This is a genomic window from Janthinobacterium lividum, assembly GCF_034424625.1.
Taxonomy (GTDB): Bacteria; Pseudomonadota; Gammaproteobacteria; order Burkholderiales; family Burkholderiaceae_D; genus Janthinobacterium; species Janthinobacterium lividum.
In genome coordinates this window covers 286,837-400,183 of record NZ_CP139976.1, presented here as the reverse complement: position 1 = coordinate 400,183, position 113,347 = coordinate 286,837, and the positions used below count along the sequence as shown (strand labels likewise).

At 62.1% G+C, this 113,347-nt stretch carries 103 protein-coding genes (2 of these 103 running past the window's edge); 47 read left to right on the top strand and 56 right to left on the bottom strand.

Annotated features, from left to right (window positions below; all coding sequences use genetic code 11):
• The 6 genes from U0004_RS01700 to U0004_RS01675 all read right to left on the bottom strand — a co-directional run.
• A protein-coding gene (locus U0004_RS01700) for a sugar ABC transporter permease (RefSeq protein ID WP_034783811.1) crosses the window boundary here: on the bottom strand, positions 1-494 show its beginning. Its footprint begins 649 nt before the window's first position; the window shows 494 of its 1,143 coding nt (coding positions 1-494); it begins with the start codon at positions 492-494; the stop codon falls past the left edge of the window.
• On the bottom strand, positions 491-2,062 hold the full coding sequence (xylG, locus tag U0004_RS01695) for a D-xylose ABC transporter ATP-binding protein (RefSeq protein WP_070258333.1): 1,572 nt from the start codon (positions 2,060-2,062) through the stop codon (positions 491-493). The genes U0004_RS01700 and xylG overlap by 4 nt, the downstream gene beginning before the upstream one ends.
• Positions 2,063-2,182: 120 nt before the next feature.
• Entirely contained in the window at positions 2,183-3,157 is a 975-nt protein-coding gene (gene xylF / locus U0004_RS01690) for a D-xylose ABC transporter substrate-binding protein (protein WP_115057598.1), read from the bottom strand.
• A 153-nt stretch (positions 3,158-3,310) separates the two neighbouring features.
• Entirely contained in the window at positions 3,311-5,098 is a 1,788-nt protein-coding gene (locus U0004_RS01685) for an IlvD/Edd family dehydratase (protein ID WP_070258331.1), read from the bottom strand.
• Positions 5,095-5,862: an SDR family NAD(P)-dependent oxidoreductase gene (locus U0004_RS01680; protein WP_070258329.1), complete on the bottom strand. Its 768-nt coding sequence runs from the start codon at positions 5,860-5,862 to the stop codon at positions 5,095-5,097. Before U0004_RS01680 ends, U0004_RS01685 begins: the two co-directional genes overlap by 4 nt.
• Positions 5,863-5,889: 27 nt before the next feature.
• Positions 5,890-7,047: a fumarylacetoacetate hydrolase family protein gene (locus U0004_RS01675; RefSeq protein ID WP_070258327.1), complete on the bottom strand. Its 1,158-nt coding sequence runs from the start codon at positions 7,045-7,047 to the stop codon at positions 5,890-5,892.
• A 429-nt stretch (positions 7,048-7,476) separates the two neighbouring features.
• On the opposite strand from U0004_RS01675, the gene chvE reads away from it, so the two are divergent.
• The 3 genes from chvE to mmsB all read left to right on the top strand — a co-directional run bounded on the left by chvE (position 7,477) and on the right by mmsB (position 11,355).
• The gene (chvE, locus tag U0004_RS01670; RefSeq protein ID WP_223278970.1) at positions 7,477-8,499 is read left to right on the top strand and encodes a multiple monosaccharide ABC transporter substrate-binding protein; all 1,023 of its coding nucleotides are present in this window, start codon (positions 7,477-7,479) and stop codon (positions 8,497-8,499) included.
• A 113-nt stretch (positions 8,500-8,612) separates the two neighbouring features.
• Positions 8,613-10,154 (top strand): multiple monosaccharide ABC transporter ATP-binding protein, encoded by a 1,542-nt coding sequence (mmsA, locus tag U0004_RS01665; protein WP_070258325.1) that lies wholly within the window; start codon positions 8,613-8,615, stop codon positions 10,152-10,154.
• Positions 10,144-11,355: a multiple monosaccharide ABC transporter permease gene (gene mmsB, locus U0004_RS01660; protein ID WP_070258323.1), complete on the top strand. Its 1,212-nt coding sequence runs from the start codon at positions 10,144-10,146 to the stop codon at positions 11,353-11,355. The genes mmsA and mmsB overlap by 11 nt, the downstream gene beginning before the upstream one ends.
• A 61-nt stretch (positions 11,356-11,416) precedes the next feature.
• On the opposite strand, the gene U0004_RS01655 is transcribed toward mmsB, so the two are convergent.
• Both U0004_RS01655 and U0004_RS01650 read right to left on the bottom strand, forming a co-directional pair.
• A complete protein-coding gene (locus tag U0004_RS01655) occupies positions 11,417-13,048 on the bottom strand; it encodes an NAD(P)-binding protein (RefSeq protein ID WP_070258321.1) in 1,632 nt (543 codons plus the stop codon).
• Positions 13,048-14,559 (bottom strand): polyamine aminopropyltransferase, encoded by a 1,512-nt coding sequence (locus tag U0004_RS01650; RefSeq protein WP_070258319.1) that lies wholly within the window; start codon positions 14,557-14,559, stop codon positions 13,048-13,050. The genes U0004_RS01655 and U0004_RS01650 overlap by 1 nt, the downstream gene beginning before the upstream one ends.
• 60 nt (positions 14,560-14,619) lie before the next feature.
• Between U0004_RS01650 and U0004_RS01645 the strand changes: the two genes are divergently transcribed.
• From U0004_RS01645 to rsgA, 7 genes are all read left to right on the top strand, one after another.
• Positions 14,620-15,006: a DUF350 domain-containing protein gene (locus U0004_RS01645; protein WP_034783828.1), complete on the top strand. Its 387-nt coding sequence runs from the start codon at positions 14,620-14,622 to the stop codon at positions 15,004-15,006.
• A gap of 27 nt (positions 15,007-15,033) precedes the next feature.
• Positions 15,034-16,080, top strand: coding sequence for an SPFH domain-containing protein (locus U0004_RS01640; RefSeq protein WP_034783830.1), 1,047 nt, complete (start codon positions 15,034-15,036; stop codon positions 16,078-16,080).
• A 10-nt stretch (positions 16,081-16,090) separates the two neighbouring features.
• Complete coding sequence (locus U0004_RS01635) at positions 16,091-17,554, top strand: DUF4178 domain-containing protein (protein WP_070258317.1); 1,464 nt, start codon at positions 16,091-16,093, stop codon at positions 17,552-17,554.
• Positions 17,551-17,721, top strand: coding sequence for a hypothetical protein (locus U0004_RS01630; protein ID WP_157814714.1), 171 nt, complete (start codon positions 17,551-17,553; stop codon positions 17,719-17,721). The genes U0004_RS01635 and U0004_RS01630 overlap by 4 nt, the downstream gene beginning before the upstream one ends.
• A gap of 2 nt (positions 17,722-17,723) precedes the next feature.
• Positions 17,724-18,095 carry an adenosylmethionine decarboxylase gene (speD, locus tag U0004_RS01625; protein WP_115057390.1) on the top strand — a complete coding sequence of 124 codons (372 nt, stop codon included), beginning with the start codon at positions 17,724-17,726 and terminating at the stop codon, positions 18,093-18,095.
• 64 nt (positions 18,096-18,159) lie between these two features.
• Entirely contained in the window at positions 18,160-18,714 is a 555-nt protein-coding gene (locus U0004_RS01620) for a hypothetical protein (RefSeq protein ID WP_070257823.1), read from the top strand.
• Between the two features lie 355 nt (positions 18,715-19,069).
• Positions 19,070-20,134, top strand: coding sequence for a ribosome small subunit-dependent GTPase A (rsgA, locus tag U0004_RS01615; RefSeq protein ID WP_070257824.1), 1,065 nt, complete (start codon positions 19,070-19,072; stop codon positions 20,132-20,134).
• 57 nt (positions 20,135-20,191) lie between these two features.
• Here rsgA and U0004_RS01610 read toward each other — a convergent pair whose 3' ends face one another.
• From U0004_RS01610 to mnmG, 13 genes are all read right to left on the bottom strand, one after another.
• On the bottom strand, positions 20,192-20,611 hold the full coding sequence (locus U0004_RS01610) for a F0F1 ATP synthase subunit epsilon (protein ID WP_034752707.1): 420 nt from the start codon (positions 20,609-20,611) through the stop codon (positions 20,192-20,194).
• Between the two features lie 62 nt (positions 20,612-20,673).
• Entirely contained in the window at positions 20,674-22,074 is a 1,401-nt protein-coding gene (gene atpD / locus U0004_RS01605) for a F0F1 ATP synthase subunit beta (RefSeq protein WP_034752705.1), read from the bottom strand.
• A 29-nt stretch (positions 22,075-22,103) separates the two neighbouring features.
• Positions 22,104-22,979, bottom strand: coding sequence for a F0F1 ATP synthase subunit gamma (gene atpG / locus U0004_RS01600; RefSeq protein WP_034783836.1), 876 nt, complete (start codon positions 22,977-22,979; stop codon positions 22,104-22,106).
• 62 nt (positions 22,980-23,041) lie between these two features.
• Positions 23,042-24,583, bottom strand: coding sequence for a F0F1 ATP synthase subunit alpha (atpA, locus tag U0004_RS01595; RefSeq protein ID WP_034752701.1), 1,542 nt, complete (start codon positions 24,581-24,583; stop codon positions 23,042-23,044).
• Positions 24,584-24,661: 78 nt separating this feature from the next.
• Positions 24,662-25,207, bottom strand: a complete 546-nt coding sequence (locus U0004_RS01590) for a F0F1 ATP synthase subunit delta (RefSeq protein WP_034783838.1) — start codon at positions 25,205-25,207, stop codon at positions 24,662-24,664.
• Between the two features lie 2 nt (positions 25,208-25,209).
• Positions 25,210-25,680 (bottom strand): F0F1 ATP synthase subunit B, encoded by a 471-nt coding sequence (locus U0004_RS01585; protein WP_034752697.1) that lies wholly within the window; start codon positions 25,678-25,680, stop codon positions 25,210-25,212.
• 43 nt (positions 25,681-25,723) lie between these two features.
• Positions 25,724-26,002: a F0F1 ATP synthase subunit C gene (gene atpE, locus U0004_RS01580; RefSeq protein ID WP_034752695.1), complete on the bottom strand. Its 279-nt coding sequence runs from the start codon at positions 26,000-26,002 to the stop codon at positions 25,724-25,726.
• A 59-nt stretch (positions 26,003-26,061) separates the two neighbouring features.
• Complete coding sequence (gene atpB / locus U0004_RS01575) at positions 26,062-26,871, bottom strand: F0F1 ATP synthase subunit A (protein ID WP_046681851.1); 810 nt, start codon at positions 26,869-26,871, stop codon at positions 26,062-26,064.
• A 51-nt stretch (positions 26,872-26,922) separates the two neighbouring features.
• Positions 26,923-27,291, bottom strand: coding sequence for an ATP synthase subunit I (locus tag U0004_RS01570; RefSeq protein ID WP_034752692.1), 369 nt, complete (start codon positions 27,289-27,291; stop codon positions 26,923-26,925).
• Positions 27,292-27,561: 270 nt separating this feature from the next.
• Positions 27,562-28,449 carry a ParB/RepB/Spo0J family partition protein gene (locus tag U0004_RS01565; RefSeq protein ID WP_070257825.1) on the bottom strand — a complete coding sequence of 296 codons (888 nt, stop codon included), beginning with the start codon at positions 28,447-28,449 and terminating at the stop codon, positions 27,562-27,564.
• A gap of 64 nt (positions 28,450-28,513) precedes the next feature.
• On the bottom strand, positions 28,514-29,284 hold the full coding sequence (locus U0004_RS01560; RefSeq protein WP_034752687.1) for a ParA family protein: 771 nt from the start codon (positions 29,282-29,284) through the stop codon (positions 28,514-28,516).
• A 168-nt stretch (positions 29,285-29,452) separates the two neighbouring features.
• A complete protein-coding gene (gene rsmG, locus U0004_RS01555) occupies positions 29,453-30,097 on the bottom strand; it encodes a 16S rRNA (guanine(527)-N(7))-methyltransferase RsmG (RefSeq protein ID WP_070257826.1) in 645 nt (214 codons plus the stop codon).
• The gene (mnmG, locus tag U0004_RS01550) at positions 30,094-32,031 is read right to left on the bottom strand and encodes a tRNA uridine-5-carboxymethylaminomethyl(34) synthesis enzyme MnmG (protein ID WP_070257827.1); all 1,938 of its coding nucleotides are present in this window, start codon (positions 32,029-32,031) and stop codon (positions 30,094-30,096) included. The genes rsmG and mnmG overlap by 4 nt, the downstream gene beginning before the upstream one ends.
• Before the next feature lie 317 nt (positions 32,032-32,348).
• Here mnmG and sugE point away from each other — a divergent pair, with 317 nt between their 5' ends.
• From sugE to U0004_RS01530, 4 genes are all read left to right on the top strand, one after another.
• Positions 32,349-32,669, top strand: coding sequence for a quaternary ammonium compound efflux SMR transporter SugE (gene sugE / locus U0004_RS01545; RefSeq protein ID WP_070257828.1), 321 nt, complete (start codon positions 32,349-32,351; stop codon positions 32,667-32,669).
• 11 nt (positions 32,670-32,680) lie between these two features.
• Positions 32,681-33,040, top strand: coding sequence for an NADH-quinone oxidoreductase subunit A (locus U0004_RS01540; protein ID WP_034783844.1), 360 nt, complete (start codon positions 32,681-32,683; stop codon positions 33,038-33,040).
• 85 nt (positions 33,041-33,125) lie between these two features.
• Entirely contained in the window at positions 33,126-34,283 is a 1,158-nt protein-coding gene (locus U0004_RS01535; protein ID WP_070257829.1) for an iron-containing alcohol dehydrogenase, read from the top strand.
• Positions 34,284-34,327: 44 nt separating this feature from the next.
• On the top strand, positions 34,328-35,119 hold the full coding sequence (locus U0004_RS01530; RefSeq protein ID WP_070257830.1) for an EAL domain-containing protein: 792 nt from the start codon (positions 34,328-34,330) through the stop codon (positions 35,117-35,119).
• A gap of 46 nt (positions 35,120-35,165) precedes the next feature.
• On the opposite strand, the gene U0004_RS01525 is transcribed toward U0004_RS01530, so the two are convergent.
• The 7 genes from U0004_RS01525 to U0004_RS01495 all read right to left on the bottom strand — a co-directional run bounded on the left by U0004_RS01525 (position 35,166) and on the right by U0004_RS01495 (position 43,919).
• Positions 35,166-37,226: a 3-hydroxybutyrate oligomer hydrolase family protein gene (locus U0004_RS01525; protein ID WP_070257831.1), complete on the bottom strand. Its 2,061-nt coding sequence runs from the start codon at positions 37,224-37,226 to the stop codon at positions 35,166-35,168.
• A 76-nt stretch (positions 37,227-37,302) separates the two neighbouring features.
• Entirely contained in the window at positions 37,303-38,283 is a 981-nt protein-coding gene (locus U0004_RS01520; RefSeq protein WP_034752665.1) for a branched-chain amino acid ABC transporter permease, read from the bottom strand.
• A gap of 31 nt (positions 38,284-38,314) precedes the next feature.
• Positions 38,315-39,199: a branched-chain amino acid ABC transporter permease gene (locus U0004_RS01515; protein WP_034783850.1), complete on the bottom strand. Its 885-nt coding sequence runs from the start codon at positions 39,197-39,199 to the stop codon at positions 38,315-38,317.
• A gap of 159 nt (positions 39,200-39,358) precedes the next feature.
• Positions 39,359-40,567 (bottom strand): ABC transporter substrate-binding protein, encoded by a 1,209-nt coding sequence (locus tag U0004_RS01510; RefSeq protein WP_070257832.1) that lies wholly within the window; start codon positions 40,565-40,567, stop codon positions 39,359-39,361.
• Between the two features lie 84 nt (positions 40,568-40,651).
• Positions 40,652-41,380, bottom strand: coding sequence for an ABC transporter ATP-binding protein (locus tag U0004_RS01505; RefSeq protein WP_034783852.1), 729 nt, complete (start codon positions 41,378-41,380; stop codon positions 40,652-40,654).
• Positions 41,380-42,150: an ABC transporter ATP-binding protein gene (locus U0004_RS01500; protein WP_035823437.1), complete on the bottom strand. Its 771-nt coding sequence runs from the start codon at positions 42,148-42,150 to the stop codon at positions 41,380-41,382. Before U0004_RS01500 ends, U0004_RS01505 begins: the two co-directional genes overlap by 1 nt.
• 143 nt (positions 42,151-42,293) lie before the next feature.
• On the bottom strand, positions 42,294-43,919 hold the full coding sequence (locus tag U0004_RS01495; protein WP_070257833.1) for a GMC family oxidoreductase: 1,626 nt from the start codon (positions 43,917-43,919) through the stop codon (positions 42,294-42,296).
• A 1,474-nt stretch (positions 43,920-45,393) separates the two neighbouring features.
• Here U0004_RS01495 and U0004_RS01490 point away from each other — a divergent pair.
• Positions 45,394-46,152, top strand: a complete 759-nt coding sequence (locus U0004_RS01490) for a 5'-methylthioadenosine/adenosylhomocysteine nucleosidase (RefSeq protein WP_070257834.1) — start codon at positions 45,394-45,396, stop codon at positions 46,150-46,152.
• Positions 46,153-46,227: 75 nt separating this feature from the next.
• Here the strand turns inward: U0004_RS01490 and putA are convergent, their stop codons facing one another.
• Positions 46,228-49,881, bottom strand: coding sequence for a trifunctional transcriptional regulator/proline dehydrogenase/L-glutamate gamma-semialdehyde dehydrogenase (gene putA / locus U0004_RS01485; protein ID WP_070257835.1), 3,654 nt, complete (start codon positions 49,879-49,881; stop codon positions 46,228-46,230).
• A 206-nt stretch (positions 49,882-50,087) separates the two neighbouring features.
• On the opposite strand from putA, the gene U0004_RS01480 reads away from it, so the two are divergent.
• Both U0004_RS01480 and U0004_RS01475 read left to right on the top strand, forming a co-directional pair.
• Positions 50,088-50,543, top strand: a complete 456-nt coding sequence (locus U0004_RS01480; RefSeq protein WP_010393827.1) for an Lrp/AsnC ligand binding domain-containing protein — start codon at positions 50,088-50,090, stop codon at positions 50,541-50,543.
• Between the two features lie 204 nt (positions 50,544-50,747).
• The gene (locus tag U0004_RS01475; RefSeq protein WP_070257836.1) at positions 50,748-52,307 is read left to right on the top strand and encodes a methyl-accepting chemotaxis protein; all 1,560 of its coding nucleotides are present in this window, start codon (positions 50,748-50,750) and stop codon (positions 52,305-52,307) included.
• 49 nt (positions 52,308-52,356) lie between these two features.
• Here the strand turns inward: U0004_RS01475 and U0004_RS01470 are convergent, their stop codons facing one another.
• Entirely contained in the window at positions 52,357-53,337 is a 981-nt protein-coding gene (locus U0004_RS01470) for a LysR family transcriptional regulator (protein ID WP_034752642.1), read from the bottom strand.
• A 192-nt stretch (positions 53,338-53,529) separates the two neighbouring features.
• Between U0004_RS01470 and U0004_RS01465 the strand changes: the two genes are divergently transcribed.
• Positions 53,530-53,835, top strand: a complete 306-nt coding sequence (locus tag U0004_RS01465; protein ID WP_070257837.1) for a hypothetical protein — start codon at positions 53,530-53,532, stop codon at positions 53,833-53,835.
• A 72-nt stretch (positions 53,836-53,907) separates the two neighbouring features.
• Here U0004_RS01465 and U0004_RS01460 read toward each other — a convergent pair whose 3' ends face one another.
• From U0004_RS01460 to U0004_RS01440, 5 genes are all read right to left on the bottom strand, one after another.
• A complete protein-coding gene (locus U0004_RS01460) occupies positions 53,908-54,504 on the bottom strand; it encodes a chalcone isomerase family protein (protein ID WP_034783861.1) in 597 nt (198 codons plus the stop codon).
• 112 nt (positions 54,505-54,616) lie between these two features.
• The gene (locus U0004_RS01455; protein ID WP_034752637.1) at positions 54,617-54,883 is read right to left on the bottom strand and encodes a YfhL family 4Fe-4S dicluster ferredoxin; all 267 of its coding nucleotides are present in this window, start codon (positions 54,881-54,883) and stop codon (positions 54,617-54,619) included.
• Between the two features lie 14 nt (positions 54,884-54,897).
• Positions 54,898-55,395, bottom strand: a complete 498-nt coding sequence (gene coaD, locus U0004_RS01450; protein ID WP_034752633.1) for a pantetheine-phosphate adenylyltransferase — start codon at positions 55,393-55,395, stop codon at positions 54,898-54,900.
• A gap of 112 nt (positions 55,396-55,507) precedes the next feature.
• Complete coding sequence (gene rsmD, locus U0004_RS01445; RefSeq protein WP_115057389.1) at positions 55,508-56,167, bottom strand: 16S rRNA (guanine(966)-N(2))-methyltransferase RsmD; 660 nt, start codon at positions 56,165-56,167, stop codon at positions 55,508-55,510.
• Between the two features lie 69 nt (positions 56,168-56,236).
• Positions 56,237-57,142 carry a DUF6279 family lipoprotein gene (locus U0004_RS01440; protein ID WP_174718089.1) on the bottom strand — a complete coding sequence of 302 codons (906 nt, stop codon included), beginning with the start codon at positions 57,140-57,142 and terminating at the stop codon, positions 56,237-56,239.
• Positions 57,143-57,167: 25 nt separating this feature from the next.
• On the opposite strand from U0004_RS01440, the gene glmU reads away from it, so the two are divergent.
• Positions 57,168-58,544, top strand: a complete 1,377-nt coding sequence (glmU, locus tag U0004_RS01435; protein ID WP_034783863.1) for a bifunctional UDP-N-acetylglucosamine diphosphorylase/glucosamine-1-phosphate N-acetyltransferase GlmU — start codon at positions 57,168-57,170, stop codon at positions 58,542-58,544.
• A 650-nt stretch (positions 58,545-59,194) separates the two neighbouring features.
• Here the strand turns inward: glmU and U0004_RS01430 are convergent.
• Complete coding sequence (locus tag U0004_RS01430) at positions 59,195-59,668, bottom strand: Lrp/AsnC family transcriptional regulator (protein WP_070257839.1); 474 nt, start codon at positions 59,666-59,668, stop codon at positions 59,195-59,197.
• A 161-nt stretch (positions 59,669-59,829) separates the two neighbouring features.
• Here U0004_RS01430 and glmS point away from each other — a divergent pair, with 161 nt between their 5' ends.
• Complete coding sequence (gene glmS, locus U0004_RS01425; protein WP_034782627.1) at positions 59,830-61,659, top strand: glutamine--fructose-6-phosphate transaminase (isomerizing); 1,830 nt, start codon at positions 59,830-59,832, stop codon at positions 61,657-61,659.
• A 67-nt stretch (positions 61,660-61,726) separates the two neighbouring features.
• Here glmS and U0004_RS01420 read toward each other — a convergent pair whose 3' ends face one another.
• Both U0004_RS01420 and U0004_RS01415 read right to left on the bottom strand, forming a co-directional pair.
• Positions 61,727-62,608 (bottom strand): methylenetetrahydrofolate reductase, encoded by an 882-nt coding sequence (locus U0004_RS01420; RefSeq protein WP_070257920.1) that lies wholly within the window; start codon positions 62,606-62,608, stop codon positions 61,727-61,729.
• Between the two features lie 13 nt (positions 62,609-62,621).
• Positions 62,622-63,521, bottom strand: a complete 900-nt coding sequence (locus U0004_RS01415) for a LysR family transcriptional regulator (RefSeq protein ID WP_070257840.1) — start codon at positions 63,519-63,521, stop codon at positions 62,622-62,624.
• Between the two features lie 129 nt (positions 63,522-63,650).
• On the opposite strand from U0004_RS01415, the gene msuE reads away from it, so the two are divergent.
• The 3 genes from msuE (at position 63,651) to U0004_RS01400 (ending at position 66,329) form a co-directional block, all read left to right on the top strand.
• Entirely contained in the window at positions 63,651-64,232 is a 582-nt protein-coding gene (gene msuE, locus U0004_RS01410) for an FMN reductase (RefSeq protein WP_070257841.1), read from the top strand.
• 65 nt (positions 64,233-64,297) lie between these two features.
• Positions 64,298-65,275: a DUF1852 domain-containing protein gene (locus U0004_RS01405; RefSeq protein ID WP_070257842.1), complete on the top strand. Its 978-nt coding sequence runs from the start codon at positions 64,298-64,300 to the stop codon at positions 65,273-65,275.
• A 25-nt stretch (positions 65,276-65,300) separates the two neighbouring features.
• Positions 65,301-66,329 carry a methionine synthase gene (locus U0004_RS01400; protein WP_070257843.1) on the top strand — a complete coding sequence of 343 codons (1,029 nt, stop codon included), beginning with the start codon at positions 65,301-65,303 and terminating at the stop codon, positions 66,327-66,329.
• 111 nt (positions 66,330-66,440) lie between these two features.
• Here the strand turns inward: U0004_RS01400 and U0004_RS01395 are convergent, their stop codons facing one another.
• Entirely contained in the window at positions 66,441-68,120 is a 1,680-nt protein-coding gene (locus U0004_RS01395; protein ID WP_070257844.1) for a methyl-accepting chemotaxis protein, read from the bottom strand.
• Positions 68,121-68,388: 268 nt separating this feature from the next.
• Between U0004_RS01395 and U0004_RS01390 the strand changes: the two genes are divergently transcribed.
• A complete protein-coding gene (locus U0004_RS01390; protein ID WP_070257845.1) occupies positions 68,389-70,818 on the top strand; it encodes a DUF3772 domain-containing protein in 2,430 nt (809 codons plus the stop codon).
• On the opposite strand, the gene U0004_RS01385 is transcribed toward U0004_RS01390, so the two are convergent.
• Positions 70,815-71,303: a DUF2938 domain-containing protein gene (locus U0004_RS01385; RefSeq protein ID WP_217495256.1), complete on the bottom strand. Its 489-nt coding sequence runs from the start codon at positions 71,301-71,303 to the stop codon at positions 70,815-70,817. The two genes, U0004_RS01390 and U0004_RS01385, sit on opposite strands and share 4 nt — an antisense overlap.
• A gap of 59 nt (positions 71,304-71,362) precedes the next feature.
• Between U0004_RS01385 and U0004_RS01380 the strand changes: the two genes are divergently transcribed.
• From U0004_RS01380 to U0004_RS01365, 4 genes are all read left to right on the top strand, one after another.
• Positions 71,363-72,007: an ArsR/SmtB family transcription factor gene (locus U0004_RS01380; protein WP_070257847.1), complete on the top strand. Its 645-nt coding sequence runs from the start codon at positions 71,363-71,365 to the stop codon at positions 72,005-72,007.
• On the top strand, positions 72,007-72,519 hold the full coding sequence (locus U0004_RS01375; protein WP_070257848.1) for a ClbS/DfsB family four-helix bundle protein: 513 nt from the start codon (positions 72,007-72,009) through the stop codon (positions 72,517-72,519). The genes U0004_RS01380 and U0004_RS01375 overlap by 1 nt, the downstream gene beginning before the upstream one ends.
• A 94-nt stretch (positions 72,520-72,613) precedes the next feature.
• Entirely contained in the window at positions 72,614-74,329 is a 1,716-nt protein-coding gene (locus tag U0004_RS01370; protein ID WP_070257849.1) for an NAD+ synthase, read from the top strand.
• Complete coding sequence (locus U0004_RS01365; protein ID WP_070257850.1) at positions 74,326-75,381, top strand: bifunctional nicotinamide-nucleotide adenylyltransferase/Nudix hydroxylase; 1,056 nt, start codon at positions 74,326-74,328, stop codon at positions 75,379-75,381. The genes U0004_RS01370 and U0004_RS01365 overlap by 4 nt, the downstream gene beginning before the upstream one ends.
• A 26-nt stretch (positions 75,382-75,407) precedes the next feature.
• On the opposite strand, the gene U0004_RS01360 is transcribed toward U0004_RS01365, so the two are convergent.
• Together U0004_RS01360 and U0004_RS01355 are read right to left on the bottom strand one after the other, a co-directional pair.
• Positions 75,408-76,223, bottom strand: coding sequence for a hypothetical protein (locus tag U0004_RS01360; protein ID WP_070257921.1), 816 nt, complete (start codon positions 76,221-76,223; stop codon positions 75,408-75,410).
• A 115-nt stretch (positions 76,224-76,338) separates the two neighbouring features.
• The gene (locus tag U0004_RS01355) at positions 76,339-77,241 is read right to left on the bottom strand and encodes a LysR family transcriptional regulator (RefSeq protein WP_070257851.1); all 903 of its coding nucleotides are present in this window, start codon (positions 77,239-77,241) and stop codon (positions 76,339-76,341) included.
• 127 nt (positions 77,242-77,368) lie between these two features.
• Between U0004_RS01355 and U0004_RS01350 the strand changes: the two genes are divergently transcribed.
• The 3 genes from U0004_RS01350 to U0004_RS01340 all read left to right on the top strand — a co-directional run bounded on the left by U0004_RS01350 (position 77,369) and on the right by U0004_RS01340 (position 79,690).
• Positions 77,369-78,790 carry an MFS transporter gene (locus U0004_RS01350; RefSeq protein ID WP_070257852.1) on the top strand — a complete coding sequence of 474 codons (1,422 nt, stop codon included), beginning with the start codon at positions 77,369-77,371 and terminating at the stop codon, positions 78,788-78,790.
• Entirely contained in the window at positions 78,787-79,194 is a 408-nt protein-coding gene (locus U0004_RS01345; protein WP_070257853.1) for a hypothetical protein, read from the top strand. The genes U0004_RS01350 and U0004_RS01345 overlap by 4 nt, the downstream gene beginning before the upstream one ends.
• Positions 79,195-79,273: 79 nt before the next feature.
• The gene (locus U0004_RS01340) at positions 79,274-79,690 is read left to right on the top strand and encodes a hypothetical protein (RefSeq protein WP_070257854.1); all 417 of its coding nucleotides are present in this window, start codon (positions 79,274-79,276) and stop codon (positions 79,688-79,690) included.
• Positions 79,691-79,712: 22 nt separating this feature from the next.
• On the opposite strand, the gene U0004_RS01335 is transcribed toward U0004_RS01340, so the two are convergent.
• The 5 genes from U0004_RS01335 to U0004_RS01315 are packed head-to-tail and all read right to left on the bottom strand — an operon-like array spanning position 79,713 to position 86,441.
• On the bottom strand, positions 79,713-80,288 hold the full coding sequence (locus U0004_RS01335) for a DUF1349 domain-containing protein (RefSeq protein ID WP_070257855.1): 576 nt from the start codon (positions 80,286-80,288) through the stop codon (positions 79,713-79,715).
• A gap of 25 nt (positions 80,289-80,313) precedes the next feature.
• Complete coding sequence (locus U0004_RS01330) at positions 80,314-81,702, bottom strand: efflux transporter outer membrane subunit (protein ID WP_070257857.1); 1,389 nt, start codon at positions 81,700-81,702, stop codon at positions 80,314-80,316.
• A complete protein-coding gene (locus U0004_RS01325) occupies positions 81,699-84,791 on the bottom strand; it encodes a MexW/MexI family multidrug efflux RND transporter permease subunit (protein ID WP_070257858.1) in 3,093 nt (1,030 codons plus the stop codon). Before U0004_RS01325 ends, U0004_RS01330 begins: the two co-directional genes overlap by 4 nt.
• A gap of 15 nt (positions 84,792-84,806) precedes the next feature.
• Complete coding sequence (locus tag U0004_RS01320; RefSeq protein WP_070257860.1) at positions 84,807-85,907, bottom strand: efflux RND transporter periplasmic adaptor subunit; 1,101 nt, start codon at positions 85,905-85,907, stop codon at positions 84,807-84,809.
• Positions 85,908-85,958: 51 nt separating this feature from the next.
• The gene (locus tag U0004_RS01315) at positions 85,959-86,441 is read right to left on the bottom strand and encodes a DUF2165 family protein (protein WP_070257862.1); all 483 of its coding nucleotides are present in this window, start codon (positions 86,439-86,441) and stop codon (positions 85,959-85,961) included.
• Between the two features lie 123 nt (positions 86,442-86,564).
• Between U0004_RS01315 and U0004_RS01310 the strand changes: the two genes are divergently transcribed.
• The gene (locus U0004_RS01310; RefSeq protein WP_034782669.1) at positions 86,565-87,224 is read left to right on the top strand and encodes a helix-turn-helix transcriptional regulator; all 660 of its coding nucleotides are present in this window, start codon (positions 86,565-86,567) and stop codon (positions 87,222-87,224) included.
• Here U0004_RS01310 and U0004_RS01305 read toward each other — a convergent pair.
• Entirely contained in the window at positions 87,221-88,492 is a 1,272-nt protein-coding gene (locus U0004_RS01305) for an MFS transporter (RefSeq protein ID WP_070257863.1), read from the bottom strand. The genes U0004_RS01310 and U0004_RS01305 overlap by 4 nt on opposite strands.
• Positions 88,493-88,604: 112 nt before the next feature.
• On the opposite strand from U0004_RS01305, the gene U0004_RS01300 reads away from it, so the two are divergent.
• A complete protein-coding gene (locus U0004_RS01300; protein WP_070257864.1) occupies positions 88,605-89,504 on the top strand; it encodes a LysR substrate-binding domain-containing protein in 900 nt (299 codons plus the stop codon).
• Here the strand turns inward: U0004_RS01300 and U0004_RS01295 are convergent.
• Positions 89,501-90,253 (bottom strand): SDR family oxidoreductase, encoded by a 753-nt coding sequence (locus tag U0004_RS01295; protein ID WP_070257866.1) that lies wholly within the window; start codon positions 90,251-90,253, stop codon positions 89,501-89,503. The two genes, U0004_RS01300 and U0004_RS01295, sit on opposite strands and share 4 nt — an antisense overlap.
• Before the next feature lie 117 nt (positions 90,254-90,370).
• Positions 90,371-91,402: a methyltransferase domain-containing protein gene (locus U0004_RS01290; RefSeq protein WP_070257867.1), complete on the bottom strand. Its 1,032-nt coding sequence runs from the start codon at positions 91,400-91,402 to the stop codon at positions 90,371-90,373.
• Positions 91,403-91,541: 139 nt separating this feature from the next.
• On the opposite strand from U0004_RS01290, the gene U0004_RS01285 reads away from it, so the two are divergent.
• Positions 91,542-92,438, top strand: a complete 897-nt coding sequence (locus U0004_RS01285) for a helix-turn-helix transcriptional regulator (RefSeq protein WP_070257868.1) — start codon at positions 91,542-91,544, stop codon at positions 92,436-92,438.
• Positions 92,439-92,493: 55 nt separating this feature from the next.
• The gene (locus U0004_RS01280; RefSeq protein WP_070257922.1) at positions 92,494-92,904 is read left to right on the top strand and encodes a VOC family protein; all 411 of its coding nucleotides are present in this window, start codon (positions 92,494-92,496) and stop codon (positions 92,902-92,904) included.
• Between the two features lie 148 nt (positions 92,905-93,052).
• Here U0004_RS01280 and U0004_RS01275 read toward each other — a convergent pair whose 3' ends face one another.
• Positions 93,053-95,923, bottom strand: coding sequence for an insulinase family protein (locus U0004_RS01275; RefSeq protein ID WP_070257869.1), 2,871 nt, complete (start codon positions 95,921-95,923; stop codon positions 93,053-93,055).
• A gap of 283 nt (positions 95,924-96,206) precedes the next feature.
• Between U0004_RS01275 and U0004_RS01270 the strand changes: the two genes are divergently transcribed.
• From U0004_RS01270 to U0004_RS01255, 4 genes are all read left to right on the top strand, one after another.
• Positions 96,207-97,619, top strand: coding sequence for a HAMP domain-containing sensor histidine kinase (locus U0004_RS01270; protein ID WP_070257870.1), 1,413 nt, complete (start codon positions 96,207-96,209; stop codon positions 97,617-97,619).
• Positions 97,616-98,158 carry a hypothetical protein gene (locus U0004_RS01265; protein WP_070257871.1) on the top strand — a complete coding sequence of 181 codons (543 nt, stop codon included), beginning with the start codon at positions 97,616-97,618 and terminating at the stop codon, positions 98,156-98,158. Before U0004_RS01270 ends, U0004_RS01265 begins: the two co-directional genes overlap by 4 nt.
• On the top strand, positions 98,155-99,522 hold the full coding sequence (locus U0004_RS01260; protein WP_070257872.1) for a sigma 54-interacting transcriptional regulator: 1,368 nt from the start codon (positions 98,155-98,157) through the stop codon (positions 99,520-99,522). The genes U0004_RS01265 and U0004_RS01260 overlap by 4 nt, the downstream gene beginning before the upstream one ends.
• Positions 99,523-99,789: 267 nt before the next feature.
• Positions 99,790-100,152 carry a BON domain-containing protein gene (locus tag U0004_RS01255; RefSeq protein ID WP_034752546.1) on the top strand — a complete coding sequence of 121 codons (363 nt, stop codon included), beginning with the start codon at positions 99,790-99,792 and terminating at the stop codon, positions 100,150-100,152.
• 77 nt (positions 100,153-100,229) lie between these two features.
• On the opposite strand, the gene U0004_RS01250 is transcribed toward U0004_RS01255, so the two are convergent.
• The gene (locus U0004_RS01250) at positions 100,230-100,673 is read right to left on the bottom strand and encodes a hypothetical protein (protein WP_071653706.1); all 444 of its coding nucleotides are present in this window, start codon (positions 100,671-100,673) and stop codon (positions 100,230-100,232) included.
• Between the two features lie 289 nt (positions 100,674-100,962).
• Between U0004_RS01250 and U0004_RS01245 the strand changes: the two genes are divergently transcribed.
• Positions 100,963-101,976 (top strand): bile acid:sodium symporter family protein, encoded by a 1,014-nt coding sequence (locus U0004_RS01245; RefSeq protein WP_070257873.1) that lies wholly within the window; start codon positions 100,963-100,965, stop codon positions 101,974-101,976.
• Here U0004_RS01245 and U0004_RS01240 read toward each other — a convergent pair.
• Positions 101,928-103,391: a UdgX family uracil-DNA binding protein gene (locus U0004_RS01240; RefSeq protein ID WP_070257874.1), complete on the bottom strand. Its 1,464-nt coding sequence runs from the start codon at positions 103,389-103,391 to the stop codon at positions 101,928-101,930. The genes U0004_RS01245 and U0004_RS01240 overlap by 49 nt on opposite strands.
• Positions 103,388-104,620 (bottom strand): putative DNA modification/repair radical SAM protein, encoded by a 1,233-nt coding sequence (locus tag U0004_RS01235; RefSeq protein ID WP_070257875.1) that lies wholly within the window; start codon positions 104,618-104,620, stop codon positions 103,388-103,390. Before U0004_RS01235 ends, U0004_RS01240 begins: the two co-directional genes overlap by 4 nt.
• 212 nt (positions 104,621-104,832) lie before the next feature.
• On the opposite strand from U0004_RS01235, the gene U0004_RS01230 reads away from it, so the two are divergent.
• The 6 genes from U0004_RS01230 (at position 104,833) to U0004_RS01205 (ending at position 108,991) form a co-directional block, all read left to right on the top strand.
• Entirely contained in the window at positions 104,833-105,357 is a 525-nt protein-coding gene (locus U0004_RS01230; protein ID WP_139144210.1) for a hypothetical protein, read from the top strand.
• Positions 105,358-105,430: 73 nt separating this feature from the next.
• Entirely contained in the window at positions 105,431-105,802 is a 372-nt protein-coding gene (locus U0004_RS01225; protein WP_139144211.1) for a hypothetical protein, read from the top strand.
• Positions 105,803-106,016: 214 nt separating this feature from the next.
• On the top strand, positions 106,017-106,775 hold the full coding sequence (gene modA, locus U0004_RS01220) for a molybdate ABC transporter substrate-binding protein (RefSeq protein ID WP_070257878.1): 759 nt from the start codon (positions 106,017-106,019) through the stop codon (positions 106,773-106,775).
• Positions 106,776-106,792: 17 nt separating this feature from the next.
• On the top strand, positions 106,793-107,464 hold the full coding sequence (gene modB, locus U0004_RS01215) for a molybdate ABC transporter permease subunit (RefSeq protein ID WP_034782706.1): 672 nt from the start codon (positions 106,793-106,795) through the stop codon (positions 107,462-107,464).
• A 17-nt stretch (positions 107,465-107,481) separates the two neighbouring features.
• On the top strand, positions 107,482-108,183 hold the full coding sequence (locus U0004_RS01210) for a sulfate/molybdate ABC transporter ATP-binding protein (RefSeq protein ID WP_034782708.1): 702 nt from the start codon (positions 107,482-107,484) through the stop codon (positions 108,181-108,183).
• Between the two features lie 40 nt (positions 108,184-108,223).
• On the top strand, positions 108,224-108,991 hold the full coding sequence (locus U0004_RS01205) for a TOBE domain-containing protein (protein WP_052140146.1): 768 nt from the start codon (positions 108,224-108,226) through the stop codon (positions 108,989-108,991).
• A 71-nt stretch (positions 108,992-109,062) separates the two neighbouring features.
• Here the strand turns inward: U0004_RS01205 and U0004_RS01200 are convergent, their stop codons facing one another.
• On the bottom strand, positions 109,063-112,137 hold the full coding sequence (locus U0004_RS01200) for a response regulator (protein ID WP_070257923.1): 3,075 nt from the start codon (positions 112,135-112,137) through the stop codon (positions 109,063-109,065).
• A 249-nt stretch (positions 112,138-112,386) separates the two neighbouring features.
• Here U0004_RS01200 and fnr point away from each other — a divergent pair, with 249 nt between their 5' ends.
• Positions 112,387-113,145, top strand: coding sequence for a fumarate/nitrate reduction transcriptional regulator Fnr (gene fnr / locus U0004_RS01195; RefSeq protein ID WP_070257924.1), 759 nt, complete (start codon positions 112,387-112,389; stop codon positions 113,143-113,145).
• A 3-nt stretch (positions 113,146-113,148) separates the two neighbouring features.
• Here fnr and U0004_RS01190 read toward each other — a convergent pair whose 3' ends face one another.
• Positions 113,149-113,347 carry the 3' end of a FixH family protein gene (locus U0004_RS01190; protein WP_070257879.1) on the bottom strand. It continues 326 nt past the right edge of the window, so 199 of the gene's 525 nt are visible here — the last part of the coding sequence; the start codon falls outside the window, past its right edge; it ends in the stop codon at positions 113,149-113,151.

Here is a 113,347-nt window from a genome sequence, read left to right as displayed (position 1 = left end):
GCGGGCAGATAGCCCTGCCCCAGGTAGACCATCGGCTCGGAGACGGGCGCGATCGTGATGCCGCCCGTGATGCCCAGCAGGATGCCGCGGTACGCCAGCATGCCGCCCAGTCCCACGATGAAGGAGGGGATGCCCCGGTAGGCCGTCAGGTAGCCGTTGAGCAAACCGATCACCAGGCCGCAGCCGAGTACGGCCGCCAGGTTCAGGGCCAGCGGCCAGTGCTGCGTCACGTCCAGCACGGCGGCGATGCCGCCGAGTAAGCCCAGCAGGGAACCGATCGACAGGTCGATCTCGCCGGCGATAATCACCAGCACCATGCCGCAGGCGAGGATGCCGGTGACGGACATCTGGCGCAGCAGGTTCGACAGGTTGCGCGGCGTGAGGAAACTGCCCTCCGTCTTCCACGAAAAGAAGGCCCAGATCAGCGCCACGGCGATCAGCAGGGCCAGCATCTTGTATTGGGTGAACAGCTGTTTGATACTGTGCGGTTTCATGCTGCGGGTTCCTTGTTTGCGGTGTTGGCGGCGGGTGCCGGACGCTGGTCCAGCGCCGCCGCCAGCACGGTTTCCTGGCTCAGGTCATCGTTGATAAAGTCGCCGCGCAGGCGACCTTCGCCCATCACCAGCACGCGGTCGGACACGCCCAGCACTTCGGCCAGTTCCGACGAGACCATGATGATGGCCACGCCCCGGTCGGCCAGCGCCAGCATCAATTTGTAGATTTCATATTTGGCGCCCACGTCCACGCCGCGCGTGGGTTCGTCGAGGATCAGCACGCGCGGGCGCGTCAGCAGCATCTTGGCCAGCACGGCCTTTTGCTGGTTGCCGCCCGACAGGCTCGTAATCGGCAGCGAAGGGCTGGCCGCCTTCAGTTCCAGCTGGGCGATCTCGCCGCGCACGGCCGTCAATTCCGCCTCGCCATCGATGCGCGTGGCGCGCGCGAATTCTTCCAGCACGGCCAGGGTGATGTTCTGCCCCACGTCGAGGTCGGGCACGATGCCGTGGTGCTTGCGGTCTTCCGGCACCATCGCCAGGCCCATGGCGATGGCCTTTTGCGGCGAGCGGGTATCGATCTTGCGGCCATCGAGCCACACTTCGGCCTGGCACGGCCCCTGGTATGCGCCGAACAGGGCCGAGACGAGCTCCGTGCGCCCCGCCCCCACCAGGCCGGCGATGCCGAGGATCTCGCCCTTGCGCAGGGTGAATGACACATCGTCGACCCGCTTGCGCTGCGGGTTGTCGGCATCGATGCAGGTCACGTGGCGCGCCTCGAACAGCACCTCGCCAATGACCGGCGGCTGCGCGCGCTGCGGATACAGCTGGCTCATTTCGCGGCCCACCATCTGCGCGATGATGCGTTCGACGTTCATCTGCGCCATCGGCGTGGTGGCGATGTGCTTGCCGTCGCGGATGACGACGATGGTGTCGCAGATGGCCGCCACTTCATCGAGCTTGTGCGAAATATAGATGCAGGTGACGCCCTTGGCCTTCAGTGCGCGCAGGATATCGAGCAGCACGGCGATTTCCGACGCCGTCAGCGACGACGACGGCTCGTCGAGGATCAGCAAACGCGCATTCTTGTTGAGCGCCTTGGCGATTTCCACCAGCTGCTGGTGGCCGCCGCCGTAATTCATCACGGGCTGCGCCACGTTCAGTTCGGGAATTTTCAGTTCGCGCAGCAGCTCGTCGGCGCGCTTGTACATGGCCGCGTAATGCATGCGCCCGCCGGGCAGGGTGAGCTCGCGGCCCATGAAGATATTTTCGGCCACGGACAGCTGCGGCACCAGCATCAGTTCCTGGTGGATGATGATGATGCCCGCGTCTTCCGTGTCGCGGATCGATTGCGCGCGCAGGGGTTGGCCATCCCACAGGATGTCGCCCTCCCAGGTGCCGTGCGGGTACACGCCGGACAGCACCTTCATCAGGGTCGACTTGCCGGCGCCATTCTCGCCGCACAAGCCGATGCACTCGCCGGCCCGCACCTGCAGGTCGATGCCGTCAAGCGCGCGGACACCGCCAAACTGTTTGACGATGCCTTTCATTTCAAGCAGATAGTCGGACATTCTTGCTCTCGTTGCTGATACGGGGAAAAATGTCGGATTACGCTACGCGAATCCGACCTACCGGTAAAAACGGGTAGGTCGGGTTAGCGCATGGCGCGTCACCCGACATGACACAGGCGATCAATTACCGAGTTGCGCCTTGGTATAGAACCCATCGTCGACGAGAATGTTCACATTCGCCTTGGTCAGCGGCGTAGGCTTCAGCAGCACCGTGCTGACCTTTTTCAGGCCGTTGTCATAGCTGAAGTTGTAAGCCGGCTTTTCATTGCGCGCCAGTTGCACGGCCAGTTTGGCCGCTTCCGAAGCGATGGTTTTCAGGGGTTTGTAGACGGTCATCGATTGCGTGCCGGCGATGACGCGTTTCACCGCCGCCAGATCGGCGTCCTGGCCCGAGACCGGCACCTTGCCGGCCAGCTTTTGCGCTGCCAGGGCCTGGATGGCGCCGCCGGCCGTGCCGTCGTTCGAGGCGACGATGGCGTCGATCTTGTTGCCGTTGGCCGTCAGCGCGTTTTCCACGATGGACAGCGCTTCGGTGGCGCTCCAGTCCTTCACCCACTGCTGGCCGACGATCTTGATGTCGCCCTTGTCGATGAACGGTTTGAGCACCTTCATCTGGCCTTCGCGCAGCATCTTGGCGTTGTTGTCGGTCGGCGAGCCGCCCAGCAGGTAGTAATTGCCCTTCGGCTGCAGCTTGGTCACGCCCTCGGCCTGCATTTCGCCCACTTTCTCGTTGTCGAACGAGATATACGCGTCGATATCGGCATTCAGGATCAGGCGGTCATACGACAGCACCTTGATGCCGGCCTTTTTCGCTTCCTTGACGGTGTTGTTGAGCACTGTCGCGTTGAACGGCACGATCACCAGCACGTCGACGCCGCGCGAGATCAGGTTTTCGATCTGCGAAATCTGGCGCTGCTCGCTGGCGTCGGCCGACTGCACGAAGACTTTGGCGCCCTGCTTTTCGGCGGCGGCGATAAAGAAATCGCGGTCGCGCGTCCAGCGTTCCACGCGCAAATCGTCGATGGAAAAGCCGATCTTCGGGTTTTTCGCATCGGCCAGAGCGGCGCTGCTGCTCAATGCCAGCATGGCGGTCATGATGGCTGCACTGATGATCTTGTTCATTGTGTGTCTCCTTGTGGATTTTATTAACAACGTTTTTTCACTACGGGGTACTGCTGAAAAATTTTATGTCTGTGGTGGTGTCGGGTTACGCGCGGAGCGCTAACCCGACCTACCCCGACCTGCCTGCTAATGGTTGTGGCGCGGCAGGGTCTGGCCCACGGCGCGGTATTTCAGCGCCAGCTCCATGCAGGCGCCCGTTTCCAGCTGGCCCACGCTGGCGCGGTAGATTTCCTGCCACGGCGTGGCGCTGTCGTTGACAGGCGGCGGCAGCGCCGTGGCGCGGCGCGCCAGTTCGTCAGCATCGACCAGCATGTCGCACCGGCCCGCGCTCAAGTCCACGCGGATGATGTCGCCCGTGCGCAGCAGCGCCAGGCCGCCGCCCACGGCGCTTTCCGGCGACGCGTTCAGGATCGACGGGCTGTCCGACGTGCCCGACTGGCGCCCGTCGCCCAAGGTCGGCAGATTCAAAATACCGGCCTTAAGGAGCGCATCGGGCGGCTGCATGTTGACCACTTCGGCCGAACCGGGCCAGCCCACGGGACCTGCGCCGCGCATGACCAGCATGCAGCTGTCGTCGATATTGAGCGCCGGGTCGTTGATGCGCGCGTGGTAATCGGCAGAACCGTCAAAGACGATGGCGCGCGCTTCGAACACGCCTTCGCTGCCGGGACGCGACAGGTAGCGCTCGCGGAAGGCGGGCGAGATCACGCTGGTCTTCATGATGGCAAAATCGAACAAGTTGCCCTGCAAGGCCATGAAACCGGCCTTTTCCTTCAATGGCGCGGCAAACGGGTGGATCATCTCGCGGTCCGCGCTTTCACGGCCCGCCAGGTTTAGCGCCATGCTCTGTCCCGTGACCGTCAAGCGCTCGGTGTGCAGCAAGCCCGCCTGCTGCAGCTCCCACATCACGGCCGGCACGCCGCCGGCCCGGTGGAAGCGCTCGCCCAGGTATTTTCCGGCCGGCTGCATGTTCAACAACAGGGGCACGTCATAGCCGTGCGCCATCCAGTCGCTCGAATGCAATGCCACGCCAGCATGGCGCGCCATGGCCATCAGGTGCGGCTGGGCGTTGGTGGAGCCGCCGATGGCCGCGTTGACGATGATGGCGTCCAAAAACGCCTCGCGCGTGAGGATGCTCGACGGGCGCACGTCGTCATGCGCCATGCCGACGATGCGGCGCCCCGTTTCATAGGCGATCTGGCCCCGCTCGCGGTACGGCGCGGGGATGGCCGAGCAGCCCGTCAGGGACATGCCCAGCGCCTCGGCCAGCGCATTCATGGTCGATGCCGTGCCCATGGTGTTGCAGTGGCCGGCCGACGGCGCCGAGGCGGCAGCGATCTGCAGGAATTTGTCGTTGTCGATCAAGCCGGCGGACAGCTGGCGGCGGCCTTTCCAGATGGCGGCGCCGGAACCCACCAATTCACCGTCCATCCAGCCATCGAGCATGGGGCCGCCCGACAGCACGATGGCGGGAATGTCCACCGTGGCGGCGGCCATCAATTGCGCCGGCGTCGTCTTGTCGCAGCCCGTCGTCAGCACCACGGCGTCGATCGGGTAGCCATGCAGGATTTCCACCAGGCCCAGATATGCCAGGTTGCGGTCCAGCGCGGCCGTGGGACGGCGGCAGTTTTCAAAGATCGGATGCAGCGGGAATTCCATCGGGATGCCGCCCGCGTCGCGGATGCCGTCGCGCACACGCTGGGCCAGTTCCAGGTGGATGCGGTTGCACGGGCTGATATCGCTGCCGCTTTGCGCAATGCCGATGATGGGCCGGCCCGAACGCAGCTCCTCTGCCGTGATGCCGTAGTTCATGAAGCGCTCCAGGTACAGCGCCGTCATGTCGATATGCTCGGGATTGTCGAACCAGTCCTGCGAGCGGAAGCGCCGCGCCTGGGGTTGGGCGGGAATGTTCATGCGCCGTACCAGCCTGCGTCGACGTAGTATTCGCGTCCGGCGCACTTGGCCGCGTTGTCCGACGCGAGGAACAGCGCCAGCGCCGCCACGTCTTCCGGCTCCACGCGCAGTTGCAGGCATTGTCCCTGCAGGATCACGGCTTCCGCCTCCGGCGTATGCCACAGCCGCTCTTGGCGCGGCGTGCGCACGGCGCCGGGAATGATGCAATTGACGCGGATGCCGTCGACACCCAGGTCGCGCGCCAGGCCGCGCGTCAAGCCCTCGATGCCGGCTTTCGCCGTCATGTAGATCGACAGCCTCGCTTGCGCCAGGTGCCAGGAAATCGAACCCAGGTTGAGGATTACGCCGCCCCCCTTGGCGCGCATGGCCGGCGCCACTGCCTGGGCGCAGAAATACTGGTGGCGCAGGTTGACGGCGATGCGCTCGTCCCAGTAGGCAGGCGTGACGTCCTGTAACTGGTGGCGGTCGTCATTGGCCGCGTTGTTGATGAGGATATCCGTGGCGCCCGCGCTGTGCTCAATCTCGGCGAAGGTGGCGGCCAGGGCGCCCAGGTCCGTCAGGTCGCAATAACGGAACACGGGCGGCTGCGGCAGGTCGGCCAGCTTTTCCTGCAGCGCCAGCGACGCCTCGCGGGCGATATCGAGAAAGGTGACGTGGGCGCCCTGGCGCACGAACGCTTCGACGATGGCCACGCCGATGCCGGTGCCGCCGCCCGTGATGACGACGCGCTGACCTGCCAGGCTGGGATAAATTGCATGCTGCATGGTGTCTCTCTTTTTAAAAAAATCGGATCAAAGCAAACCGCGACGGGCGAGGTTCTGGTACAGCGCGCGCACGCCGAACGTCCAGGGAGTAATCGCATCGCAGCGCTGCACTTCGTTGACCAGCGCGCCCAGCGCGGCGCTGGCGATGGTGACGCGGTCGCCCAGGTGGTGTGTAAAGCCGCCGCCTTGCGCGCCGCGGTCCTTCACGGGCGAGAACATGGTCCCCAGGAACAGCATGAAACCGTCCGGGTACTGGTGGTACTGGCCTGCCGTCTGGCGCACCAGGTCGAGCGGGTCGCGGCTGATCTCGCGCATGAAGCTGGCGCCTTCGAGCACAAAGCCGTCGTCCGCGCCCTCGATCAGCAGCGACACTTCCGCCTGGCGTACGGTGTCGAGCGTGAAGTGTTCGTCGAACAGGCGGATGAAGGGGCCGATGGCGCAGGAACCGTTGTTGTCCTTGGCCTTGCCCAGCAAGAGGGCGCTGCGCCCTTCGATGTCGCGCAGGTTGACGTCGTTGCCCAAGGTCGCCCCCAGCACCTCGCCGCGGCTGTTGACGGCCAGGACGATCTCCGGCTCCGGGTTGTTCCAGGCGGACGACGGCAGCAAGCCCACCTGCGCGCCGCAGCCCACCGACGACATCGGCTGCGCCTTGGTAAACACTTCCGCATCGGGGCCGATGCCCACTTCCATGTATTGCGACCAGGCGCCGCGCTGCTGCAACTGCTGTTTCAGGCGCTGCGCCGCGTCCGAGCCGGGCTTCAATGCCGACAAGTCGCCGCCCAGGGTCATTTGCAGTGCAGCGCGCAAGCTCGCCGCGCGCGCCGCGTCGCCGCCCGCCTGTTCCTCGATCACCCGTTCGAGCAGGCTGACGGCGAAGGTCACGCCGCAGGCCTTGACGGCCTGCAGGTCGCACGGCGCCAGCAGCAGCTCGCCTGCCGGTGCGGCAAGCGCCTGCTCCAGCAGCGCCTGCACGGAGCCAAGCGCGATTCCGGGTGCATGGCGGGCGATATCGAGCGCATCGCTGCGCTCGAACAGCTCGGCTACCGTCGCCACCGTCTGCGTGATGTCGACCACCTCGCCGCCACGCACGGCGACGACGCAGGGGCCGTCGCGCCAAATGCGGCCGATGAGGAGGGCCTGCGCCAGGTCGGCGGGCAACAGGGAGGCGGGAGAAATCGGCTGCATGGCATGCTTTCAAAAGGTCGTGACGGGATGGCTGGTCTTCAAGTTCGGACCGATTCTGCGCGCCGCCCTGTGTCGCCGCAATTACGAAAATCACCAAATTGAATGATGATTATTGGTATTGCAGTGCACCAAAAAAAGCCGCCGACCGGCCCCCGTTTCCGCCCTGCCAGCAGGCGGGAAGGCGCGCAATGGCGCATTGCATCAATTGGCTTATCGATACCGTTTTGGATATCGCCAATGCGAAAAAAGTGATTGGTGAGGGATGGATGGACAAACTAGTATCAGCCGTGGCCTGCAATCGGCCATCCGCACGGAGCCCGCCCACTGGACGACGGCCCTGGCACATTCAACTATCGAAGACGGTGGAGACCTGAAATGAAAACAACAATGAAAATGCTGACCGCGAGCCTGGCGCTGGCCATCTCCGGCATGGCGGTAATGCCCGTGGCAAGCGCCGCCGACAAGGGCGCGATCGGCATCTCGATGCCAACCAAATCGTCCATGCGCTGGATCGCCGATGGCGACAACATGGTCAAGGTATTCAAGGAGCGCGGCTACAAGACGGACTTGCAGTTTGCGGACGACGATATCCCGAACCAGCTGGCGCAGGTGGAAAACATGATCACCAAGGGCGCCAAGGTGCTGGTGATCGCCGCCATCGACGGCACCACCTTGTCGAACGTGCTGCAAAAGGCGGCCGACAAGGGCATCAAGGTCATCTCGTATGACCGTTTGATCCGCGGTACGAAAAATATCGATTACTACGCCACCTTCGACAACTTCCAGGTCGGCGTGCTGCAAGCGGGCTATATCGAATCGGCGCTGAAACTCAAGGAAGGCAAGGGCCCGTTCAATATCGAATTGTTCGGCGGCTCGGCCGACGACAACAACGCGCACTTCTTCTACAACGGCGCGCTGTCGGTGCTGAAACCGTACATCGACAGCGGCAAGCTGGTGGTGCGCTCGAAGCAGATGGGCATGGAAAAGGTCGCCACCCTGCGCTGGGATGGCGCCGTGGCGCAGGCGCGCATGGACAACCTGCTCAGCGCCTACTACGGCAATGCGCGTGTCGACGCGGTGCTGTCGCCGTATGACGGCTTGAGCATCGGCATCCTGTCCTCGCTCAAGGGCGTCGGCTACGGCACGCCGAAACAGCCCTTCCCCGTTGTGACGGGCCAGGATGCGGAAATCCCGTCGGTGAAATCCATCATCCGCGGCGAACAGGCATCGACCGTGTTCAAGGACACGCGCGAACTGGCCAAGGTGACGGCGAACATGGTCGACGCGATGATGAGCGGCAAAACGCCGACCGTCAACGATACCAAGACCTATAACAACGGCGTGAAAGTCGTGCCGTCCTATCTGCTCAAACCCGTCACCGTCGACAAGGCGAACTGGAAGCAGGTGCTCGTCACCGGCAGCGGCTACTACACGGAAGCGCAAGTGAAATAAGCATCCAAGGTACTGAAGGCCCGGCGCTGCCGGGCCTTTCGCTTCATGCACGATCAAGAACAAGACTGCCGCACGACCGATGCCGACCAGCGCGGCCGTGCCAGAAAGGTTATATGACGAACACTATCCTGGAAATGCGCGGGATACGCAAAACATTCCCGGGCGTCGTTGCGCTCGACAATGTCAACCTGCGGGTACGCAGCGGCGAGATCCACGCCATCGTCGGCGAAAACGGCGCCGGCAAATCCACACTGATGAAAGTGCTGAGCGGCGTCTACGGCCATGGCAGCTATACGGGCGACATCGATTACCTGGGCCAGACGCGGCACTTCCGCGGCATCAAGGACAGCGAAGAAATCGGCATCATCATCATCCACCAGGAACTGGCGCTGGTGCCCCAGTTGTCGATCGCCGAGAATATCTTCCTCGGCAACGAACCGGCCCACATGGGCGTCATCGACTGGGAATACGCGCAAGCGAAGACGCGCGAACTGCTGCACAAAGTGGGCCTGAAAGAGTCCCCCGACACCCTGATCACCAACCTGGGCGTGGGCAAGCAGCAGCTGATCGAAATCGCCAAGGCGCTGTGCAAGGACGTCAAGCTGCTGATCCTCGACGAGCCGACGGCCAGCCTGAACGAAAGCGACAGCGCGGCCCTGCTCGACCTGCTGCTGGGCCTGAAAGCCCAGGGCATCGCCTCGATCCTGATCTCGCACAAGCTCAATGAAATTTCACGGGTCGCCGATGCCATCACGGTGCTGCGCGACGGGAACACGGTCGACAGTTTCGACTGCCGCATCGACGCCGTCAGCGAAGACCGCATCATCGAAAAAATGGTCGGGCGCGAGATGGCCGACCGCTATCCGCCGCGCACGCCCACCATCGGCGAGACCATTTTCGAAGTGCGCGACTGGCGCGTGTTCCATCCCGAGCATGCCGACCGCCCCGTCATCAAGGGCATCAATATGCATGCCAAAAAGGGCGAGATCATCGGCATCGCCGGCTTGATGGGCTCCGGGCGCACGGAACTGGCGATGAGCATTTTCGGCCGCGCCTACGGCCAGCGCATCAGCGGCACGGTGCTCAAGAATGGCCAGGAAATCGACGTCAGCACCATCGGCAAGGCGATCGCCCACGGCCTCGCGTATGTCACGGAAGACCGCAAGGGCCTGGGCCTGATCCTCGAGGAAGACATCCAGAAGAACACCAGCCTGGCCAACCTGGACGCGATTTCAAAGCACATGGTGATCGACGAGCAGCGTGAATTCGGCGTGGCCGAGGAGTTCCGCCGCAAGCTCAAGACCCGTTGCTCGAGCGTGGCGCAGAAGGTGGTCAACCTGTCCGGCGGCAACCAGCAGAAAGTGGTGCTGGCGAAATGGCTGTTTTCACGCCCCGACATCCTGATCCTCGATGAACCGAGCCGCGGCATCGATGTGGGCGCCAAGTACGAGATCTACAGCATCATCAGCGAGCTGGCCGCCGAAGGCAAATGCATCATCATGATTTCCTCGGAAATGCCGGAATTGCTGGGCATGTGCGACCGGATCTATGTCATGAACGAAGGCCGCTTCGCGGCAGAACTGAGCGCGGCAGAAGCATCGCAGGAACGCATCATGCGCGCGATCGTTACACACGGAGAAAACAATGGACAATAAATTGACAGCAGGCGCGCCAGCAACACCAGCCGCGGCGCCGCAAGCAAAAAGCTATGCCGGCTTTTTGAAGAACAATATGCGCGACTACGGCATGCTGCTTTCCCTGATCGTCATCATGGGCTTTTTCCAGTACATGACCGACGGCACCCTGATGCAGCCGCTCAACCTGACGAACCTGGTGCTGCAAAACAGCTACATCGTCATCATGGCGCTGGGCATGCTGATGGTCATCGTGGCCGGCCATATCGATTTGTCCGTCGGCTCGGTGGTCGGCTTCGTCGGCGCGCTGGCGGCCGTCCTGATCGTCAACCACAACATGAATTTTGTCGCCGCCAGCATCATCTGCCTGCTGGCCGGCGCCGTCATCGGCGGCGCGCAAGGCTATTTTGTCGCCTTCTTTAAAATCCCGTCCTTCATCGTCACCCTGGCCGGCATGCTGGTGTTCAAGGGCCTGACCCTGGCCCTGCTGGCGGGCCAGTCGGTCGGCCCCTTCCCGGAAGGCTTCCAGATGCTCAGTTCGGGCTTCCTGCCCGACCCGTTCGGCGGCGAAAACCTGCGCGGCCTGTCATTGCTGCTGGGCGTGATCGCCGCCGCGGCGCTGATTATCACTTCGCTGCGCAGCCGCGCCAAGCAACTGAAGCACGGCATGGAAAACGAACCGCGCGCCTTCTTCCTGCTGAAAAACGCCATCTTCGCCGCCGTGATGGTGTATTTCAGCTACCTGCTGGCGTCGTACCGCGGCTTTCCCAACGTGCTGGCCGTGATGTCGCTGCTCATCGTCGCCTACACCTTCATTACCAACCGCACCGTGCTGGGCCGGCGCGTGTATGCCGTGGGCGGCAACGAGAAGGCGGCGCGCCTGTCCGGCATCAAGACGGAACGGGTCAGCTTCTACACCTTCGTCAACATGGGCATGCTGGCCGCGCTGGCCGGCCTGATCTTCGCGGCGCGCCTGAACACGGCCACGCCGAAGGCCGGCACGGGTTTCGAGCTGGACGTGATCGCCGCCTGCTTCATCGGCGGCGCCTCGGCTTCGGGCGGCGTGGGCAAGGTGATGGGGGCCGTGATCGGCGCCTTCATCATGGGCGTGATGAACAACGGCATGTCCATCATGGGCATCGGCATCGACTACCAGCAGGTGATCAAGGGCCTGGTGCTGCTGGCGGCCGTCTTCATCGACGTGATCAACAAGAACAAGTAGACCGGTTCGAGCCTTGGGGGGCTCTGGCCGGCGCTTGCGCCGGCCTTTTTCATTGATATCCTCATGTGGAAGCCAGGCGCGCCGCCCTGTCCCCCCACCACGCCGCTTCCTCGAACACGGAAAAGCCCGACAGATCGGCATGCGCAAACAGGATGGCGCCGTCGTGTTCGCGCAGCGCCTTCAGCCCCGCATTGCTGCGAAATCCCCGCAACGGTGCGGCCATGGCATGGCCGCGCACGGTGATGTCGACCCGTTCGACGCAGCTGGCAAAATCGCGTCCATACGCCGTCTTCAAATCGACGCTGGCCAGCGCCAGCAATTGCTCCGGCGTGGCCACATCTAACCACTTGCGCGCTTCCTGCGGTGTGCGGTCGGACAGGGCCACATAGGCGCTGAAGACGGTTTTCTCGGGCGGGCGCACGCGGATATCCTGGTGCGTGGAGACGACATAGCCGAGGCCCGGCTCCTGGTACACCACGTTGTCCCAGCACAGGGGCGCATGCGGCAGTTCGTCGGGAAAGCGTTTAAGTAAAAAATTCGCCACCAGCCACGGCGCATACGCGGGCGTATCGCGTTTGAGGTCGTAGCCATAGCTGGCGATGTCGCTGACCACGCGCGCCGCCACATACAAGGGCATGGCGCAGATGGCCTTGCGCGCCTTGACCAGGTAAGTGCGCGGCTGGCCGTCGACCAGCTCCAGGCACAGCGCTTCCACGCCCTGCTCCGTCGTCCGCACGGAAACCACCGTGCCCGCATGACGCTTGACACCTGAGGCCTGCTCCATGGCCGTGGCGACCGGTTGCATGCCGCCCGGCCAGGTCAGCCACGCGCCATTGCCGGCATTGGCCGCCTGTCCCCAGCGGCTGCAGTAGTAATGCAGGCCCGCCCAGGCCGAGACCTGGTCGTAGCGCGTGCCGTAGTCGTCGCGGCAGCAGTAATTCAAATACCAGTGCAGGGTGGGCGAGGTATAGCCTTCGCGCTCCATCCACTGCTTCAAGGTGATGGTGTCGAGCGCCTGCCAGGCCGGGTCTTGCGACGACTCCACGGTAGGAAAAACGAAGACGCGCTTGCCATCGTTGCCATGCGCCTGGCGCAGGCGCCGCACGTCGGCAAAGAAACGCTCGTGCTGCGCCAGTTCTTCGGCGGAAACGCCCTCGGTGGGAATGAAGCCATCCTGCCAGTGACCGTTGAACAGCAGGCGTTCCTCGGGCGCGTGCAGGATGTAGCGCTCGTCATAAGTCGGCTTTTCCGCCTGCGGATCGCGCTGGATGATCCCCAAATCGAACAGGATCTCGCGCACATGGGTCGATTCGGGCGAAGGCAGCGGCAGGTAATGGCCGCCGGTCGGATAGGCCAGGTCGCCGAACTGCCCGCCGGCCGCGTTGCCATACGGCTGCGGCCCATCGATCATGAGGAAATCCTTGTGCCCCAGTTTATTCAAGCGCCAGGCCGCCGTCAGGCCGGCGATGCCGGAGCCGAGGATGGCGACATCCGTGGTGACGGTTGCCGAAGGCGCCGGCAGCGCCGTGCGCTCGCGCAGCAGCTTGCGCAAGTAATGCCCCTCGCTGCGGCCCGGATACAGCACCTTGGGCGTGATTTCCTGCCAGCGCAGATACGCGGCGATGCTGCCGATGCCAGCGGCTGCCGCTGCCGTGCCGCCGGCGGCCCACAGCATGAAAGAGCGGCGCTGCATCAGCGGATCACCCGGTTCCAGTCCTGCTCGAATTCATGCACGAGCGACTGGGTATTCAAGCGATTCGGCGCCATGGGCAGCGGCTGCATGTCGGGCGGGAAGATGAACATCTCGCGCGTGGTGTCCGCATTCAGGTAGCGCATCGGCAGGCGATAGCTGGTGGGCGGTTTGTAGTCGAGCTGGGGCGAGGCCAGGATAAAACCCCATTCGCCGAACGAGGGCACGTAGGCGTGATAGGGCCAGGTGCGCATGCCCACTTCGCGCAGGGTCGAATTAATGGTCCAGTAAGCGTGCGGCGCAAAGAAGGGCGACGTCGATTGCACCACCATCAGGCCCTTGGCCGCCAGGTGCTTTTTCACCAGGTCGTAGAACGGCACCGAGTACAGTTTGCCGAGCGCGAAGCTGGACGGGTCGGGGAAATCGACGATGGCCGCGTCGAACATGTCGCCGTTGTTGCGCAGCCAGACGGCGGCATCGGCATTGACGACGGTAACCCGCTTGTCCGAGAACGACTTGTTATTCAGCTTTGCCAGTTCCGGGCGCGTGGTAAACGCGGCCGTCATGGCAGGGTCGAGGTCGACGACGGTGACGTGTTCGATCTGTGGATAACGCAGGATTTCGCGCAGGGCCAGGCCATCGCCGCCACCCAGCACCAGCACGCGGCGCGCCCACGGCAACGCTTCCAGCACGGGGTGCACCAGCGCTTCGTGGTAGCGGTACTCGTCGCGCGAGGAAAACTGCAGGTTGCCATTGATGTACAGCCGCGTATCGTCCTTCCAGCGCGTGATCACCAGGCGCTGGTAGGGCGTGGTGGTGGAATACACGATCTGGTCGCCGAACAGCCCGTGTTCGCCCCAGGCCACCATGCGGTCCGACATGGCAAAGCCGGCGATCAGCAACAGCATCACGGCACAGGCGCGCAGCAAACGTCCTGTGAGATTTTTCAGCTCAGCGCGGAATACATAAATGCTCCACAGGCCCACGCCCACATTGAGCATGCCGAACAGGAAGCCCGTGCGCACCAGGCCCAGGTACGGCGACAGCACCAGCGGGAACAGCAGGGACACGGCCAGCGCGCCCAGGTAATCGAATGTCAGCACGCGGCTGACCAGTTCAGAAAATTCCGTCTGGCGCGTGTTCAGGGCGCGCATCACCAGCGGCACTTCCATGCCGACCAGTGCGCCGATCAGGAACACCATCACATACAATAAGGTGCGAAATGGCGCGGCCATCCACGAAAAGGTCATGAACAGGATGGCCGCCGACAGGCCACCGATCAAGCCCACGGCCAGTTCGATGTCGACGAAGCGCGAAAGCACGTCATCGTCCTTTACATACTTTGAAAAGTGAGCGCCCACACCCATCGCAAATAGGTAGCAGCCAATGATGGTGGAAAACTGCAGGATGGAGTCGCCGAGCAGGTAGCTGGACATGGCGCCGGCAATCAGCTCATACGCGAGGCCGCAGGAAGCGACCACGAAGACGGACAAAATCAGAATCTTTTTGTTCATTGGACTTTTTTTGTTCTAATATGCGTTGACGTTATCAAATACTCATTTGTGAGGAATGCCGTGCCCGCCATCCTAAACTATCTGATCCATCTTTTACTGGCCGCCGGGCTGCTGATTGTATTTTTTATCATCTACACGCGCGTCACGCCGTATAACGAAGTGCTGCTGATCCGCCAGGGCAACCAGGCGGCGGCCCTGTCGCTGGGCGGCGCCATGCTGGGCTTTTCCGCCACCATCGCCTCGTCCCTGATGCACACGGCCGACTACCAGCAGTTCTTCGCCTGGGCCTTTGGCGCCATGGTGGTGCAATTGCTCGCCTATGTGGTCACCACGCGCCTGCTGCGCATGTCGAAAGACCAGATCGAATCGAACAACAGCGCCTTCGGCGGCCTGCTGGCCGCCATTTCCCTGTCGATCGGCGCCATCAACGCCGCCTGCATTTCCTGACGTTTTACCTCACTCAAGGACACCATCATGAGCCTCGGCAGCTTTATCAAGAAGCAGTTTATCGACGTACTGCAGTGGAACGAAGAAACGGAAGGCGTACTGGCCTGGCGTTTTCCCATGCAGGATTTCGAGATACAGAACGGCGCCATCCTGAATGTGCGCGAATCGCAGGTGGCCGTCTTCGTCAATGAAGGCAAGATCGCCGATGTCTTCGGTCCCGGCACGCACAAGCTGACGACGCAGACCTTGCCGTTGCTGACCAACCTGAAAAACTGGGACAAGCTGTTCGATTCGCCCTTCAAGTCGGACGTGTATTACTTCAGCACCCGCGTGCAGACGGGCCGCAAATGGGGCACGCCGCAGCCGATCACCATCCGCGACAAGGATTTCGACATGATCCGCGTGCGCGCCTTCGGCATGTACTCGTACCGCATCGCCGACGCCCGCACCTTCTTCACCGAGATCAGCGGCACGCGCGAAGTCTATACGCGCGACGAAGTGGAAGATCAATTGCGCGGCATTCTGATGTCGAGCATGGCCAGCTCGCTGGGCGGCGCGAATGTCCCCTTCCTCGACATGGCGGCCAACCAGGCGCTGATGGCGCAAGAGGTCAAGGATGGCCTGGCGCAGGCCTTTGCACGCTATGGCGTGGGCCTCGATGAATTCAATGTGGCCAGCATCAGCCTGCCCGAGGAATTGCAGGCGGCGCTGGACGAGCGCATCTCGGCCGGCATGAAGGGCGGCCTGGGCGCCGACAAGATGAGCGGCTTTACGAAATTCCAGGTGGCCAATGCGATCCCGCTGGCGGCGCAAAACGAAGGCGGCATGGCCGGCATCGGCGCGGGACTGGGCGCCGGGCTGTCGATCGGCCAGGTGATGGCGCAAAGCATGGGCGGAGCGCTACAGCAGCCGGCGCCTGCCCCGGCCGCACCGCCTGCGGCGCCACCGGCCCCCGCGGAAGAACCGATCGAGGCGCGCCTGGAAAAGCTCAAGGGCTTGCTCGACAAGGGGCTCATCTCGCCAGCCGACTACGACGGCGCCAAGGCTGAACTGCTGAAAAAACTGATCGGCTAAGCGCGACTGCATGCAAACTGTTTCCTGTCCCAGCTGCGGCGCGGAAGTCCACTTCCGCTCGCACGCTTCCGTACTCGCCGTGTGCGAATACTGCCACAGCACCATCCTCAAGGACGCCGATTCCGTCAAGGACGTGGGCAAGATGTCGGCCGTCCTGGAAGACTATTCGCCGATCCAGATCGGCACGGCCGGCGTGCACGATGGCGTGCACTTCACCGTCGTCGGCCGCATCCAGCAGCGCTACAGCGCCGGCACGTGGAACGAGTGGTATCTGCTGTTCGACGACGCCAGCACGGCGTGGCTGGGCGACTCGTCCGGCCTGTACACGCTGACGCGCGTACGCAGCACGCAAGACGCCCTGCCCGCCTTTGCCGAGCTGACGCCGGGCAGGCGCTACACGATCTGCGGCGAACCGTACACGGCGGCCGAGATCCGCAGCGCCGAATGCATCGCCGGCCAGGGAGAACTGCCGTTCAAGGTAGGCGCCGGCTGGCGCATCCAGGTGGCGGACTTCCGCAACTACGCCAGCTTTGTCACGCTCGACTACACGGATGGCCCGCAACCCGTCGTCTACCAGGGCGTTGCCGTCACCCTGGAGGGCTTGCAGTGCCAGCTGCTGCGCGACGACGACGCCATCGCCAGGAGCGCCGGCAAGTACCGCGGCAAGCTCGACGCGCTCGACTGCCCGTCCTGCGGCAGCGGCATCGGGTATGTCCCCGGCGCGGCGGCGCAGCTCGTGTGTCCCGCCTGCCATGCGCAGCTCGACGCCAGCGGCCCGGAAGCGCAGGTGCTGGCCATCGGCAAGCAGGTGCACGACAACGCCGACATCACGCTGGAGCTGGGCGCCAGCGCGAAGATCAGCAATGTGGACTTCACGGTGATCGGCATGATGCGCCGCGCCGACGACGAAGGCAGCGAGTGGAATGAATACCTGCTGTACAACGCGCGCGCCGGCTTCTTCTGGCTGGTGGAGACGGACGATGGCTGGTCGCGCTCGAACGTGCTGCCGAACTGGCCCAACTGGGCGTCGCTGGACGCCGATACCTGCACGCTCGATGGCACCACCTACCGCAAACTGTATGACTACGGCTCGCAGGTCGTGTATGCGGCGGGCGCCTTCAACTGGAAGGTGGCCGTCGGCGACAGCACGCGCGTGTTTGAATTCGAGCAGGGGCAGACCAAGCTGGCGGCGGAGCTCACCGGCGAGGAAATGACCTGGTCGCGCTCCGTGCCCGTCGCCTATGACCAGATGGCCGCCTGGTTCGGCAGCGCCTTCCATGGCGGCGCCAAAGTGCAGAATATCCAGCTGAGCCATCGCGGCATCGCCAAGGTCTTCATCATCATCGTGCTGGTCTTGAATGCGATTCCCATGTTTGTCTCGTTCTCCAGCACCTTGATGTGGAGTTTGCTGGGCTGCCTGGCGCTGTTCCTGCCTGCCGCTTTTCTCGACAAGAATGCAAAGAATCCCCCATGAGTAAATACGTGATCTATGCCCTGATGGTGACCTTCAGTGTCACGGCCGCCAACTGGGTGCGCATGTTCAAGGTGGCCGGCAGCAGCAGCGGCAGCAGCTGGAGTTCGCGCACGGGCAGCGGCGGCGGCAGCTATGGCGGCGGCTCCAGCGGCGGCAGCCACAAATAAGCATGGCAGCCACACCGCATCTGCCCCTGGGCACCCACTTGCTGGCCGATTTGTCGGGCATCGCGCCGGCACGCCTGCGCGACGGCGCCGCGCTCGAGCGCCTGCTGCGCGACGCTGCCATCACGGCTGGCGCGCAGGTGCTGCATAGCCATTTCCACAGCTTTGGCGCCGGCCAGGGCGTCACCGGCGTGGTGCTGCTGGCTGAATCGCACATCTCCATCCACACCTGGCCGGAATGCAACTTTGCCGCCGTCGATATCTTCATGTGCGGCGCGGCCCGGCCGCAACTGGCGCTCGATGCCATCAAGGATGCCTTGCAGGCGGCGCACTGCCAGCTGCAATCCGTGCGGCGCGCGCCGCCTGGGCAAGCCTAGCGTCGCTGGTGGATCGCGTGGGGATCGCTTACACTGTCGGCTCATTCCCCCAACCGTGACTCCCATGCGCCGTTCCGCCCTCCTTGCCCTGCCCCTGCTGCTGCTGGTTTCCGCCTGCGATGACTACACGGCGCCCAGCCTGTACCAGGCCACCACGCCCGAGTGCAAGACGTGGACGGAGGGTTCGCGCTTCGAGCTGCCGCGCGGTATCAGCGTGTATGCCACGCCGCCCGTCACCCTGAAGGAAGGCGGCACGGAACTGGCACTGATTTTTACTTTACCCGTCGGCACGCAAGCCAGTTTTACGCGCCTGTCCTTCCTGCTGGAAGAGCCGAAACAGCAGCCGTTCGCCGAGGCGAAAGTACTGACCATCTACCAGCGCGGCATGAACCAGAAGGCGGAAATCGTCGACGTCATCGAAAAGCTGCCCATCATGTTTGCCGCCGTCGGCAACAGCAAGGAAACCCAGTGGCGGCTGCGCCTGCAACTGCCGCGCCAGCTGCCGCAGCGTTTCGACCTGTCCATGCCCGACATGCTCGTCGCCGGCAAACGCTACCCGGTGCGCACGTTTACCTACCGCTATTTCCCCGAGCGCAGCGCTTACGGCATGTGCAGCTAATTCAACAATCGCGCCAACAATGTGTCGGATTACGCCCTGCGGACTAATCCGACCTACGGCATGTGCAGCTGAGCCACACCTTCCATTGACGGCGGCGCGCGCCGCTGGCACACTGGCGTTTTCCATCACACCTCAGGAGTAGACAACATGCGCCATTCGGATACTGCCGTGCTGTCGGCTGCCTGATCACTGTTTTCACTGTTTTCCCCGCTAACTCCCTTAGCTCGCCCTTCCCCATACGCGTGATCGCGTAGCCGACCTCCCCCTTCTTCGTGCCAGTCATGGCGACTGGCGGTGCCTGCACGCGCAGGCTTCACGTCCGCACGCGGACGACAGAATCTGGAATCACGCTACCATGATCACATTCGATTTTGCGCAACTACGCCTTATCGGGCTGCAGCAGGCCATCGCCAGCGCAGCCACCCAACTCGACATCTCTTCCCCCGCCGCGCAGCTGCTGCGCGTGAGCGCCGTGCACCGCGACAGCATCGGCGTGCACGACGGCATCCTGGAACACGGGGCGCACATCCTGCCGCGCCTGCTGCACGAGCTGCAGGCGCAGGACACCATCCTTGCCGTTGGCGACTGGGTCGCCGCCGAACACGATGGTTACGGCATGCTGTGGATAACGGCGCACTTATCCCCGGTCACGCAGATCGGCCGGCGCGGCAATGACGGCCGGCGGCAAGTGCTCGCCAGCAATGTCGATACGGCCCTGCTGGTGATGGGACTGGACGAAGACTTCAACCCGCGCCGGCTGGAACGCTATCTGGCCATCGTGCTGGCGGCCCAGGTCAGCCCCGTGGTGGTGCTGAGCAAGGCCGACGTGGCCGATGACGTGCCGGGCAAGCTGGCGCAGCTCAAACTGCGCCTGCCGCCCCACGTGCCGCTGTTCGCCATCGATACGCGCCATGCGTATGACGTGGCCATCCTGGAACCCTGGCTGGATGCCGGCCAGACCCTGGTACTGCTCGGTTCATCGGGCGCGGGCAAGTCCAGCCTGACCAACACCCTGGCTGCGGCGCAGCAGGCAACCAACGGCGTGCGCCATGGCGACGGCCGTGGCCGGCACACGACGACGGCGCGCTCGCTGCACCTGTGCGCCAGCGGCGCCTGCATCATCGACACGCCGGGCTTGCGCAGCTGGCGCGCGGACGCCGATGCGGAAACGCTGGCTGCCACGTTCGACGATATCGCGGCGCTGGCAGCGACATGCCAGTTCCGCGATTGCCAGCATGCCAGCGAGCCCGGTTGCGCCGTGCGCGGCGCCGTCGATGGGGACCGCCTGCGTAATTATCACAAGCTGCTGCGCGACGCGCGCCGCAGCGAGGAAACGCCGCTCGAACGCATTGCCGCGCGCGCCAAGTGGAAGACGATATTGAAGGCGGGACTGGAAAGGGGAAAGGACAAGCGCCGCTAATTTGTGCTGAAAAAAAAGGCAGCCCGCAGGCTGCCTTTCTTGTGCGGCGCAGATGGATTACATCTTGCGCAGCTTCTGGATCGCTGCCAGCTGCGCAATCGCGCTGGCCAGCTCGGCTTGCGCTTGCGCGTAGTCGATGCCCGAATCCTTGTTGTGGATATTTTCTTCCGCCAACTTCTTCGCTTCCAGCGCTTTCGCTTCGTCGAGGTCGTGACCGCGGATCGCGGTATCGGCCAGGACGGTCACGGTATCCGGTTGCACTTCCAGCAGGCCGCCGGCAACGAAGACGAACTCTTCTTCAGCCTGGCCGACTACCTTGATGCGGACCGCGCCCGGACGGATGCGGGTAATCAAAGGCGTGTGGCGTGGGTAGATACCCAGCTCGCCCTGTTCACCCGGCAACGCGACGAATTCTGCTTCGCCTGAAAAAATCAGTTCTTCAGCGGAAACCACGTCAACGTGAATTGTGTGTGCCATGTGTGTCCTATCGGGTTGAAGAACCCCGCCGTGTAAGGGGCGGGGTTAGGCCCAGACTTAACTTAGTTAAGTTTCTTGGCTTTTTCGATTGCTTCTTCGATCGTGCCGACCATGTAGAACGCTTGTTCCGGCAGGTGATCGAGTTCGCCCGAAGCGATCATTTTGAAGCCCTTGATCGTGTCTTTGAGCGAAACGTATTTACCAGGCGCGCCGGTAAAGACTTCAGCGACGTGGAAAGGCTGCGACAGGAAACGCTGCATCTTACGTGCGCGGGCGACCAGCAGTTTGTCTTCCGGTGCCAGCTCGTCCATACCCAGAATCGCGATAATGTCGCGCAATTCCTTGTAGCGTTGCAGGGTCGTTTGCACGGCACGCGCGGTGTCATAGTGCTCTTGACCAACGATCAACGGATCCAGCTGACGCGAGGTCGAATCCAGTGGGTCCACGGCTGGGTAGATACCCAGGGAAGCGATGTCACGCGACAGCGCAACGGTCGAATCCAAGTGAGCAAACGTGGTAGCAGGCGACGGATCGGTGTAATCATCGGCTGGAACGTAGACGGCCTGGATCGAGGTGATCGAACCGGTCTTGGTCGACGTGATACGCTCTTGCAGACGGCCCATTTCTTCCGCCAGGGTCGGTTGGTAACCCACAGCCGACGGCATACGGCCCAGCAGTGCCGAGACTTCGGTACCAGCCAGCGTGAAGCGGTAGATGTTGTCGACGAAGAACAGAACGTCCTTGCCTTCATCACGGAACGATTCAGCGATCGTCAGGCCGGTCAGCGCGACGCGCAGACGGTTACCTGGCGGTTCATTCATCTGGCCGTAGACCATCGCGACTTTGGAGTTCTCCGGGTTTTCCAGATCGACCACTTTCGCGTCAGCCATCTCGTGGTAGAAGTCGTTACCTTCACGGGTACGCTCACCCACGCCGGCGAACACGGACACGCCGCTGTGCGCCTTGGCGATGTTGTTAATCAGTTCCATCATGTTGACGGTCTTGCCTACGCCAGCGCCGCCAAACAGACCAACTTTACCGCCTTTTGCAAACGGGCACACCAGGTCGATCACCTTGATGCCGGTTTCCAGCAGTTCTTGCGATGGCGACAGTTCGTCGTATGCAGGAGCGGTGCGGTGGATCGACGCGATCTGCTCGTGCGACACTGGGCCGCATTCGTCGATCGGGTTGCCCAGCACGTCCATGATGCGACCCAGGGTTGCTTTACCGACTGGCACCATGATAGGTTTGCCGGTATTTTGAATCATCATGCCGCGACGCAAGCCATCGGACGAACCGAGTGCAATGGTACGGACAATGCCGTCGCCCAACTGCTGTTGTACTTCCAGGGTCAGTTCCGAGCCTGCCATCTTCAAGGCATCAAATACCTTAGGCATCGCGTTGCGGGGAAACTCAACGTCCACCACAGCGCCGATACACTGAACGATTTTGCCATCAGCCATGTTCGTTCCTTCAATATAGTTAAATTCGTTTAAACCGCAGCCGCACCGGCGACGATTTCGGAGAGTTCTTTGGTAATCGCAGCTTGGCGGGTCTTGTTGTAGATCAGCTTCAATTCGCCGATCACACTACCCGCGTTGTCGCTTGCAGCTTTCATCGCGACCATCCGTGCCGATTGCTCGGACGCCAGATTCTCCGCGACTGCCTGGTACACCAGCGCTTCTACATAGCGCTCCAGCAATTCGTCGATCACGCTTTGCGCGTCCGGCTCGTAGATGTAATCCCACGAGTGGGCACCCTTGTCGGCGACCATCTTGTCGGCCGTCAGGGGCAGCAATTGCTCCACGACTGGTTCCTGTTTCATCGTGTTGATGAATTTGGTGTAGCACAGGTACACTGCATCGATCTTGCCTGCCTGGAACTCTTCGAGCATGACCTTGACAGGTCCGATCAGTTTATCCAGGTGGGGCGTATCGCCGGTTTGAATGGCGTGCGCAATGATCTTGACGCCGATGCGATTCAAAAAACCCAAACCCTTGTTACCGATGGCAACTGCTTCAACCCGGTTGCCAGCTGCTTCCAGCTCGCGCGACTTCGACGTCACCTGGCGCAGGATGTTGGTGTTCATGCCGCCGCACAGACCCTTGTCGGTCGTGACAACGATGAAACCCACTGCCTTCGCTTGCGTACCCTGGGCAGCTGCCAGGAACGGGTGCGTGTATTCCGGATTGGCGGTCGCCAGATTGGCGGCGATATTCCGAATCTTGTCACTGTAGGGACGAGCGGCCCGCATCCGGTCTTGCGCCTTGCGCATTTTGGACGCGGCGACCATTTCCATCGCCTTGGTGATCTTCTTCGTATTCTCTACGCTCTTGATCTTGCCTCGTATCTCTTTGCTTGATGCCATGAGTCCTTACTCCTTCTGCGCGTAGGGCGGCGCCTCACTCGAAGTGGGCGCCGCCTGGCCGCTTAATATGCGCCGGATTTCTTGAAATCAGCAATGGCCGCCGACAGAGTTGCTTCGCTGTCTTTGTCGAGTTGCTTGGTTTCTTCGATCTTGGCCAGCAGAGCAGCTTGCTTGGTCTTCATGTAAGCGTGGACACCAGCTTCGAACGACAGCACTTGCTTGACTGGCACGTCGTCCATGAAGCCTTTGTTCACCGAGAACAGCGATACGGCCATCAGCGAGATCGACAGTGGCGAGTATTGGGCTTGCTTGAGCAATTCCGTTACGCGCGCGCCGCGGTCCAGCTGCTTGCGGGTCGATTCATCCAGGTCCGAAGCGAACTGCGCAAACGCGGCCAGTTCACGGTACTGCGCCAAGTCGGTACGGATACCGCCGGACAGGTTTTTGATGACCTTGGTCTGGGCGGCGCCACCGACGCGCGATACGGAAATACCGGCGTTAATGGCAGGACGGATACCGGCGTTGAACAGCGAGGTTTCCAGGAAGATCTGACCGTCGGTAATCGAAATCACGTTGGTTGGAACGAATGCGGATACGTCGCCAGCTTGCGTTTCAATGATCGGCAGCGCCGTCAGGGAACCGGTCTTGCCTTTGACGGCGCCGTCGGTGAACTTCTCGACGTAGTCGGCGTTCACGCGTGCTGCGCGTTCCAGCAGGCGGCTGTGCAGGTAGAACACGTCGCCTGGGTATGCTTCGCGACCTGGTGGACGGCGCAACAGCAGCGAGATTTGACGGTATGCAACAGCTTGTTTGGACAGATCATCGTAGACGATCAGTGCATCTTCACCGCGGTCACGGAAGTATTCGCCCATGGCGCAACCGGAGTACGGCGAGATGTATTGCATGGCGGCCGATTCCGAAGCGGAAGCGGCGACAACGATGGTGTATTCCATCGCGCCGTGCTGTTCCAGCGAGCGCACGATGTTCTTGATCGACGAGGCTTTTTGGCCAATCGCGACGTAGATACATTTCATGCCCTGGCCTTTTTGATTGATGATCGCATCAATCGCCACAGCCGACTTGCCGGTTTGACGGTCGCCGATGATCAGTTCGCGCTGGCCGCGGCCAACTGGAACCATCGCATCGATCGACTTCAGGCCGGTTTGCATTGGTTGCGAAACGGACTCACGGGCGATCACGCCCGGAGCGATTTTTTCAATCGCGGCCGTCAGTTTCGTCTCGATGGCGCCTTTGCCGTCGATTGGCTGACCCAGCGCGTTGACAACGCGGCCGAGCAGCTCAGGACCGACTGGCACTTCCAGAATGCGGCCGGTGCATTTCACCGTGTCGCCTTCGGAGATGTGCTCGTAGGCACCCAGAATCACGGAACCGACGGAGTCGCGTTCCAGATTCATTGCCAGGCCAAACGTATTGCCTGGGAATTCCAGCATCTCGCCTTGCATCACGTCCGACAAACCGTGGATGCGGCAGATACCGTCGGCGACGGAAATAACCGTGCCTTGATTACGCACTTCAGCGCCGCCGTCAAGACCTTGGATCCGGCTCTTGATCAACTCGCTGATTTCAGATGGGTTGAGTTGCATACTAACTCCTAAAAGTGTTTCTCTCAGCTTGCGCGAGGGGTAAGGGTCTGTCTTAGCTGGCCTGCCGAAGCGCGTGTCTTACGACACCAGTGCAGCGTGCAGTTGCTGCAGCTTGGCGCGCACCGAGGTATCGAGCACTTGGTCGCCAACGACCACGCGCACGCCGCCGAGCAGCGATGGATCCACTGTGACGGCAGGGTTGAGCTTACGACTGAATTTCTTTTCCAGCGTTGCGACCAGCTCGGCCGTTTGGCCTTCGCTCAGATCGAAAGCGCTCGTGATCTCGGCGTCAGCCGCACCTTCCAGACCGTTTTTCAACGTATGGAATTGCGCGCCGATTTCCGGCAGCAGGCTGATGCGGCCATTTTCGATCAACATCGTGACGAAGTTTTTCACTTCCTCATTGAGCGGCGATTTCAACAACGACAGGATGGTGGCGGCGACGTCGCTTTCCGAAACTTTCGGATTGCGCGCGTACGCCTGTACCTCGGGGTGGCTACCGATCTGTGCCAGTTCGGACACCAGCTCGGACCACGCCGCGAGGTTGCTTGACTCCTTACCAGCTTGGGCTACGCGGAACAAAGCTTCCGCGTAGGGACGGGCGACGGTTGCGAGTTCTGCCATGATTACAGCTCGACAGCAAGACGCTGCAACATTTCGGCGTGAGCCGTAGCGTTAACTTCACGCTTCAAGATCTGCTCGGCACCCTTGACAGCCAGGTCAGCCACCTGAGCGCGCAATTGTTCGCGTGCTTTCGACAGTTGCTGTTCGGCGTCCGACTGGGCTTGCGCAATGATACGCGCAGCTTCAGCTTGTGCATTTTGCTTGATCTCTTCAGCAACCAGCTGCGCGCGCTTTTCAGCGTCCGCAACGCGTTGCGACGCTTCTTCACGTGCACTGTTCAATGCCTCTTGCGCACGCTTTTCAGCGACAGCCATCGAAGCTTGACCTTGATCGGCCGCAGCCAATCCATCCGCGATTCGTTTGGCACGCTCATCCAGCGCATTGTTCAGCGCTGGAAATACGAACTTCATCGAGAACCAGACCAACACCGCGAAGGTGATCATCTGGCCGATGAGCGACATATTGATGTCCATACCTTTGCTCCTAACTAAAAGTTTCTCCTAGGGTTGGAGCGAATTACTGAGCAACAGCCGTCAGAGCGGACAGGAACGGGTTAGCGAACGTGTACAGCAGAGCAACACCAACGCCGATCATCGAGATAGCATCCAGCAGACCAGCGATAACGAACAGTTTGGTTTGCAGTTGTGGCATCAGTTCTGGTTGACGTGCCGAAGCTTCCAGGAATTTGCCACCCAAGATAGCGAAGCCCAGAGCGGTGCCGATTGCGGCCAGGCCGATGATGATTGCTGCTGCCAGAACGGTCATGCTTTGTACTTGTGCGATCAGAGCTTGCATAAAATTCTCCTAAATTTAAAAACGAAAGATACTAAAAAAACAAAATATAAAGTTAATGATTAATGTTTCTCAACCGCAAGGCTCAGATACACAACCGTCAACGCCATAAACACAAAAGCTTGCAAAGTTACAATCAAGATATGGAAAATTGCCCATGGACCACCCAACGCCCACTGTGCCCACCAAGGCAACAACGCGATCAAGATGAAAATCAGTTCGCCGGCATACATATTGCCGAACAGTCGCAGCGACAGGGAGATCAGTTTTGCAACCAGCTCAACCATTTGCAGCAGGAAATTGACAGGTGCCAGGGCGATCGTGCCGATCAGGCCGCTCGCATGGAACGGTGCCGTGAACAGTTCCTTGATCCAGCCGCCCAGGCCCTTGGCCTTGATCGAGAAGGCGATCACGCACAGCACGACCGACAGCGACATGGCGAAGGTGTGGTTGACGTCGGCGGTCGGCACGGCGCGCAGTTTATGCACGCCAAACCAGCTCAGAATCTTCGGCAACAGGTCAACCGGCAGGAAGTCCATCGCGTTGAGCAACCAGACCCACACAAAAATAGTGATGGCCAGCGGCGCGATGACCTTGCTTTTCGCGTGGAAGGCCCCATTAATAGTGTCATTGACGATTTCCATGACCATTTCGACGAAGTTTTGCAACTTGCCAGGGACACCAGCCGTCGCGCGGCGCGACGCCATATAGAAAACAGCCAGGAAAACAAAGCCCAGAATGGCCGAAATCCAGAACGTATCCAGATTGATCATGCCGTCGGCACTTCTCAGGTGGGCCAGATGGTGACTGATGTATTCTGTGGCGTTGGCCGGGGCAGCATGGCCCGCTTCAATAGCGTGTTCTGTGGTCATAATGAATTTAGATTTGTCGTTTCAGAGCACAACAGGCCCCAAAACCAATGATTAAACAGCGAGCAATGAAAACCAGTATGCTAAGGTTGCCACCGCGAAACCCAAGATCAGCCATAACCAGGCGGCCGACTGAAACAACACCAGTGCCAATATAAACAGCACCGCTGTGATAAATATTTTCACCACTTCTGCGCGCAAATGCGCCCGGAATGCCTTGTTGGCGTCGCTAGAACCGCGAACCACCAGCAGGGCATACACCAGGCTACCGATGACTGCGATAGCGCCGCCGTATGCGGCGGACCAGCCTCTGACACTGCCACCGAAAAACAGGGTGACCGTGGCAAAGCTGATAGCGATTGCTAGCTGCAATGCAACTACTTTGTAGACTGGTTTGGCAATACTTTGTTGTGAATCACTCAATTGCCAAGTTCCCAGAAAAATCTACACACGCAAAGACACGGGATTATAGTTGGCTTTGATCTATAGAGTCAAACGTTGCTGCACCGCAGCAGGGCAATTGCTGCGTGAAACTGACGCTTTACCGACTATTCGCCGCCATTTGCACCACTATATGGCAAAGTCGCTTGTCTGGCCGCTTCCAGCCGTGTTATCAAGGAATCACGTGGTGCATCTGGAAAGCATGGCCGGATTGTCCACACCCGCATGATCCCTGTCTTTGCAGCTTGCTATTTAACCACGCAAGCGGGTCAACAAACCATCGAGCACGTCAAGATCGGCAAAATCAATCACCAATTGGCCACGGCCCTTGTTGCCCATCTTGAACACCACGGGCGTGGCCAGCGCATCGGACAGCTCTTCTTCCAGGCGCGCGATGTCGCCGGACTTTTCCTTTTGCCGCGGCTCGACCGGGTTGGCCGCTTCCTCGACCGAGCGCGTCACGAGCTTTTCCGTTTCGCGCACCGACAGGCGCTTGGCCACGACCTGGTTGGCCAGGGTGATCTGGCTGGCCGCATCGACGGCCAGCAGCGCGCGCGCATGGCCCATGTCGATATCGCCGGCCATCAGCATGGTCTGCACGGGAGCGGCCAGGTTCATCAAACGCAACAGGTTCGACACGGCGCTGCGCGAGCGTCCCAGCGCAGTGGCCGCTTGCTCATGCGTAAAACTGAAGTCGGCGATCAGACGGTGGATGCCCTGCGCTTCTTCCAGGGGATTCAAGTCTTCGCGCTGGATGTTCTCGATCAGCGCCATGGCCGCTGCGGCCAGGTCGTCCACGTCGCGCACCAGCACCGGCACTTCCGTCAGCCCGGCCAGCTGCGAGGCGCGGAAACGGCGTTCGCCGGCGATGATTTCATATTTGACAAGCCCGCTCAAGGTATCCTGCCCGATCGGGCGCACCAGGATAGGCTGCATCAGCCCTTGCGCCTTGATCGAGGCGGCCAGTTCATTCAAGGCCCCCTCGTCCATGCGCGTGCGCGGCTGGTATTTGCCGGCTTGCATTTGCGATACGGGCAAGTTCGACGGTTGATGCGTGTCCGCACTGGCGAAGTCGCCACCGCCGCCGCCCAACAGGGCGTCGAGTCCGCGACCCAGTCCTTTTAATTTTTTCGTAGCCATGCTGTCCTAATCGTGTGTTCGAAGTAAGCGCTTACATCATTTTGTGCAGACGCTCGCCCCTTGTTTACATATGTTTGATGCGTTCGACCATCTCGGCGCCGAAGGCGATATACGCCTGGGCACCTTTCGAGCTGGGGTCGAAGGTCACGCCGGGCAGACCGTACGATGGCGCTTCGGCCAGGCGCACGTTGCGCGGGATGATGGTATTGAACACCTTGTCGCCGAAGTGCTGTTCCAGCTGTGCCGACACTTGTTGCGATAATGTCATGCGTGGATCGAACATCACGCGCAAGAGCCCAATGATCTTCAAGTCCGGGTTCAGGTTCGCATGCACCTTCTTGATGGTGTTGACCAGGTCGGACAAGCCTTCCAGCGCATAGTACTCGCACTGCATCGGGATGATCACGCCATGCGCGGCGCACAGGCCGTTCAGGGTCAGCATCGATAATGCCGGTGGGCAATCTACTAATATGAAGTCGTATTCGCCGTCCACTTCGGCCAGCGCATCCTTCAGGCGGCGTTCGCGGTTGTCCAGCTCGACCATCTCCACTTCCGCGCCGGCCAGTTCGCGGTTCGACGGCAAGACATCGAAGCGCCCCGCTTCCGAACGCTGGCGTGCCGTCTTGACATCGGACTCGCCCAGCATGACTTCATACGTCGATGCCTTCAGGCCGGCCTTGTTAATGCCGGCGCCCATGGTCGCATTGCCCTGCGGGTCGAGGTCGACCAGCAGCACGCGCTGGTTCAACTTGGCCAGACCGGCGGAGAGGTTGACGCTTGTTGTGGTTTTACCAACACCACCCTTTTGATTTGCTACACAAAAAATTTTGGCCATGTATCTTCTAGTTGTAAAGAGATGCAAACTTCATCGTGCGCCCCGGCATCTGGCCGAAACGATTTATACTGTTTATTTCATTTATACGATATAAATCGTTTATACGGTTTATATTATTTATACCGTATAAACCATTTATATGATTTATATCGTTTAATTTTCTGGCGTTTAAATTCTTGCTATAAAGACCAGATGACGCTCTGCATTTAGCCCTGGCACCGCGATTGCGCGTAGCTCGGTTACTTGCCATTCCGCTGGCAGTCGCTCGCGCTCGTCTGGCGGTGCCACCCCTTTCAAGGCGATGAATTGCCCGCCCTCGGCCAGCACATGGTTCGACCAGTTGACGAAGTCGGACAGGTCGGCAAAGGCGCGCGAGGTGATCACGTCGAATTTCTGCTGCACTTCCAGCTGCTCCACCCGTTTCGTGTACACGGTGACGTTGGCGAGGCCCAGTTCCGCTTTCACTTGCGTCAAGAATGCCGTCTTCTTATGCACCGTGTCGATCATCGACACCTTCACATCGGGGCGCGCGATGGCCAGCACCATGCCCGGCAAGCCGCCGCCGGCGCCCACGTCGAGCACATTCTTTGCATCCGCGAACGCCGGCACCGCGGCCAGCGAATCGAGCACGTGCAGGGTCAGCATCTGCATGGGATCGCGCACCGACGTCAGGTTGTACACGCTGTTCCATTTGGCCAGCAAGGCCAGGTAATCGAGCAATTTTTCCGTCTGATCCGCGCTCAAGTCGAGCCCCAGCGCGGCGATGCCTTCATTCAAAATCTGGGCCAGTGCGGCCCGGTCAAACTGCTTCATTCAACAACCTCGTCCTTTAAAGTGGTGGTCTGCGCGGCACTAAAACCGCGCTTTTTCAGGTGCACCAGCAGCAGCGAAATCGCCGCCGGCGTCACGCCGGAAATGCGCGATGCCTGGCCCAGGGTTTCAGGGCGCTGCTTGTCGAGTTTTTGCCGCACTTCGACGGACAGCGCGCCGATATCCAGGTAATTGAAACCTTCCGGCAAGGCCAGATTTTCATAGTGTTCGTGGCGCTCGATTTCCTTGCTCTGGCGCTCGATGTAGCCCGCATATTTGAGCTGGATTTCCACCTGTTCGCGCACGGCGGGGTCTTCCACGCCAGGGCCCGCCAGGGCCTGGCCTTCCATGCCCGTCATGCTCATCAGGGTGTCGTAGGCCACGTTCGGGCGGCGCAGCAAGTCCGCCAGCGAATACTCGCGTTCGATAGCCTGGCCAACGATGCGTTCCGATTCGGCGGCCGCCAGGATGCGCGGGTTGACCCACGTGGAACGCAGACGCTCGAGCTCCAGCGCCACCGCTTCGCGCTTCGTTTCAAACGCTTGCCATTGGGCGTCGCCCACGCAGCCCAGGGCGCGGCCGATTTCCGTCAGGCGCATGTCGGCATTGTCTTCGCGCAGGCTCAGGCGGTACTCGGCGCGGCTGGTGAACATGCGGTACGGTTCCTGCACGCCCTGGGTGATCAGATCGTCGACCAGCACGCCCAGATAGGCCTCCGAGCGGCCCGGTACCCAGGCTTCCTTGTCCTGCGTCAGCAAGGCCGCATTCAGGCCCGCCAGCATGCCTTGCGCGGCCGCTTCCTCGTAGCCGGTGGTGCCGTTGATCTGGCCGGCGAAGAACAGGCCGGCGACGGCCTTCGTTTCCAGCGAGGCCTTCAAGCCGCGCGGGTCGAAATAATCGTATTCGATGGCGTAGCCGGGGCGCAGGATGTGGGCATTTTCCATGCCCTTCATCGATTGCACGAGGGCGATCTGCACGTCGAACGGCAGGCTGGTCGAAATGCCGTTCGGATAGAACTCGTGCGTCGTCAAGCCTTCCGGCTCGAGGAAGATCTGGTGCGATTCCTTGCCCGAGAAACGGTGGATCTTGTCTTCGATTGACGGGCAATAACGGGGGCCCACGCCCTCGATCACGCCCGTGTACATGGGGCTGCGGTCGAGGCCGGCGCGGATGATGTCGTGCGTCTGGCTATTCGTGTGCGTGACCCAGCACGGTACCTGGCGCGGATGCATGGACGTGTTGCCCATCACGGAAAACACGGGCACGGGATCGAGATCGCCCGGCTGTTCTTGCATCACGGAAAAGTCGATCGTGCGGCCATCGATGCGCGGCGGCGTACCGGTTTTCAGGCGGCCCTGCGGCAGTTTCAGCTCTTTCAGGCGGGCCGACAGCGAGATGGCGGGCGGGTCGCCGGCGCGGCCAGCCGAGTAGTTATTCAAGCCCACGTGGATCTTGCCGTCGAGGAAAGTGCCAGCCGTCAGCACCACGGCGCGCGCGAGAAACTTCAAGCCGATCTGCGTCACGGCGCCGACGACACGGTCGCCTTCGACGATCAGATCATCGACGGCTTGCTGGAACAGCCACAGGTTAGTCTGGTTTTCCAGGCGCGTGCGGATGGCGGCCTTGTACAAAATACGGTCGGCCTGGGCGCGCGTGGCGCGGACTGCCGGGCCTTTCGAGGAGTTCAGGATGCGGAACTGGATGCCGGATTCGTCGGTGGCAATCGCCATCGCGCCGCCCATGGCATCGACTTCCTTGACCAGGTGGCCCTTGCCGATGCCGCCGATGGAAGGGTTGCACGACATCTGGCCCAGTGTCTCAATATTATGCGTGAGCAATAGCGTCTTCTGCCCCATGCGGGCGGAAGCGAGGGCCGCCTCGGTACCGGCGTGACCACCACCGACAACGATGACGTCGAATTCTGTAGGAAATAACATGATAAATAGGTAACAGTGCAAGTAAAAATGCGGGATGAGAGCTCCGATTATAGAGTCTTTTTGCAAGCGCAACCTTGCGCAGCGCATTTTTTGCTTAATTTTTACTCAGCAGGGGCAAGTCAACGAGGATTTCTGTTTCACGTGGAACACGCAGCGTGGCCAAGCAGAGGGCTGCGGTAGCGTGAAATGTTTGCTACAATTGCCGCATCGTCCGCCAACGTGACCACGCCAGTGGCCTGCGGGACGATCATCCAGGAGGACGGCCTCCCCCATCATGGGAACACACCGGGACGGCCCGCTCTGTATAAGGAGCCGCCATGGCCTGGATACTTTTACTTATTGCCGGCATGTTTGAAGTCGTGTGGGCATACTCGATGAAACTCTCCGAGGGTTTCACCAAACTCACCCCCTCCGTTGTCACCATCGTCATGATGATCGCCAGCTTCGGCTTGCTGTCGCTCGCCATGCGCACCCTGCCCCTTGGTACGGCTTATACGATCTGGACCGGCATCGGCGCCGTCGGTGCCTTTATCGTCGGCATCGTATTTCTGGGCGAGCAGCTCAATGCCATGCGCGTATGCGCCGCCGTCCTCATCGTGTGCGGCATCGTGCTGATGAAACTGTCGTCCAGCCACTGAGAGGAATCCCCATGCTTCTCGAAAACTATTTCCCCGTCCTCCTGTTCATTCTGATCGGCATCCTGGTCGGCATCGTGCCCATGCTGCTGGGGCGCACGCTGGGCCCGCACAAACCGGATCCGCAAAAACTGTCGCCGTACGAATGCGGCTTCGAAGCGTTCGGCGACGCGCGCATGAAGTTCGACATCCGCTTCTACCTGGTCGCCATTCTCTTCATCCTGTTCGATATCGAGGTGATCTTCCTGATGCCGTGGGCGGCCAACGTGAATGAACTCGGCTTGCCCGGTTTCTGGGCCGTCATGGGTTTCTTGAGCATACTGGCCATCGGCCTGGCCTATGAATGGAAACGCGGCGCGCTGGAGTGGGAGTAGTCCCCGCTTTTTGTTCCACGTGAAACAGGCGCGGGGCGGGAAAGCGGAGTAAGCTGGGCTTCTGCCATCACTGTCAGGAGTCTGCATGTCCACCTTCCAGTTCCGCACCGTGCCACACCTGATCGTTGAACCGGGCGCCGCCGCCCAGCTGGGCGCACACATCGCCCATCACTTCCCCGCCGTGCGCCGCGCCCTGCTCGTCACCGATGCAGGTTTTTTGCGCACGGGTCTGGCCGATGCTTCCTTGCACAGCCTGCAGGCGGCCGGCATCGAGGTCCACGTCTTTTCCGAAGTGCAAGCCGATCCGCCCGAAGCCATCGTGCTGGCCGGTGTGGCCCAGGCTCGGATGTTTCACGTGGAACTGATTATCGGCCTCGGTGGCGGCAGCTCGCTGGACGTGGCCAAGCTCATCGCCGTGCTGGCACCGGGCCACCAGGAACTGGCCCAACTGTATGGCATCGGCAATGTCCACGGCCAGCGCCTGCCCCTGGTGCAATTGCCGACCACGGCCGGCACAGGCTCGGAAGTGACGCACATCGCCATCGTCACCACGGGCGCCACCAGCAAGATGGGCGTGGTCGCGCCGCAACTGTATGCGGATCTGGCCATCCTCGACGCCAGCCTGACCCTGGGCTTGCCGCCCGCCGTGACGGCCGCCACCGGCATCGATGCCATGGTGCATGCGATCGAAGCGTACACCAGCCGCCTGTTGAAAAACCCATTGTCCGACATGCTGGCCACGCAAGCCTTGTCACTGCTCTCCAGCAACCTGGTCACCGCCTGCCGCGATGGCAGCAACTTGCCGGCACGCCAGGCCATGCTGCTGGGTGCCATGCTGGCCGGCCAGGCGTTTGCCAATGCGCCCGTGGCCGCCGTGCACGCGCTCGCCTATCCCATCGGAGGACTGTTCCACGTGCCACATGGCTTGTCGAATGCGCTGGTGCTGCCGCACGTGCTGCGTTTCAATCTATCCCACGCGGCGCCCCTGTATGCGCAACTGGCAGCCGTCTTGCAACCAGGCATCACTGGCAGCGAGGAAGCGCGGGCCGTGGTCCTGATCGACGCCCTGCAGGAGATTGCCCTGGCGACGGGCATCGTGCGCACCCTGCGCGAAGTGGGCATCGCGGCCTGCGACCTGGACCGGCTGGCCGATGAAGCCATGCTGCAAACGCGCTTGCTGGGCAACAATCCCCGGCCCGTCACGCATAGCGATGCGCGCGCCATCTATGCTGCCGCACTGTGAGACAGCAGACGGAATCAGCCAATCCGTCCGCCTACACTAGCACCATGACACCTCCCGACATCCCGATTCATCCTGACGCCACCAGCTTTCCACACGGTGCCTGTGCAGGCTGCCACGACAGCGCGCCGCTGCCGTTTGCCTTCGAGTATGCCTATCAGCCCATCGTCGACCTGGCCACGTGCAGTATCTATGCGCACGAGGCGCTGGTGCGCGGGCCCAACGGCGAAAGCGCGGCCAGTGTGCTGGCGCAAGTCAACGACGCCAACCGCTACCGCTTCGACCAGGCTTGCCGCGTCAAGGCCGTGGCCGGCGCAGCCAAGCTGGATATGCAGGGCTTTCTGTCGATCAACTTCTTGCCCAACGCCGTCTACCGTCCCGAAGTATGCATCCGCAGCACCCTGGAAGCGGCCACCTTGCACCGCTTCCCGACCGATAAAATCATCTTTGAAGTGACGGAAGGCGAACGGGTACAGGACCGTCCCCATCTGGTCGATATCTTCCGCGCCTATCGGCGCTTCGGTTTCCAGACGGCCATCGATGATTTCGGCGCCGGCTATGCGGGCTTGAACCTGCTGGCCGAATACCAGCCCGACATCATCAAGATCGACATGGACCTGGTACGCGGGATCGATATGCACGCGCCACGCCAGGCGATCGTGCGGGCCATCGCCAGCCTGTGCCGTGAGCTCGGTATCCGCGTACTGGCCGAAGGCATCGAGACACGCGCCGAGCGCGATTTCCTGGCCAGCTGCGGCATTTCCCTGATGCAGGGCTACTGGTTTTCCAAGCCTGTCTTCCAGGGACTGGGCCACATCCCCGATACGGCCTGGGAATAAAAACGGCCACGTGAAACGTGGCCGCAAGTTCCACAAGCGATACTGCCTAGTTGGGAATGTCGACGACCGTCCCCGTCACGCTGATGACATTGCCGGGCGCCGGCGCCGCGGCGATCGCTGGCACGTTGACGTTGGTGATCAAGGTTGACGCATCGGCGCGCGTCACCGTGCGCACCACCTGCGATGGCGGCAAGGCTTGCTTGGCATTCAAGTGTACATACATGGCATCGAGCGCCCGGTTCAGGTACACGTGCAGGGGCACGATCAGGGTCGGCAAGGCGCTGCTGAAGGAATCGAAATGGTTGGCGTTCGTCACCTCGATATAGCGCAGGCGGCTATTCGTCCCTTCCACGGCGGCGTTCAGCCCCAGATAGGCGCGCGAAGCGTGATTGACGGGAATCAGGGTATCGCTGCGGCCATGCACGATGATGGCCGGCTTGCCATTCAATTTGCCGCTGGCCGCGACCTCCGCCATGCCTGCCCGCACGCGCACGCTTTGCCCGGCCAGCGTGCCTTGCAAGTTGGCGCCACTGACGGTATCGCGTCCCGTCGCCAGGCTGCGCAGGCACAGGAAGCCGTCGAGCGACTGGTCCGCCAGGCCGCTGGAAGACGACACGCCGGCCGTGTACACCCTGGCGCCGCCCACGCTGTTTTCGTACACGACATTGCCGAGGATGCCGTTTTGCGCGGCAAAGCTGGCCGCCTTTTGCGCCGACGTGAACGCGACCGGATTACCGCTGCCGTCCGTCTGCGCAAACGTGAAACCGCACACCTTGTCCGTGACGGAGAATTTGCCGTAGGCATACGCATACGTGACAGCCACGAGGATATTCGTGCCCGCGTGTGCCGCCTGCAACGGATCGGAATCCAGCAGCCAGCCATACGCGCGCAAGCGCTGCTTCGCGTCCGCCTGCTGCGCAGCCAGGTCGGCGCCGTTCAATAAACCCTTGCTGACGAGCGCCGTGCAGCGTCCCGCATTGCCGGCCACGGAAGCGATGCATGGCTGATACAGGGCCGCATAGGTGGCGTAGTCGAACAGCGCACGGCCGGGATTGGCGACTACCGCCCCACCCTGGCGTACGCTGTAGGCGCTTGACGCCGCCGGCTGGATCTGCGGCTCGCTGGCCGCCACGCCGCTGATCAAGCCCTTGGTATCCTGTTCCGCCGCCAGCAAGGCCGAACCGGCGCCGTTGGAAATACTCGAGGCAATCGTGATGGTGTTCTTCGGCGTCAGCCGCACGATGCGCGCACTGCCGTCGCGGGCCAGCACGCCGTAGCGTTCGTTCAAGACGTAATACGCCATCTCGATGGCCTGCAAGGTGACCTTGCCCCAATCCTTCTCGGGATTTTGCTGCGAGTGCGCGTGCTTGAAGGCGATGCGGTTCGGGTTCGCGCCGCCCCAGGCCAGGCGGTCGGCGTCGCTCAAGTCGGGCGCGAAGAGCGCATTCTTGCCGGCGACCACCCTGCCCGCGCGCACGCCGTTCTGCAGGTTGACGCTGTCGTCCTCGAACACGTACAGGCCCGTGCCGGAGCCCTTGTCGGCATACGCCACGGCGCAGCCTTTTTTCAAGCCCCATTCACCCGAGCTGCCGATGGCGCCGTAGATGCCGCGCGAGCCGCTGGACGTGCCCGTGACGATGCAGGCATGGTCGGGATCGAAGCTGGCCGGCACCTGCACCATCAAGGTGACATTCTTCTTGCCCGAGCCATCGTCGGCATAGGCGATGTATTCACTGCCCGCGACCAGGCCCTCGCCCGTGCCCACGTTCCCGGACGCATCCACGTTCGGTCCGTACAGGGTGCCGTAGCCGCTGTTGGCGGCAATGTCGAGTACGGCGCGGTAATTGGCGTAGATGGCATTGCGGCGCAGTTCGAGCGGCGTCGGTTGCTCCACGTCCGCATACGCGGGCGCGGCGCCAGCCAGCCCCGTCTTGCCGAGGCCAGCCGTCAGCAGATCGTTCGTCTTGCCGTCGTAGTCGGCGCGCGTGATGGTACCCAGGTAGCTGGGCATCTGGTTCAGCTCTTCCGGTGCATGGTTGCTGCCGCAGGCTGCCAACGCCAGCAGGGTGCACAGGCTGCTCCCCGCGCGCGTGATCGTCGTTTGCATGGTGGTTCTCTCCGTTGAAGTAACAGTGGACGCACAATGAAAAACGCCGGACGATCCGTCCGGCGTTGCTTGAAAATCAGACCGCGGCCTTGGCAGCCCTGCCGCCGAAGCGCGCGATGGCTTCGCCGACAATGCCGCGCCGGAACATCAGTACGCAGATAACGAAGATCACGCCGGTCACCATGCCCACCGATTCGCCCAGGGTGCCGAACCACTCGATGCCCGTGTGCGTGGCCAGATAGGTACCAACATCGCCCAGCTTGTTTTCCAGCGCGATGATCAAGACGGCGCCGAGGATGGGACCGGACAAGGTGCCCATGCCGCCTACCAATGTCATCAGCACGACCAGGCCCGACATGCCCCAGTACACGTCGGTGAGGGTTTCAAAGCCCAGCACCAGGGTCTTGGTGGCGCCCGCCAGCGCGGCCAGTGAAGCGGACAGCACGATGGCCATCAGCTTGTACTTGTTGACGTCGTAGCCCAGCGAGATGGCGCGCGGTTCGTTTTCCTTGATCGCCTTGAGCACCTGGCCGAACGGCGAGTGGATGGTGCGCACGATCAGGGCGAAGCCGGCAACAAAAATGGCCAGCACGACGTAGTACAAGACGGTGTCATTGCCCAGGTCTATCGTGCCCAGCAAGGTTCCACGTGGAACACCCTGCAAACCATCCTCGCCCCCCGTAAAGGGCAGACGCAAGGCCAGGAAGTACACCATCTGCGCCAGCGCCAGGGTGATCATCGTAAAGTAGATGCCCTGGCGGCGGATCGCCAGGCCGCCGATCACCAGGCCCAGCAAGGCGCCTGTGGCGACGCCGGCCAGCAAGCCCAGTTCCGTTGGCCAGCCCCAGGTGCGCAGCGCATAGCCGGTGACATAGCCGGCGCCGCCGAAGAAGGCCGCATGGCCGAACGACAGCAAGCCGGTGTAGCCGATCAGCAAGTTGAAAGCGCAGGCAAACAGGGCAAAGCACAGCAACTTCATCAGGAAGACGGGATAGCCGTAAAACGGGGCCGCCAACGCCAGCAGCAAGGCAATGGCGTAGCCTACATTTTTATTCATCGTGGTAGCTCCAATACATGACTGATGAGGATTACTTTTCTTTGCCGAACAGGCCGGCGGGACGCAGCAGCAGCACGATGACCATCACGACGAACACCACGGTGGCCGAGCCTTCCGGGTAGAACACGCGGGTCAGGCCCTCGATCACGCCCAGGCCCAGGCCCGTCAGGATGGAGCCCATGATGGACCCCATGCCGCCAATCACCACCACGGCAAACACGACGATGATCAGGTTCGAGCCCATCAGCGGCGAGACCTGGATGATCGGCGCCGCCAGCACGCCGGCGAAACCGGCCAGCGCCACGCCGAAGCCGAACGTCAGGGTTACCATCAGCGGCACGTTGATGCCGAACGCTTCCACCAGTTTCGGGTTTTCCGTGCCGGCCCGCAGGTAGGCACCGAGCTTGGTTTTTTCGATGACGAACCAGGTAGCCAGGCACACGGTGAGCGAGGCGATCACCACCCAGGCGCGGTAGTTCGGCAGGATCATGAAACCCAGGTCCGTCGCGCCGGCCAGCGCTTCAGGCACGGCATACGGCTGTCCCGAGACGCCATAGAAGGAGCGGAACACGCCTTCCATGATCAGGGTGATGCCAAAGGTCAGCAGCAAGCCATACAGGTGGTCGAGTTTATATAACCAGCGCAGCATGGTCTTTTCGATCAGGATGCCGACCAGGCCGACGAGGATCGGGGCGATGACCAGCATGGCCCAGTAACTGATGTCGAAATAGCTGAGGCCCATCCAGGCCAGGAAGGCGCCCATCATGTACATGGCGCCGTGCGAGAAATTAATCACATTAAGCAAGCCGAAGATGACGGCCAGACCGAGGGACAACATGGCATAGAACGAGCCGTTGACGAGACCCAGCAGCAGCTGGCTCATCATCGCTTGTATTGGAACGCCGAAAATTTCCATGGCATCACAGTATAAAAAGCACCGCCGGGTAGCGGTGTGGTATCAAGGGAAACACGCCGCCGCAAACGGGTGCGGCGGCGCAAGGCGTACCCTGCGGGCGAAGCGTGCAGGACAGAGCGCCCGCGCAGCGGCGGGTACCCTGTGGAGGTTGCTACAGCGTTACTTCCACAACGAACACTTCGATTCCGCCTTGGTCACATACGCTTGCGCGCCGGGCACGGTGGCGACCACCTTGTAGTAATCCCATGGGTACTTCGACTCGGCCGGTTTCTTGACTTCCATCAGATACATATCGTGCACCATGCGGCCATCGGGGCGCACTTCACCATTCTGGGTAAACATGTCGTTGATCTTGGTCTTTTTCAGATACGCCATGACTTTCTCGGTGTCATCCGTGCCCAGCGCCTTGACGGCTTTCAGGTAGTTCGCCGCAGCCGAATAGTCGGCTGCCTGCAGCATCGACGGTTCCTTCTTCATCTTGGCGAAATAGCGTTTCGACCAGGCGCGCGTTTCAGGATTCAAATCCCAGTACCAGCCGTCCGTCAGGTACATGCCTTGCGTCAGGTTCAGGCCCAGCGAATGGATGTCATTGATGAAGATCAGCAAGCCGGCCAGTTTCATCGATTTCGTCAGGCCGAACTCGTTGGCCGCCTTGATGCTGTTGATGGCGTCGCCGCCCGCATTGGCCAGACCGAGGATTTGCGGCTTGGACGATTGCGCCTGCAGCAGGAAGGAAGAGAAATCCGAGGCGCCCAGCGGATGCTTGACGCTGCCCAGCACCTTGCCGCCAGCCGCCTTGACGACCTCAGCCGTGTCTTTTTCCAGCGAATGGCCAAACGCGTAGTCAGCCGTCATGAAGTACCAGTTCTTGCCGCCCTGCTTGACGATGGTGCCGCCCGTACCGCGCGCAAGCGCCACCGTGTCATAGGCGTAGTGCACGGTATAAGGCGTGCACTCTTCATTCGTCAGGCGCGAGGAACCGGCGCCGATGGCGATGAAGATTTTTTTCTTTTCCGCCGCGACCTTGGCCATGGCCAGGCTGGCGCCGGAATTGGTGCCGCCGATCAGCATGTCGACGCCCTGCTGGTCGAACCATTCGCGCGCCTTCGAGGCGGCGATGTCGGCCTTGTTTTGATGGTCGGCAGAAATGAATTCCACCTTTTTTCCGGCCAGCACGACGCCGGCATCGGCGATCGCCATCTTGATGGCTTCCGCGCCGCCGAGGCCGTCGACGTCGGAATACACGCCCGACATGTCGGAAATAAAACCGATCTTGATCGTGTCGCCCGATACCTGGGCATGCGCGGCGGCGGAAAAGCCCAAGGCGCAAAGAGTGGCGGTGGCAATGGCGATAGCGTTACGTTTCATAGTGTCTCCGTTGGGATTATTGTTTGCTATTCAGTCGATTGCTGGACGATAACGCGTACCAGATGGACGCGTACTACATGGGGACTACACGCCAAGCAGCTCGGTCAATACCGGCATCTTGGCCTCCAGTTCGGATGCAGCAAAAGTCTCGACGATCTGACCGTGCTCCATCACATAAAACCGGTCCGCCAGTGGCGCGGCAAACCGGAAATTCTGTTCCACCATGACTATGGTGTAGCCCTTCGCTTTCAGGGTGGTGATCATGCGCGCCAGCCCTTGCACGATGACGGGCGCCAGGCCTTCGGAAATTTCATCGAGCAGCAGCAGGCGCGCGCCCGTGCGCAGGATGCGCGCTACGGCCAGCATCTGCTGTTCCCCGCCCGACAGGCGCGTGCCCTGGCTGTGGCGGCGTTCCTGCAAGTTCGGGAACATGGCGTAGATTTCTTCCACCGACATGCCCTTCTCGCCGCTGGCCAGGGTCGGCGGCAGCAACAGGTTTTCCTCCGTCGACAGCGAGGAAAAAATGCCGCGCTCTTCAGGACAATACCCGATGCCCAGGTGGGCGATTTTGTGCGTGGCCAAACCTATCGCTTCGACACCGTTGACCTTGATCGAGCCCGTGCGCGCACCCGTCAGCCCCATGATGGCGCGCAAGGTGGTGGTGCGGCCGGCGCCGTTGCGGCCCAGCAAAGTCACCACTTCACCCTGCTCCACTTTCAAGTTCACGTCATGCAGGATGTGCGATTCGCCATACCAGGTGTGCAGCTGTGCAATTTCCAGCGCGGGTGCGCCGCGATTCGCTTGTGTCGCCATCAATGCGCCCCTTCCAGTTCCGCGTGGGTGGTGCCCATGTACGCTTCCATCACTTGCGGATTGCGCGACACTTCCGCGTAACTGCCTTCGGCCAGCATGGCGCCGCGCTGCAGGACGGAAATCTTGTCGCAGATACCCGAGACCACGCTCATATTGTGTTCCACCATCAGAATCGTGCGGCCAGCCGACACCTTTTTGATCAGTTCCGTCACGCGGTGCACGTCTTCGTGGCCCATACCTTGCGTCGGTTCGTCGAGCAGCATCATTTCCGGCTCCATCGCCAGGGTGGTGGCAATTTCCAGCGCCCGCTTGCGCCCGTACGGCATGTCGACCGTGATGGTGTCGGCAAATTCCGTCAGGTCGACCTCGGCCAGCAAGGCCATGGCGCGGTCGTTGAGCTGGTTCAATGCGCGTTCGCTTTGCCAGAAGTGGAACGAGGTACCCAGCTGGCGCTGCAAGCCGATGCGCACATTTTGCAGCACGGACAAATGCGGGAAGACGGCGGAAATCTGGAAAGAACGGATCACACCCATGCGGGCGATCTGGGCCGGTTTGGCGGCAGTGATATCTTTCCCATTGAACAGGATCTGTCCTGAAGTGGGGACCAGGAATTTGGTGAGCAAGTTAAAACACGTGGTCTTGCCGGCGCCGTTCGGACCGATCAAGGCGTGGATATGGCCCCGCTCTACCTTCAGGTTCACCTCGCTCACAGCGGTGAAACCCTTGAATTCCTTGGTCAAATTTCTTGTTTCCAAGATTACGTTTGACATCGTGTCTCCTAGTTGTACTTTTTGTACTACTTAGTCATTTTTATAATACACAACTTAAATTTAACGCACAATACAGTATAACTACGGGGATTTTGCGCCAGCCCGAATGGCGCAAACTCGCGCCTTTACCCAGCTATTTCCTGCTATTTCCAGGCCGCGTGTATCATTTGCGCCGCTTTTTCCGCGATCATCACGGTGGGCGAGTTCGTGTTACCAGAAGTAATGTACGGCATGATCGATGCATCGACAACGCGCAAGCCAGCCACGCCGATCACGCGCAACTGGCTGTCGACCACGCTGGATGCATCGCTGGCCAGGCCCATGCGGCAAGTACCCACCGGGTGGAAGATGGTGGTACCGATCTGGCTGGCGGCCTGCGCCAGCTCTTCCTGGCTCTGGAATTGCACGCCGGGCTTGTATTCCTGCGGCGCAAACTTACTTAACGCCGGCGCGGCAACGATGGCCCGCGTCAGGCGCAAGGCGTCGGCCGCCACTGTGCGGTCCTGCTCCGTACTCAGGTAATTGGGCACGATCTTCGGCGCCGCATAGCTGTCGGCCGAGGCGATCCGCACATGGCCGCGCGAAGTGGGCCGCAAATTGCAGACGCTGGCCGTAAACGCGGGAAACGCATGCAAGGGCTCGCCGAATTTGTCCAAGGAGAGCGGCTGCACGTGGTATTGCAGATTCGGCGTAGCTTGCTGCGGATCGGACTTGGCGAACGCGCCCAGCTGCGATGGCGCCATCGACATGGGCCCGCTCTGGAACAGCGCATACTGCAAGCCGATCTGCATCTTGCCCAGCATATTGCCCGCCATGATGTTCAGGGTTTTCACGCCCTGGACTTTGAATACCATGCGCAGCTGCAAATGGTCTTGCAGGTTGCCGCCCACGCCAGGCGCGTCCAGCACGGGCGCGATGCCATGCTGCTGCAGCAAGGCGGCCGGGCCGATACCGGACAATTGCAGCAATTGCGGCGAACCGATGGCGCCCGCCGTCAGCAAGGTTTCCCGCCGGGCTGTCGCCTGCCACTGCGTGCCGCCGCCCGTAAATACAATACCCGTGCAGCGCGGCCCCGACTCCGTCGTTTCCAGCAGCAATCGTTCCACGTGGCAGCCCGTCATGATGGTCAGATTCGGGCGGCGCGATGCCGGTTTCAGGAACGCTTTCGAGGTATTCCAGCGGATGCCGCGGCGCTGGTTGACGTCGAAATATGCGCTGCCGCTATTGTCGCCGCCATTGAAATCGCTGGTTTTCGGGATGCCAACCTGCTGCGCCGCATCGCGGAACGCGTTCAGGATATCCCACGACAAGCGCTGTTTTTCCACGCGCCACTCGCCGCCGACGCCATGGTTTTCCGACGCGCCGCCGTAGTAATCCTCGCTTTGTTTAAAGAGCGGCAAGACCTTGTCCCAGCGCCAGGAAGCGTCGTCCGTCAAGTCGGCCCAGTGGTCGTAATCGCCGGCCTGGCCGCGCATGTAGATCATGCCGTTGATGGAAGAGCTGCCGCCCAGCACCTTGCCGCGTGGATAGATCAGGCTGCGCCCGCCCAGGCCAGCGTCCGCCTGCGTGGAATACAGCCAGTCCGTGCGGGGATTGCCGATGCAATGCAGATAGCCAACGGGGATATGGATCCACACGTAATCGTCTTTGCCGCCCGCTTCCACCAGTAAAACGTTGGCATCCTTGTCGCGCGTGAGCCGATTGGCCAGCACGCAACCTGCCGTGCCGCCGCCCACGATGATGTAGTCGTATTCGCCTGCCGATTCCAATGAAGCTCCTTTCGGTATGCCATCAAGCTGTCGCGCGGCGTGTCTCCCCACCGCGTCCCTTTACCAGAGTCTGTCTTTCTTCATGCATGCATGGCTGCTGAGCCGCCTTGAGATTACCACCAGTGCCGGGCAAGGGCGACATTAATCGTGGCCAGCGATATGAGCGAGCGTCACGGCAAGCTCAAAAACAGGGTCATCAAGCTGTGGATAACCGTATGGATATCCACAGGTACGATATGTGCGTAAACGAAAATTTTTTTGGACGCCTTTTTTTATCCCAAAACCATCCCAGGCAGATACACCCCTTACTCAGCGTTTATCCGCACGCCAAGCGATTGTTTACAAGGATAAATCGGGACTTATCCACAGAAGATGTGCCCGTTAACTACTATTACTATTCTTGTATACGAACTTGTTAAGGTAAACCCGACAACGCGCGCTTTGCCTGCCCTTCGTCTTTGAAAGGGTTCGCAAGCTTGTCTTCAAAAAAAAGCCGGCGAGCGGCTTTGCTGACAAAAAAAATTCGAGCCAACAACTGCGCGACGAAAACCGAGACGGTCAACATCACGCGCACAGCACTGCCAAACCGTTTTGCAAAATGGGAACGTCAACCGACCTGACCAGCCGCTCAGCTAACAGGCCGTTCGATGTCGAAAAGAGGGGGAATTTGCTTCGATTGTGGATAAGTCACTTGATATCCACAGGATGACTTGTGAGTAAACACGAAGTTATGCGCAGGCCCGCATTTTATACAATTTTGCTCCTCGCGTGATACAGCGATTATGCACGCTTTATTTTGCGCGTAAACGGTTGATCCTGTTGAAAAAAAGTGACTTATCCACAGAAAAAAACGCGTTTACTATTACTACTATTTTTATATATAGATATATTGTAAACCGATAAAAAAAGCGGAAGTCCGGGGATATTTTCAAAAAGCAGGCAAAAACCGTCCAAAAAAAAAGCCAACGGCGACATCACGACCCATTGCCAAACCGTCTTCCAGGAATCACCTGGATGCGAAGGTCTGTGAAAGAACAACGTTCGTGGTTGCTCAACCTGGATTGCCAGGCAAGGATCAGGGCAGACGAAGCACGTCAACCATGCCACTACAGCAAGAAAAACCATGATTTTTGCTCACTACTGTGGATAAGTGCCTGCATATCCACAGGATGAGATGTGGGAAAAGTCGATCTTTGTCCACAGCCCGATTTTTATCCCAAACAAGTCCTTGCTGGATACAATGCTTGTGCGCCTACTTTTTTGAGCGCCAAGTTGATGATTTTTATACGGTATACCGACTTATCCACAAAAAAATGGCCGTTTACTATCACTACTATTTTTATGTATACATCTTTATTTAAAACACAGAGACAAACGCGAACGGTGGAAAAGTCGCCGAAACGACTGTTTTCACCGTGTAAACCGTTTTGCAATCCCCAAAACCTGTAAAAACAGCATGAATTCACACAAAAAAATGCGTTTAGGCATCATCAGTGCCTTGCACGAAGAACAGCAGGGGCTCGTAGAAGCCATGCAAGGCCCCCAGAGGCGTTCACACGGCATGCGCGACTACACCCTGGGAACCCTGTGGAATATCGACGCTGTGTGCGTCCTGTCGCGTTTGGGCAAGGTTGCCGCTGCCATGACAGCTTCTATCCTTGTGGAAAAGTACGGAGTTACCCACATCGTCTTCACCGGCGTGGCCGGCAGTGGGGATAAACGCGTGAAAGTGGGTGATATCGTGGTGGCCGAAGCGCTGCTGCAGCACGATATGGACGCCCGTCCCCTGTTTCCCCGCTTCGAAGTGCCGCTGACAGGCTTGCAGCGTTTTGCCACGGACCTGGAATTGAGCACGCAACTGGCTGGTGCAGCCGAAGATTTCTTGCGTGACGATGTCTCCAGCGTGCTCAAGGCAGCGCATATCGTGGAATTTGGCTTGCAGCACGCACAGGTCCACCGTGGCCTGATCGCCAGCGGTGACCAGTTCATCAGCAGCGCCGTGCATGTGAACCAGCTGAAAGAAGATATCCCCGACCTGCTGGCCGTCGAAATGGAAGGCGCCGCCGTGGCGCAAGTGTGTTTTGAACTGGGCGTGCCGTTTACCGTCATGCGCACCATTTCCGACAACGCCAACGAAGAGGCGGCAGTCGACTTCATGCGTTTTGTGCAGACCGTCGCCTCGCCGTATGCGTTGACGGTGATCCAGCAATTGTGCCAGCGCCTGGCTGGCTGATTTTTCAGCTAGCGTGCATAAAAAAAGGGCAGAACCACTGGTTCTGCCCTTCCGCGTTAACTGTCTGCCTAAAATTTAGACACTTAACATCATCAAGCTGGCATTTCCACCTGCTGCCGTCGTATTCACGCACAGCGCCCGCTCAGCGACCAGGCGCCACAGGGGGATGGCACCCTCCTGCGTGGTGGCGATGGCGGCCACCAGGGCCCCTTCCCGTGCCGCCAGCAGCGGTTTGAGCTGGCCATCGAGACTCGGTTCGATCATGGCGATCTGGAAATCATGCTTGACCGACTCCAGGCTGCTGACGACCTGGATGCGGTCCTTCAGCGCGGCCGGCAAGTCGCCGGGAATCAGATCCGGCGCTTGCGCCAGCACGAGGGCCTGGTTACCGGTGGCCAGCACGGCGGCCAGCTGGTTCATCAGCGTACCGGACGTTGCCGCCGCGCACAGAATCGTGCCCCGCGCGGCAAAGCTCAGGGTATTGCGCTCGCCGGTCGGGCCTGGCAAGACGGTGGTGCTGCCCAGCAAGGTGGTGCGCGCATAGTCCTGTGCCAGTTGCCCAACCTTGTCGTGGCCATGCATCTTCGCCCAGACGGTCAGCGCATCCAGGGCCGGTGGCGCCTGGCGCTGGTGCTGCGCGCCGGCCGGCGCATTGCGCTGCAGGCGTTTCAGGTACAGGGGACCACCGGCTTTCGGTCCCGTGCCCGATTTGCCTTCGCCGCCGAACGGTTGCACGCCGACGACGGCGCCGACGATGTTGCGGTTCACATAAATATTGCCCACATGCGCGCGCTTGGTGATGAAATCGATGGTTTCATCGATGCGCGTATGAATGCCCAGGGTCAAACCGTAACCGCTGTCGTTGATCGATTGCACCAGTTGCGGCAAGTCGGCCCGCTTGTAGCGGATCACATGCAGCACGGGGCCGAAGACTTCCTGCGTCAATTGCGCCAGCGACTTGATTTCCAGCACCGTCGGGGCGACAAACGTGCCTTTGACGGTCGGCAAATCGAGCGAATAATGGTCGATGGCCATGGTTTTCATCTTGTTGATGTGCGCCAGCAGATTACCTTGCGCTTCCGCATCGATGACGGGACCGATATCGGTCGCCAGGCGGTCAGGATTGCCAACGCGCAATTCCTGCATGGCGCCCTTGAGCATATGGATGGTCTTGTCGGCGATTTCCGTTTGCAGGAACAGCACGCGCAAGGCCGAGCAGCGCTGGCCGGCGCTGTCGAAAGCGGACGACATCACGTCCTGCACCACTTGCTCCGGCAAGGCGGACGAATCGACGATCAGGGCGTTCTGGCCACCCGTTTCGGCGATCAGGGGGATGTCGATGCCTTCGGCCACGGCACGGGCGGCCAGGTTGCGATTGATCAATTGCGCCACTTCCGTCGAACCCGTGAAAATCACGCCTTTCACGCGCGTGTCGTTGCACAGGCCGGCACCAACGACTTCGCCGCTGCCGGGCAAGAATTGCAGCGCGCCCCGTGGCACACCCGCCGCATGCAGCAATTGCACGGCGCGGTGGGCGATCAGCGGCGTCTGCTCGGCCGGCTTGGCCAGCACCACGTTGCCTGCGGCCAGGGCGGCGGCCAGCTGGCCCGTAAAGATGGCCAGCGGGAAGTTCCACGGACTGATGCAGGTGACGGGACCCAGCGCCAGGGTGTTCGGCGCGTGTTCCACCTGCGCCGCGTAGTAGCGCAGGAAGTCGACGGCTTCGCGGATTTCCGCGATCGCATTCGGCAGGGACTTGCCCGCTTCGCGCACGGCCAGGGCCATCAGCTCGATGTGGTGCTCTTCGAACAGGTCGGCCGCACGCTGCAAAGCTTGCGCGCGGATCGATGGCTCTGTCGTTTGCCAATCCATGGCATACGCGCTGGCGCTGGCCAGGGCCGTTTCCACGTCGGCTGGACCGGCTTCCATGACCTTGCCCACGACATCGTCATGCTGGGCCGGGTTGTGCAGCATGTGCGTGGGGCCATTCAGGCTGACGGCGCCATCGATCAGCGGCGCTGCCTGCCATGACTGTTGCTGCGCCAGGCCGGTGGCCAGGGTACGCAAGGTGTCTTCATTCGACAGGTCCAGGCCGGCCGAGTTCTTGCGTTCACTGCCAAACATGTCCAGCGGCAGCGGAATCGACGGGTGCGGCAAGCCGCCCTGCAGGCGCGCCTGTTCCAGGGGATCGCGGATCAGGCTATCGATGGCCACGTTTTCGTCGACGATCTGGTTGACGAACGACGAGTTGGCGCCGTTTTCCAGCAGGCGGCGCACCAGGTAGGCCAGCAGGGTTTCATGCGAACCGACGGGCGCGTAGATGCGACACGGCTTGTCCAGATTGTCGGGGCCGACGACCTGGTCGTACAGGGTCTCGCCCATGCCGTGCAGGCACTGGAATTCGTAGTCGGTGATGCCGTCGCGTTTCGCCCAGGTATAAATGGTCGACAGGGTTTGCGCGTTGTGGGTGGCAAATTGTGGATAGATCAGGCTGCTGGCGGCCAGCAGTTTTTGCGCACACACGAGGTAAGAGACGTCCGTGTAGACCTTGCGCGTGTAGACGGGATAGCCTTCCTGGCCATCGACTTGCGCGCGTTTGATTTCCGCATCCCAATACGCACCCTTCACCAGGCGCACCATGAACTTGCGGCCGCTGCGGTGCGCCAGGTCGATCAGGTAATCGATGGCGAACGGGCAGCGCTTCTGATACGCCTGCACCACATAGCCGATGCCGTCGAAGCCGGCCAAATCGGTATCAAAGGCAAGTGCTTCCATCAGGTCGAGCGACAGTTCCAGGCGGTCCGTTTCTTCCGCATCGATGTTGAAGCCGATGTTGTACTGTTTTGCCAGCAACAGCAACGCTTTGACTTTTGGCAGCAATTCTTCCATGACACGGGCACGCTGGGCGCGGCTGTAGCGCGCGTGCAGGGCCGACAGTTTCACGGAAATGCCGGGGCCGTTCTTGATGCCGCGCCCGTTCGACGCCTTGCCGATGGCATGGATCGCCGTTTCGTACGAGGCGTAGTAGCTGGCCGCGTCCTGTTGCGTCAGGGCCGCCTCGCCCAGCATGTCGTACGAGTAGCGGTAGCCGCGCGTTTCATTCTCGCGGCTGTTCTTCAACGCTTCCTCGATGGTCTGGCCCGTCACGAACTGGTTGCCCAGCATGCGCATGGCCAGGTCGACGCCCTTGCGGATCAGCGGTTCGCCGCCTTTGGCGATGAGCTTGCTCATGGCCGAACCGAGGCCCGATTCGCTGCTGGTGCTGACCAGTTTGCCCGTAATCAGCAAGCCCCAGGTGGCGGCATTGACGAACAGCGATGGCGATTCACCCAGGTGCTTCTTCCAGTCGCCCTTGCTGATTTTGTCGGCGATCAGGCGATCGGCCGTTTGACTGTCGGGTATACGCAACAGCGCTTCAGCCAGACACATCAATGCAACGCCTTCTTCCGACGATAGCGAGAACTCGTGCATCAGTGCATCGACGCCCGATGCGCGTGTGCGTTTTTGGCGCACGTTCGAGACTAGGCGGTGCGCCAGCGCTTGTCCTTCGGCTGTCGTTTCGGTGCTGCTGGGGCGCACTTGTTGCAACAGCCACTGCACGGCGGAAACCTCATCGCGCCTATAGGCGGAGGTGATGGCGGCGCGTTGTGGTGTCGCTTCGGGCAGGATTTCTGCCTGGAACGCAGCAAAAGGAATCGGGGTAAAAGCCGAGGGGCCTGCAGGGTGCATAGGTGCTCTTTACAAGGAAAAAGGGACGAAAACTGACGTAATTCTTGCTCTTTTTTGGTGCAAAAAAATACAGAAAGTCGGACGTTAAGATGATTCGATTGTAAAGGGGATTCTTATGGATTAATTCTGGTAATACAGGGGACTAGCAATAGATAGTTTTTGATGCGACAATTTAACCAAATAATATTAATTTGGGGGTGATAGGAATGCTGGACAAGATCAGTAAGAAAATCTTGATGGAATTGCAGAGCGATGGACGCATCAGCAATGTGGAGCTGGCCGCGCGCGTGAACCTGTCGCCGGCGGCCTGCCTGGAGCGCGTGCGCAAGTTGCACGAATCCGGTTACATCATGGGCTATACGGCCCAGTTGAACCCGCAGCTGCTCGACGTATCGCTGCTGGTGTTCATCGAAGTCGTGCTTGATCGCACGACACCGGAAGTGTTCGATGCCTTCAAGCATAGCGTACAAATCATTCCAGAGGTACTGGAATGTCATATGGTGGCCGGCGGTTTCGATTACCTGGTCAAGGCGCGCGTCAAGGATATGGCCGCCTACCGCGAATTCCTGGGCAAGACGCTGTTGCAGAAAGGTGTGCGGGAAACCCACACTTATGCCGTCATGGAAGAGGTCAAAAACACCACCAAATTGCCAATTAAGTGACCTTGGTGTAGCCGCCCTACTTTTCTGATTGAGCTATCGGTACAAATGTTGTAGGGTAGAACTACAATTCTGCTACCCGGTAGCCGCCTGAAACGCCGCGCAGACGTTACGTTCAGGGTGCAAGGTGGGCAATCGTGCCCACCCGCATACGGTTACGGCACGTCCCCTCAACGGGACGTGACGGGTTCGCGCAGCGGGGGACAAATGAAGCAGTTGCAGCATCAGCTGGTGCGTTTCTTTGTATTCACGATCCTGGCCATGGCCGTGGCCTGTTGCCTGGCCTATCTGCTGCTGCTCTCGGGCGGCGAACATCCGTATCTGATCGCCTGCGTGGCCGCCGCCATCGGCGCCGCGCTGCTGGCGTTTGCCGGCCGTGCGCGCGGCGAGCCAGGCTTGCATCAGTTCGCCGACACGGTGGGCAACGCCATCGACGCCATCATGATCGGCGCGGCGGAAACCTCGTATTTTGTCGATTCCGTCAAACAGAAGGTGGAACTCGATGTGCGCACGGCCAGCGACATCGCCGACAGTTCCGTACAAAATGCCGCCATGACGGAAAAGATCGCCGCCAATGCGGAGCGGGCAGCCAAGGTGGCCGCCGGCGTGCGCGTGGAAAGCGTGGCGGCGCGCGCCGAAGTGGACCAGGGCTTGCAGCGCATCAATAAGGCACGCGAAGAAGCGCAAGGCGCTTCCAGTACCATGCTGAGTTTGCAGGAAAAATCCAAACGCATCACAGGTTTCACGGAAGCCATTTCCGATATTTCCGCGCGCACCAACTTGCTGGCGCTGAACGCCGCCATCGAGGCGGCGCGTGCCGGCGAACATGGACGCGGTTTTGCCGTGGTGGCCGGGGAAGTGCGGCAACTGGCGCAGCGCACCAAGGAAGCCTCCGATGAAATCAGCGTGATGGTGCGCGAAATCAATGAACAGTCGGAAAAAGCTGCGCGTGGCATGAGTTCGCTGGCGGCCGGCGTCACGGAAGCGGCGCGCAATGTGGAAAGCGTGCATGCATCGCTCAGCCATATCGAGGAATCGTCGGGCGTGTCGGAAGACGAGATCGGGCAAATCGCCCGCGCCTCGCGCGAACACGTCGACACGACGCAAGTGATCGCCGATGCCATCCTGCAAATCCGCGACAGCATGCTGTCGACGAACGCCGAATTGCCGCGCGCCACGCAGTCGGCCATGGCCCTGGCCGAGCGGGCCGAAGTGATCGCCGGCGCCCTCGGTGAATCGAGCGTGGCCACGCCGCACGACGAGATCCGCGAGGCGGCCCAGCGCGCCGCGCGCGACGTGGGCAAACTCTTCGAGCAAGCCATCGCGTCGGGGCGCATCACGCGCGAAGCCCTGTTCGACCGCCACTACCGCCCCATCCCGAATACCAATCCGCCCAAGCACAACACGAAGTTCGACGCGTTTACGGACAAAGTGCTGCCGGATGTGCAGGAAGGCGTGCTGGCCGCCCTGCCGCACCTGGCCTACGCGGGTGCCGTTGACAACAATGGATATTTCCCGACGCACAACAAGAAGTTTTCCCAGCCGCTGACGGGCGACTACGCCACGGATATCGTGAATAACCGCACCAAACGCATCTTCAGCGACCGCACGGGCAAACGCTGCGGCAGCAACACCCGGGCGTTCCTGTTGCAGACCTATAAACGCGACACGGGCGAAGTCATGCACGATTTATCCGTGCCCATCCACGTTGATGGCAAGCACTGGGGCGGTTTCAGAATCGGTTACCGCTCCAGCAGTCACGCATAAAAAAAACGCCTGATATTTCATCAGGCGTTTTTTTGTGCCGGCAGAGCACTTATTCAATATGCGGCTTCGGCGCCACGCCGCCACCGGCCGCCGTGGCCGTGCGCAGGGTGGGCGTGTTCATGCTTTCCAGGTGGTTGCGCAGCCATTTGTGGGCGGGGCTGCGGGCGTCGCGCTCGTGCCACAGCATGTCCAGGTGGACGGCTGGCAGGGTCAATGGCAAATCCTTGTACAACAGCGATTCCGTCATGCCTGTCGAGGCGATCAGGTGGCGCGGCAAGACCGTGATCAGGTCGGAATTGGCGACGACCCGCCCAGCGGTAAAGAACTGGTTGACCGTTAACAGGATGCGCCGTTCGCGGTGGATCTGCGACAGCGCCTCGTCGATCAAGCCATGCGCGCGGCCGGAAAAGCTCACCAATAAATGGTTCGCCGCGCAGTAGTTATCCAGGGTCAATTCCTTGTCTGCCAGCGGATGGCCGCGCCGCATCACGCACACATACTTGCCGGAATACAGGCGTTCATGGCGGATGGGCGAACCCGTTTCGCTCGACAGTTGCGCCGCCACGCCGGGAAAGAAGCCCACGGCCAGGTCGATGTCGCCGCGCAGCAGCATCGGGCGCGGTTCACGCGTGGTCAGCGGCATCATGCGCACGTTGACGCCGGGCGCTTCCCGTTCGATCGAGCGCATCAGCGAAGGCAGCCAGAACGCGGCCGTAGCATCGGCCATGGCCATGCGGAAGGTGGCGTGGGTTTTCGACACGTCGAAGGTTTCCGGCGTGACGGCCGCTTCCAGGCTGGCCAGGGCCGAGCGCACGGATGGCCACAGCGCTTCGGCGCGGGGCGTGGGTTTCACGCCGTACGCCGTGCGGATCAGCAATTCGTCACCGAGGCTCTCGCGCAGGCGTTTGATGGCGTTCGATACCGCCGGCTGCGTCATCGCCAGGTGGCCGGCTGCGCGCGTCAGGTTTTGTTCCGTCATGACGGCGTCGAAAACACGCAGCAAGTTCAGATCCAGCGTCAGAAAACTCATGGAAAGCCCAAGATAAAAGTTGAATTGATTACTTAAGAGTGTAAACCGCGCCGGGCACGAATATTTTCACTCGTAAAAAAATATTACAGTTTTCCATTCATGATTCATATAATTGGTATCAAGAAATGGAATTAGATTTATATGTTGCACTGCACTATAGTACTGGCAAATTCTATAATGCACTGGAACACTATGTCTACCTTCGCCTCCGCCCTGTACGCAGTATCCGCACCCGTGCTGGAGATTTCCCTGCTGAATGCCCTGCAACTCGTGCTGGTGATCGTGGCCGTGGGCGCCTTCGCCCTGCTGTTCAAGCCTTTGCTGGTGGGGATCGCCCGCGCCATGGTGCTGCTGGTGCGTCCCAAGCTGAGCCGCGAAGAGCGCCTGGCACGCCAGCAGATGCGCGAAGCGCAAGCCTTGAAGCGCACCCTGGGCAAGATGGATGGCGTGTCGCCAAGCAATGCCGCCGAGCTGCGTGCCCTGTCGACGCGCGTCTGAGCGATCAACTGTTGCAGATGACAAGCCGGCGCGAGCCGGCTTTTTTACGCCCGCGTTTTCGTTCAGGCCGCTTCAGGCCATGTCGCCCAGCAAATGCGCGCGCAACAAGGTGTCGGCCGGGTGGGCGCCGATCCAGATTTTCAGCAGCGCATTATAGAAGGCCAGGTCCGGCACCATGTCGCCCACCTGCTTGCCGTTCAGCTTGCACAACGTGCCTTCCTCCGGCAGCCAGTCCACGGTGAGAATGTCGCCCTTTTTCAGGCCGGGCACCATTTCGAACATGGCGCCGAACTGCATCGTCTGGCTCAGCAGGCGCGTGCGGTCGGCCTGGTCGGAGCTGCGCTTCAAGCCCTGCATGAAGGCTTGCCCCAGCTCGTCCGAGGTGATGTCGCGCAGCATGACGATTTCCAGGCGGCGCGGTCCGGGCAGCGCCAGGATGTCGGCCAGCTGGGTTTTCTTTTCCGGCAGGTACAGCGCAATCGTGTAGACCTTGAAGATGACCTTGTAGCGCACGCCGGCGCCGTTGAGTTTCAACTCGCGGCTGGCCAGCTGCACCGTGTCGTCCAGCTTGACGCCGCCGATCTCGACGGCCAGCGCTGCTTGTGCCAGGGCGGCGCACAGGCCGATGGCAGCGAGGGAGCGGCCCAAACGCGATGTGCATATTTGCATCTTCTACCTCCGTGGAAACCATGGGCTGTGGATAAGTCAGCACACAGTGTAGAACAGTTGGCAGAAGCTGGCGCCACGCAGAAGTGGCCCAGAAGTGGGGTGGGAGAAATGCTCAGGTTTTTGCGGCGGGAAGTTCCGCCTGCAGGCGTTCGTACTTGGCCATCAATTGCTCCGGGCTTTCGCGCCAGGCGGGATTGAAGGGGATGCAGCTGACGGGGCACACTTGCTGGCATTGCGGCTCGTCAAAGTGGCCCACGCATTCGGTGCACTTGTTGGGATCGATTTCGTAGATTTCCGCGCCCATGTAGATCGCGTCATTCGGGCACTCGGGCTCGCAAATGTCGCAATTGATGCATTCGTCGGTGATCAGTAATGCCATGATTTCACTCTTACTTATTGCGATGATGCAGCGTTGGCGGCAATCTTGTTTTGCAGCCAGCGGTTCACCGAGGGGAAGACAAACTTGGAGACGTCGCCGCCCAGCGCCGCGATTTCGCGCACGATGGTGCCCGAAATGAATTGGTACTGGTCGGATGGCGTCAGGAACATGGTTTCGACATCGGGCAGCAGGTAGCGGTTCATGCCCGCCATCTGGAATTCGTATTCGAAGTCGGAGACGGCGCGCAAGCCGCGCACGATGACCCGCGCTTCATGCTTGCGCACGAAATCCTTGAGCAGGCCGGAAAAGCTTTCCACTTGCACGTTCGGATAGTGGCCGAGCACTTCGTTGGCAATTTCCAGGCGTTCGTCGAGCGAGAAAAACGGCTGCTTGTTCTTGCTGTCGGCGACACCGACGATCAGCTTGTCAAACAGACCCGATGCGCGGCGCACCAAATCTTCATGACCGCGCGTGAGCGGATCGAATGTTCCTGGATAAACGGCTACAACCATTGCGGCTCCCTGACGATGCACCAATATAGACGCGCATTATGCCTGAAATTGGTGACCACCTTGGTGCTGTGCCTCGGGGCAGGGAGCCTTTTTGCCTCATTTATAGGCAGATTCAGGCAGTTGCCGGCACTTTGTTGTAAGTTAGCAAATGATAATAAACGGTGCCCGCCTTGTCGGCGCGGATGACTTCCCACGGCGCCATCCACTCCGGTTTTTCCAGTGCGCTGGCTTCATCGAAGACCAGCGGCAAGCCCGATTCCGCGTACACCATGCCGCCTTCCTTGAGCAGGTTGGCGCACAGCGGTAACACTTTCGCCAGGAAATCCTGCTGGTAGGGCGGATCGAGGAAGATCAGGTCGTAACGCTGGCCGCGCGCTGCCAGGCCTTGCGCCGTCAGCAGGGCGTCGCCGCGCAGCAGTTGCACGTTGTCGGCGCGCAATTTCACCTTGTTCTCTTCCAGCTGGCGGATCACGGGCGTATGCGTATCGACCATGGTGACGGCGGCGGCGCCGCGGCTGGCCGCTTCAAAACCCAGCGCGCCGCTGCCGGCGAACAGGTCCAGCACCTGGGCATGGGCCCAGTCGCCGTCGCGCAAGTGATTGATCCAGTTGAACACGGTTTCGCGCACGCGGTCCGGCGTCGGGCGCAAGCCCAGTGCCTGCAAAACAGGCAGCACGGAGCGCTTCCACTGGCCGCCGATGATGCGTACCTGGTTCGGTGGCGGCGCGTGATGGACGGGGACTTTGGCGGGTTTTTTAATTTTCTTTTGCATGGGGATTTCTTCAATTCGGTGGCGGCCACTATAGCATATGGCCCCCTCCCCCCTGCTGGCGCTGCCGCTCTATTTGGGTTGCGTGGCCAGGGAATTGAAATCGTCGATCCAGCCCTGGATGCGCTTGACGGCATGGGCCTTTTGCGCCGGCGTGGCGATCTTGATCACCGTCAAGACCATCTGCGCCGTGCTGCTTTCGTAGGCATCGAAGAAGGCCTTGCGCTCCGAATGTTCCAGGCGCTCGAAACTGTCCTTGATCAGGGTCGTGATCAGGGCTGCGCTGGCTTCCTTGCCGAGTTTTTCCTGGTGAACTTTCTTGACCAGGTTCAACACATTCTGCTGGCGCCGCATGCGTTCGTCGAGCCAGATCTCATTGTTCAGCGGACGCGCGTCGGACGCCTTGCGGATGATGGCTTCCTGTTCGCTGCTGAAGCTGCCGAACCACAGTTCGAATTGCTCCATGGCTTTCTTGTAGCGCAGTTTCTGGCGCTTTTCCTGGTCGCCGCTCAGGTATTTCTTGCGGTAATCATCATTGTTCGACTTGAACTTCTTTTCCATCTGCGCGATCTGCTCGGGCTTGAGCGAGCGCGCCAGGTCGGCCAGCTCGGGCGCCGCTTTCAGCAGCAGCGCCTGGGTGCGCTGCTTGATCTCGCTGTAGTCCGCCATCAGGTCTGCCTGCGTGGTATTGCCTTGCAGCTGCTTCTGGCCCGTGCGCAGGATTTCCACGTAATCCTTCAATTGCGTCTTGCGGTGCCAGTCGAACAGCTTGTCGATATCGTCGCGCACCCAGCCCTTCTGGTCGCGGTCCAGGTCGACATACGCGTTCAGCCACCAGTACAGTACGGTATCGCCATTGTTGTAGGCCAGACGCAAGCCGCTGCAGCCGGCCATGACGACCAGCACGATGGCCAGCAGGGCATAAGTAAAACGGCCAAAGGGCGTGGAAAACGGGGCCTGCGTGTTAAACTTTTTCATATTCTTAACTTATAAAAGACGGTCTATGAACGTTGTCATTCTCGCTGCCGGTATGGGCAAACGCATGCAGTCGGCACTGCCCAAGGTATTGCACCCGTTGGCGGGCAAGCCGCTGTTGTCGCACGTCATCGACACGGCGCGCGGCCTGGCGCCGTCCCGATTATGCGTGATTTACGGGCATGGGGGCGCAGCGGTGCTGAAGTTGCTCGACGGCTACAAGGTGAACCATGCCGTGCAGATCGATGCCGCCGAGCAGGCGCAGCAACTGGGCACCGGTCATGCCGTGCAACAAGCGCTGCCTTTGCTCGATGACAGCGTGCCGACCCTGATCCTGTACGGCGACGTACCGCTGACCAGCGCCGTTTCCCTGCAGCAGTTGGTGCAGGCGGCGGGCCAGGACAAGCTGGCCATTTTGACCGTGGAACAGGACGATCCCTTTGGCCTGGGCCGCATCGTGCGCGAGCACGGTGCCATCGTGCGCATCGTCGAGGAAAAGGATGCCACGCCAGAAGAGCGCGCCATCAAGGAAATCAACAGCGGCATCATGGTCGCGCCCACCGTACAACTGAAACAATGGCTGTCGGCCCTGTCGAATGACAATGCCCAAGGGGAATACTATCTGACCGATATCGTTGCCCAGGCTGTCGCCGATGGCGTGGCCGTCACGTCGGCCCACCCGGCCGCCGTGTGGGAAGTGGCGGGCGTCAACAGCAAGGTGCAGCTGGCCCAGCTCGAACGCATCCACCAGAACAATATCGCGCAAGCGCTGCTCGAGCGGGGCGTGACCCTGCTGGACCCGGCCCGCATCGACGTGCGCGGCGAACTGATTTGCGGCCGCGATGTCACCATCGATGTCGGCTGCGTGTTCGAAGGCAGAGTCGAACTGGGCGATGGCGTGCGCGTGGGCGCCAACAACGTCTTCATCAATGCTACGGTGGCCGCTGGCGCGCACATCAAGCCCTTCTGCCATATCGAGGACGCCGTCGTCGGCGCCGCTTCCATCATCGGCCCGTACGCGCGCCTGCGCCCGGGCACGGTCCTGGCGGAAGACGTGCACATCGGTAACTTCGTCGAAGTGAAAAACAGCCAGATCGCCGCGCACAGCAAGGCCAACCACCTGGCCTACATCGGCGACGCCACCATCGGCTCGAAGGTCAACATCGGCGCTGGCACGATCACCTGCAACTACGATGGCGTGAACAAGTTCCGCACGGTAATTGAAGACGACGCTTTTATCGGCAGCGACAGCCAGCTGATCGCGCCCGTCACCGTCGGCAAGGGAGCCACGCTGGGCGCCGGCACGACCTTGTCGAAAGATGCGCCGGCCGGCAAGTTGACCGTGTCGCGCGCGCGCCAGGTCACCATCGACGGCTGGACGCGTCCCGTAAAAATCAAGAAATAAGCACCCCGCCCTCGGTACGCATGACGTCGTCAGCCTGTCCGGGCTGGCGGCGTTTTTTATGCCTGTGGATAATCCTGTGGAGAGTTGGCTGGCAACCCGGGATAAGTTGCGCCATTCTTCGCACTCAATATTTCTTCTACATTATCGAGTGTGGATAAGCATGTGAACAAGCATGCTGAGAAGTGATGGATAAGCCAGGTATAAGCTGCGTATAAGTGGTGAAAAAGCGGTGGAAAACTTGGGATAAGTTATCTGGCCCAGCTTGCCGATCGAGCGTACATGCCAGTCTGTGTAGACAAGCAAAGCATCCCCTGAGTTTGCTTGTCTGGATTGTGGATAAACTTGTGCGTAATCTGAGAATAAGTCATGAATAACTTGTAAGTCTTTGTATTCTAAAGATATTTGTGGCCTATTTATGCGGGCCGCTTGTGGGTAAAGCTGTGTAAAAGCCTGTGACTAAGGCGTGGGCAAGCGAAGGATAAGGCGGGATAAGTTTTAGCTGGGAGCCGATCCACATTTCTTGAGAAACCTCATGCGAGATGGGATTGTGGCAGCCGTGGACATCGGTGATTTTCATGCTGTGGATAAACTTGTGCGTAAGCATGCAGAAAAGTGAGGATAAGCAGGGATAACTTCCCTGCCAGCCGGGTTTACACAGCGATGCGCGTCTCGAACTTGCTGCGGAACGTGGAAAAATAGCTTTTCACGTTGCGCACATTCGCGTGCGCGGCGAACAGGCGGTGCGCCAGCGCGTGATAGGCGGGCATGTCGGCCACCTGCACCATCAGCACGAAATCGGGCCCGGGCGAGACGCGGTAGCATTGCAACACGGCGGGCTCGTCCGCCACGAGTTGCTCGAATTCCGCCATGCGCTCCGCCGCCTGCACGTCGAGCGTGATTTCCACGATGGCCGTCAGGCGCGCGCCCACCAGCTGCGGCGCGACGATGGCCACTTGCCGCTCGATGACGCCGCTTTCCCGCAAATGCTTGACCCGCCGCAAACAGGTAGGCGCCGAAACGTGCACCGCTTGCGCCAGCTCGCTGTTGGTTTGCGATGCATCAATTTGCAGGGCGTTCAGGATGCGACGATCGATCTCGTCGAGGGTAATGTTGCTATCGTTCATGATTGTGATGAATTGGAAAATAAATCGATTCTAAATGAAATAATATTTCATCACAAAATAAGTGTGAAATATTCAGTCAAAAATACACGGATTTAGAAAGCATATTTCATTCACTCTGCATTAGCATGCGTGCATTGATTAAATTTTAGACAGAGGTTTCCATGTGCGGCATCGTCGGCGCGGTAGCGCAACGTAATATCACTCCCATCCTGGTCGAAGGCTTGAAGCGCCTGGAATACCGCGGCTACGATTCCTGCGGCATCGCCCTGCATGCGGATGGCCGTTTGCAGCGTTCGCGCTCCACCTCGCGCGTGGCCGAGCTGGAAAAGCAGATCGCCGAAGAAGGCTTGAGCGGTTTTACGGGCATCGCCCACACGCGCTGGGCCACGCATGGCGCCCCTGTCTCCTTCAATGCCCACCCGCACTTTTCCCCAACGGAAGAGAACGCCCGCGTGGCGCTGGTGCATAACGGCATCATCGAAAACCACGACGAACTGCGCGCCGAACTGACGGCCCTCGGTTACGTCTTCCAGAGCCAGACGGACACGGAAGTGATCGCCCATCTGGTCGAGCACATGTACAACGGCGATTTATTTGAAACCGTGCAGCAGGCCGTGAAACGCCTCGACGGCGCGTATGCGATTGCCGTCTTCTGCCGCGACGAACCGCACCGCGTGGTCGCCGCGCGCCAGGGCTCGCCCCTGATCGTCGGCCTGGGCAATGGTGAAAACTTTGTCGCGTCGGACGCCATGGCGCTGGCCGGCACGACGGACCAGATCATCTACCTGGAAGAAGGCGACGTGGTCGACCTGCAACTGTCGCGCTGCTGGATCGTCGACGTCGATGGCAAGCCCGTCGAGCGCGAAGTGAAAACCGTGCATGCGCACACGGGCGCGGCAGAGCTAGGCCCGTACCGCCATTACATGCAAAAGGAAATTTTTGAACAGCCGCGCGCCATCGGCGACACGCTCGAAGGCGTGACGGGCATCATGCCGGAACTGTTCGGCGACGACGCCTATAAAATCTTCAAGCAGATCGACCGCGTGCTGATCCTCGCCTGCGGCACCAGTTCGTATGCGGGCATGACGGCCAAATACTGGATCGAGTCGATCGCCAAGGTGCCCGTCAGCGTGGAAGTGGCCAGCGAATACCGCTACCGCGACAGCGTGCCGCACCCGAACACGCTGGTGGTGACGATTTCGCAAAGCGGCGAAACGGCCGACACCCTGGCCGCCCTGAAACATGCGCGCAGCCTGGGCATGCAGCACACCTTGACCATCTGCAACGTGGCCACCAGCGCCATGGTGCGCGAATGCGCCCTGGCCTACATCACGCGCGCCGGCGTGGAAGTGGGCGTGGCCTCCACCAAAGCGTTTACCACGCAGCTGGCCGGCCTGTTCCTGCTGACCCTGTGCCTGGCGCAAGTCAATGGCCACTTGAGCGAAGAACAGGAAGCGGCGCACCTGAAAGCCATGCGCCACCTGCCCGTCGCCATCGCTTCCGTGCTGGCGCTGGAACCGCAGATCATCGCCTGGTCCGAAGAGTTCGCCCGCAAGGAAAACGCCCTCTTCCTGGGCCGCGGCATGCATTACCCGATCGCCCTGGAAGGCGCGCTGAAGCTGAAGGAAATCTCGTATATCCACGCCGAAGCGTATCCGGCCGGCGAACTGAAGCATGGCCCGCTGGCCCTGGTGACAAATGAAATGCCCGTCGTCACCATCGCGCCGAACGACGCCCTGATCGAAAAGCTGAAATCGAACATGCAGGAAGTGCGCGCCCGCGGCGGCCAGCTGTACGTCTTCGCCGACGTCGATTCGCGCATCAGCTCCGGCGAAGGCCTGCACGTCATCCGCCTGCCCGAGCACTACGGCGACCTGTCGCCGATCCTGCACGTGGTCGCGCTGCAATTGCTCGCGTATCACACGGCGCTGGCGCGCGGCACGGATGTGGACAAGCCACGCAATCTGGCCAAATCGGTGACGGTGGAGTAAGCAGGCGGGATGTTGCCCTTCTCTGGCGGCGTGGTGCCGCCAGAGAGGCGCTCGTCACACCGGATGCTCAAGGGCCTGGGCCGGTGCGGGAACGGTACTGCTCTATCCACTTGACGGATTGTGCGATGCCGCCGAAGGGAAAGAAATGCAGGCTGACCACGCCATGTGCTTCAGTCAGCCCGGCGGTGAGGCGCTCGACAAACAGATCCGGTCCTGCCGTGCCGAACAGCTTGCCGATGGACACGCCGTACTTGGACCACATCGATGCGCAGGCACTGACGCCGCATACTGCGGCATAACGGGCCAGCACCGCGATGCTGGCGGGGCCCGGGACGCCCACGCGCACGGGATGGTCAATGCCACGCTCGCGCAGCGTTTTCAACCACGTCAACACGATGTCGGCATCAAACGCAAACTGCGTGACGATCAAGGGCGCCATGCCGCGCTTGCCGATGCTGTCGCACTTGCGTTCAAGCACCTCCCACTGTTCGGCCGTGCTCATCACCGGATGGCCTTCCGGGTGACCACCCACGCCGATCACTTTGATTCCCGCGCGCTCGAACACGCCCGTGTCGATCAGCGAGGCACTGTCGGAAAACGGCCCCATCGGGGTGGACGGATCGCCGGCGATCACGAAGCAGCGCTCGACGCCCGCTTCGGTGACCGCGCGCTGGATGAGCGACTCAAACTCGGCAAGCGAGGCAATCCGGCGCGCAGACAGGTGCAGCATGGGTTCAAAGCCGAGGCTGCGCACGGTCCGCGCCGCGGCCAGCCGCGCGTCGTTGTCCTCGCGTGGCAGGTAGGGAATGGCAATGGTGGATGCGGGCGCTATCCGCGGCGCCGCCGCGCTCAACGCCGGCATGTCCTTCGCACTGACTTCCAGGGAATAGGCGTGCGTGATGTTGCCGGCAGGTCTGGGCTGAGCGGGATGCATCAAGAGATGACCCATGGCGTCGCTGCGGTCACTGCGCACTGGCGCTGGCCGGCTGGCGTGCCAGTTGAATGAAGGCCCGCACGTAGTCGATGGCGGTGTCCGTCTCGCGTGCTCCCAGGAAAATTTGCTTGGCGATGCCGTGCACACCCAGCCGCACAGGTACCACGTCCATCTTGGCCGCGTATTCCTCGACCAGCCAGCGCGGCAGGGCGGCCACACCGCGGCCGCTGGCCACCATCTGCAGCATGATGTCGGTGGTTTCGATGGCTTTGTGGCGCTTGGGCGTGACACCGGCCGGCAGCAGGAACTGGTTATAGATGTCCAGGCGCTCGATGTCCACGGGGTAGCTGATAAGCACTTCCCGGGTCAACTGCTGAGGCTGCACATAGGCCACCGAAGCCAGGGCATGGCCCTTGGCCACGACAAGCACCTGCTCGTAGTCGAACACGGGTTCGAATGTCAGCCCCGGCTTGTACAGCGGGTCGGGCGTGACCAGCAAGTCGATTTCGTAGCCGAACAGCGCGCCGATCCCGCCGAACTGGAACTTTTGCTTGACGTCCACATCCACGTCGGGCCATGCGGCCAGATACGGCGACACCACCTTCAGCAGCCACTGGTAGCAAGGGTGGCACTCCATGCCGATGCGCAGCGCACCGCGCTCGCCCTGCGCGAACTGGCCCAGGCGTTCTTCGGCCAGATCCAGTTGCGGCAGCACCCGGTTCGCCACCGCCAGCAGATACTGGCCGGCCTGCGTCAGGCGCAGGTTGCGCCCTTCGCGCAGCCAGACGTCGGTGCCCAGTTGCTGTTCCAGCTTCTTCATGCTGTGGCTCAGGGCCGACTGGGTCAGGTGCAGCACGCCTGCGGCAGCCGTCAGCGACCCTTGTTTCTCGACCTGCTGGACGATGCTGAGGTGGATGCGTTCAAGCATTGAGATGAGCCATGTTCATGGATGTATGAAATAAGACCATTATACTTCATCGATTCCCGCCGCTATCATCGATTCCCTTGTTGCCTGCACTCTTTCGGCCCTGGCGCATCCATCCACATGAAAGCAAACATGACACGTCCACTTCGTTTAGTCGCGGTTTCCGGCGGGCTGCAACGCCCTTCCAAGGCAGCAGCCCTGGCCGAGCACCTGATGGACCTGATCGCCGATGAAGTGCTGTGCGAACAACGCCTGGTCGAATTGGGCCAGCTCGCACCGCAGCTTGCCGGCGCGGTCTGGCGCTCCCACCTGCCCGATACGGTGGAGCGGGAACTTGCAGCGGTCGAGCAAGCCGACATCCTGGTGGTGGCAACACCGGTCTACCGCGGCGCATACACGGGACTGTTCAAGCACTTCTTCGATTTCATTGACCAGGACGCCTTGATCGACAAGCCGGTCCTGCTGGCGGCCACCGGCGGCAGCGAGCGCCATGCCCTGATGATCGACCACCAGTTGCGGCCGCTGTTCAGCTTTTTCCAGGCACGCACATTACCGCTGGGTGTGTATGCGACCGACAAGGATTTCCTCGACTACCGCCTGCAGGACGAAGCCCTGATCCAGCGGGCCACGCTGGCGGTGCAACGGGCATTGCCCTTGCTCGACTTGACGCGCCATGCGAGATCTGCCACTGCTGAAGAGCTGGTCGCAGCCTGATACGCATCACGACGCTCAGCCATCAACACATACATTATTCGCAAAAATCAGGACACCAGATCACCATGAGCAAAGATTTTATATTCAGTATCAAGAGCATTGTTTTCGATGAAAACTATCATCCATCGGACAATACGCGCCTGACGACCAATTTTGCCAATCTGGCCCGGGGAAACAGTCGCCAGGAAAACCTGCGCAATACCCTGAGGATGATAGACAACCGCTTCAACAACCTGGCGCATTGGGACAACCCGAACGGCGACCGCTATTCGGTAGAACTTGAAATCATCTCGGTGGAGCTGAATATTGATGTCGAAGGCAGTAATATCCCGTTGATCGAGATCTTGAAACCGACCGTTATCGACAAAAAAACCGGTGAACGCATCGATGGGATCGCGGGGAATAATTTCTCTTCCTACGTGCGCGATTACGACTTCAGCGTGCTGCTGCCTGAGCATAACAACAATCAATCCACCTTCACGGCTCCCGACGATTTCGGCGATTTTCATGGCAAGCTGTTCCGGCACTTTGTCAAATCACATACGTACAAAGAGCGCTTCAGCAAGCCGCCTGTCATCTGCATCAGCGCCTCGAGCAGCAAGGTCTATCACCGGACGGGGAATCAGCATCCCGTATTGGGCGTCGAGTATCAACAAAATGAATTTTCCTCGACGGATCAATATTTTGAAAAAATGGGCATGCAGGTTCGCTACTTCATGCCGCCAGATAGCGCCGCCCCATTGGCGTTTTATTTCATCGGCAACCTGCTTGGCGACTACACCAATCTTGAGCTGATCGCCACCATCAGCACGATGGAGACGTTCCAGAAGATTTACCGCCCCGAGATTTACAACGCCAATTCGGCGGCAGGCAAGTCGTATCAGCCGAGCCTGAAGAACCAGGACTATTCATTGACGCAGATTGTCTATGACCGGGAAGAGCGCAGCCAGCTGGCAGTCAAGCAGGGCAAATATACGGAAGAGCATTTCATCAAGCCATACAAGAATATTCTTGAACAGTGGACTGCCAGTTACGCTCTCTGACCAACCAACACACGAAATCACCACCATGAAAAAATTATTGCCTACCTCGACCGCCGGCAGCTTGCCGAAACCTTCCTGGCTTGCCCAACCTGAAAAACTCTGGTCGCCGTGGAAATTGCAGGACGAGGAATTAATCGAGGGCAAACAGGATGCCTTGCGTTTGTCACTGCAGGAACAGCAGCAGGCGGGGATCGATATTGTCAGCGATGGCGAGCAGACCCGTCAGCATTTTGTCACCACGTTCATCGAGCATCTGAGCGGCGTCGATTTTGACAAACGCGAGACTGTCAGAATCCGCGACCGCTATGATGCGAGTGTGCCGACCGTCGTTGGCGCCGTGAGCCGCCCGAAGCCGGTGTTTGTTGACGACGCCAAGTTTTTACGCCAGCAAACCACGCAGCCGATCAAATGGGCCCTGCCAGGTCCGATGACGATGATCGATACGCTGTATGACAGCCACTACAAGAGCCGCGAAAAGCTGGCCTGGGAATTTGCCAAGATCCTCAATCAGGAAGCCCGGGAATTGGAGGCGGCCGGCGTCGACATCATCCAGTTTGACGAACCTGCGTTCAATGTCTTTTTTGATGAGGTGAATGATTGGGGGATTGCCACCCTGGAGCGGGCGATCGAAGGGCTCAAGTGCGAAACGGCCGTGCATATTTGCTATGGTTACGGCATCAAGGCCAATACGGACTGGAAAAATACGCTGGGGTCCGAGTGGCGTCAATACGAGGAATCTTTCCCCAAGCTGCAGAAATCGAATATCGACATCATCTCGCTGGAATGCCACAACTCGCGTGTTCCCATCGACCTGATTGAACTCATACGCGGTAAAAAAGTGATGGTCGGGGCCATCGACGTGGCATCCAATACCATTGAAACGCCGGAGGAAGTGGCCAACACCCTGCGCAAGGCGCTGCGCTTTGTCGATGCCGACAAACTCTACCCTAGCACCAACTGCGGCATGGCGCCCTTGTCTCGTCACGTAGCCAGAGGCAAACTCAATGCGCTCAGTGCTGGCGCAGACATCATCCGGAGAGAACTATCGGCCTAGCCGCGTCGTGTCAAATTTGATTGTTGATTGACATGGATCAGATCGCGTAGCAGGAAGCAGCCATGCTGCATGACGCCACAGGCGCCGAGAGGCACCTGTGGCGTTGCTGCCTTAGAACTCTTCCCAGTCGGATGACGCCGTTGCTGCCGGTGCAGCTTTCCTGGCCGCCGGCACGCGCAGGGCGACGGCTTGCTGGCGCGGTACGGTTGTCGCGGCGATTGCCGGCTTGCTTGCCGGTGCGCCGGCGTCCAGCTTGAAGGCGCTCACCACCTGCGCCAACGTAGCCGCCTGCTCCTGCATGGCAGCGGCGGCCGCCGCCGATTCTTCCACCAGGGCCGCGTTTTGCTGGGTGACGTTGTCCATCTCGCTGATGGCCTGGTTGATTTGCTCGATGCCGGCCGTCTGTTCCGCGCTGGCCGAGGTGATTTCTTCCATGATGTCCGTGACGCGGCGCACGCTGTCGACCAGGTCGCTCATGGTGTTGCCGGCCTGATGCACGAGCTCGCTGCCCGCCGCCACGGTCTGGGTCGAGTCGTCGATCAGGGTCTTGATTTCCTTGGCCGCGGCAGCGGAGCGGTGCGCCAGGCTGCGCACTTCCGTGGCCACGACGGCAAAGCCGCGGCCCTGCTCGCCCGCGCGCGCCGCTTCCACGGCCGCGTTCAAGGCCAGAATGTTGGTCTGGAAGGCGATGCCATCGATGACGCCGATGATGTCGGCAATCTTGCTTGACGAGGCATCGATTTGCCGCATGGTCGCTACCACTTGCGCGATGACGGCGCCGCCGCGCTGCGCCACGCCGGAGGCCGTATCGGCCAGCACATGCGCCTGGCGCGCATTGTCGGCATTCTGCTTGACGGTCGAGGTCAGTTCTTCCATGGAAGAGGCTGTCTCTTCCAGCGAACTGGCTTGCTGCTCCGTGCGCGCAGACAGGTCCAGGCTGCCTGCCGCTACTTCGGACGAGGCCGAGGCGATCGTTTCCGTGCCGGCGCGCACCGTGCCCACCGTTTGCGCCAGGTTGTCGTTCATGCGCTTGAGTGCCTGCAACAGTTGTCCCATTTCATCGCGCGAATGCACGGTGATCTGGCTGCGCAAATCGCCTGCGGCCACCGTGTTGGCCACCTGCAGCGCCGTGGTGACGGGGCCGGTGATCGAGCGCGTGATGCCATACGCCAACGCCGCCGCGATGGCCAGTGCCGCCAGCGACATGCCGATCAGCAAGGTGCGCGTATTGGCATAAGTGGCATTCGCGTTGTCGCCCGCCGTGTTGGCCAGGGTATTTTGCAAGCTGATCTGTTCAGCAATCAACTGTTTATAGACGAGCAATACGGGACGCAGCTGGCCGTACAGGTAGGCGCTGCTGTCGTCCGGCGTGCCGTTACGGATCAGTTCAAGCAAGGTCTCCTGCCCCTGCGCGTAGCGGGTGTTGGCGTCGTTCATCTTGGCCAGCAACGCGCGCTCTCGGTCGGAATCGAGCATGTTCGCGAGCTTGCCGAGATTGCCGGCCGCCGCCTGGCGCGCAGCCAGGATGGAGTCCGTTTGTTTGCGCTGGTCGGCCGGATCGGCGCTGAGCATCATGTTGCGCAGCGCAATGGCGATATCGTTGATGTTGGCCGACACGCTGTTGGCGAGCTCGATCTTGGGCATGCTGTCATGCACGATATGGCCGGTGCCCTGGTTGATCTTGCCCAGCATGGCAATGCCCAGGCAAGAGATGATGATCAGCATGGCGCCGATGGTGCCAAAGCCTGTGGCGAGGCGTGTACCGATGGTCAGATGGGATAAAAACTTCATGGCTGTCTCAATACGGAGGGAATGGTGAAAAGGTCGGCGGCGTACAGATGGCTGCCGCGCCGCCAAGCGGACGACGATCCTAGACCTTTTCGAATGATATTTCCATAGGGCAATATACCTAGTTTCTCCCCGGGGCACACGCCAGTTCCGCCTGTCCTGCGGCTTGCCCGCGTTTTCAGCTATATTGGCAGGCACCTGCCGGGCAGCACGCCATGACTGGCGCTGCTGCCAATCCGGCCGTTTTTCTCATTTCCAGCCATAGGTCCGCATGACTTCTTTCCGTCTCCGTTTCTTCCCCTTCCTGTTGGCCTTGCTGCTGGCGTGCTCGCTCGCCCCGCCGCCCGCCTGGTCGCAGCCCGTCGATGACGCCGCCACGGCCGACCAGCGTCTCGATGGCTTGCGCAAGCAGATCACCGGTATCCAGAAGGCGCTCGATGGCGAGGCTGAGCTCGATGATGCGACCCTGTCGCAGATGCGGGCTGATGCGCTGGCGGCCAGCGCCGAGGCGGACAAGGTGGCCGATGCGCTCGCGCCCACGCTCTCCAGCGTGCAGGCGCGGCTGGCCGAGCTGGGCAAGCCGGCGGCGGGTACGAAAGATGCGCCCGACGTGGCGGCGCAGCGCAGCCAGCTGGACCGCACCAGCAGCGCGCTCGATGCGCAGGTCAAACTGGCGCGCCTGCTGGCCGTGGAAGCGACGCAGGCCTCGGAACAGGTGTCGACGGTGCGCCGCGCCCAGTTGCAGGCGCGCCTGGGCGAGCGCACGGCCTCGATACTCGCCGGTTCGTTCTGGAAACAGCTGCATGCGGAATTGCCGCAGAACCTGCAGCGCCTGCGCGCGCTGGAGCTGGAGTTGGCGAATGCGGCAGGCGCCACGCCGTGGTCGGCCTGGGGCGGCTTGCTGGCCGCCATCGTGGCCGTGATCGGCGCCAGCGTCTGGGCTTCGCGCTACTTGCTGGTGGTGACGTCCACGCGCGTGCCGCATGGCCGCTTGCGCCGCTCGCTGCATGCGCTGGCCGTGCTGGTGCTGGCGCTGGCCACGCCGGGCCTGGTGGCGGAATTGCTGGCCATGGGGCTGCGCTGGGAGGGTGGCCTGTCCGAAAAAACCTCGACTTTCCTCAGCAGCTTGATCGGCATCATCTGCTTTGCCGGTTTTACGGCGGGACTCGGTCACGCGCTGCTGTCGCCGCGCCGCGTGTCGTGGCGTCTGCTGCCCCTGCCCGATGCGCTGGCGCACCGCATGCGCAACTTCCCGTCGATGTTTTCCTTCATCGTCGTGCTCGTGTGGGCGACGGAACGGGTCACCATCGTCATCAATGCGGGCCTGTCGACGGCTGTGGCCGTCAACTGCATCGTCGCCCTGGTGATGAGCACGACCATCGCCTATGGCTTGATGCGCGCCGAGCGCTGCTGGCGCCAGTTGCGCGAGGCCGATCCCGCCACCCTGGTCACGCCCCTGTGGCTGCGCTGCGTCACGGTGCTGTTGTGGCTGGCGCTGGCGTCGAGCGTCATCAGCTTGTTGATCGGCTATGTGGCGTTCGGCAGCTTTGTCGCCAAGCAAATCGCCTGGGTCATCGTGGTGGTGTGCAGCACCTATCTGCTGACGGTGCTGGTGGACGATATCTGCATGCTGCTGGCCTCCACGCCACCGCCGCCGGACGCGGCCCATCCTGTACTGGCCACGCCCAAGGCGCGCGACCAGGCGGCCGTGCTGCTGTCGGGTATCGGCCGCGCCATCGTCGTGCTGCTGGCCCTGATGCTGCTGCTGGCGCCGTTCGGTGAAGGTCCGGGCGAGCTGTTCCAGCGGGTCGGCAAGCTGCAGGATGGCCTGGCCATCGGCGAGGTGGCGATCCGCCCTGCCGCGCTGATCCAGGCCCTGCTGGTGCTGCTCGTTGGTTTTGTTGCGCTGGGCCTGTTCAAGCGCTGGCTGCAAAACAGTTATTTGCCGACCACTAATCTCGATACGGGCATGCAAGTGTCGTTCATCACCTTGTTCGGCTATATCGGCGGCGTGCTGGCCGTGGCGCTGGCCCTGTCGGCGGCCGGCATCGGCCTGGAACGCATCGCGTGGGTGGCGTCAGCCTTGTCGGTGGGTATCGGTTTTGGCTTGCAGGCGGTGGTGCAGAACTTCGTTTCCGGCTTGATTTTATTGGCCGAACGTCCTGTGAAAGTGGGCGACTGGGTGTCGCTGGGTGGCGTGGAGGGCGACATTCGCCGCATCAATGTGCGTGCCACGGAAATTCAACTGGGCGACCGTTCCACGGTGATCGTGCCGAACTCGGAATTCATTACCAAGACGGTGCGCAACGTGACCCTGGCCAATCCGCTGGGCCTGGTGCAGGTCAAGCTGCCGTTGCCGCTGGGCACGGATGCGCAGGCGGCGCGCGCGCTGATCCTGTCCGTCTTTGTCGACAATCCCGACGTGCTCGACACGCCGCCGCCCAGCGTGCAGCTCGATGGCATCGACAATGGCCTGTTGCTGTTCAACGCCACCGGCTTTGCCTCGTCGCCGCGCCTGACGTCGGGCATCCGCAGCGCGCTGCTGTTCGAACTGCTCAAGCGCCTGGACGAGGCGCATATCGCCATCGCCAAGCCCAGCACGATGGTGCTGAGCACCGTGCCGGCCCAGCCGGAGGCGCCGGCCATGTCGGCGGTGGCAGCCGCGCCGGCGCCCACACCCGTGCCGCCGCTGACCTCCTAGCGGACCGTCGACCACAGCAGCGCCGTCAGGTACAGACCGATGCCGAACGCCGTGTGGGCCATCAGGCTGCGCAGGCGGGCGGCCATCGGATGCGGCGTCTTGCGGGCGGCCAGGCCGGCGCCCATGCCCGGCTGCAAGATGCAAAATGGCGCGGCCACGCTCAGCACACCCGCCAGCAGGGCCGGCGCGAACGTCGGCCCTTGCACCCACTCCTCTCCCACCAGCGCCAGCAGCACGGCCGCAAACAGCACGCCGATCACATAATGAAACGTCCAGCCCAGGATGGCTTCATCGCGCACGGGCGCCGCCTGGGCGATGTTGGTGTGCGTGATCGTGCCGCGCGGCAGATGGCCCAGCCAGCGCCCCACCATCGCAAAGTTCAGCGAAGGAATGCACCAGTAGCGTTTTAACGCCACCGCCCACACATCCATCACCGCCGTCGCGCCCACGCCGATGGCCAGCGCATCGAGCCAGAGTATTTGCATTGCCGCTCCTAACATTCAATTAATTGCTTGAATGTTATAAGGGTGCTAGCATCGTGTCAATGAAAAATGCCGATATCGAATTTCTCACCGGTTCCGCCGGTTTTGCCCATATTTTAGGCAGCGCGCCGCGATTGCGCCTGCTCGAGCAGATCGCACATGGCGAATATGCGGTGGAGCAGCTGGTGGAGTTGACGGGCTTGTCCGTGGCGAATACGTCCCAGCATTTGCAGCAGTTGCGGCGCGCCGGTTTCGTGCAGGCGCGGCGCGACGGCAAGCGCGTGCTGTACCGGCTCGGCAGCGGTCCCATCGTGCAGCTGCTGGCCGCGCTGGACGTGTACGCGCAGCATCAGCGCAGCGAACTGCAGGCGCTGAGCCGGGGCGACCACGTGGAAGCGATCACGGGCGACGAGTTGCTGGAACGCATGCACGAAGCGAGCATCACTGTGCTCGACGTGCGGCCCGCGCAGGAATTTTTCGCCGGCCACTTGCCCGGTGCGATCAATATTCCTTTTGATGACTTGCAGCGCCGCCTTGGCGAATTGCCGGCGAACGCAGAGATTGCCGCGTATTGCCGCGGCCCGTATTGCGTGCTGTCCGTGCAGGCCGTGGCGGCCCTGCGCCAGCACGGCTTGCATGCGCGCCGTCTCGGCAGCGGCTACGATGACTGGCAGGCGGCTGGCTTGCCGGTGAGCCGGGAGGCGTGATGGCGATCCCCGACAGCAAGCAGGCACTCATCGAAGCTATCAACAGCACGTATGCAAAGTTGATGCAGGAGCTAGGGCGCGTGCCGCCCGCACTGGCGCGGGCTCCCGTGCTGGAAGGAAAAGTGGCGGGCACGCGCATGAGCGTGTGCGACCTGCTCGCCTATCTGGTGGGTTGGAACGAGCTGGTCTTGCACTGGCATGCGCAGCTGCGCGACGGCAAACGCATCGAGGATATCGCCTTTCCCGCCGAAGGTTTCACGTGGAACGCTCTGGGAACATTGGCGCAGCGCTTCTATGCGGACTATGCTGAACTGGGCATGGAAGACTTGCTGCAGCGCCTGGAACAGGCGAAGAACCAGCTGCTGGCGCTGATCGAGGCGCACGACGACGCGCAATTGTATGGCCAGCCCTGGTACACGCATTACACGATGGGGCGCATGATCCAGTTCAACACGGCATCGCCGTATGCGAATGCGCGCACGCGCTTGCGGGCCTGGCTCAAGACCTTGTAGCAAGCCGACCGGCAGGCTTGCACGATTGCATCAGTACGCTCAGGAAAATTTCAGGCAGGATAGTGGTTTCACGCGTAACCAATGAAGGATCACCATGCTGACCATCGCCCTCGCGCAGATGAATCCCACCGTGGGCGATTTCGACGCCAATGTCGCCGCCATCATCGCGCGCATGCAGCGTGCCAGCGACGATGGCGCCGACCTGCTCGTGTGCCCGGAACTGTCGCTGTGCGCGTATTACCCGGGCGACCTGTTCGAGGACGCCGCCTTCCTGCGCGACATGCAGCAGGCGCTCGATACGCTGCTGGAAGCATCCACGCGCTGGCCGGCGCTGGTCACCGTCATCGGCACGGCGCGGCCCAATCCCGGCGTCGGCAAGCCCCTGTACAACGCCTTGCTGGCGCTACGCGACGGGCGCATCGTGGCCGAATACTACAAGCAGCTGCTGCCCACCTACGGCATCTTCGACGAGGGGCGGCATTTCGAGCCGGGCCCGCCCGGCGCCTGCACCCTCGATATCGCCGACTGCAAGGTCGGCTTCATGATTTGCGAGGATGGCTGGAACGACGATGGCCGCGCCTACGCCGTCAATCCGTTCGATGCCTTGCACGCGGCGGGGCCCGACCTTGTCGTCAGCATCAACGCCAGCCCGTCCGACATCGGCAAGCGCGCGCAGCGCCACGCCGTGTTTGGCGCCGCCTGCGCGCGCGTCAAGCTGCCCCTGCTGTTCGTCAACCAGGTGGGTGGCCAGGACCAGCTGGTGTTCGACGGCGCCTCGTTCGCCATGTCGCCGAGCGACGGCGTGCAATTCGAGGCGGCCCGCTTCGTCGAGGATTTTCCCTTGCTGCGCTTTGCCGATGGCCGTTTTACGCGACCCGATGGATCGGCGTTTCCCGTGCCGGATCCGGATGGCATCCCCGCCGTGGAGTTTGCGCGGCGCCAGATCGTGCTCGGTTTGCGCGACTATGCGCGCCGCTGCCGCTTTACGAAAGTCGTCGTCGGCTGTTCGGGCGGCATCGATTCGGCGCTGACCCTGGCCCTGGCCGTCGAGGCGCTGGGCGCCGACAACGTGGTGGGCATCACCATGCCGTCCGTGTTTTCCAGCGCCGGCTCCGTTACCGATTCCGTCGCCCTGTGCGCCAACCTGGGCATCGTCCTGCATACGCATGCCATCCGCGACATCGTGGCGCAATACGAAGCCGGCTATGCCCAAGCCTTCGACGGCAGGCTGCAGGGGCTGCCGCTGGAAAACCTGCAGGCGCGGGTGCGCGGCACGATATTGATGGAATACTCGAACGCCTTCGGCGCCCTGCTGCTCACCACCGGCAACAAGAGCGAAATCTCGGTGGGCTACTGCACCCTGTATGGCGACACGAACGGCGGACTGGGATTGATCGGCGACCTGTATAAAACGGAGGTGTTCGCCCTGTCGCGCCACCTCAACGCCAGCGCCGGGCGCGAACTGATACCCGTCGCCGTGCTGGATAAACCGCCATCGGCGGAGCTGGCGCCGGGCCAGCGCGACACCGATAGTTTGCCGCCGTATCCCGTGCTCGATGAAATTCTCAAATGGCATATCGAGGGACGCCGCCTGCCGGCGGCTGAAAGCGCGCAGGCGCTGACCCTCGTCGACCAGCTGCGCGAGACGGACGAGGGCCGCGCCCTCGTGACGCGCATCCTCGGCATGGTCGCCCGCAATGAGTACAAACGGCGCCAGGCGGCGCCCATCATCCGCGTGCGTTCGCGCGCCTTTGGCAGCGGGCGCCAATTGCCGATCGCCGCCCACTACCCCACCGGAGACGACGCATGACCCTCACTTATTCTGCCGACGCGGCCATCCTGATCGGCCGCTTCCAGCCGTTTCACCATGGCCATGCGGGCTTGCTGCAGAAGGCGCTGACGACGGCCGCCCAGGTGGTGGTGGTGCTCGGTTCCGCCTTCCATGCGCGCAGTCCGAAGAATCCGTTTACGTGGCAGGAGCGGGCCGCCATGATCGCCGCCACCCTGCCCGAGGCGCAGCGCGCGCGCGTGCATTACGTGGCCGTGCGCGATTATTATGACGATGGCTTGTGGGCCGATGCCGTGCGGCGCGCCGTGGCGGGCGCCTTGCCCGCGGCGCAGCGCGTCACCCTGGTGGCCTGCTTCAAGGATGCCACCAGTTATTACCTGCACCACTTCCCGCACTGGCAGTTATTGAATCTGGAGATCGATCCCGGTGCGCCCATCGGCGCGACGGCCATCCGCAACGTGCTGTTCGAAGCGGAAGACGTGGATGTGTCGCTGAGCGCCGTGGCGCAGCTGCTGCCGGCCGCCATCGGCCAGTATGTGAAGGCGTGGACCTTGTTGCCATGGTATGCACCGCTGGTGCAGGAATACCGCGCCATCGAAGCGTATAAAGCGCGCTGGCGCGCGGCGCCGTATCCGCCCATCTTCACGACTGTCGACGCGCTGGTGCAGGCGGGTGGCCACGTGCTGCTCGTGCGCCGCGGCGGCTATCCGGGCAAGGGCCTGTGGGCATTGCCCGGTGGTTTCCTGGAGCCGCGCGAACGCCTGCTGCAGGGCGCCCTGCGCGAGCTGGCGGAAGAAACCCAGCTGGGCGTGCTGGCGCCCACCCTCGTCGAGGCGCTGGTCGGCGTAGCCGTGTTCGACCATCCGGACCGCAGCCAGCGCGGGCGCACCATCACGCATGCGCATTATTTTGACCTGAAGACGCGCCAGCTGCCGGCCGTGAAGGCGGCCGACGATGCGGCGCTGGCGCAATGGGTGCCGGTGAGCGCCCTGCCGGCCATGGAAGAGCAATTCTTCGAAGACCATTTTCACATCCTGAACCACTTCCTCAAGCTCACGCACGAGGGGCGCTGAGGGGGGGCTATCCCCCTCAGCGCGCATCAGGAAGTGATGCGTTCCCAGCCATGTTTGACAGCTGCCTTGAAGTTGTCCCACGCTGATTGCGGATACGTGTGCTCCCACGTGGAACGCAGGTCCGCTTCCACGTCGTCCCACGGGCGGCCCCGGTAGCTGTCGCTGCTGGCCATCGAATGGCCATAGCGGTAGGCGGGATCGTAGTCCTCGAAGCGCGCGCCGGTGGCGACATAGGTGGCGCTCCAGTGGCTGCGGTAGTACTGCTCGTCGTCGTAGCTGGTGCCTGGCAGGTTGTCGGCGCTGGGGTAGCGGCGCGCGTTGGCGCCCGCGCCCGATGACGGCGGCGCCATGCCGCCCGCAAATTGCTGCGATGCCGCCGCTTCGTTCAGGTTGCCCTGCTGCGATGGCGCGCTCGATTGCATGCTGGCGCCCTGGCGCATTGCGCTGTCGTCGTGCGGCGCGCCTTGCCAGCCGCCGGCGCGCCAGTGGTCGGCATGCGCATCGATGTCGAGCGGCGCGTAGCGCTCGACGAGGTCGGTGGCGCGCTGGATATCGGCGTCGCTCGCGCCTTCCAGTGTCAGCACGACATGTCCGCGCCGCACGGCTTCCGCATAGATGTGGCGGTCGGCGTGGCTGCCGAACAGATCCGTAAAGAAATGCTTGATATTGTCGAGCAGGCTGTCGCTGTCGTCGCGGCGGATGTTTTCCGTGGCGGAAAAGTCGTCACTGCCCGCATCGTGCAGGCGGATGCTGGCGCCGGGAAAGCCCGCCGTGATCAGGTCGTGCCGGGCGCGCTCGGCCATGTCGCGGACGGCGAAAACTGCTGCCAATGTATGTGCCATGATGGTCTCCAATCGGTGAACAACGTCCTTCCAGTGTAGGCCGTGAAAACCGAAAGGGGCGCTCGTTTGCCCCTTGGAAACCGTTGTCATCGTCAAATATTGACGAAGTGAAATCTCAGTCCGGCGTGCCCACGAACGTGCGTAAAAAGTCGATAAAGGCGCGCACCTTTTCTGCGATATGCTGCGTGTTCGGATACACGGCATACACGCCCTGCTCCGGGAAGGCGACGTCGGGCAGCAGGCGGCGCAGGCGTCCCGCGCGCACTTCCCCCTCCACCTGCCATTGCGGCAGCAGGGCCACGCCGCAGCCGCCCAGGGCAAAGCCCAGCAGGGCCGAGGCGGAGTCGGAATGGATGGCGGCGTCGTCCTGTACGGCAAAGGCGGCGGGACCGTCGGGCGTGTGCACCTCCCAGCGCAGGGGCGTGCTGAGGCGGCTGTGCGCCAGCCAGCGCGCGCGCTGCAAGTCGGGCAAGGTGGCGATGTCGCGGCCGGGCAGGCTGGCCAGGTAGGCGGGCGAGGCGACAGGCCAGATCGCATACGGCTCGATCAGCGCGGCGCGGTAGCTTGAGTCGTTGAGTGAACCCATGCGGATGGCCAGGTCATAGCCGCCCGAGATCAGGTCTTCATGCGACGACGACGAGGAATGCTGGATCTGCAATTGCGGGTGGGCGGCGGCAAAGGCGATCAGCGCGGGGATCACCGTGCGGCTGCCGTATTCGACGGTGGTCGTCAGGCGCAGGGTGCCGCGCAAGCCCTGGTGGCCCTGGCGCGCCGTTTCGATGGCGCCCTGGGCTTCGCTCAGCACGCGCTGGCAATCCTCATAAAAGCGCCGCCCCACGTCGGTCAGCGCCAGGCTGCGCGTGCTGCGCGTCAGCAGCGACACGCCCAGCTCCGCTTCCAGCTGTTTCAAGTTAAAACTGACGACGGCCTTGCTCTGGCCCAGCACGGCGGCGGCGGCCGTCAGCGAACCGGCATCGACGATGGCGATGAAAATACCCAGGCGGTCGAGACTGATCATAAATAAAAATGAATAAACATGCGGCTTCCAGCGGTTTGTCAAAATTTGTTTGACAGTGTAATCGGGGCCGGCCCGTTACGCAAATGGCGCTAGGCGCTTAAGCTGGCCGTTTGCCATTCGGAGCACCATGGACTATCGCAAAAAAGTGGCGGCCATCTATCTGCTGGGGTTTTTCGTCGACCTGATCAACATGTTCATCACCAGCGTCGCCTATCCCGACATCGGCCATGCCCTGCACGCCTCGGTGGCGCAGCTGGCCTGGATCAGTACGGCCTACATCCTCGGCCTGACCATCGTCATCCCGGCCAGCGCCTGGCTGGCTGCCTATTATGGCAGCAAAACCGTGTTCATGGCATCGTTGCTAACTTTTTTATGCGCCAGCATCGGCGCCGGCCTGGCGCCCTCGATCGAGGCGCTGATCGCCTGGCGCTGCGTGCAGGGCCTGGGTGGCGGCTTGCTCATTCCGCTGGGGCAAAGCATGACCTACCAGCTGTATCGGCCTGCCGAGCGTCCCGGCCTGTCCTCCGTCATCATGCTGGTGGGCTTGCTGGCGCCGGCCCTGTCGCCCGCCTTGGGTGGCGTCATCGTCGACAGCCTGTCGTGGCGCTGGATTTTTTACCTGAACGTGCCGTTTGCCGCGCTGGCGCTGCTGCTGGCCGCTTGCTGGCTGCGTCCCGACCCGCCGCGCGCGCAAGTGCCCCGCCTCGACACGGGCGGCCTTGTGGCGGGCAGCACAGCCATCCTTTTGCTGTTGCTGGGCTTGACCATGCTGGGCACGCCGGGCGAGCTGCCGGCCGGCGCCGGCGTGCTGGCCCTGGGCGCCGCCTGCGCATGGGTCTACGTGCGCGGCGCGCTGCGCAAGTCGACGCCGCTGCTCAACCTGCGCCTGGCCGCCGAACCGCTGCTGCGCATTGCCATGCTGATGTATTTGCTGGTGCCGGGCGTCTTCATGGGCGTGAGCCTGCTGGCCATGCTGTACCTGCAGGGCGTGCTGGGCATGTCGGCGTCGACGGCGGGCGCGCTGATGCTGCCGTGGGCGCTGGCCTCGTTTGCGGCCATCTCGCTCACGGGAAAAAGCTACCGCCGCGTGGGGCCGCAACCCCTGTTCATCTTTGGTGCGCTGCTGCAGGCGGCGGGCATGCTGATGCTGCTGCGCGTGGCTGCGGCCGATCAGCTGTTCTGGCTGGCCGGCGCGTATGCCGTGATGGGCTTTGGCGGCGGGTTGTGCAGCAGCACGGCGCAAAGCACGGCGTTCTTGCGCACGCCCGACGCGCAACTGAGCCAGGCCAGCGCCGTGTGGAATATCAACCGCCAGCTGGGCTTTTGCCTGGGCGTGGCGCTGCTCAGCGTACTTCTGAATGGCTTGCTGGCGGCGCAGGGCATCGCCACCCTGGACGACCCTGCCCTGCATGCGCGCGCGGCGCGGGTCTTTCACTGGTGCTTTGCGCTGGCCGCCAGCGCGTGCGTGCTGCCTGTGGCACTGTGCATGCGCATCGACAACCGCGCCGTTCTCGACCTTTTACATCACCATGGAGCAAGCAAAAAATGAAGACAACGAATCCCTGTTTTGACGACGTGTTATCCACGCATGTGCTGATCCGCGCATGGCTTTCCGGCGAGACCACGGCGCCGGAACATTGCGCTGATTTGCTCGCGCGTTTTTCGCCCGCGTTCACGATGGTGTCACCCGGTGGCAAGCAGCTCGATCATGCCGGCTTGGCGGCGTTTTTCCATGGCGCCGGTGGCAGCCGTCCGGGCCTCAGCATGCGTATTTCCGACCTGGCATTGATCCAGGACAGCGCCGCCGGCGCCACCGTGTCTTACCGCGAATTCCAGTCGCTGCCCGGCGCAGAAAACACCGAGCGGCTGTCGACCGTCGTGTATGAGAAAACGCCGGATGGCGCCTTGCTGTGGCGCCATTTGCACGAGACGTGGGTGGCGCGGGCGGATTGATCTTGCCACGTGGTGGCACGCGCGCTGCCTGAAGGACGATGCGCGTATCATGCGGTTCTTGCACTCGGAGAAAACAAAGATGCGCATAGACACGACATCGGACTCGCCAAGCTGGACCAAGGTCTTTGATATTGGTCATGAACTGCGGCAGCTTGGTCCCTTGATGGAAGAAAAATATCCTGATCTCGACTGGGAATTGTTTGTCTGCCTGCGCTGCGTGCCAAAAGACTTGCAGCGAAAAACATTCTGCCGCTATTACGCCAGCGACAACATGTTCGGCCTCGATATCGCCATGGACGAGGAAGACTTCGTGCCGGTGAAAAAAGACACGCCTGGGCAACGCAAATTGATCGGCACCGCTTTCTTCACTTTTTTTGCCGCCAGCATCCGTAAATACGAGAAAAAACTCCCGGGACTCCAGCCCGTTTCAGCGCAACTGATCGCCGATGTGCGGCAATGGTGCATCGATAATCAGTGGACGGATTCCGCCGTCTGATCCGCCATGCACACACGGGCACTCAAGTGAGGTCGTGCAAGTCCTTGCGCTGGGCCGGGCCCAGCGTAAATTGCGAAAACGCGACCTCGAGGCCGGCGCGTTCCGGCGTGCAGCACATGGGCCCGAAAAGGTAGCTGCTGGCCTCGGGAAATGGCGCCAGGCGCAGCAGCGGCCACAGCTTGCCATCGGTCGAATACTGCACCCGGATCACGCCCTTTTCCACCGTCACGCGCAGCCAGAAACCATCCGGCATGGCGGGAGCGATGCTGACGGCCCAATCCGATGTGTCCACCGTCAGCACGGTGCTCAACAGTAACTGGCCGTCGGAAAATTCGACGCCGCATTTGATCCAGTTTTCCGCGTCGATGCGCACCATCATGCCCGCCTGGTCGTACAGCGCTGCGTACTGCGCCGCCACATGCAGCTGCGCCGTGAAATCGCCCTCGATTTGCGTGCCAAAAAAATGGCCGCTGTCGCGGATAAACCCATACGCGGTCCTGCGCCAGAAATCCGTGTTGGCATCCGTCGTCACGCGCAATTGCGCGCCGTCGGCGGACCAGTTTTCCGGTGGATTGAGCCAGCTGCCTTGCGTGAACATTGCGTGCCTTTCCGAGCTAAAAAGATCACATAGTTTGCCCCCATCCCAGCGCCTTGTACAGGGCAATCGCATCGATATAGGACGCCGTTTCCGCCAGCAGCGCTTCGCGCCGGATATCGTACAAGGCGCGCTGGTTTTCCAGCACGGCCTGGTAGCTGCCGGAACCACCCTGATAGCGCGTGCTGGCGATGCCGAGGGCCGCGTTGCCGTGGCGCGCCGATTCCAGCAGGGAAGCCAATCGCGTCTGGTTTTGCGCCAGCTGCGTGACGGCATTTTCCACGTCTTCCTGCGCCAATAACATCGTTTGTTCATAGCGCGCCAGCGCGCCCTGCGCTTCGGCCTGCGTGCCGCGCAAGCGCGCCTTGACGCTGCCGAGGCGGAAGGCCGGGTAGCTGATGGAGGGCGCCACCTCGAAGGCGCGCGCGCCGCCGTCGAACACGCCGCTGCCGCGCAGCGCAAAGAAGCCCAAAAAGCCGCCCAGGCTCAGGCGCGGATACAGGTCGGCCGTGGCGGCACCCACGTCTTCGCTGGAGGCGGCCAGCAGGCGTTCGGCACGCACCACGTCGGGCCGTTGCTTGATCAGGCGGTTCACGTCGCCGAGCGGCAGCTGGCCCGCCAGCGGCGCTTCCTGGCGCGGCATGGTCGCCAGCGAAATGGCGCCCGGCGTCTGGCCGCTCAGCACATCGAGCCGGTACTGCGCCTGGCGCAAGCCCGCCTGCAAGGGCGGCAGCATCGCCTCGCTGCGGGCCAGGTTGGCCAGCGCGTTGTGGCGCTCTTCCGGCAAGCCGCTGCCGGCACGGATGCGCGCATCGATCAGGGCGACGGTGTCGCGCCAGCTGTGCACCTGCGCCTGCGTCAGCGCCAGGTTTTGCTGGTAGCCCAGCGCCTCGTAGTAATTGCGCGCCACCTCGGCGGTGATCGTCAGTTGCACTTGCCGCAAGTCCGCCTGCACCGCTTCGGCGCGCGCCTGCGCCGAGCGGCTGATATGGGCCAGGCGGCCGAACAGGTCGATCTCCCATTGCGCGTCGAACCCTACGCGCGTGCTGGCGCTGGCGGCGCGGCTATCGGGTGTGTCCTGTTGCACCTGGCGTTGCCATCCCGCCTGGCTGGTGACGGCAGGCAGCTCATCGAGCCGGCGCTCGTCGAAGACGGCGCGCGCGGCCAGCAGGTTCGCTTGCGCCTGGACGATATCGAGGTTGTGTTCGAGCGCGCTGGCGATCAGCTGCGACAGGCGCGCATCGTCGAAAAACGTCCACCAGGCGGCCTCGCTGACGGCGCTTGCACCGGGTGCGAATTGCGCCTGCTGCGGGCTGGCCAGGGTGATGGCGGGCGTGCCCGGCGTGACATAGGCGGGGCTGACGGCGCAGCCGGCCAGCAGGGGGAAAAGGGAGACGAGATAGCGGTAATTTTTCATGGGGATTCCTTCAGCGCCTGGGACAGGTCGCGCGCGCGCGGCGTGGCATGGTCGGCCGTGTGGCGGCGGGCCAGAAAGGTGTACACGGTGGGCAGCACGAACAGGGTGAAGAAGGTGCCGATCAACATGCCCGAGACGATCACCACGCCCAGCCCGAAGCGGCTGTTGGCGCCGGCGCCGGAAGCGAACAGCAGCGGCACCAGGCCCACCACCATGGCGGCCGTCGTCATCAAAATCGGGCGCAAGCGGATCTGCGCCGCCTTGCGGATGGCCGTGATGCGGTCGAGCTGTTCATGTACCTGCAATTCGTTGGCAAACTCCACCATCAGGATGCCGTGCTTGCTGATCAAGCCGATCAGAGTCACGAGGCCGATCTGCGTGTAGATGTTGACGGTGGCGTAGCCGAGGGCCAGCGGGATCAGGGCGCCGCAAATCGACAGCGGCACGGTGATCAGGATGATCAGCGGGTCCGTCAGGCTTTCGTATTGGGCCGCCAGCACCAGGTAGATGACGACGACGGCCGCCAAAAAGGCCAGCAGCAGGGCATTGCCTTCCGTGGCGAACTGGCGCGCATCGGACTGCCAGTCATAGCTGAAGCCCGGCGGCAGGGTTTTCGCCACGCCGTCGAGGAAGGCCACAGCGTCGCCCAGGGTCACGCCCGGCGCCGGCACGCCCTGGAAGGTGGCCGCATTTTGCTGGTTGAACTGGGTCAGCATATTCGGCTCGATCTGTTCCGTCACGGACACGACGGCGGACAGGGGCAGCAGGCTGCCGTCGTCGGCGCGCACGTACTGCTGCGTCAGGGCTTGCGCCGTCAATCTCTGTTCGCGCGGGCTTTGCGCGATGACGTCGTAGGCGCGGCCATCCATGCCGAAGCGGTTCAAATAATTCTCGCCCACCAGCACGGCCAGCGATTCGCCGATGTCCTGCATGCGGATGCCCAGGCTGTTCGCCTTGGAGCGGTCCACGCGTACTTTCACGACGGGGTTGTTGTAATCGAGGTCGCTGTCGACCACGGCAAACAGGCCGCTGTCGCGTGCGCGCTGCTTGACGTCTTCCATGGTGCGGAACAGGGTGGCGTAATCCTGCGCGCTGCGCAAGACCATCTGCACGGGCAAGCCGCCGCTCGATCCCGGCAAGGGCGCCAGCTGGAAGGCGAAGATGCTGGTGCCTTCCACGTCGCCAACGGCGTGCTGCAATTCCGCCTGGATGACGGCCGCATTGCGCGAACGCTCGGCCCACGGCGTCAGGTTGATGCCGCCGATGCTAGACGCCGGGCCTTCGCCGCCGTTGATGATCCAGCGCGAGTCCGTTTCGGGGATATTCTTGTAGATGTCATCGAGCTTGTAGGAAAAGCGTTCCACGTAATCGAGGTTGGCATGCTGCGGCGCCTTGATCGCCGTCAGCACGCTGGCCTGGTCTTCCGCCGGCGCCAGTTCGCGCTGCGGCAGCAGGTACAAAAACGGCAGACTGACCATCACCAGCGCGGCGAAACCGGCGCTCAGCCAGCGGTGGTGCAGGGAGCGGTCCAGCAGGCGCGCATAGCGCGAGGTCAAGCCTTCGAAGAAATGCTCGGCGGCGCGCGCCATGCGCCCTTCCGTCTGTTTCGGCTGCAGCAGCAGGGAGCTCATTACGGGAGACAAGGTCAGCGCCACCACGCCCGACACCACCACGGCGCCGGCCAGGGTCAGCGCAAATTCCTTGAACAGCGCGCCAGTCAGTCCCCCCATCATGCCGATCGGCGCATACACGGCAGCCAGCGTGATCGTCATGGCGATGACGGGGCCGGCCACTTCACGCGCGCCGACCAGGGCGGCCGCCACGGGCGTCTTGCCTTCCTCGATATGCCGGTGCACGTTTTCCACCACGACGATGGCGTCATCGACCACCAGGCCCACGGCCAGCACCATCGCCAGCAAGGTGAGCAGATTGATGCTGAAACCGAAGGCCAGCATCAGCGCCGCCGCGCCCAGCATCGACAGCGGGATGGTCACGACGGGAATCAGCACTGAGCGCAGGGAACCCATGCACAGGTAGATGACGATGACGACGATGAGCAGCGCTTCGAGCAGCGTATGCGCCACCTCGTCGATGGACGACTGGATGAAGCGTGCCGTCTCGAATGCCAGCTCGACCTTCACGCCGGGTGGCAGGGTTTTCTGGATCTCCGGCAGCAGCTTCTTGATGCCGTCGACGATCACCAGCGGGTTGCCGCCTGGCGTGGGTGACAGGCCCAGATACACGGCCGGCACGCCGTCCATGATGCCGCTCGTCTCCGTGGCGGCCGCGCCCAGTTCCACCGTGCCCACATCCTTCAGGCGCACCAGGGCAGCACTGTCATCGCCGCCCTTGCGGATGACCATGTCGCGGAACTCCGCCACGCTGGTCAGATCCGTGTTGACGCTGATGTTCGAGACGACGAATTGTCCTTTCACCTTGCCGGGCGCCGCCTGGTAGTTATTGCGCCGCACGGCGTCGGCCACGTCGGCCGCCGTCAAGCCGCGCGCGGCCAGCTTGGCCGGATCGATCCACAGGCGCATGGCCAGCTGCTGGCCGCCATACACGTCGACCTTGGCCACGCCGTCGATGGTGGCGAACATCGGTTGCACCACGCGCGCCAGGTAGTCCGTCAGCGCGGGCGCGGACACGCTCTCGCTGGCAAAGCCGACATAGGCGACGGCCGAGGAATCGCCGGCCGAGCGCTCGATGACGGGGTCAAACGCGCCTTCGGGCAGCTTGTAGCGCACCTGGTTGACCTTGGCCATGACTTCCGTCAGCGCCTGCGTGGAGTCGCGGTTCAGCTCCATGCGCACGGTGACCGTGCTGCTGCCCTGCACCGACGACGAGGTCAGGTAATCGATGCCTTCCACCGACGATACGGCTTGCGCAATCGGCTGCGTGACAAAACCCTGCATCAGTTCCGCCGAGGCGCCCGGATACGTGGTTTTCACCGTGATGGTGGACGATTCGAGCATCGGATATTGGCGGATCGGCAACTGCAGGATGGCGATCACGCCCAGCATCAGGATCAATGTGCTGATCACCAGCGCCAGCACGGGGCGGCGTACGAATAAATCGGTAAATTTCATGGTGATGGCCTTCCCTTACGAGCCGGCCTTGGGCGCGGCGCGCTTGGCCTCGTCCAGGGTATTGGCCACGGCCTGCACTGCCATGCCGTCGGCCAGTTTCAGCTGGCCCGAGGCGACCACCCGCTGGCCTTCGCGCAAGCCATCAAGAATGGCTACCCGGCCCCCGGCCCGCTCGCCCAGTTTCACGCCCACGCGCTTGACGGTGAGCGGCTGTTTTCCTTCCTGCTGCGCGACGAACACGGTGTCGCCATACGCGCTGTAGGTCACCGCCGTTTCCGGCACCGTCAGCTGCTGGCCTGCCTCGCGCGCCACGCGCACATTCGCGTACATGCCCGCTTTCAGCGCGCCGCGGGGATTGCTCAATGCCGCCTGTACCTGCACCATGCGCGAGCGGGCGATCAGCGGGTCGATGGCGTTGATCTTCGCCGTGAAGATGTCATCGGGATAGGCGTCCACCAGCACTTGCACGGCCTGGCCTGGCGCCAGCTTCGCGCTGCTCTGTTCATCGAGGGCGAAGTTCACCATCAGCGACTTCGTGTCGATCAGGCTGGCCACCGTGTCGGCCGCGTTCAGGTACTGGCCCGCGTGCACCTTGCGGATGCCCAGCTGCCCGGCGAACGGTGCGCGGATGGTCTTTTGCGCGATCAGCGCTTCCGTCTGGCGCACGTCGCCCAGGGCCGCGTCGCGGGCGGCCAGGGCCGTGTCGAGCTGCTCCTGCGTGGCCGCCTTTTCCTTGACCATCTGCACCGTGCGGGCATGGCTGCTTTCCGCGTTTTTCAGCTGTGCGCGCTGGCGCAGCAGGGCCGCCTGTTCTGGCGCGTCATTCAGCTGCACCAGGATGGCGCCGGCGGGCACGGTCTGCCCCGACTCGAAGCGGATCTGCGTGATGCGCCCGCCCGTCTCAGCCGCCACCTGCACCTGGCGCGCCGCTTCCAGTTCGCCTACGCCAGCGAAGTAGCGTTCCTGCGTGCCCAGCACGACGGGGACCAGCGCCACCTTGGTGGCAGGATAGGCGGCGGCATCGGCCGCATGCGAGTCGGCACGCGGATACAGCGCGGCACCGGCGACGGCCAGGGTGATGGCCAGCGCGGAGGCGCCGACGATTTTCGTATTCATGATGAAGTCCTTTACTGCAGTCAAAGGGAGAAGAGGCGCAGCGGAGGCTGATCAGGTCCGCTGCGCGTTGAAAAGTACAAACAGGGCGATGGTCCACAGCAGCAGCACCAGATGCGTCGTCTGCAAGCCTTCCTGTGCGATCCAGTAGCCGAACCACAGGCCGCCCAGGTGCATCAGCAGCAAAAAGGCGGCCATGGCGCACAAGGCCAGGTTCAGCCAGGGCAAGGCAGCGGCCAGGCCGTCGCCGGCAAACAGCGCCACGCCCGTCCAGGCGGCAATGGCGGCCAGCAGTTGCAGCGTCAGCACCACGCCCAGCGACAGCCGATGCAAGCTCAAGGATGTGAGCGCGCGGCGCAGCAGCGGCGTCTGGATGGTCGGGTCCTGGCGCAGCGGGTCCATGCGCATGGTGTTGCCGATGGCCCAGACGGAGCCGTGGAAGGCGTGCAAGTTGTTGATGGCGGCCAGGGTGAGCCAGATGGCCAGGCCGGTAGCGAGGATGGCGTGAAACAGCCAGATGGAGTGCTGCAGCTGCATGGGATTCCAGTCCAAAGAGTGTCTTGCTGGCACGCGGACGTGGAAACTCCTCGACAGCGGGGAGCTACCGGCCTATTATGCAAGCAATTAGTTGGTTAACTGGCCCCATGATAGTTGAGCGAAATGAATTACACAAGTAAACGTTTGGATAATAGCGAAGCGCCGCAAACGACGGAGCGCATCCTGTATTTCATCAAGACCAAGGGACCCGTCTCCACGGCGACCCTGGCCAAGACGCTGGACATGACGGGCGAGGCGGCGCGCCAGCAAGTGCAAAAGCTGGTGGCGGCGGGCCTCATCGAGGGGCGCCAGGAAGCGCAGGCGGGCGCCGGCCGGCCGCGCCAGAACTGGGTCTTGACGGAGGCGGGCAATGCGCGCTTTCCCGACACGCATGCGCAGCTGACGATCAAGCTGATCGGCTCGGTGCGCCAGCTGTTCGGCGAAGCGGGGCTGGATAAACTCATCACCCAGCGCGAGGAGGAAAGCCGCAGCGCGTATGCGTTGGCGTGCTCGGCGCCGGATTTGCCCACGCGCTTGCAGCAACTGGCGGCCGTGCGCGATGAAGAGGGCTATATGGCGCGCGTGGAAGCGGACGGCGACGACTGGCTGCTGATCGAAGACCACTGCCCCATCTGCGCCGCCGCGCGCACCTGCCAGGGCTTTTGCCGCTCCGAATTGCAGCTGTTCCAGGAAGTGGTGGGGCCAGGCGCCAGCATCGTGCGCGAGCAGCATGTGCTGGCCAATGCCATGCGCTGCGTCTACCGCATTTCTGTCTTGCCCTAAGCCTTGGGAAACAGGGGCCAGGTGCCTAGCGCTACCAGCCCCGCCAGCCACCACACGACGGGCCAGCTGCTGGCCGCCAGCAGGTGCGGGATGGCGATCGGCGTAAGGAACAGCCCTACGTAGACCGCCGTGTTTGCCATGCCCAGGGCCGTGCCCGCGTTGGCGCCGCCCGCTTCCGTGGCCAGCTCCGTGTAGGCCACGCCATGCCAGGCGGATACGGCGATGCCGGCAGCCACCACGGCGGCCATCAACAGCCAGCCCGGCGCGTCCAGCCAGGCGATGCATCCAAGCACAATGAACGAGGCCAGCGCTACCAGGGCCGAGCCGCGCAAATAGGCGGGCCGGTTCGCGTGGCGGTCCGTATGGCGTCCGCTCCAGATGCGCATCACCATGGCGCCCGCCTGCAGGGCCACCATCACGGCCGTGATGGCCGTCAGGCCCAGGTGGCCATGGTCGTGCAGGAAGACGGTGGCGAAGCTGAGCACGGCAAATTGCGGCACGCACAGCAAGCCGATAGCGGCCACCATGCGCCAGACTTTACGATTCCGCAAGGGCGGCGCAGGCTTGACCTCCATCAGGCCCGTGGACGCGTTGTGCGGGCCCGTGGCAGCCTCGGCAGAGAAATCGGGCTCATGCATCCAGCGCCACGTAAAAAACGCCGACAGGGCGCATACGAGGGCCAGGGCGCCAAACACGGGCATGAAGCCATAGCGCGATGCCAGGCTGGGCAGGACGAGGGCGCCGAGACCGCCGCCCAGGGGCACGGCCGTCTGGCGGATGCTCATGGCGAAACCCCGTTCGCCGGCGCCGAACCAGCGCATCACGGCGCGCCCGCTGGCGCCATTCACGCTGCCGCCCAGCACGCCGACCAGCGCCAGTCCGGCCGCCAGCGCCCATAGCGGTGGCACCGTGCCCTCAGTCGGGGTGATCCATAGCAGCAAGGTCAATAGTGCCAGCATGGTCCCCAGCAAGCCGGTCAGCAGCACGGGGCGGTCGCCCCAGCGGTCGGTGGCCATACCCCATGGCAATTCGGTCAGGGCCACGCCCAAGCCCATGGCGCCCAGCGCCACGCCCAGTTCCGTATTGCTCAGGTGATAGCCGCTGCGCAGCCAGATGGCCGTGGTGGGCATGCCGTTGGCGGCGGCGGAAAAGCTGGCATTGGCGGCCACGCCGACGGCCAGCACCTTCCAGCGGTGGGCATTGCCCAGCGCGGGCGCGGTGACGGGGACAGGAACAGGAACAGGAACGGTTGGGCAGCTGGTGGTCATGGCATGGACGGGAAAGTGGTTGACCCTGACAGTGTTGCGCAGTACGATCGTTCTGAATATCAGATAATTTACCAGTCACCATCCCATAAAACAGGACAATCTCCGTCGCGCCATGAGCTTGCTGAATTTCGACATCGCCTTCTTGCGCAGCTATGTGGCTGGCATCGAGCTGGGCAGCTTTGCCCGCGCGGCGGACAAGGTGGGCCGTTCCACCTCGGCCGTCAGCGCGCAGCTGAAAAAACTCGAGGAGCAGGCGGGCATGCCTCTGTTCCGCAAGGATGGCCGTGGACTGGCGCTGACGCCGGCCGGCGAAGTCTTGCTCGGCTACGCGCGCCGTTTGCTGGAACTGAACGACGAGGCGGCCGTCGCCTTGCGCGGCGCGGAACTGGAAGGCTGGATCCGGCTGGGCCTGCAAGAGGATTTTGGCGAAGCCTTGCTGCCCGACGTGCTGGGGCGCTTTGCCCGCGCGCATCCGAAGGTGCGCATCGAGGCGCACGTGGCGCGCAACACGGCCTTGATGCAAGGCCTGGCCATGGGCCAGCTGGACCTGGCCCTGCTGTGGGGCGGCGCGTGCATCGCCGACGTGGCCGAGTATCCGTTGCAGCAGCGCCAGCATATTGCCGAACCGGCCATGCGCTGGATCGCCTCGTCCAGCCTGGCCTGGCGGCCCGAGTCGGGCGAACCGTTGCCGCTCATTGCGTTCGACCGCGACTGCCTGTTCCAGCGCTGCGCCACGCAGGCGCTGGACCATGCCGGCATCGCCTGGCGCACGGCGTTTACCAGCCCCAGCCTGGCCGGTCTGTGGGCGGCGGCGGCAGCCGGGTTGGGCGTGACGGTGCGCACGGGCCTGGGCTTGCCCTCAACCGTGCGCGCGCTCGATCACGTGGCGGCGGGCTTGCCCGCCCTGCCCCCGTTGTCGCTGGAGCTGCTGCGCGCCTCCAGCGTGCCGAGGCCGCCCGTCGAGCGGCTGGCCAGCCTGATCATCGAGTCGCTGCAACAAGATGCGGCTTAAAACTCCTGCACCGTCGGGCGCAGCACGATTTCATTGATGCTCACGTCGTCCGGCTGCCCGATTGCATACGCGACGGCGCGTGCCACGGCGTCGGCGGGGATGGCTTGCTTGTAAAACTCCTTCAAGCCGGCCGCGCTTTCCGCATGGCTGCTGCCGCCCGTCAGCTCCGTGGCGATGGCGCCGGGCAAGATGGTCGTGGTGCGGATGGTGCCGCCGCTGGCCGCCAGCTCATGGCGCAAGCCCTCCGAAATGGCGCTGACGGCAAACTTGGTGCCGCTGTAGACGGTCCCGCCAGGGCTGAAGACTTTTTGTCCCGCCACCGATGAGATATTGATGAAGTGGCCGCTGTTTTGTGCCTGAAAATGCGGCAGGACGGCAGCGATGCCATTCAACACGCCCTTGATGTTGATATCGATCATGTTGTTCCACTCGTCGACTTGCAAGGCGCTCATCGGCGCGATGGCCATCAACCCCGCATTGTTGATCAGCACATCGACCTTGCCGAACACGGCGAGGGCCGTGTCGATCAGATTCTTGACCTCGGCAGGCACCGTGACGTCGGTATCGGCAATGGCGGCCTGGCCGCCGGCCGCCGTGATTTCCTCGGCGAGGATGGTGAGCAGATCCATGCGCCGCGCACCGAGCACGACACAGGCGCCCAGTGTGGCCAGATGGCGTGCCGTGGCTTCGCCCAGGCCGCTGCTGGCGCCGGTGATGACGACGACTTTCCCTGCGATATTTAGACTCATGATGGATTCCCTGTGGAGGCAGCAGAGTGCTGCGGATGACATCGATCAATGCTGGCACAGCTTAGCGCATTTGCGCCTTTTTCTGCTATAAAAAAGATAATTATTAAATGATAATTGTTAGGCGCGCGCAATCAACACCTGCACGGGTGCCATGGGGAAATCGCTGGCGCTGTATTGTTCCACTTCCCGCCAGCCCGTGTCGCGCAGCAGCTGCGCCAATTCTCCCTGGCGCGTCACCGTGCGGCCCAGCATGCGCATCGGCAAGTAATACGGCAGCACGCGCGCCGCGTCGCCGGCTGCCGGGGCGATTTCCGCCTGCACGCAGATGAAGACGCCTCCGGGTTTCAAGGCTGCATGGATCTTGCGCAAGGCCGCCGCCATGTCGGGCACGAAATGCAGCACGGACGAGCACCAGATGAGATCGTAGCCACTGCCGATATCGTCACTGTCCAGGTCGCCACCCAGCGTCTCCAGCCGGTCCGATAGTTGCGCATGGGCGATGTTCGCGGCCGCCACGGCCACCGTTTCCGGCCAGTCGAAAACGCAGCCGTGCAAGCCCGCATGGGCTTGTGCCAGTGCAATGGCAACCCAGCCCGGGCCGCCACCCACGTCAAGCAGGCGCAAGGGCGTGTGACCGTTCGAAAACGGGGCGATGCGCTGCATCACGGACAGGGCCGCGCGCATGGTGACGGCGCGTTGTTCCTGGCCAATTTGCTGCTGCGCGGCAGCGGCCCAGTTGACCCCATTCGCCGTGCTGTACGGTGCGGCCTTGCCGCCCTCGCGCACCAGCGTACTCAGCTGCGTGGCGAAATGGCGCAGCGCATGCAGCCGGTACAGCCAGGCATCGCCGCAAAAGGCAAGGGAGGTGCGGCAGAAATACTGCAAGGTGGCGGCCGTGCAGCGGTAGCGCTGTGCCTCGTCGTCGGCCGCATCGCGTTCCAGCACCTGCATGCTCCAGAGTAATTCCAGCAGCAGGGCCGTGTGCGGCGCGTGCAGCGACAGGGCTTCGGCCAGCTGCGCCGGCGTGTGCGGCGTGGCCAGCAATTCGAAAATGCCCAGTTCCAGGGCGGCGGCCAGCCCGTCCGCCTGCACGGGGGCGACGGCGAGGTCCCAGTAGGGTTGCAAGGCGTGTTGCGAGGTGAACGGCATGGTGCTTCCTTTCGGCGTAGTGGGCACGAGGTGTGCATAACGCTATTTTATGCAACAATGAGAATAATTATCATTTGCATTTGTATGCGACCCGGTGCATTTCGTATGCGCGACGGCGCGCGGGAAAACAGGAGGAGCGATGATGGAACAGGACAGGGAAGCGGCAGGCTGGACGCGGCGCCAGCTCGATCCCGGCATGGGCGAGTGCCGCGCCGACCAGCGGCAAGTCGATCAGGGCTTGCTGCTCGTGCATTCCGATTACCGCCCGCGGCTGGCGCTCGTCGAGCAATCGAAGCATGACGACGCGGGCGGCATGGTGATCACCATCGGCCTGCAAGGCGCATCCTGCTACACGACGCGCGATGGCGAACAATTGCGTTTCCGGGGGGGCCATACGACGGTGACGGCGTTTCGCCACACGAGTGGCGAGCGCCGTTTCGAGGCGAATCAGCGGGCGGCGCAATTGCGCGTGCTGGTCGCTGAAGACGCGCTGGCGCGCTACTGGCCGGAGGGACTGGCGTCATTGTTACCCCACGGTGGCGCGCGCCAGCTGGCGCATGCGGCCACCACGGCGGCCTCCGCCCTGCAGGCCCGGGCGCTGCTGCGTGCGACGGACCCGCTGGCCGTGCATATCGGCGTGCTCAGTGTCCTGGCGGAACAGTTGCGGGCACTGCGCCCGGCGCCCGCGTCCGCTCCCGCGCCGCGCTGGCCCGAGGCCGAGATGATCAAGCTGGAGCGTGCCTACGCGCTGATGCAGGAGCAGATGGCGCAAGACCTCACGCTTGATTACCTGTGCGCGCAAGTGGGGCTGAGCCTGTTCAAGCTCAAGCAGGGATGGCGCTACCGCTACAACGACAGTCCGCAGCGCACCCTGCTGGCGCTGCGCATGCAGCGGGCAAAGTTACTGCTGGAAAATGGTTGCCAGGTGGCGCAAGCGGGCTGGCAAACGGGCTATCGCCATCCGTCCAATTTCAGCGCCGCGTTCAGCCGCTATTTCGGCTACGCGCCGAAGACCGTGGGACGCGCTGGCACGTAAAAAGCCGGTGTAGAATCGGCGGGCAGCACACTCATACGACCCACAAGGAGACATGATGGCCCGCAAAATCTTTGTCAATCTGCCCGTCCAGTCGCTGGAACGTTCCGTAACGTTCTTCACGGCGCTGGGCTTCAGTTTCAATGCCCACTTCACGGATGAAACGGCGACGTGCATGATCGTTGCCGACGACATCTTCGTGATGCTGTTGACGCACGACAAATTCCAGCAATTCACGCCCAAGCAGCTGTGCGATACCAAGGTGGCGACGGAAGTGCTCGTGTGCCTGTCGGCCGAGAGCCGCGGCGAAGTCGATGAGCTGGTGGCGAAGGCCGTCCAGGCGGGCGGCAGCATCTACAAGGAGCCGATGGATTTCGGCTTCATGTATGGCCACAGTTTCCAGGACCTGGATGGACATCAGTGGGAGTTGATGTTCATGGAGCCGAACGCCGTACCTGGAAACGCCTGACCAAACCTACTGCGCGTCGCGCTTTGCGGCCGGCGATGCTCACCGTACTAGAGTACGGTTGCGCTTCTCGGCCACAAATCACTGCCGCTCGCTACGGTTTTGTCAGGCGTTGCAACAGCCAAGTCAAAACACTTGTTAAGCCCACGCCTTAGCTGGCCAGCGCCAGCAGATCGACCACGTCCAGGCCGGCCAGGTCTTGCGTCGTGTTGCCCGCAAACGCGGCGCGGCTCGGCTGGCCGTTCTTCAGCCAGGTGCGCGTGACTTCCTTGATCTGCGCCAGGGTGCAGGTCAATACGCCGGTGCGGAATTGCTGGCGCACGGCTTCCGTCGTACCGCGCTGCTGCATGTTCCACGCCGTCAGCGCTTCCGCGTATGGCGAGTGCGGCTTGTCGAGGCCCTTGATGACGCAGATGATGGCTTCTTCCACTTGTTCCTGCGAGAAATCGCCGTCGAGGATTTGATCCAGGGTCGTACCGAAGTCGGCGTACGTGCCGGCCAGGCGCGGATCGCGGTAGGAACTCAACGTGAACGTGCCGGCGCCGGCCGCATAGCTGGCGCTGCCGCCATAGGCGCCGCCTTTTTCGCGCAGGGCCGTATGCAGCACCTGGTTGGTCATCAGTTCGGCGGCCACGGCCAGGGCGGACGCGTCCGGATTGTGCACGCCAGGCACGGCCCAGGAAACGAAGCAATGGTTGATCTGGCTCGTCGCATGCAGGGCGGTGTTGGCCAGCGGCACGGCAGTTGGCGTTGCCGTGTCGCTTGGCGTCGTGGCATCGGTGCTGGCTGCCGGCAATTCCAGCAAGCGGGCCAGGGTGATGCCATCTTGCTCCAGGCCTGCGCACAGCACGGTTGGCTGCTGGGCGATGATGTGCGCGTGCAGGGTGTCGAGTTCGCGGGCGATTTCCTGCAAGCCTGCCGACGTCTTGCTCAATTGCTGCAAGCGGCGGTAGAACGGCAGCGCTGCCGGGCCGCCGACGATGTCGTCGAAGCGGCGCGTGGGCGACAGCGGTGCCGCCGCGGCCAGCATGGCGTAGCGGTTGCCCGATTCGGCCAGGCTGCTCAATTTGTCCTGCACCAGGCTTTCGATCAGGAAAGCCAGGCGTTCTTCTTCATCGAAGCGGGGCTTGGCGATCCAGGCCGACAGCACGGCGGCGATTGCCGCGTGTTCTTCACGCAAGCCGCTGGCCGAGAACGACAATTCCACGCGCATCGCCTGTTGCGGGCGGGGAATGGCTTCCAGGCCGATGTGGAACGAGGGGACCATGCTCTGGCGCCAGGCGCTGGCATCGTCGAACGACATGTCGCCCACGCCCAGTTCCGGCGCCAGGTCCGTGTACAGGCGCAGCCAGGGCCACGACGCTTCCGGCAGGTTCGACACGTCGTACAGCACGTTGGCATAGCTGATGCCGTTCGAGGCGATACTGAACGCCACGGCGCCATCGACGGCGGCGGGAATCGGCAGTGCCGGGCGCGGCAGCGCACTGACGTCGCCGGGGCGGATGCGCGGCAAGACTTCGGAATTCGATGGCAGTTGCTGATGCGCTTCCAGCGCGGCGGACTCGGCGATGATGTGCTCGCGTTCGGCATCCGTCAGCGTCGCTTGCAGGGCCGCCAGCTTGGCGTCTTCCTGCGCGGCGCGGTCCGTGAAGTAGGCGCTGTCGGGCACCACGTGGGTGGTCAAACGGGTCGGATTGGCGATCAGCTCGCGCACCAGCTGCTTGAAGAATTCCGGGTCTTCGATCTGCTGTTCCAGCGTTTCCAGGATGGCCGCGTTGTCGAACGCATCCATCACGTCGCCGCCATACATGGCCAGCGGCAAGGCGTGCAGCAAGCGGCCCAGGCCGTAAGGCATGCGGCCGCTGCTGATTTCGCGCTGGCTGTACTTGATGTCGCGCAAGGCCGCGTGCAGCACGGCGGCGGGAATACCCTCTTCCGCCGTCTCTTCCAGGGCCGTCCAGATGCGCTGGTGCGCATCGGCGATCTGTTCTTGCGTCAAGCCTTCCATGCCGATGTGGAACACCATCTGGCGGATGCCCGCGTCGCGGCCATTCATATCCGATGGGCGGCCATAGCCGGCCGATTCCATGGCGCGCATGACGGGCGCCGACGATTCGCCCAGCAAGCCGTGCGACAGCAGATGCGCGTGGTAGTAGGCGATGGGGTCGCTCGACTCGCCCATCAGCCAGGCGAATTGCAGGCCGAACTCATCGTCGCGTGCTTCCTGCGACGGAATCTTGACGATGTTTTCCTGCGGCGCGGTCCACGCGGGCGCCAGCTGCGGCAGGCGGCGTTCGGAGAAACCGCTGAGCTTGGACAGCACGCGCTCGGCGACTTGTTCCTGCACGGCCGACGCTTCGATATTGCCGGCGGTCATGATCACGGCTTGCGACGGATGGTAGTGGCTGGCGTGGAATTCTTTCAGCATGGCATGCGTCAGTTCCGGGATCACCAGTGGATCGCCGCCCGACTCCACTTCATACGTCGTGCCCTTGAGCAAGGCGCTGGCGATGCCGCTGTCGAGCGCGCGCATGGGGCTGTTGAAGGCGCCCTTCATTTCATTGAAGACGATGCCCTGGTACACGAGCTTGTCGCCTTCGAACGCATGGCGCCAGCCTTCCTGGCGGAAATTCAGGTAATCGAGGTTCGGGAAGAAGGCCGCGTCCAGGTAGACGTCGAGCAAGTTGAAGAAATCCTTGCGGTCGGTGCTGGCGAACGGGTACACGGTGCGGTCCGGATAGGTCATCGCATTCATGAAGGTGGCCGTCGAGCGGCGCAGCATCGAGAAGAAGGGGTCGCGCACCGGGTAGCGGGACGAGCCGCACAAGGCCAGGTGTTCGAGGATGTGGGCGCGCCCGTCGCTCACTTCCGGCACAGTGGGAAAGGCCACCAGGAACACCATCTCAGCCTGCTCGGTATGCATGTGGATATGGCGCATGCCCGTTGCTGGCTCGACATATTGCTCGATGGTTGCCTGCAAGACTGGAATGAAGTTGCTGCTGACTTTTTCAAATGTGCTCATGCGGTATGGGATCTCTGCGGTAGGTGATTCGGAGTGTCGGTGGGGCTGCATCACATATGGGGGCAAACTGGCGCAATGCCAGGGCGGGCCCCAGTTTGATGCCTGTATGAAGCTTTTCTCTATTGTACTAGGAGTATTCGTGTGCCGCCGCCGGGGCCTAGCTGGCGGCTGGAAAAGCGACAGTGTTGCAAAATTGATCATTCCAGAGTGGGTGGCGTCTCCGAATGAAAGCTTAGCGTACCATGCGCCTTTTACTGTCCAGACTGAACCGAAGGCGCCTACCTTGTCCCGACTTTCCTTTCGCCAACTGTTATTTGCCGCTTTCATTTTGACGACGGGCATTTTGACGGCCACCTCCGTGCAAGCCCTGCTGACCCTGGAACACCTGGCGCGGCTGGGGCGCGAGACGGCGGCGCAGGCGATTGCCTTGACGGAACAGTCGCAGCGCCTGTCCGAGCGCACGCTGGCCATGGAGCGCAGCGCGCGCCAATTCCTCGTGCTCGACGACCCCGTGTTCCGCGAGCGCTACGCGGCGGCCCGCGACGAAGCGACGGCGGCGCTGCAAGTGCTGAACCGGGCCACGCCCGAGTTCGCTCCCCAGCTGGCCGACGAATGGACGGTGCAGGCGCAATCGGCGTGGGAAGTCTTGCAAGCGGGTAAGCGCCGCAAGCGCGATGGCCATGCCGTCGTGTACCGCGCGTTTGCCCGCATGACGCAGATCAATGACAGCCTGGCGCGCGAAAGCAAGACGGAAATCGGCAGCCGCAACGACGCCCTGCTGGCCGAGCTGGAACGCCAGCGCCGCCTGCTGGGCGTGCTGGTGGGCGGCGCCGTGCTGCTGGCGGCCGTGCTGGCCACCTGCTTTGGCTTCTTGCTGTCGCGCCCGCTGCGTCGCATCGAGACGGCCATCGAGCGCCTGGGCGACAAGCGCTACGACCAGCCCATCGTCGTCGGCGGACCGGCCGATACGCGCCGCCTGGGCCAGCAGCTCGACTGGCTGCGCCAGCGCCTGGCCGATCTCGATGCCGACAAGGAGCGTTTTTTGCGCCACATTTCGCATGAGCTGAAAACGCCGCTGGCAGCCCTGCGCGAAGGCGTGGCCTTGCTGGAAGACGAGGTGGCCGGCAAGCTCAGCGACAGCCAGCGCGAAATCGCCGGCATCCTGCAGCAAAACACGGCCTCGCTGCAAACCCAGATCGAAGACTTGCTGCGCTACAATACCGCCGCTTTTGACGCCCAGCACCTGGCGCACAGCAAGGTCGATCTGCTGGTCTTGCTGCAAGATGTGGTGGCCGGGCAGCGCCTGCAATGGCTGGCGCGCCGTTTGACGGTCGAGGTGCAGGGCGAGTCCCTGATCGTGCAGGCCGACCGCGACAAGCTGGCGACGGCCTTGGCGAACCTGTTGTCGAATGCCGTGCGCTTCAGTCCGGAAGGCGGCACCGTACGGTTTACCCTGTCTTGCGAAGGCGGCCGCGTGCGCATCGACTGCATCGACGAGGGAGCCGGCGTGGCGCCCGAGGATGCCGCGCGGATTTTTGAACCGTTTTACCAGGGAGTGCGCCAGGCGGCCGGCGCGCGCAACGGCAATGGCATCGGCCTGTCCATCGTGCGCGAATATATCGCCGCCCACGATGGCAGCGTCACTCTTTTACCGCGCCCCGCCGGCGCGCATTTTCGGATAGAACTGCCCTTATGATGACGAGAATTTCCCTGGCCGGCATGGCCGTCAGCGCGCTGCTGTTGGGCGCTTGCGCCGCCAAGCCCCCCATCCAGACGCCCGTGCTGGTGCAAACGCCGCCGCGCGTGGTGGTGGTGGCCGATCCCCAGCTGACCGAATTGCTCGCGTATCAAGGCGCCTTGCGCCTGATGACGCCGTCGGAACTGGTGAAAGCGCAGCTGGACCTGGCCAAGGCCGATCACGCGCCGCACAACACGCTACGCCGCGCCATGCTGCAAGCGGCCTTGCGCGGTCCCGGCGACCTGGCCCGCGCGCAAGCCTTGCTGGAACCGCTGGCCACGGCCACGGGCAAGGACGCGCAATTGCTGGCGCCGTTGGCGCAATTGCTCGGCAGCCAGTATGCGGAGCTGCGCCGCCAGGAAGAGAGCATCGACAAGCTCAACACGCAGTTGCGCGACGCCCAGCGCCGCATCGACCAGCTCAATGAAAAACTGGAAGCACTGAAAAACATCGAGCGCAGCCTGTCCGTGCGCCCTGCCGCGGGAGCGCCGAAATGAGCGAGCACGCCCACATTCTATTGGTCGACGACGATCCCGACCTGCTGCGCCTGCTGACCATCCGCCTGAAGGCGGGCAACTATCGGGTCACGGCCGTGGGCAGCGCGGAAGCGGCACTGGCGCGCCTGGCCGTGGAATTGCCGGCCCTGGTCATTACCGACGTGCAATTACCGGGCCGCGACGGCCTGGCCTTGTTCGATGAAATCCGCCGCCAGCATTCGGCCCTGCCCGTGATTCTCTTGACGGCGCACGGTACCATCCCCGACGCCGTCGACGCGACGGCGCGCGGCGCGTTTGCGTATCTGACGAAACCGTTCGACGGCAAGCTGCTGATGGAAAAAGTGGCGTATGCCATCAACTTGTCCACCGTCATGCCGGCCGCAGCGTCCGGTGACGAGAGCTGGCGTGCCGAGCTGATCAGCCGCAGTTCGCAGATGGCCGAACTGCTGGCCGAAGCCAAGCTGGTGGCGGGATCGGACGCCAGCATCCTGATCCGCGGACCCTCCGGCACGGGCAAGGAATTGCTGGCGCGTGCCCTGCACAACGCCAGCCGTCGCGCCAAGGCGCCGTTCATTGCCGTCAACTGCGGCGCCATTCCCGAGCAGCTGCTGGAATCGGAACTGTTTGGCCACGTGAAAGGCTCGTTTACGGGTGCCGTCGGCAACCGCGAAGGCTTGTTCCAGGCGGCTGATGGCGGCACCCTGTTTTTAGATGAGATCGGCGACATGCCCTTGCCGCTGCAGGTGAAACTACTGCGCGTGCTGCAGGAACGGGCCGTGCGCCCTGTGGGCGCCGACCAGACGCGTCCGGTTGACGTGCGGCTCCTGTCCGCCACGCACCGCGACCTGGACGTGGCCATGCAGGAGGGGCAATTCCGCGAAGACTTGTATTACCGCCTGAACGTGGTGACCTTGACCCTGCCGCCGCTGGCCGAGCGCCGCGAAGATATCTCCCTGCTGGCGAATCATTTCCTGCAGAAACTGGCGGCCAAGTACCAGAAACCCCTGAATGGCTTCGCCCCTGACGCCTTGACTGCCCTGGTGGCCGCGCCATGGCCCGGCAATGTGCGCCAGTTGGTCAATGTCGTCGAGCAAGTGTGCGCGCTGGCCACGGCGCCGCTGGTGCCCTTGTCCCTGGTGCAGCGCGCGCTACGCGTGCCGTCCTTGGAAGCGCTCAGCTACAACGAAGCCAAGCAGCGCTTCGAGCGCGACTACCTGATCCAATTGCTGCGCCTGACGGACGGCAACGTGGCCGACGCGGCCCGCCTGGCCGACCGCAACCGCACGGAGTTCTACCGTTTATTACAGAAATACGAGTTGACGCCGGCCCTGTTTCGGCTTGACGGTGACCCTGTCGCTGAATAGCGACAAAAATAAAGCCTTGAAAATCAGGGGCTTGGCGTAAAACATTGACGGTCTTGCCACAAGCTGTCGCTGTCAGGCGACAAAAAGCCCCGTTTTTCCGGCCAGATCCGTCTGAAACGGGCTGGAAAAATCGAGTTCGAATGTAAGTTGTTGATTTTCAAGGAAGTTTAAAAGCTGGCACGGTGCTTGCTGTATGGGTAGATGTGACGCTTCAAAGTGTTGCTTTATCCAAGTAAGAAGCTTTTAACTTCATTGAGAGGAACTACCATGCAAACATCGAAACTGTTCAATACCCTGGTTGCCGCTATCGTACTGTCGGGCGCCTCGATCACCGCTTCGCATGCAGCTGACTCCGCCCCAAAAGCACAAGCTCCTGCTGACACCGTAGTGGCCGCCAACGCTGCCGCTGCCGTCCCTGATGAAACCATCACTTCCTCGGCCAAGGCCGCCCTGAGCGCCGATGCGCAAGCCGCTGCCCTGCCAGTCAAGGTAGCAACCCAGCAAGGTGTGGTCGTCCTGTCGGGCGACGTGCCGAGCGCCGAAGCGGGTGACCGCGTCGTGCAGATCGTCGCTTCCGTGAGCGGCGTGAAAGAAATCAAGAACGAGCTGAAAGTCAAAGCCGCCGGCTAAGCCCCTCGCGGTAACGCCTCGCGCTGTACTTTACTCCGGGTTGCCCTGTCTGCGGACAGGGCATTTTTTTGCCTGTTTCAGTTGGTCTTGACTGTTTCAACCGCTGCTTGCGGAGGCGGTACTGTCACAGGAGCTGTGGCGATGTCCCGCATCTGGATTGTTGTCGTATTGGGATAATCAAATCCTGCCCCTGTGTTACGGTCGACAATGTAGCCAATACCGCCGCCCAGTAAAATATTACCCCATACGGCACCATTCGATTTTGATACCAGAGTCGAAGTTCCAGACAGATTGCCCTTCTTGCAGTCGACGATCATGTCGCCAGTGCTCTTATGCACCATAACGCTGCCAGGGCTGACAACGAACCAGTTGCCTGCATCGTTGCTGAGATTGCAGCCAATACCGGACACTTCCTTGCTCTCATGAATGGTCTGGATAGATACAGGCTGAAATTTTTCGCCCGCGACGGATGCGCAGCCAGTCAACGCCAGTGATGCTAAGACAACAGATAACTTATACATATTGATCCTAGATGTAGTTGTAATTTTTAGAACAAACTAGTGTAAATTGGCATTGTTTATTTATCCATGAAAATATTTTAATTATGAAAATATTGTTTCTTTTTAGATGAATCACTGGAAGCGCGAATAATGCGGATAGCAAATCCTCTGTCATTCTCACTGTATGATTTTTAGCGATGAGGAATCGAGTTCAACGGTAGAATAGCCAGTACTGGCGCCGCTCCCGGCGCTGTTTGTCATCCCCGGCACAGCATGCTGTTGCAAGGCTGCACCGTTACCAGGCTACCGCATGTCTTCTTTTTCCCCCGCTGCCCTGTTGCGCAATCTGAAACCCGATAATTTCACCATCGCCCTGCTCGTCACCGTGGGGCTGGCCACATTCCTGCCCTGCACGGGCCAGACGGCCGTGGTCTTCGGCAACATCACCACGGTTGCCATTGGCGCCCTGTTCTTCCTGCATGGCGCCAAGCTGTCGCGCGAAGCCGTGGTGGCCGGCGCCATGCACTGGCGGCTGCACTTGCTGGTGCTGGCCAGCACCTTTGTCCTGTTTCCCCTGCTGGGCCTGGCCCTGCGTCCGCTGGCGCTGACCTTCCTCACGCCCGACCTGTACATGGGCATTTTGTTCTTGTGCGCCCTGCCCTCTACTGTGCAATCATCGATCGCCATGACGGCCATGGCGCGCGGCAACGTACCGGCCGCCATCTGCAGCGCCTCGGCCTCGAACTTCATCGGCATCTTCCTCGCCCCCATCCTGGTGGGCTTGCTGGTGGCCAAGGGCGCGGAAAGCAAGTCGTCGGTGGACGCCGTGCTGTCCATCGTCATGCAGCTGCTGCTGCCATTCCTGGCCGGCCAGTTCCTGCGCCGCTGGATCGGCCGCTGGGTTGACCGCCATAAAGCTACCCTGAAATATGTCGACCAGGGTTCGATCTTGCTGGTGGTCTACACGGCCTTCAGCGAAGCCGTCAGCGAAGGCCTGTGGCATACGATTTCGGTGGAAACCCTGGTCGCCCTGGGCTTGATCAGCCTGCTGCTGCTGGCGCTGGTGCTGGGTATTTCCACCTTCATCAGCCGCCGCCTGGGTTTCAACAAGGAAGACGAAATCGCCATCGTCTTTTGCGCCTCGAAGAAAAGCCTGGCCAGCGGCGTGCCGATGGCCAAGGTGCTGTTTTCCACCCGTTCGCTGGGCATGGTGATCTTGCCGCTGATGCTGTTCCACCAGATTCAGCTGATGATCTGCGCCGTGATCGCGCAACGCTATGCGCGGCGCGATGAGGGGCAGGAAGTGCCGGCTTCAACGCTGTGATGGCTATCCTGCCCTAGCAGCAGCGCCTGCCGCAACCCCGCCACGATCACTTCGTAAGCCTGCCGCCGGCTCCCCTCATCGGGCGCGCGCAGCACATACGAGGGGTGATATACGGCGACCACCCAGCGCCCATCGTGCCGGATCGGCGTGCCGACCAGCGGCGTCATGCTTGCCGCGCCGTCCTGCAGGATGGACTTCAATGCCGTGCTGCCCAGCGCCACGATCACTTGCGGTTTTACGCTGGCCAATTCCTGTTCCAGCCAGCCATGGCAGGCGAGGATCTCGCGCTGCGCTGGCGTCTTGTGCAGGCGGCGCTTGCCGCGTGGTTCCCACTTGAAATGCTTGACGGCATTGGTCAGGTAAATACTGTCGCGCGCCATGCCCGCTTCCCGCAGCGCCTGGTCCAGCAGCGCGCCAGCCGGGCCCAAGAAGGGCAAGCCTGCCAGGTCTTCCTGGTCGCCCGGCTGCTCACCCACCAGCATGATGCGCGCCTGAGAAGGCCCCGTGCCGGGCACGGCTTGCGTGGCGTGCTGCCACAGCGCGCAGCGGCGGCATTGGTCCAGGGTGGTGGGCAGTTCGCGCGCGGGCTGGGCGCGCTCGGCGGAGACCGGGATCATGGTCGCGCCGCTGCGCTGGCCCACGCTGGCCGTCTGGCCCGTGCGCCGTTCGCCATTCGCAGCGCCGCTGAGCATGGCGGGCACGATGGCGCCTTCGGGCAAGTTCTTCCAGAAGCGCGAGGGGATATGGCTGCGCAGCAGGCCGGCATTGACGCGCGCGGGATTGAAGATGCTGCGGTAGTAGGTCAGCCACAGGGCTTCACCCGCATCGTCGATATCGGCCGCTCCGCTCAGCAGGGCCGGTCCCGCATGCAAGGTCGTGCCATCCCACAGCATGCTGGCGGCGGGCGTGGCGATCATCCAGCTGGCAGATCCCATGCGGCGGGCGAAGTGGCGCGCCACCTGCGGCAGCACGTCGTGCATGGGCTCGAACCAGGCCACGAAGCGGGGTGCGCCCTCACTTTCCGCCCGCTCGCGGAAACGCACATACGCATGCATGTCGTGCTCTTCGCGGCGCACGGCCTTGGCCATGGCATGCAGGCGCGCGCCGTCCGCGTCGGCGGGAGAAAGTACATCGTGCTGGTCCAGTTGCCAGCGCCAGAGCACCTGGTACAGGAAGGCCCAGCGATCCGGGGCACTGAAACAGGCGGCGCTTTCCAGCAATTCCACCAGGGAACGGGGCAGGCGCAGCAGTGGCGCGCTGGTATCCGTCGCATCTGGCGTCGAGGAAAACAGGTCGCCATCACCGGGCTGTGACTGCCAGGCAACGTCGGCAGGCGGCACGCCGCGCGCGATCAGTTCGCGCGCGGCCGCGCGCCACTCGTCGAACGATTGCGCCAGCCGCACCACCGTACTCATGCGGCCTGCAGCTCAGGCCACAAATTCATCTGCTGCGGCGCTTCCGCCATGGCGCGGCGCAGGTGTTCCGAGGCGGTGGTGTCGCGCGCGGGAAAGTAGTCGGCCGTGATGATGAAGGGGGCGATTTTCTTCATGCTGCAGCGCAGGCGCGACAGGTCGGCGTAGCGCACTTGCCGCAACTGGCGCAGGTCGACGATGCGCTGCGCGTTGCGCAGGCCGATGCCGGGCACGCGGGCGATCATGTGCTGCGCCGCGCGGTTCAAGTCCAGCGGAAAATGTTCGCGGTGCGCCAGCGCCCAGGCCAGCTTGGGATCGATGTCGAGCGCCAGGTTGCCGCCCGTGGCGGGCAGCAGTTCGCTGGCCTGGAAACCATAGCTGCGCAGTAAAAAGTCGGCCTGGTACAGCCGGTGTTCGCGCAGCATGGGCGGCGGCGCCAGCGGCACGCTTTTCGGGCTGTCGGGGATGGGACTGAAGGCCGAGTAATACACGCGCTTGAGTTTGTAGCTGCCATACAGGGTCTCGGCCGTGGAGAGGATTTGCTGGTCGTCGCTGGCGTCGGCGCCGACGATCATCTGCGTGCTTTGCCCGGCCGGCGCGAAGCGCGGCGACTTCGGTTCTTCCGCTTTCTCATCGAGCTTGCGGCGGATGGCGCCCATGGCCAGCTTGATCGTATGCACGCTTTTTTCCGGCGCCAGCTTTTGCACGCTGTCCTGCGTCGGCAATTCGATATTGACGCTGAGCCGGTCGGCATAGCGGCCCGCCTGCGCGATCAGGGCGGGATCGGCGTCCGGAATGGTTTTCAGGTGGATATAGCCGCGGAACTGGTGCACCTCGCGCAACTCGCGGGCCACCTGCACCAGCTGCTCCATCGTGTAGTCAGCCGACTGGATGATGCCGGAACTGAGGAACAGGCCGTCGATGTAGTTGCGCAGGTAAAAGTCGCTCGTCAGCTTGACCACCTCGGCCACCGTAAACCGCGCGCGCGGCACATTCGAGCTGCGGCGGTTGACGCAGTACTGGCAATCGTACAGGCAGTAATTGGTCAGCAGTACTTTCAGCAGCGAGACGCAGCGCCCGTCCGGCGTATAGCTGTGGCAAATGCCCATGCCCGAGGTGGCGCCAAAGCCGTCCTTGCCGATGGAATCGCGCTTGGGCGCGCCGCTGCTGGCGCAGGACGCGTCGTACTTGGCCGCATCGGCCAGGATTTCCAGCTTGTCCGTCAATTCCATGGTGCACCTCGATATACTGTGTTTATATACAGTATATCAGGAATGCAGTGCGACATAGTACGCAAGAGGCTGCGTTATTTGGCCATTGAGGAATGGCCTGCAAACGGTAAGGACATTGCATATAAGTAATGAAATATAGTGCTAGGATGTCAATGTTAGCTGGCGTTTCATTCTGTGAGGCGCTTAGCCAAAAATACCTCCGATCCACTCCCATGTTCAGCCTATTTCAGAAAAAACTCGTTCTATTATTTCTCGTCCTTTTCTTCCAGAGCCCGTTCGCGCAAAGCGATACCCTGCCCAAGCTCTCTGCCGTCTCCACAAACGCCTGCGATAAAAAAAATGGCGCATTGCAGATTAGTGTCGTGCTGGACAAGACCATCGCCGCCGCACACGAACCCGTTGGCGTGACCATCATGGTGGCGAATACCGGTAGAGATACCTTGCACTTGCCGGCCTTCATGGAACTGGAATCCTATTGGCTGCGTTTCGAGGTGCTCAATGAAAAAAACCAGCGGGTACGCTGGTTGGGGCCGGAAATGAAAATACTGGAGACAGATGACAAGGTCTCTTTGGAACAAGGCTATCAATGGGGAAGAAAGTTCCGTGATTTCGAGCGGCGCTACGCTGTATCCAAGGCCGGCATGTATCGCATACGGGCAATTTATGGCATATCGCCAGAGGGACGCTGTCCATTTGGCCGCGTCGTCTCGGAAGTCGTCAGCTTGCGCATCCGCTAGCAGGCGGCGTGCACTGGTTCGCAGACAAGCATGTCGTGATGTTTTGGTACTTGTAATGCAGGAGGCTGAGGCCATGAAGCTGGAAATAAAACTGGACATAGGAGCCGCTCTGCTGGTTCTTTTTGCGTATTGGGTCATGCAGGAGCGGCGTACGACCGGTGAGGAACCAGTCGTTACGCCGCTGGAACAGCGGGCGATCGCTGGGGATGGAAAGGCCATTGCCGAACTGCGCCAGGAATATTTGAAAAAAGGCGAAGTATCCACAGCGAATTACTGGCTGTATGCGGGAGCCCTGCGCGGGAATGCCGCATTGGTGGAGGAATATGCGCAACGGTTTGCGGCGATGCCGGAAGACAGGCAGGCGGCGCAAATACAAGGCATCAAGACCAGTTCCGCCTCGCCCGCGCAAAAAAAGGCCTTGCTTGAGAGGCTAGGCAAAAATTGAACGGCCAAGTTAAGCGATGAATTTGCTCGATCCGCTTGATCGCTTCCCTGCTGTCAGGTGTCATTGACGTACCGCAGCCAGCTGCCATTTTCCCGGCGCTGGCTGCATTTTCCTCTTTCTCCGATTTGCCATTGCTTGACCCACGCGATGGCAGAACGCTATATATAAGTGTATATTACGGTCCTTGTCACCGTTCACTTACAAGGATACGATCATGCGCCTCACCTCCCTCGCCCGCCTGCTTGGCACCGCTCTTCTCGCTACTGCCGCCAGCTCCGCCTTTGCCGGCGAAGTGGTGGTATCGGCTGCGGCCAGCCTGACGAATGCGTTCAAGGATGCGGCGCAAAGCTATGAGGCGCAGTATCCGGGCAGCAAGGTTTCCCTGAACTTCGCCGCCTCGGGCGTGCTGCTGCAACAGATCGTCAAGGGCGCGCCCGTCGACGTGTTTGCTTCGGCCGACCAGGAAACCATGGATGCGGCGCAAAAGCAGGGCCTCGTCTTGCCGGCCGACCGCATGGACTTCGTCGGCAACAGCCTGGTGCTGATCGTGCCGCACGACAGCAAGCTGGGCATCAAGAGCCTGGCTGACCTGGCGCACAAGGGCGTGACCCGCGTGGCCATCGCCAATCCGGCCAGCGTGCCCGTCGGCCGCTATTCGGAAGGCGCGCTGAAGAAGGCCAAGCTGTGGGATGCCGTGCAGACCAAGGCCATCGGCACGCAGAACGTGCGCCAGTCGCTCGACTACGTGGCGCGCGGCGAAGTCGATGCGGGCTTTGTCTACGCCACCGACGCGGCCATCATGAAAGACAAGGTCAACGTGGTGCTGGACGTGCCATTGGATGCGCCCGTGCTGTATCCGATCGCCACCATCAAGGGCAGCAGCAATGCCGCCGAAGCGAAGCGCTTCGTCAGCTACCTGCAGACGGCGCCGGCGCAAGCCATCCTCGCCAAGTACGGTTTCAAGAAGCCATAATTCAGGTAGGCGCCTGCATGGATATCGCCTGGACCGCGCTGGCCCTGTCGCTCAAAGTGGCGGCGTGGGCCACGGCGCTCAATTTGTTGCTCGGCATCGGCACGGGCTATCTGCTGGCGCGCACGCGTTTTCCCGGGCGCGAGCTGCTCGACGCCCTGTTGACCCTGCCGATGGTGATGCCGCCTACCGTACTCGGCTATTACCTGCTGGTGCTGCTGGGCCGGCGCGGCACCCTGGGCGTCTGGCTGCAGGACAGCTTCGGCATCAACCTGATTTTTACCTGGCAGGGCGCCGTGATCGCCTCCACCGTGGTCGCCTTTCCCCTCGTCTTCAAGCCGGCGCGCGCCGCCTTCGAGGCCGTCGACGGCCAGCTGGAGCAGGCCGCCCGCGTGCTGGGCATTTCGGAAATGGCGATTTTCTTTCGCGTGACCTTGCCGCTGGCCTGGCGCGGCATCCTCGCCGGCGTGCTGCTGGGCTTTGTGCGCGCCCTGGGCGAATTCGGCGCCACCCTGATGGTGGCCGGCAGCATCCCCGGCAAGACGCAAACCCTGTCGGTGGCCGTGTATGAAGCCGTGCAGGCGGGTCAGGATGACGTGGCCAATACGCTGGTCCTGATTATCTCCTTTGTCTGCATCGTGGTGCTGTTGTCGGCTGGCCGCCTGGCGCCCGGGCGCATCGCGCACAAATGACGGCTATGATGACGCCTATGCAACTCGACCTCGACATTCGCGCCACCTTGCGCTCTGGCAAACGCCGCTTCGACATGCAAGTGCAATGCACGTCCGATAGCCAGCGCATCGCCATGTATGGCCCGTCCGGCGCAGGCAAGAGCATGACCCTGAAAGCCATTGCCGGACTGTTTACACCGGACGCGGGCCATATCCGCCTGAACGGGCGCACCCTGTTCGATGCCGCCGCCGGCATCAACCTGCCGCCGCAGCAGCGCAATGTCGCTTACCTGTTCCAGGATTACGCGCTGTTCCCGCACCTGACGGTGCGCCAGAACGTGGGATTTGGCCTGGCGCGGGGCTGGTTCAATCCGCGCGCGCGCGAAAAATTGCAGAAGGTCGAGCATTGGCTTGACGCCTTCCACTTGCAGGAACTGGCGCATCAGTTTCCCGACGAGTTGTCCGGAGGCCAGCGCCAACGGGTGGCGCTGGCGAGGGCGCTCGTGGCCGAGCCGGCCGCGTTGCTGCTCGACGAGCCGTTTGCCGCCCTCGATCCGGCCCTGCGTGTCAAAATGCGTTTGGAACTGAGCCAGTGGCAGCAGCGCCTGGACGTGCCCATGATCCTGATCACACACGATCCGGAAGATGCGCGCATCCTGGGCGAGCATGTGCTGTACTTGCGCGACGGACAGATCGATAACAGGGAAGAACACATGGCATTGGGTGAACGCATTGGATAAATCAGCGGCAGCGGAAATTGGCTTGCAAGGCTCGGTATGGATGACGGTGGGCGGAGAAAACCTGGGCGGCGCCGGCCGGGTGGAATTGCTGGGCGCTATCGCCGAATGCGGCTCCATCACGCAGGCGGCCAAGCTTGTGAAGATGAGCTACAAGGCGGCCTGGGACGCCATCGACGCAATGAACAACCTGGCCGGCGAGCCGCTGGTCGAGCGCCTGACGGGCGGCAAGGGCGGCGGCGGCACGCGGCTGACGCAGCGGGGGCGCCAGCTGGTCGACAATTTCCGCATCATCGAGCGTGAGCATGCCCGCTACCTGCGCCAGCTGGGCAGCCAGGCGGAAGGCATCGCCGACGATCTTTTACTCATACGGAGAATGGCCATGAAAACCACGGCACGCAATCAATTCCTGGGCAAGGTGGCCGAACTGAAACAGGGCGCCGTCAACGACGAAGTCACCCTGGAATTGCCCGGCGGCCAGCAGATCGTCGCCATCGTCACGCAAGGCAGCAGCGCAAGCCTGGGCCTGGTGCCGGGCGCGGAAGCGTTTGCGCTGATCAAGGCCTCGTCCATCATCCTTGTGGCGGACAGCGAAGGCGCGCGCTTTTCCGCGCGCAACCAGCTGGCCGGCACCGTCACGCGGGTGCAGACGGGCGCCGTCAACACGGAAGTGGTGCTGGACTTGCCGCGCGGCGGCACGATTGCGGCCATCATCACCAACCAGAGCAGCACCGACCTGGGCATCGCCATCGGCAGCAGCGTGACGGCGATTTTCAAGGCATCCAGCGTGATTCTGGGCGTGCCCGCCTAAACCCAAAGCAAGGACTGGGGTCGTACCCTGAGGGTACGACCCCGGCCTTTATCTCTTGGGTTCAAACGAGCTTAATCCTTCAGCCTGGACAACCAATCCGTCGCCGCCGCCAGCGCCTGCTCCAGTTCCTGCGCCGTGTGCGCCAGCAGCGCCGGCACCTCGTCCAGGCGGCCCGCGTCGATGGCTTCCTCGGTGGCGAACGCGGCGCGGATCAGGCGTTTCGTGCCCAGGGTGCCCACGGAACCGCGCACGCTGTGCAGGATGCGCGCCACGTCGCTGTGGCGGCCCGATTGCAACGCCGTTTCGGCGTCGCGCACGGGCGTCATGCCCTTGTTCAGCGCGTCTTCCACCATGCGCCGCAGCACGCCGCGCCCCTTCGCGTCGCGTCCCATCACGCGCATCAGCGGCGCCATGGAAAACACTTCTTCATCGGCGACGCGTACCGGCTCGGCCGCCTGTACTTGCGGGCGCTTGGGAAGGTGGCGCAGGATGACTTCCATCATCTCTTCCACCACCACGGGCTTGGCGATGAAGTCGCTGATGCCGGCCGTCATGCAGCGCTCGCGCTCGGACGCCAGCACGCCGGCTGTCATGGCGATCACGGGCAGGCTCAAGCGCAATTCCGTGCGGATGATGTGGGTGGCGCTGAAACCGTCCATGACGGGCATCTGCATGTCCATCAGCACGATGTCGTAGCGCAGCGCTTCCGTGCGCAGCCGTTCCACGGCTTGCAAGCCGTCGCCCACCACGTCCAGGGTGGCGCCCATGTGTTCGAGGATGCCGCGCGCCACGGCCTGGTTCAAATGATTGTCTTCCACCAGCAGGAAATGCACGCCAGCCAGTTCCGTACCCAGCGGCTGGTGCAGCATGTGTTGCTCGCCGCCGTCGTTCTTGGCGATCAGCGCCTGGTGCAGGGCGTCGAACAGGCTCGATCCCGTGATCGGCTTCATCAGCACGACGTCGGCCTCGGCCGCGCTGGAGATTTCCTCCAGGTGGTTGCGGGCGAAGGCGTTGACCATCACCACGATGGGCTGGCGCTGGCCACTGGCTGCCTGGCGGATGGCCTTGGCCGTGGCTAGGCCGTCCATCACGGGCATGTGCCAGTCGGCCAGCACCACGTCGTATGGTTGCTGCTGCGCCAGGCGTTCGCGGTACAGTTCGATGGCGGCAAAGCCGGAGTCCACTTCGTCGGCCAGCCAGCCCCACGCCTCGATCAGCTTGACGATCAGTTCGCGCGTGGTGCGGTTGTCGTCGGCCACCAGCAGGCGCAGCTGGCCCAGGGCCGGCGTGCGCCGCGTTTCGGCCGGCTGCGCCAGCATCTCGAAGGGCACGCTGAACCAGAAGCGGCTGCCCTTGCCTTCGCTGCTGGCGACGGCGATGTCGCCGCCCATCATGTGGATCAGCTGCTTGCTGATGGCCAGGCCCAGGCCCGTGCCGCCGAAGCGCCGCGTGATGCTCTGGTCGGCCTGTGAAAACGCGGCAAACAGCTGCTGTTGCTGCAGTTCCGTCATGCCGATGCCCGTGTCGCGCACTTCGAAGCGCAGCCAGGCGCGGCCACTCTCGCTCTCGGCCAGGCTGACGGCCACCACGACTTCGCCGCTCTCGGTAAACTTGATGGCGTTGCCGGCCAGGTTGACGAGAATTTGCTGCAGGCGCTGGGCGTCGCCCACGAGGCGCCGCGGCACGTCGGGCTCGACGGCGATGGCCAGTTCCAGCTCCTTTTCGCCCGCATTCATCGTCATCGTCGTGGCCAGGGTATTCATGACTTCATCGAGGTCGAATTCGACGGGCGACAATTCCATGCGGCGCGCCTCTATCTTCGAATAGTCGAGCACATCGTTGAGGATGCCCAGCAGCGACTGGCCCGCCACTCTGACCATGGTCAGGTACTTGCGCTGTTCCGTGTCTAGCCTGGTATTTCCCAGCAAATACACCATGCCCAGCACGGCATTGAGGGGCGTGCGGATTTCATGGCTCATGTTGGCCACGAAATCGCTCTTTGCGCGGTTGGCCGCCTCGGCCCGGTCGCGTTCCTGCTCCAGCTCCGCCGCGCGCGCTTCAAGTTCCTGCTGCAGGCGGTCGCGTTCGCTCATCAGGCCATTGAACGCTTCCGTCAGTTCGCCGATCTCGTCGCGCTGCTGTACCGGCACGGGGGTGAAACGGCTGCCGCTGGTGCGCAGGGCCAGCAGGGTATCGCGCAGGCGCACCAGCGGCGACAGCAGGCGCACGGTAACCCAGCCCAGAACGGCAGCGGCCAGCAGCGAAGCGAGGATGCTCCACAGCACCAGCCGGTACAGCACGCCATCGAACGGTTCGAAGGCATCCTCGACGGGCAGCGAGGCGGCCAGCAGCCAGTTCACGGATTTCAGGCGCTTGAAGCTGTTGACGGCCGTGATGCCGCGGCTGTTGGTGCTGACCATGCTGCCTTCGCCATCCTCCTTCAGCAGCTGGGTGGTCGTCAGGTTGGCGTTCGGCTTGCGCGGCTGCAGCAAACGGCTGGTATCGGGGTGCAGCACGTAGCGCGGCACGGCGCCGCGCGTGAGGATGAAGTAATAGCCGCTCTTGCCGATCTTTTCCGAGCGCAGGCGGCCCAGCAGATTGTCCTTGTACAGGCGCAGCACGCCGATCACCACGCCGGCCACCTGGCCATCGGCGGCCAGCACGGGCGCCACCATCTGCACGATGGGCATGCCGCTCGACTTGCCCAGCATCGGCTCGGTAATCATGGGCTGGCGCGTGCGCAGGACGGTCTGGAAATACTCGCGCTCGGCGACGTTGATGCCGGCGCGCCCCGTCACTTCCGGCATGTCGGCCACGATGGCGCCATGCGCGTCGAGCACCAGCACGTCGTCGAACAGCACCAGCATCGAGCGGCGCGCATAGTATTCGCGCAGTTTGGCGGGCTGGGCGATCAGTTCCGGCGGCTGCTGCCTGGCCGTCAGGGTGACAATCTGCAGCAGCATGCCCAGCTTGTCGTCGAGCTCGGCAGCGGTGCGGCTGATCAGCGATGACTGCTGGCTCAGCAGTACTCGGGTGAAGTCGTCGCGCATGTGCTGCACCTGGATCATGGTGACCAGCGCGATCATGGCGATCGAGGTCAGGCTGGTGGCCAGCGCGACTTTTGCTTTAATGCCGAGAGGCTTCATGATTTCCTTTTCAGTGCCGGGCGGCACAGGCGGCAGATAATGCTGTCAGGAATTTTCCTATCAATACCCCAGCTTGGCAAGCGCCGCCGCGCAAATTGCCCGCCCCGTATGGGCTTTTGACGATGTTGCCATATAATTAAAGGCTGGACGTCGTTTATTCGCCGAATTTACGGTGAAATTGGCATACGGCAACCCTGTATGCAGCTGTATGCAGTAAACTTGTTGTTGCATTTTCTAAAAGGTACCGACATGACTGAAGCGCTACTCACTCCCACCTTGCCCACCGTGAACGTGGAGGCGTTGCGTGCGCGATGCTCGACCTGCAGCATGCATCAATTGTGCCTGCCGATGGGCCTCGATGTGGGCGACATGGATAGGCTGGACCAGATCATCGGCCGCCGCCGCAAGATCGTGCGCGGCGCTTCGCTGTTCCGCATCGGCGACTCGTTCCAGAACCTGTATGCGATCCGCCTGGGGCATTTCAAGACGTACCAGATCAATCCGGGTGGCGAAGAGCAGGTGACGGGTTTCCAGATGGCCGGTGAACTGCTGGGCATGGACGCCATCAGCGCCGACCGCCACCACTGTAATGCGGTGGCGCTGGAAGACAGCGAAGTGTGTGAAATTCCGTTTTCCAGCCTGGAACAATTGCTGGGCAATATGCCGACCCTGCTGCGTCATTTCCACCGCATGATGAGCCAGGAAATCACGCGCGAGCAAAGCGTCATGCTATTGCTGGGCAATATGCAGGCGACCCAGCGTTTTGCCGCCTTCATCGTCAACCTGGCGTCGCGCTATGAAGCACGCGGCTATTCGGGCAGCAATTTCCAGCTGCGCATGTCGCGCGAGGAAATCGGCAACTATCTGGGCCTGACCATCGAAAGCGTCAGCCGCTTATTGTCGAAATTCAAGAAGGAAGGCTGGCTGCGCGTCTCGAACCGCGAGATCGAGATCCTGCAGCCGGCCAAGTTGAAAGCGATTACGGCCGGCACGGACATCTGCAAGTAAGACTTACAGTTCCTCGTCGGCATGCAGCGCGATGCTGCGTTGCAGGGGCCAGGTCCAGATGCCGGACAGGCGCCACTCGCGTTTGTCGTTTTCCACCAGCACTTGCCAGCGGCTGCGCTCGAGCATCGGCAGTGCTACGGAAAAATTGCCGGCCGCATCGGGCTGCACCAGCAGCTTGATATCCTTTTCCGGCAGGGTCGCA

What these genes read in the sequence shown, in the direction of transcription:
- xylG (WP_070258333.1), bottom strand. Translation starts at nt 2,062, where the DNA reads ATGTCCGACTATCTGCTTGAAATGAAAGGCATCGTCAAACAGTTTGGC.
- xylF (WP_115057598.1), bottom strand. Translation starts at nt 3,157, where the DNA reads ATGACCGCCATGCTGGCATTGAGCAGCAGCGCCGCTCTGGCCGATGCG.
- U0004_RS01685 (WP_070258331.1), bottom strand. Translation starts at nt 5,098, where the DNA reads ATGAACATTCCCGCCCAACCCCAGGCGCGGCGCTTCCGCTCGCAGGAC.
- U0004_RS01680 (WP_070258329.1), bottom strand. Translation starts at nt 5,862, where the DNA reads ATGCAGCATGCAATTTATCCCAGCCTGGCAGGTCAGCGCGTCGTCATC.
- U0004_RS01675 (WP_070258327.1), bottom strand. Translation starts at nt 7,047, where the DNA reads ATGCAGCCGATTTCTCCCGCCTCCCTGTTGCCCGCCGACCTGGCGCAG.
- chvE (WP_223278970.1), top strand. Translation starts at nt 7,477, where the DNA reads ATGGCGGTAATGCCCGTGGCAAGCGCCGCCGACAAGGGCGCGATCGGC.
- mmsA (WP_070258325.1), top strand. Translation starts at nt 8,613, where the DNA reads ATGACGAACACTATCCTGGAAATGCGCGGGATACGCAAAACATTCCCG.
- mmsB (WP_070258323.1), top strand. Translation starts at nt 10,144, where the DNA reads ATGGACAATAAATTGACAGCAGGCGCGCCAGCAACACCAGCCGCGGCG.
- U0004_RS01655 (WP_070258321.1), bottom strand. Translation starts at nt 13,048, where the DNA reads ATGCAGCGCCGCTCTTTCATGCTGTGGGCCGCCGGCGGCACGGCAGCG.
- U0004_RS01650 (WP_070258319.1), bottom strand. Translation starts at nt 14,559, where the DNA reads ATGAACAAAAAGATTCTGATTTTGTCCGTCTTCGTGGTCGCTTCCTGC.
- U0004_RS01640 (WP_034783830.1), top strand. Translation starts at nt 15,034, where the DNA reads ATGAGCCTCGGCAGCTTTATCAAGAAGCAGTTTATCGACGTACTGCAG.
- U0004_RS01635 (WP_070258317.1), top strand. Translation starts at nt 16,091, where the DNA reads ATGCAAACTGTTTCCTGTCCCAGCTGCGGCGCGGAAGTCCACTTCCGC.
- U0004_RS01630 (WP_157814714.1), top strand. Translation starts at nt 17,551, where the DNA reads ATGAGTAAATACGTGATCTATGCCCTGATGGTGACCTTCAGTGTCACG.
- speD (WP_115057390.1), top strand. Translation starts at nt 17,724, where the DNA reads ATGGCAGCCACACCGCATCTGCCCCTGGGCACCCACTTGCTGGCCGAT.
- U0004_RS01620 (WP_070257823.1), top strand. Translation starts at nt 18,160, where the DNA reads ATGCGCCGTTCCGCCCTCCTTGCCCTGCCCCTGCTGCTGCTGGTTTCC.
- rsgA (WP_070257824.1), top strand. Translation starts at nt 19,070, where the DNA reads ATGATCACATTCGATTTTGCGCAACTACGCCTTATCGGGCTGCAGCAG.
- U0004_RS01610 (WP_034752707.1), bottom strand. Translation starts at nt 20,611, where the DNA reads ATGGCACACACAATTCACGTTGACGTGGTTTCCGCTGAAGAACTGATT.
- atpD (WP_034752705.1), bottom strand. Translation starts at nt 22,074, where the DNA reads ATGGCTGATGGCAAAATCGTTCAGTGTATCGGCGCTGTGGTGGACGTT.
- atpG (WP_034783836.1), bottom strand. Translation starts at nt 22,979, where the DNA reads ATGGCATCAAGCAAAGAGATACGAGGCAAGATCAAGAGCGTAGAGAAT.
- atpA (WP_034752701.1), bottom strand. Translation starts at nt 24,583, where the DNA reads ATGCAACTCAACCCATCTGAAATCAGCGAGTTGATCAAGAGCCGGATC.
- U0004_RS01590 (WP_034783838.1), bottom strand. Translation starts at nt 25,207, where the DNA reads ATGGCAGAACTCGCAACCGTCGCCCGTCCCTACGCGGAAGCTTTGTTC.
- U0004_RS01585 (WP_034752697.1), bottom strand. Translation starts at nt 25,680, where the DNA reads ATGGACATCAATATGTCGCTCATCGGCCAGATGATCACCTTCGCGGTG.
- atpE (WP_034752695.1), bottom strand. Translation starts at nt 26,002, where the DNA reads ATGCAAGCTCTGATCGCACAAGTACAAAGCATGACCGTTCTGGCAGCA.
- atpB (WP_046681851.1), bottom strand. Translation starts at nt 26,871, where the DNA reads ATGACCACAGAACACGCTATTGAAGCGGGCCATGCTGCCCCGGCCAAC.
- U0004_RS01565 (WP_070257825.1), bottom strand. Translation starts at nt 28,449, where the DNA reads ATGGCTACGAAAAAATTAAAAGGACTGGGTCGCGGACTCGACGCCCTG.
- U0004_RS01560 (WP_034752687.1), bottom strand. Translation starts at nt 29,284, where the DNA reads ATGGCCAAAATTTTTTGTGTAGCAAATCAAAAGGGTGGTGTTGGTAAA.
- rsmG (WP_070257826.1), bottom strand. Translation starts at nt 30,097, where the DNA reads ATGAAGCAGTTTGACCGGGCCGCACTGGCCCAGATTTTGAATGAAGGC.
- mnmG (WP_070257827.1), bottom strand. Translation starts at nt 32,031, where the DNA reads ATGTTATTTCCTACAGAATTCGACGTCATCGTTGTCGGTGGTGGTCAC.
- sugE (WP_070257828.1), top strand. Translation starts at nt 32,349, where the DNA reads ATGGCCTGGATACTTTTACTTATTGCCGGCATGTTTGAAGTCGTGTGG.
- U0004_RS01540 (WP_034783844.1), top strand. Translation starts at nt 32,681, where the DNA reads ATGCTTCTCGAAAACTATTTCCCCGTCCTCCTGTTCATTCTGATCGGC.
- U0004_RS01535 (WP_070257829.1), top strand. Translation starts at nt 33,126, where the DNA reads ATGTCCACCTTCCAGTTCCGCACCGTGCCACACCTGATCGTTGAACCG.
- U0004_RS01530 (WP_070257830.1), top strand. Translation starts at nt 34,328, where the DNA reads ATGACACCTCCCGACATCCCGATTCATCCTGACGCCACCAGCTTTCCA.
- U0004_RS01525 (WP_070257831.1), bottom strand. Translation starts at nt 37,226, where the DNA reads ATGCAAACGACGATCACGCGCGCGGGGAGCAGCCTGTGCACCCTGCTG.
- U0004_RS01520 (WP_034752665.1), bottom strand. Translation starts at nt 38,283, where the DNA reads ATGAATAAAAATGTAGGCTACGCCATTGCCTTGCTGCTGGCGTTGGCG.
- U0004_RS01515 (WP_034783850.1), bottom strand. Translation starts at nt 39,199, where the DNA reads ATGGAAATTTTCGGCGTTCCAATACAAGCGATGATGAGCCAGCTGCTG.
- U0004_RS01510 (WP_070257832.1), bottom strand. Translation starts at nt 40,567, where the DNA reads ATGAAACGTAACGCTATCGCCATTGCCACCGCCACTCTTTGCGCCTTG.
- U0004_RS01505 (WP_034783852.1), bottom strand. Translation starts at nt 41,380, where the DNA reads ATGGCGACACAAGCGAATCGCGGCGCACCCGCGCTGGAAATTGCACAG.
- U0004_RS01500 (WP_035823437.1), bottom strand. Translation starts at nt 42,150, where the DNA reads ATGTCAAACGTAATCTTGGAAACAAGAAATTTGACCAAGGAATTCAAG.
- U0004_RS01490 (WP_070257834.1), top strand. Translation starts at nt 45,394, where the DNA reads ATGCGTTTAGGCATCATCAGTGCCTTGCACGAAGAACAGCAGGGGCTC.
- putA (WP_070257835.1), bottom strand. Translation starts at nt 49,881, where the DNA reads ATGCACCCTGCAGGCCCCTCGGCTTTTACCCCGATTCCTTTTGCTGCG.
- U0004_RS01480 (WP_010393827.1), top strand. Translation starts at nt 50,088, where the DNA reads ATGCTGGACAAGATCAGTAAGAAAATCTTGATGGAATTGCAGAGCGAT.
- U0004_RS01475 (WP_070257836.1), top strand. Translation starts at nt 50,748, where the DNA reads ATGAAGCAGTTGCAGCATCAGCTGGTGCGTTTCTTTGTATTCACGATC.
- U0004_RS01470 (WP_034752642.1), bottom strand. Translation starts at nt 53,337, where the DNA reads ATGAGTTTTCTGACGCTGGATCTGAACTTGCTGCGTGTTTTCGACGCC.
- U0004_RS01465 (WP_070257837.1), top strand. Translation starts at nt 53,530, where the DNA reads ATGTCTACCTTCGCCTCCGCCCTGTACGCAGTATCCGCACCCGTGCTG.
- U0004_RS01460 (WP_034783861.1), bottom strand. Translation starts at nt 54,504, where the DNA reads ATGCAAATATGCACATCGCGTTTGGGCCGCTCCCTCGCTGCCATCGGC.
- U0004_RS01455 (WP_034752637.1), bottom strand. Translation starts at nt 54,883, where the DNA reads ATGGCATTACTGATCACCGACGAATGCATCAATTGCGACATTTGCGAG.
- coaD (WP_034752633.1), bottom strand. Translation starts at nt 55,395, where the DNA reads ATGGTTGTAGCCGTTTATCCAGGAACATTCGATCCGCTCACGCGCGGT.
- rsmD (WP_115057389.1), bottom strand. Translation starts at nt 56,167, where the DNA reads ATGCAAAAGAAAATTAAAAAACCCGCCAAAGTCCCCGTCCATCACGCG.
- U0004_RS01440 (WP_174718089.1), bottom strand. Translation starts at nt 57,142, where the DNA reads ATGAAAAAGTTTAACACGCAGGCCCCGTTTTCCACGCCCTTTGGCCGT.
- glmU (WP_034783863.1), top strand. Translation starts at nt 57,168, where the DNA reads ATGAACGTTGTCATTCTCGCTGCCGGTATGGGCAAACGCATGCAGTCG.
- U0004_RS01430 (WP_070257839.1), bottom strand. Translation starts at nt 59,668, where the DNA reads ATGAACGATAGCAACATTACCCTCGACGAGATCGATCGTCGCATCCTG.
- glmS (WP_034782627.1), top strand. Translation starts at nt 59,830, where the DNA reads ATGTGCGGCATCGTCGGCGCGGTAGCGCAACGTAATATCACTCCCATC.
- U0004_RS01420 (WP_070257920.1), bottom strand. Translation starts at nt 62,608, where the DNA reads ATGGGTCATCTCTTGATGCATCCCGCTCAGCCCAGACCTGCCGGCAAC.
- U0004_RS01415 (WP_070257840.1), bottom strand. Translation starts at nt 63,521, where the DNA reads ATGCTTGAACGCATCCACCTCAGCATCGTCCAGCAGGTCGAGAAACAA.
- msuE (WP_070257841.1), top strand. Translation starts at nt 63,651, where the DNA reads ATGACACGTCCACTTCGTTTAGTCGCGGTTTCCGGCGGGCTGCAACGC.
- U0004_RS01405 (WP_070257842.1), top strand. Translation starts at nt 64,298, where the DNA reads ATGAGCAAAGATTTTATATTCAGTATCAAGAGCATTGTTTTCGATGAA.
- U0004_RS01400 (WP_070257843.1), top strand. Translation starts at nt 65,301, where the DNA reads ATGAAAAAATTATTGCCTACCTCGACCGCCGGCAGCTTGCCGAAACCT.
- U0004_RS01395 (WP_070257844.1), bottom strand. Translation starts at nt 68,120, where the DNA reads ATGAAGTTTTTATCCCATCTGACCATCGGTACACGCCTCGCCACAGGC.
- U0004_RS01390 (WP_070257845.1), top strand. Translation starts at nt 68,389, where the DNA reads ATGACTTCTTTCCGTCTCCGTTTCTTCCCCTTCCTGTTGGCCTTGCTG.
- U0004_RS01385 (WP_217495256.1), bottom strand. Translation starts at nt 71,303, where the DNA reads ATGCAAATACTCTGGCTCGATGCGCTGGCCATCGGCGTGGGCGCGACG.
- U0004_RS01380 (WP_070257847.1), top strand. Translation starts at nt 71,363, where the DNA reads ATGAAAAATGCCGATATCGAATTTCTCACCGGTTCCGCCGGTTTTGCC.
- U0004_RS01375 (WP_070257848.1), top strand. Translation starts at nt 72,007, where the DNA reads ATGGCGATCCCCGACAGCAAGCAGGCACTCATCGAAGCTATCAACAGC.
- U0004_RS01370 (WP_070257849.1), top strand. Translation starts at nt 72,614, where the DNA reads ATGCTGACCATCGCCCTCGCGCAGATGAATCCCACCGTGGGCGATTTC.
- U0004_RS01365 (WP_070257850.1), top strand. Translation starts at nt 74,326, where the DNA reads ATGACCCTCACTTATTCTGCCGACGCGGCCATCCTGATCGGCCGCTTC.
- U0004_RS01360 (WP_070257921.1), bottom strand. Translation starts at nt 76,223, where the DNA reads ATGGCACATACATTGGCAGCAGTTTTCGCCGTCCGCGACATGGCCGAG.
- U0004_RS01355 (WP_070257851.1), bottom strand. Translation starts at nt 77,241, where the DNA reads ATGATCAGTCTCGACCGCCTGGGTATTTTCATCGCCATCGTCGATGCC.
- U0004_RS01350 (WP_070257852.1), top strand. Translation starts at nt 77,369, where the DNA reads ATGGACTATCGCAAAAAAGTGGCGGCCATCTATCTGCTGGGGTTTTTC.
- U0004_RS01345 (WP_070257853.1), top strand. Translation starts at nt 78,787, where the DNA reads ATGAAGACAACGAATCCCTGTTTTGACGACGTGTTATCCACGCATGTG.
- U0004_RS01340 (WP_070257854.1), top strand. Translation starts at nt 79,274, where the DNA reads ATGCGCATAGACACGACATCGGACTCGCCAAGCTGGACCAAGGTCTTT.
- U0004_RS01335 (WP_070257855.1), bottom strand. Translation starts at nt 80,288, where the DNA reads ATGTTCACGCAAGGCAGCTGGCTCAATCCACCGGAAAACTGGTCCGCC.
- U0004_RS01330 (WP_070257857.1), bottom strand. Translation starts at nt 81,702, where the DNA reads ATGAAAAATTACCGCTATCTCGTCTCCCTTTTCCCCCTGCTGGCCGGC.
- U0004_RS01325 (WP_070257858.1), bottom strand. Translation starts at nt 84,791, where the DNA reads ATGAAATTTACCGATTTATTCGTACGCCGCCCCGTGCTGGCGCTGGTG.
- U0004_RS01320 (WP_070257860.1), bottom strand. Translation starts at nt 85,907, where the DNA reads ATGAATACGAAAATCGTCGGCGCCTCCGCGCTGGCCATCACCCTGGCC.
- U0004_RS01315 (WP_070257862.1), bottom strand. Translation starts at nt 86,441, where the DNA reads ATGCAGCTGCAGCACTCCATCTGGCTGTTTCACGCCATCCTCGCTACC.
- U0004_RS01310 (WP_034782669.1), top strand. Translation starts at nt 86,565, where the DNA reads ATGAATTACACAAGTAAACGTTTGGATAATAGCGAAGCGCCGCAAACG.
- U0004_RS01305 (WP_070257863.1), bottom strand. Translation starts at nt 88,492, where the DNA reads ATGACCACCAGCTGCCCAACCGTTCCTGTTCCTGTTCCTGTCCCCGTC.
- U0004_RS01300 (WP_070257864.1), top strand. Translation starts at nt 88,605, where the DNA reads ATGAGCTTGCTGAATTTCGACATCGCCTTCTTGCGCAGCTATGTGGCT.
- U0004_RS01295 (WP_070257866.1), bottom strand. Translation starts at nt 90,253, where the DNA reads ATGAGTCTAAATATCGCAGGGAAAGTCGTCGTCATCACCGGCGCCAGC.
- U0004_RS01290 (WP_070257867.1), bottom strand. Translation starts at nt 91,402, where the DNA reads ATGCCGTTCACCTCGCAACACGCCTTGCAACCCTACTGGGACCTCGCC.
- U0004_RS01285 (WP_070257868.1), top strand. Translation starts at nt 91,542, where the DNA reads ATGATGGAACAGGACAGGGAAGCGGCAGGCTGGACGCGGCGCCAGCTC.
- U0004_RS01280 (WP_070257922.1), top strand. Translation starts at nt 92,494, where the DNA reads ATGGCCCGCAAAATCTTTGTCAATCTGCCCGTCCAGTCGCTGGAACGT.
- U0004_RS01275 (WP_070257869.1), bottom strand. Translation starts at nt 95,923, where the DNA reads ATGAGCACATTTGAAAAAGTCAGCAGCAACTTCATTCCAGTCTTGCAG.
- U0004_RS01265 (WP_070257871.1), top strand. Translation starts at nt 97,616, where the DNA reads ATGATGACGAGAATTTCCCTGGCCGGCATGGCCGTCAGCGCGCTGCTG.
- U0004_RS01260 (WP_070257872.1), top strand. Translation starts at nt 98,155, where the DNA reads ATGAGCGAGCACGCCCACATTCTATTGGTCGACGACGATCCCGACCTG.
- U0004_RS01255 (WP_034752546.1), top strand. Translation starts at nt 99,790, where the DNA reads ATGCAAACATCGAAACTGTTCAATACCCTGGTTGCCGCTATCGTACTG.
- U0004_RS01250 (WP_071653706.1), bottom strand. Translation starts at nt 100,673, where the DNA reads ATGTATAAGTTATCTGTTGTCTTAGCATCACTGGCGTTGACTGGCTGC.
- U0004_RS01245 (WP_070257873.1), top strand. Translation starts at nt 100,963, where the DNA reads ATGTCTTCTTTTTCCCCCGCTGCCCTGTTGCGCAATCTGAAACCCGAT.
- U0004_RS01240 (WP_070257874.1), bottom strand. Translation starts at nt 103,391, where the DNA reads ATGAGTACGGTGGTGCGGCTGGCGCAATCGTTCGACGAGTGGCGCGCG.
- U0004_RS01235 (WP_070257875.1), bottom strand. Translation starts at nt 104,620, where the DNA reads ATGGAATTGACGGACAAGCTGGAAATCCTGGCCGATGCGGCCAAGTAC.
- U0004_RS01230 (WP_139144210.1), top strand. Translation starts at nt 104,833, where the DNA reads ATGTTCAGCCTATTTCAGAAAAAACTCGTTCTATTATTTCTCGTCCTT.
- U0004_RS01225 (WP_139144211.1), top strand. Translation starts at nt 105,431, where the DNA reads ATGAAGCTGGAAATAAAACTGGACATAGGAGCCGCTCTGCTGGTTCTT.
- modA (WP_070257878.1), top strand. Translation starts at nt 106,017, where the DNA reads ATGCGCCTCACCTCCCTCGCCCGCCTGCTTGGCACCGCTCTTCTCGCT.
- modB (WP_034782706.1), top strand. Translation starts at nt 106,793, where the DNA reads ATGGATATCGCCTGGACCGCGCTGGCCCTGTCGCTCAAAGTGGCGGCG.
- U0004_RS01210 (WP_034782708.1), top strand. Translation starts at nt 107,482, where the DNA reads ATGCAACTCGACCTCGACATTCGCGCCACCTTGCGCTCTGGCAAACGC.
- U0004_RS01205 (WP_052140146.1), top strand. Translation starts at nt 108,224, where the DNA reads ATGACGGTGGGCGGAGAAAACCTGGGCGGCGCCGGCCGGGTGGAATTG.
- U0004_RS01200 (WP_070257923.1), bottom strand. Translation starts at nt 112,137, where the DNA reads ATGAAGCCTCTCGGCATTAAAGCAAAAGTCGCGCTGGCCACCAGCCTG.
- fnr (WP_070257924.1), top strand. Translation starts at nt 112,387, where the DNA reads ATGACTGAAGCGCTACTCACTCCCACCTTGCCCACCGTGAACGTGGAG.